Here is a 114682-nt window from a genome sequence, read left to right on the forward strand (position 1 = left end):
CATCACCGCCCCGCCATTCTCATCCGGGTTGTCACCCGCCCCATGGTTCGGGTTCGTGCAGATCGTGCCCTCGCACGGCACGTCCGAGCCATCACCATTCGGGTTGGGCATCACCGCCCCGCCATTCTCATCCGGGTTGTCACCCGCCCCATGGTTCGGGTTCGTGCAGATCGTGCCCTCGCACGGCACCATCGAGCCGTCCCCATTCGGATTGGGCATCATCGGCTGCGTGGACGGGCCAGGCCGAGCCGGTGCCGGCGCTGTACCCGGAGATTTGACCGGACCATGGTGGCTGGAAGTGGATTCGGCCGGGACAGGGCTGGTAGTCGGGGCCTGGTCCGTGGACCCGCTGCTGCACGCGGCGGCGCCAAAGACCGCCAGTGCAGCCGCGGCGGCGGCCATACATTGCACGAGCTTCATGAGTGCGACGTTATCAGCTAACAAAAAAGTATGCTTGCGGTTGCCGGATAAGTCCCGCACGAATGGAACAATTTCGTCCTAAACCTGGGCTATACACCCTAATTCGCACTGCGACCGGACAACGCCACGTCGCGGTTCCGCCGCACGCAGCAACCGACGCGATCCTCCGGAGTACCGCGCTTCCGCACCGCGACGTAGCAAGCGATCACCTTGCACGCTGTCGAAAACCTGTTGAATTGTCAATCACTCACTTTCGTGCCCGAATGACCAGCGATCACGAACCGGTCAGAGGATGGCGACACCTTCGATGCAGGTGGTGGTGACACCACCGACCCAGACCGACCCATCGGATTCAGCCACCACGCTGATCTCGCCGGCCCGGCCGAGCCGCGCGCCCTGAGAGACCCGGTATTCCGCCGGAGCTGCGCCGGTACTCGTCAGCCATTGCCCCACCGAGGCATTCATGCTGCCGCACACCGGATCCTCGGGAACTCCCACACCCGGTGCAAACGTCCGCATCTCGTAGTCATGTGCCGACCCGGGTGGATACGCACCGACGACACCAACCATGGCCGTGGGAATCCGAGCCAAGTCGGGTTCCAGTTCGAGCACCTGCTGCGCGCTGCCCAGCACGAGCACCGCCCACCCTGGACCGTTGTCCACCCACTGGTGCGCGACGACGTCGGTGCGCGCCAGCCCGAAAGCCTCGACGATCTGACCCAGGTAGTCGTCCTCGAGCAGCCCGGATCGCAGCGTCGGTGGCGCCTGGAAGTACAGCTCCGCATCGCGCTGCCGGATATCCACGAGTCCAGCGCCACATTCCTGCACGACATATCCCTCACTCCGAGGGAGCCCGCCGTGTCCGAGCCAGGCGTGTGCGGAACCCAGCGTGGGGTGCCCGGCAAACGGTAGCTCGCCACCCGGGGTGAAAATGCGCAGACGGTAGTCGGCCTCCGGCCGCGTCGGAGGCAGCACGAACGTTGTCTCCGACAGGTTGGTCCAGCGTGCAAGTCGTTGCATCGCAACGTCATCCAGGCCTTCGCTATCGAGGACGACGGCGACGGGGTTGCCCAGGTACGCGGTTCGCGAGAACACGTCGACCTGAGCGAACGCACGATGACGGGGCATAGTCCTCCCACCTCTGAAGAGCGCAGCAACGTACGCCAGTATCCGCCGAGGACACGTCGGACGCTCGTAGCCCCAGGCGTACGCTCACCCACGTGGTCGCCCTCTCGTATGTCATCGCCGGATCCGAAGCCACCGGCGGCGCCGGCCTGCAAGCTGACCTGCGCACTTTTCAGGAGTTCGGCACCTACGGCCTGGGCACGGTGACCTGCATTGTGTCGTTCGACCCCAAGTCGAACTGGGGCCACCGATTCGTGCCCGTCGACCCACAGGTCATCGCCGATCAGATCGAGGCGGCGACGTCGGCTTACGACCTCGATGTCGTCAAGATCGGCATGCTCGGCACCCCCGCCACCATCGACGTCGTCGCAGAGGCTCTCGCCCGGCAATCATGGCGGCACATCGTTGTCGACCCCGTCCTGATCTGCAAAGGGCAGGAGCCCGGCGCTGCGCTCGACACCGACACCGCTCTGCGCCGGCAAATCCTGCCGCTCGCGACGGTCGTCACCCCGAACCTGTTCGAGGCGCGCACTCTCGCCGGGATGGACGCGATCTCCTCGATCGACGATCTCGTCGAGGCGGCGCGGCGCATTGCCGATCTCGGACCGGCCCACGTTCTCGTTAAGGGCGGAGTCGAGTTTCCCGGTGACGACGCAGTCGACGTCCTCTTCGACGGCAAGGACGCCGAGATCCTGCGCGCGCCAAAGGTCGGACAGGCCCGAGTCGCCGGCGCCGGATGCACGCTGGCCGCGGCAATCACCGCCGCTCTGGCCAAGGGGTCCAGCGTCCCCGAGGCGGTACGCGTGGCCAAGGAGTTCACCACCGCCGGAATCGTAAATCGGATCAGCGGCAACGCACCGTTTGACACCGTCTGGCAGGGTGCGGGCAGCACGACCCGCTGACGTGAGTCACCCGGGTGCAATTCCCAAAGCCCCGGCGAGGGACTCGTAGATCCCGAACGCTCTCTCGTCATAGACCTGCAGCAGAACCTCAGGCATCTGCGGGTGCGGCGCCGAATGCTCACCCACCACTTGGATCTGCACGTGATTCGCCCCAGCCGCCAAATGCGCGCGCAGTCCGTTCGCGACCGCCGCTGCGTCACCGTGGACAGCGAGCTGGTCGATCAACCGGTCGCTGCCGTCTCCGGCCAGATCTTCCTCCGTGAACCCGAGCCGTCGTAAATTGTTGGTGTAGTTCACCAATCCGAGGTACGGATGCTTGATCCGCGGACGGGCGAGAGCACGGGCCTGCTCAGGGTCGGACTCGAGAACCACCTTCTGTTCAGGCGCCAGGATCCCCTGAGGCCCCAGCGCCGCCCGCGCGCGACGGGTGTGCTCGGGCGTTGCGAGGTACGGCACCGAGCCCGCCGCCCGCCCGGTCGCCAGCGCCAGCATCTTGGGCCCCAGTGCAGCCAGCAACCTCTTCTCGCGAGGGATGTCGTGCTCGTCAAGGCCGTCGAGGAACCCGTTCAGCGCAGCCATCGGTGTGCTGTACTCGGGAACCTGCTCAGGGTGCCCCACCCCGAGGCCCAGCAGCAGACGGTCCGGATATGACCGCTGGATACGCCGGTACGCTGCCGCCAACGTGGTCGCCTCACCGCGGTAGATGTTGTAGATGCTGCTGGCCACCACGAGATGGTCAGTGGCGGCAAGCAGGTCGTCGACCCCCGACAGATCTGGCTCCGGGCCGCCCAGCCACAACGCCGTGTAGCCCAGGTCCTCGATCCGCTTTGCCATTTCGGGTGTAGTGGCATACGCCGGTTGCCACACGCCAAATTCACCGAGATTCACCGCATACCTCCAGTAAGAGCTGATACGTCAGAGCGTGCCCCGAGGAAAATGGACCAGCAAGTCCAAATTGATGCCTGCGACACAGTGCAGATACGATCACTGATAGTGCGCTATATTGCACCGATGGACGGGGCTGCGGCCAAGCTGGCCACCGCGATCGGCGCCAGGGTGAAACAGGAACGCGCGGCCCGGGGCTGGACGCTGGATCAGCTCGCAGCTGCCGCATCGGTCAGCCGGCGCATGGTCATCAGCGTCGAGCACGGTGAGGTCAATCCCAGCGTCGGGACACTCCTGCGACTCAGCGACGCGCTCGGCGTCGGGCTGCCCGCCCTCGTCGAACCGCCGGAGAACCGGCCCGTGAAAGTCACCCGCGCCGGTGACGGTGCGCAACTGTGGACCGGCGCGGCCGGTGGCCGCGGGGTTCTGGTGGCGGGTACCACCCCACCGGATGTCGTCGAGCTGTGGGACTGGTCGCTCGGACCCGGTGATCGCCACGCCAGTGAGGCTCACGCAGCCGGCACCGAAGAACTGATTCACGTCCTCGAGGGGGCGATCGACGTCGAGGTCGACGACCAGGTCATGGCGTTGGAGCGCGGGGACGCCGTGTCCTTCCCCGGCGACGTCGTGCATGCGTATGCCAACCCGCACGACGCCCCCGCGCGGTTCGCTCTGACGGTGTTCGAACCCGGCGTCGGCACCGCCCAACGACGGCAAGGAGATTGACATGCTGATCCACCCATGGGACGCCGCGCTCGACGAGACCGAATGGCAGAACTGGCTCGCCGGCACGGACCGATTCGGGATTCTTGCGGTCAACAACCTCAGCCCGGCTGCCGCGCCGCTGATGGTGCCGAGCCATTTCACCCATGCCGGCGCCGAACTGCTCATGCACCTCGCCCGGCCCAACCCGGTGTGGCCACATCTGGAGGCGGCCGCCGAGGTGCGCCTGACGGTGATCGGCGACTACGCCTACATCCCCACCTACTGGCGCGCGAAGGCCGGCGGCGCCGACGAGGACGGGGTGCCCACGAGCTATTACTCGTCGGTGCAGTTCGTCTGCCGTCCAACGATTGTCGATGACCCCGAAGGCAAGGCACGCATCCTGGCGGATCAACTCAGAGATTTCCAGCCTGAAGGGCGCCATGCCGACGTCGCCGCCGGCGAGGATCCGTACGGGCGGATGCTGCCCGGCATTCGCGGCATACGTCTGAAGGTGCTGCGTGTGGAAGCCAAGTTCAAATACGACGACGCCAATCCCGTCGAGCATCGCGAGCGCGTCATCACCAACCTTGAAGAGCGCGGCCACGGCCTGGACACCGCTGCCGCGGCCCAGCAGCGCCGCCGCCTGGCCGCCATCGGCGACTGGAAGCTCAGGCGGAAGGAAACCGGAAGATGAGAGCGTCGAGCAGGCGTCTGACCTCGTTGAGTCGCGTTCGCAGCGCTGTCTGATGGTGGTGCGCTCCCGGCCGGCCGGCCGCGACGCGCACGTCGATCCGTTCCAATTGCGACTGGAGGTCAGCCATTTCAGCCTCGAGAAGTGGGATGAACGCCTGTGCCTGACGCACATCGGCGCCGGCCCTAGGAGCCAGGTTCACCACCGGCGCAGGCGCGGCCACCGGCCGAAGCCAGAGTGGGTCAACAGGGTCTGCGGTCATCGCCCCACAGTTGCAACACCTGTCGGCGATCCAGTTTCCCGGCAGTATCCGTCCGGTAAGGAGCCGTTCACACCGGCGTCGGGCGGTGTGTGAGTTCTACCGGAGCAGCGCACTCGCGATATCCGCGAAGTGCTGTCGTACCGCGGCCTCGCTGTCGGTCCGAGACGGTTACGTTTCTGCAGTGATCTCTGTGCCGCGATGCATTTCATAGCTGCTGCGGGCGCCACCGGGAAACTCGACGAACTCCACTGCCGTGCCGTCGGGATCGTTGACGAAGAACATCCGGACCCGGTCGATGGGGAACGGCTCTTGAACGGGCTGGAAGCCCGCGTCGATCACGGCCCGATACGTCGCGTCGAGATCAGTGACCGACAAAGCGATGTTCTGATTGCCGACGATGCCCCGTTTCCCCGATCCAGCCGGCGTCGAGGTGCCCAGGCTCAGCAGCTCGAGCATGACGCCGCCCACCACTCCCCCGACGACACGGCCCTCCTGCCGGCGGGACGAGTGCAGGACGGCGTCGAACGGTTCACCGGAAATCAACTGGTCGAACACCACATCCATGCCCAGCAGACCGCGGTAGAAGTCCAGGGCCCGGTCCATGTCAGTCACGCCGACAACCAGATGGCAGAAACGCAGATCACTCAACAATGGTGTTCCTCGACTTCCTCGTCAGCGCTTGATCATATGAGCTAGCGTGCCAAATCTGGTCGACTCCAGAAAGGCAACGCATGTCCTCATACAGCCATCCGCACTCATTGGACGGCCACGTCGCGATCGTCACCGGTGCCGCGCGCGGTGTCGGCAAAGGCATCGCCACTGCCCTGCTCTCCCGCGGGGCCCGTGTCCTGGTCACCGATATTCTCGACGAGGTATTGGCAAACACCACAGCAGAATTCGTCGAGGCCGGGTTCGAGGCGGCATCGACGGTGGCCGATCTACGGGATCCCGGCAGCGCGCAGCACATCGTCGACGCGGCGCTCGACGCATTCGGCACGGTGGACGCGTTGGTCAACAACGCCGTGGCCAGCGCCGGCCCCATCCCGTTCGTCGACATCCCCGCCGAGGAGTACGAGCGGGTCCACGACACCGGGCCACGGGCGACGTTCCGGCTCATGCAGGCGGTCCACCCGGTCCTGCTCAAAGGCGGCGGCGGATCCATCGTCAATCTGGGCTCAGCCGCGGGCACTGTCGGCACCCACTCCTTCGGCGCGTACGCCGGCGCCAAGGAAGCAATACGCGGCATGTCCAAAGTTGCCGCCCTGGAATGGGGCGCCGACGGAATCCGCGTCAACGTGGTCTGTCCGCTCGCCGAGACGGACGGCCTGAAGGTGTTGCGCGACATGGCGCCCAAACAGTATGAGGCGGTCGTCCGGAGCACCTCGCTCAAACGAATCGGCGACCCCACCAATGACATCGGTGCCGTCGTCGCTTTCCTGATCGGCGACGATTCCACCTATCTCACCGGGCAGACCCTGCTCGTCGACGGCGGAGCCGGTTCCTTTCGCTAGTTGCCAATCCCGGCCAAATCACGGTGTGACCCTTGTAGCTTCGGAATTGGAGAGACAGACAGCACGAGCGAACAAGGAGGAAGACCAATGACCAATCGTTCAGGAAGTGCGTTCTCCCGACGCACGTTCATCCGCGGGGCGGCCGTCACGGTACCCATCATCGGAGCCGCGGTCGTCGCACCGGTTGCCCTGGCGGCACCTCAGGAATGCGGTGATCCATCGGGCAAAGTCGGCAATTGCGCGGCCCAGCTCCCCCAGGAATTCACCTCGACGAGTTTCAGCACGACAGCGATCGCCGGCGGCACGAACTACTCAATCCTGTTCAGCACGAACATCCGACGCGGTCCGCTGATCCCGTCCGGCACCACCGGCTATCGCATCAGAAGTGTCAGCGTGTCCGGCACCAAGCTCGACGGTGCCCCGTTCTACCTGACGCCGGGCATCGGTGAGGTCGGCCCACGGTTGCTCAACGCCCGGTCCGGGTCGTCCCTGGGCTTCGCCCTCGATGTGCCATGGGACGCGAACCAGCTCGTCCGTTCGTTCCTCTACACCTACGACGTCGAGTTCCTCACCGGGCTGACGGTCAATCAGACCTGTCGCTACACGACGACGATGACGCTGCGCGACAACGGCATGACCCTCGGCGGTGTCGGATCGGTCGACTTCACCACACCGATGCTCGCTGAGTGCGAGGCGGAGGCGCCCCCGCCCCAGTAAGCCGGTCTACCCGTGGGCCTTACGGACGAGGTCGATGGCGTACTGATTGACGAAGGTGCCCGCGGATGCCTCGCCCGTACCGCACGAGCCGTCGGACTCACCGGGACGCTTGACCCATAGGAAGGCGTCGACGTTGCCGTTTCCGGTTGCCGTGGTCGGCGCCACGCCGAGGGCCCGCCCACTCGGATTGCACCAGTACATCTCGCCTTCGGCCGGCCCGGCACCGTTGCGTGACGTGTCGATCACGTAAGGCTTGCCGCCGGTTTGCCCCGAAATGGCGTCGCCGTAACCGATTTCCTCTTCGGTCGTGAAGAAGTTGGCGGTGTTGAGGCTGAAACCCCGCGCCTTGGCCACGCCGACCCGGTTGAGCCGGTTGGCCATCTCGTCAGCAGCCGTCCACCGCGAGTGCCCCGCATCGACGTAGACCGCGGTGCCCGGATTGCGGGTCAGCGTGTCGACGGCGTAACTCATCAAGTTGTAGCGTTCCTCGCGCTGATCACCCGACAGGCAGTCGGCCATGGCGAGTGCGTCGGGTTCGAGGATGACCGCGGCCGGCCCACCCCCGATGGCGGCTGCGACGCCGTCGATCCAGCCCTTGTAGGCACCGGCCGACCCGAATCCACCCGCGGCGTAGCTCCCGCAGTCGCGGTGCGGGATGCCGTAGAGCGCCAGGATCGGCATGGTGCCGGCGGCCTGGGCCGCGGCGATGTACTTCGCGTCCACCGCGGGGGTGGAGACGTTGTCCATCCAGTACGCCGTGGGGGTGTTGGCGATCGCCTGCAGTTCGGGGCTCGGGTTGCCCTGTGCGGCGCGCATGGCCTTCGACGAGGGATTGACGTAGAACGAATGCCCCTCGAGCGGGTTGCCGTCGCTGGCCAGGCGCACCGTCGGTGCCGGAGCAGTGGCAAGGCCCGCGGCGACCACCGAGGCGACTGTCAGAAAGGGAGCGATAGACCGCGCGACTGCGCCAACGGCTGAGGACATCACCTCAGGGAAAGTAATGGCGCGACGCGATAAGCGCCAGTCGCTCCCTCTCGGGATGGCCCGTCAAGCCTCGATGCGATGCGTGTCGGACGGGTCGAACAGCTGGGTGTAGAAGTGCATCCGCTCGCGCAACTCGGCGGCGTTGATGCCGAAATCCTCCGGCAGATAGCGGTGTGTGCCCTTGCCGTGACGCGGCTGGGCGCGATGATGTTCGGCGAGCATTCCGGCGATGTCCGGCGGTTCCACCTGCATCGCGGCGTAGATGCGACGCACCGTCTCCTCCGGGTTGGCCACCAGGTCCGCGTACTGGACGTCGAGCCAGGTGACGGTGGACGCCGTGGCCCTCGCGTCGATGGCCCGTCGCAGCCACAGCTCGGTCTGCTCGGATTGGAACCGGCCCACGTCCACCCCGTCAACATGGTCGCTGTAGGTGGACCGGTAGATCGCGAACAGGCTGGCGCCCGACGCCACGGTCTCCACGATGTCGCGGTGCAGCTGCACGATGCAGGCGCCCGGGTACGTCGCGATGACGTGGCTGAGCTCGGCGGTATGTGCCGGCGCTTTCAGCACCCAGCGTCGGCCATCTTCGGCGTCGAGGATCTGCAGCATCCGCCGATGCTGCGCATACTCGCTCGCGAACCTTTCACCGGCGAGCCAGGACACGTAGCTGTCGAGGCGGGTGGTGGCGGCAAAGCCCCAATTGCGCAGGCTGGTGCCCATCCCGAGCACACATTCCTCCGGCAAGTTCGGGCCGGAGTCATGCACGGCCGCCATCGTCGGGTTGAGGACGTGCAGCATGTACTGACCCGCGGCGGCCGCTTCGAGGCGGCGGTCACGTTCCTCGCTGTCGAGGTCGCCGGGTAGCCGCCACGGCGCGCCCAGTTCGGCGGGCAACGGGGCGCGCAATCGGGGATCGCGGTCGAGCAGCCGAAACAGGAATGTGGTGCCGGTACGCCAGCCGCCCATGATGATGACCGGAGGCAACAGCGGACGGTTCTCGGTCGCGGGGTGTTCCCCCAGATACCGCGTCATCGCGATCCTGGCCGCCAGCCGCTCGGACGCCGTCCGCTGGGCGGTCAATGCGCCGAGTGCGTTGAGCCGACCGTCCACCTCGGCCGATGCCAGATACTGCTCCAAACCCGGACGCCACTCGTCGGGGTCGCCGAGAACCCCGGCGCCGGCACCGCGGGTCGCCCGGTCGATCACCGTGTCGACGGCGTCCACCCCGAGCTGATAGCGGTCCGGGCGGGCAGCCTGATCCTGCTCAGCCGCCGCGTAGACCTTCAGTGCATCCGGTGTGCGGATCGGCGCGGTCCAACCGGTCATGCGCGCTCCGTCAGGTCGGCCACGCGCACGACTCGTGTCGTGGGCAGTGCGGGCTGCTGTTCAGGCTGCAGGAACCGCATGACGATGATGCCGAAGGCGCGGCCCTCGCTGTCGATCCAGTCTCCGGCGGCCGGACCCGGATCGGTGGCCGAGACGACGAATCGGTAGCGTCCGCCGTCGAGGTTCGCGGTGGCACCGGTGTAGGAGACCCGCCGGTGCCGGTAGTCCAGTGAGTTGAGAAATCTGCTGTACGCCAAGATGTTCCAGTACCGGCACGACACCAGATCGCCTTCAATGAGGAGCGCTTCGTCGGGATCCAGCTGCCAACCGCCGCGCAGGTAGTGGATGGCCGGTTCGGTGAACACCGCTCCCCCGGCCATCTCCGTCCAGTGGCGTAACTGGTTCGGTGGCTCGCGATCGACGGCCACCGCGCCGTTCCAGATCCGCGGCAACACCGCGATGGTCGCAGACGATTTCAGCAGGTGCTTGCCGAAGCGCTGCGGATCGATCGGCGCCGGGACCGGTGGCGATTCGACCGCCTCGATGGCACACCACCCGATGCGATCTCTCTGCGCGTCATCGTGAAAGTGACGTACCCAGATCACGATCGCGCGATCGGGCAGTTCCAGCCAATCGTTCGCCTGCCGGTCACCGCCGACCGCCACCTGGTAATCGCCGTTGGCGTCGAACGTGATTGCATCACTGTCGATCCGGGAGTTCGCCTGAGCAACAGCCCCGCTGGAACCGGAATAGGCGGTGATCGACACATACGCGGCGTCGCCACGATTGCCACGGATCCGGTAGCGGCTGCCGGGGCGGACGTCGGCGACCCAATACTGGAAGTCGGGGTTGTCCATCAGGAATTTCTGACGCCAACCGTTGAATGCGACGAACTCGGGTTTGTCCCGATCGACTTCCACACGCCCCAGTTGATTTGACACTGCCCGCAGCAACGCGCGGAACCCGTCGGCGCGTTCGGATTCCGGCAGGCCGGCGGTATCGGCCGCCAGTTGCTCACCGGCCGTGCGTAATCCGTCGACGAATGCAGTCCACGCCACAACTTCGGGGCGCGTCCGGTCTGCCTCGCCTTCACTGGGCGCGGTCACGATGCATCCCCTTCCCAAACGTGCTCACTGTGCTCACAGACCCCACCATCAGGTAACCCCATCGACCGGCCAGCCCGCCAGGACTCCGCGAATCAACCGGTCGAGCTGATCGGCGGTGTCCACCAGCGGTTGTCCGATGACGAAGGTCATCATCACTCCGTTGACGAACGAGAAGAGGGTCTTGGCCTGCTCGTCGACGACGTTGGGCGCCATCGGATTCTCGTCCGCGGCATGCCATTCCGTCACGACTGCGCGTGCGAGTCCGTAGAACCCCTCGACGGACTCGCTGAGCGTTGCGGCCAGTTCCTCGTCGCGGCCGGCCTGTAGCGCCAACTCGTAGCGGGCTTTGGCGCGGGTGAGCCAGGGCTCGGTGGCCGAATACATGACGAGGGTGGCAAATCCGAGCGTGCCGGCGAACTCTGTCGGGTCGGCATCCGTCAGCTCGGTGAGCAGGGATAGGTCGGCGAGGTCGAGTTCGTTGAGGCGCCCGGCAATCGCGTGCATCAGAGCATTTCGGGTCCGGAAATAGAACGACGTCGTGCCGTCGGGAACCTCGGCCTTCCTGTCGACCTTGGGGTGACTGACGCCGCGCGAACCGTCCTGGCCGAGCAGTTCGATGGCAGCGTCGGCCAATTCGCGGCGACGCTGGGCGGCGTTGTACTTCCTGCGTTCAGCGATACCCGCAGTCTATCGAGCGAGTGTTCGAAGGCTGCCGATATCGCCCGACGGTCAGAACTGCCCGCAGTTGGGTGTGGTGGGTTCACCGTTGAAACGCGCGGCGATCCACTGCATGGCCGGTTCCCCGTCCACGAGCATGGGGAGCGCATGGTTGATCACCAGCTTGTTCAGGAACGGCGGTTCCTCATTGGTGCGGAATTCGACGTCGGCACCCTGCGCGCACCAGTCCCGGCCCAGCTGGTTGGCTGCCGTCCACGGCACCAGCGGGTCATAACGGTTGCTGTTGATCAGCGCTGGCGCATTCGGCTTGTACCGGCCGAGCTTCTGTAGATCGAACAGGCTGCTGAACGGTTCTTCGTGGACGAGCTTGTTGATGTCCTCGTTGAAGTAGGGCTGCAGATGCCGGAAGGCGAAGTCGACGATCGTCTGCCCCACGCACTGGCGGGACACCGACTCGAGCATGTCCTTGCCGCGCTGGGTGAGCTTCGACCGGATGGCATCGGCGGCTTCGGGGTAGGCGGCGATGACGCCGTTGAGTGCATACCCGACAACGCCCACGAGCGCGCTTCCGTCGGCGTAGGGCAGCAGCTCCTTGAGGTCGGCCGGCGGCGCACCGGCATAGGTGCCGACGATGTTGAGTTCGGGTGCGTAGCCGGACGCCAGTTCCGCCGCCGACGCGGTTGCGCCACCGCCCTGCGAATATCCCCAGAATGCCACGGGGCCATGGGGATCCAGCGAGGTGTCGGGCAGTTTCATGGCTGCCCGGCCGGCGTCGAGGACGGCCTGACCTTCGGCCAGACGGTTGACGTAGGTGTGCATCGAGTCTGTGCCGAGGCCTTGATAATCGGTCATCACGATGGCAAAGCCACGGGCCACCAAGGTCGCGATGAACGCTTCCTCGTAGTTGACCATGATGTCCCAGCCACCCGAGTAGTGGATGCCCTGGTTGAACTGCCGCGACGGCGCGCACTGGTTGCCCTGCCCTTGGGTACCCGGCGCATAGACGATCAGCGGACGCGGCCCCTTTCCGGGCCAGTCGTTGTACGGCTCGAAATAGGTGCCGGTGACGGCAATCGGGTTCCCACGAGAATCGGTGCTGCGGTACATGATCCGCGTTCCGGTCGCCATGATGGCGCCCAGCTGACCCGACGGCTCGAGTACCAGCCGGCTCGGTTCGGTGCGGATCACATCGCCGGGTACACCGGCCGGCAGCGGGTTCGGCGGGAGATAGAAATCTGCATACTGCGGCTCGTCGCCGGTGTCGGCGAAGGCCAACGTCGTGGATGCGATGAGCGACCCGATGATCAGCATGAGGACGACCACAATCCCCCCGGCATTGCGCATTACCGGACAGTAACAAGAAACTGTCTCGTTCTGCCACTTTTCCTCTAAGTAACTAGAGAAAAAAGATTAACCTGCAGCGTGAGGCCGGTGCCCACCCCTGTCCGGAGGCGCTCGCGTCTCCGTCAGACAAGATGGAACCCATGAACGTGAACCCGAATGGAGCCGGTGCTGCGAATCGGTCGGCACACAGAACGATTCACTTCGCACTGCTTGTCGGCGTACTCACGATGGCAGTGATGTGGGGTCCCGGCGCCGGCCGCGCGCAGGCAGCTCCGGCATCGTCGGCCGGGGATGTTCTCTCCATCGGCGACCCCGCGGCGCCCGGTCAGATCGACCTCTATCTGGATCCGCTGTGCCCCTACAGCGGGAAGATGGTGCAAGACCAAGGCGCCGAGATCGGCCGACGCATCGAGGACGGCAAGCTCCACATCACTCTGCGATTCGTGAATTTTCTCGAAAAGTACTCGGCCAGTGGTACTTACGACAGTCGCGCGATCTATGCGGCATTCATCGTCGCCGACCATTCGCAATCGAGCGCCATCACGTGGCAGTTCATCGAGCAGATCTACGCCGCCGATCAGCAGCCGAAGGAAAAGGGCCCGACGGACCTCAGCAACGACCAACTCGCCGGCCTGGCCGACCGCGCCGGCGCACCGCCGTCGGCCCAGGACATGATCAAGCTCGGACTTCCCGTCCCGTTCGACGGACATGCCATCGCCGCCAACAACCTGCCGCTGCTGCGGCAGCTCCCCGACTCCGGAGTGCCGATGGTGGTCATCGACGGCGAATCGGTCGACGGAAACTCCGATTGGCTGGATCGGCTGCCGCGCTGATCGTTGAGTGCAGTCGGCCGATCCGGCCTGCAGGACCTTCCCATCACGCGGCGCCACACCCTCGCCTCGGACATCACCGCGCTGCCGCACAAGGATCCCTTCGACGCGATCCTGCTCGCCCAGGCAACCGTGGAAGGGCTCACGCTGCTCACCGCCGACGCGAAACTACTCGCGGCCGTACCCGACGCGGTCGACGCCAGGAAGTGAGAGTTCGGGTCGTCTTCCGCGCCGACTTTCGCCCTATCGCGACGTCCCGATCGGCGGCAGCGAGCCGATGGCGTCGATCTGATCACGCTGGGCAGCAAGGGTGTCAGCGAGGAACGTCCGGGCGATGAGTAGCAGTTCAGCGATCTTCGGATGAGCCAGCGTGTAATACACGGCGTTGCCGACCCGATGCCCGCTGACCACGTGGTGGCGCTTGAGGACTGCGAGGTGCTGGGACAGCAGAGTCGGCTCGATATCGCTCGCGGCCAGGATCTCGCTGACCGGAGTCGGACCTTCGCGCATCGACAGGATCTCCAGCACGCGGATCCGCGCCGGATGCGCGAGCGCCTTGAAGAGGTTCGCCTTGATCTCGTACAACGGCCGCTCGGGACCCTCTAGGACGCTGTCCGTCACCGCTGCCCCAATGATTGATGGATTGACGAAATTCGCAATCCATAATAGCGGGCGTTACCCTTCTGCAATGCCCACCGGCCAAGCCCCCCGCACAAAACCGGGCCCGCTGCAGTACATCGGGTATTGCTACGGCAAGCGGTTGCCCGATTCGATGCGCGACTGGGTGGCCAACGATCTGGCGGGTCCAGGGGCCACGGTCCGGATGATGGTGCGCGTCGCGATCCCGGCGGTCCTGGTGCTGGCGCCGATCTGGTTCATCCCGATGTCGCTCTACCTGCACGCCAGCATGACGGTGCCGATCTTCATTCCGTTCGTGTATTTCTCCCATGCCCTGAACAAGGTGTGGCGGCGTCACATGCTCGTCAAGCACGGCCTGAACCCGGCCCTCATCGACGAGCTGTCGCGTAAGAAGAACGCGCACATCCACCAGGCCTACGCCGAACGCTACGGACCCCGATCCGGCCCGAGCAGCAGCGGCCACATCTGACCGACCACGGTTACGGCTGGAGCGTGCACAACGTGAACGCGAAGGCCGGTGTGGCGGCTGTCGCGAGGACGAGAAACACCATCGCCAGGGACTGTGGGCGCCACCAGATCGCTCGCTGAGGTTGCAGCAGCCGGGTGACGCGGTCGGCCACCGCAGTCCCTGCCGCCGCCAGCACGCCATCGGGGACGCGGTGCCGGGTACTCAACGCGACGAGGCTGGCCAGCAGCGGCTCACGGCCGTGTCTGCGCGCGGCCGCGTCGTCGGCGCACATCTCCAGTAACGCCGGCACGGACCGGGCCGCCGCCCGCATCAGGGGCAGCCGCGGCAGCGCCGCGGCGAGGGTGTTGAGCGTCGCGATGACGTGGTGATGCCGGCCCCGCAGGTGTGCCCGCTCATGGGCCAGAACGGCTGCGAGCGCCGGTGGCTTCAGCAGCTGCAAAGCCGCCGTCGTGACGACGATGGCACTCTGCGGACCGCCGGATACGCAGTAGGCCGTCGGTTGGTCAGCCGTGATGGCCACGACGCCGTCGTGGCCGGTGGGCCTGCCGATGATCCGAACCGCTTCGACGTGTCGGCGGTTGGCACGCCGCGTTCTGTACATCGTGACGATCACACGGCGCGTGGTATTGGTCGCCACCGCGGCAGTGACCGCAAGCAGGGCGACGACCAATACCGTAGCCACAGTGGGCGGTAACGTCACCGCGCTGGCGATCCCCAGTGTTTCGACGCAGAACGTCGGTGCGCTACGAGTGATCAGGCTGTGGGCGGCACCCGCGATCAGGATCACCAACGCCGCCACCCAGGCGAATGACGCGGTTGCGACGACCACCAGCCAGCCCGCAACCGAGAGCCTGGGATGAATGCGGGCCGAGATCGGGCCGGCGAACAGCACCGGCGCCAGCCAGCTCAAAGCCATCGCGTAGCCGAGGAGAAACGTGACCGCGTTCATCGTGGCTGCTCCTCGGTGAACTTCTTGAGCGCCTGCCGGAGCTTCGTCGAGTCGTCGTCGACGATCTGCTCGAGGAAGAAGTTGAGAATCAGCTCGCTGTCGCCCCCGGATTCGAACACCGTGCGCATCAGCTGCGCGGAGTGCTCCTCACGGGTCATCACCGGCCGATAGCTGTACGCCAGACCGATCTTCTCCCGCTCCAGCCAGCCTTTTCGGAACAGGTTGTCCATGGTCGACATGACCGTGGTGTAGGCGATCTGGCGCTTGGCGACGAGCTCGTGATGCACGTTGCGCACCGTCGAGGGCTCGGCACGTGACCAGAGCACTTCCATCACCACAGCTTCGAGATCGCCAAAACCGTTTATTCCCATATCCATTACCGCCCGCGTGGGTGCGCCGTCACCATTTCGTGGTCTCGCGCGTCAAACCTATGTAGCGCGATAGTAGCTTCTCTGCTCATCGTGCCGTGCTCCCGCTCGCGGCACGCCGACGCCACAGCCGGACCGACCTCCACAGGATGAGTACCACCACGGCGCCCAGGATCAACCGGAGATCGCTGACCCCCGACGACAGCCGGCCCAGCCAGACCTGCAGGTCGAACTGTGCGTCGACGGAAAGCAGGCCGCCGAGATTCGCGGTGCCGTCGGTGAACAGGAACACCCCGCCGAGAACGATGAAGATCACCCCGGTGAGCAGCGAGGTGGTGTGGGTCTCCAGCGGACCCAGACGCACCGGCCGCCCACGCAGCCAGGTCCGCTCGGAGAGGTTGAAGCGCTCCCACAACCAGGCGAGCAGGAACAACGGCGCCGCCATCCCGAGGGCGTAGACCGCCATCAACAGTGCCCCGTAGGCCGGGTCCGCCCCCATCGCCGACATGGTCAGGACCGCGCCCAGCAGCGGGCCCGCGCAAAAGCCGGCCAGTCCGTACACAGCCCCCAATGCCAGCACCGAGACGGTGCCGGAGATGTTGATCCGGGCCGTCATCCGTTGCACGCCCGTCAATCCGAACCCCTTGCCCGACAACGTCATCAGACCGAATCCGATCAGTACCAGGCCGCCGACCATGGTGACTTCGCCGCGATAGCGGGTGACGACGCTGCCCAGCGCCCCGATGCCGGCGCCCAACGGCACCAGCACCGCACAGAGACCCACCCAGAAGGCGAGAGTGCGCCGGATCAGCAGGCCTGACCGGTCGAAGGCGTAGGCGAAGAACGACGGTAGGAGCAGGGCCGAGCAGGGGCTGAGCAACGAGGCCAACCCACCGAGAAAGGCGCCGAGCAGACCGATGCCACTCACGGTTCGGCCAACGCTCCGTCGATGGCACGCACGAAGTCTTCCGTGGGCTGCGCGCCGAGCATGGGCACGTCGTTGATCAGGAATGCCGGCGTGCTGGGGACGCCGATGCCGTTGCCCTGTGCCAGATCGGCATTGATGGCGGCGTCGAAGGTGTTTCCGCGCATCCCTTCGGTGAATTTGTCGATGTCGGGGACACCGGCCTGTCTGGCGAAGGCGATCAGATCCTCGTCCGTCAGGTCCGCCTTCGACCGCTCGGGGGCGGCCGCATAGACGGCTCGGTTGAATTCCCAGAACTTGCCTTGCTCGGCCGCCGCCCGCCCGGCGCGCGCAGCTGACATCGACTGCGGGCCGAAGATCGGGTAGTCGCGCCACTCGATGCGAAGCCGGCCGGCGTCGACGTAGCGCTCGATGAGTTCCTGCTCGGTGTCCCGGCTGAATTTGGCGCAGAACGGGCATCGATAGTCGGAGAACACCACCAACGCCACGGGCGCGTCGGGATCCCCCAAGGCCAGCGGATCACCCGCCTGGCGACGCTCCACCGGAGTGTGACTCCCAGCAGTGCCACCGGCCGCTGCGTCGGTTGCCTGCGACGTCACCGACGGCCCCGCGGCAGGCGCCGCGGCAGGCGCCGCGGCAGGCGCCGCGGAGACGGCGTCCGTGTCGGGACGTATCAGCAGGTAGGCGATCAGAATGGCGCCGATGACAACCAGGCCTCCGATGAAGATGAGGTCTTTCTTGACGCTTTCTCGCCGTCCACTCACTGTGCACCTCCATGCTAGCCTTCCCTACGTAGCTACGCCGTAGCTACGTATCCTGTTCTAGCACACCGTGCCGCCGGGAAGCGGCCGACGAGATTGGAGGCGCCGGGATGTCGGTAGGTTCACCGCGGAGGCGGCCGATGCCAATCCTGTCGATGGTCTTCTTCCTCGCCATCAGCGCGGCCGTCTGGCTGGCCCAGCCGACGTCGATGTTCACCAAACTCACCGCCGGCGAGCAGACGCAGGTCAGCTTCACCGCGACGTCGGGCGCAGGACTGGTCGACGGGGGGACCTACGGCGTCGGCACGGTCGTCGTGGCCAACTTCGCCGGACCGGTCGCCGACCGTGCGGCCGCGGAACGGCGCCTGGCGGTCAAAACCACTCCGTCCGTTGACGGTTCCTGGTACTGGATGGACGACCGGCACGCGCACTGGCGGCCACAGAGCTACTACCGCCCCGGCACCGAGGTCGTCGTGGCTGCGGACGACCAGGGAGCCGGCCGGGTTTCCTTCGTCATCGGAGAGTCGCACGTATCCGTCGCCGACGACACCACCAAGCAGATCCGCGTTTACCGCAATGACGAGCTGGTCCGCACGATCCCGACGTCCATGGGTATGGGTGGATCGGAAACCGTTGCCGGAAAGAATATTTCGTTCTGGACCCAGCCCGGCGTCTATACGGTGATGGACAAGGCCAACACCGTGGTCATGGATTCCTCCACCTACGGGCTTCCCGTCGATTCACGGCTGGGCTACAAGGTGACCGTCAACAATGCGGTACGGCTCACCAACAGCGGGATCTACGTCCATCAACTCGACAGCACGATCTGGGCGCAAGGCAAGACCAACACGTCGCACGGATGCCTGAATGTCAACGCCGACAACGGGCGGTGGTTCTACGAATTCTCCCAGCCCGGCGATGTGTTCGAGGTCCGCAACACCGGCGGTGAGCCACTACCCATCTGGCAGAACGGTGATTGGGGTGTGCCGTGGGACAAGTGGCTCGGCGGCAGCGCGCTACGGTGACGGCGTGGGTTCCAGCGCGACGGCGTGCTCCGCGGCACGACGACCCGAGAACACACAGTCGGCGATCGACAAGCCACTGACGTAGGAATTGACACACAGCCCGATGGCGGTGCGTCCCGCCGCATAGAGACCTGGAATCGATTGACCGGCAGGCGTTGTCACCGCACCGGTGAGTTCATCGACGATCAGGCCACCGAGCGTGAACATCGGGCACGGGTTGAGCAGGCTGCGTCTGATCGAAATCGAGATCAGTGAGAACGGTCCCTGCTCAACAGGTTTGACGAACTCGTCGGGCTTCCCCATCGGATCCGGCAGTCCGGCCGAGGCTGCGGCGTTGTGGGACGCGACGGTGGCCAGCAACCCCGCCGGATCGACACCGGCCTTGGCGGCCACCTCTTCCAGCGTGTCCGCCACCACCCGGTCCGTGCGCAACATGGATTCCATCTGCAGGCGTTGGAACCAGATGGCCTGCTCGGGAAGCTGAGCCCGGGCCTGCTTGAGCAGCCGGTGGTCGGCAAGGATCCAGCCGCGGCCGCCGTGGTCCTGGACCATGGCGTGGCCGACCGCGGCGCCGTAGCGGGTCTCGTCGATGAATCGTTGTCCGTGTTCATCGACGACCAATGCGCCCAGGAATGCGCTGGGCGGGGTGATGAAGCGCCACGCCGATACGTTGTCGAGGCGTTCGACCGCAGCACCGACGTCGGCCGCGAGGGCGATTCCGCTGCCGTCATCTCCGGTGGTGCCCAACTGAAGCCCGTCGCGGTATGCCGGTGCATGCTCGGCGATCAGCTCCCGGTTGGCGATGTATCCGCCCGCACTGAGAATGACCGCCTTGCGCGCATGGATATCGACGGTGCGGGCATACCGACTCTCCAAGCGGTTCAACCGCTTTTCCATCGCGGCGCGCAGCGGCGGGTAGTAGATGCCCGGCTTGACCGCCAGCTCGGCGTACGCGCGATAGCGGCGCCGAACCCACGCCGGCGCATCAGCGAGCGTGCTCGTCCGCACGCCGACCACTCGGCCACCGGGGTCGGTCAACAGCGCGACGGCACGAGTGTGGAACTGTGTGCGCACGCCGAGGCGCGCCGCGGATTCGGCGAGGGGCTCATAGATCTTCTTGCCCGACGCGCCGGGCCCTTTCGCCCGGTGACCGCGCTGCGCCGGCGGAGTGATCGCGCGGAAGCGCCCGGAGTTCTCGCTGCCCGAGTAGTAGAGGTAGTACTTGTTGTTCGGGTAGGACGTCTTGTACGGGCACACCGAGGCCTCGAACGGCACGCCGTGTTCGGTGAGCCAGTCGATCATCGCGGGGCTGGTGTCGACGAAGCGTCGCAGCGTCTCGGCACGCACCGCTTCGCCGATCTCGGCCTGCAGGTAGGCGTACATCGCGTCGGCGTCGTCGGCGACTCCGGCCTCGCGTTGCACCCAGGTGCCACCACCCGCGTAGATGATTCCGCCCGACACCTGCGTCGCGCCGCCGCCGTTGAATCGGTCGATGGCCAGGACATCGGCGCCCCTGGCGCGCGCCTCCAGAGCTGCGCAGACGCCCGCGGCTCCGTATCCGACCACGACGACATCGGCTGTGTGCGCCTCTGGCATAGCTCTCCCCGAAAATCGTCGACCGCCGAACTAGACTTCTAGTTTGTACTCAAAGTACAAACTCGGCGCAACCGGTCCTCGTAGACTGCGCTCGTGGCTGCACAGAACGGACGGACCGTGCCCCCCGCGGTTGCCGAAAAGCTGTACACCGCGACCGACCTCATCGCCGCCCGCGGGCTGCAGAACACCAAGATCGAGGACATCGCGACGGCTTCGGGCGTCCCGAAAGCAACGCTGTACTACTACTTCAAGGGCAAAGACGACATCCTGGCCTTCCTCTTGCGGGACTCTTTGGATGCGCTCGCCCGCGATGTCGCCGCGGCTGCAGACGCCCCCGGATCGGGTCGGGACCGGCTCGCCGCCGTGGTCGGGGTCCAGGTCGGCCACACCATGAAGAGCCCCGGCACCAGCCGGGCCCTGGTCGGCGACCTCGGGCGCGCCATCCGACTACCCGAACTGACGTCGTCCGTCCAAGACGCGTTCTATCAGCCCATCACCCGAGTCCTGCGCGCCGGCGCCGCCGATGGCTCACTGAGAGACCTCGCCGACCCCGAAGGCACCGCGATCAGCATCTTCGGGGCCATCATGATGACGGCCATGCTGCACAACGTCATCTACTCGGCGAAGACCCAACATGACGTCGCCGACGAGGTCATGGACTTCATCCTCAACGGACTCGCGCCGCCGGTTTGAACGGGACCTCACGAAAACGGCCGTCGGAGCGTCTACCTGTCGTGAAAGCCAAACAGCCCTTCGAGGCAGTGGTCGAGGGCCACGGCCCCACGGTACTGCGGGTGTGTAGGGCCATCGTCGGACCAGCCGACGCCGACGACGCGTGGTCGGAAACCTTTCTGGCCGCGATGAAGGCCTATCCGGACCTTCCGGCTGACGCGAACATCGAAGCCTGGCTGGTGACGGTCGCTCACCGCAAGGCGATCGACATCACCCGGGCCCGGTCGCGGCACGCGATCCCCACCGATTCCGTGCCGGAGACACCCACCGCACCGCCGCACGACCGTGACGACGACCTGGCCGACGCGCTCGAACGCCTGCCCGCCAAGCAGAAGCAAGCAGTGGCCTACCACTACCTGGCCGGCCTGCCCTATGCCGATGTCGCCGCCATCCTCGGCGGTAGCACCGATGCCGCCAGGCGCGCTGCCGCCGACGGCATCGCGACCCTGCGACGTACCTATCGCGGCGAGCCCGCCGCCATCAGTACCTCCCGGAGAGGAGAAACCCGATGAACACCGACCACGATCTCATCCACGAGCTGGCGCAGATGGCCGACGGCACCGACCGGATGGCGACCCTGCGGAACCGACTGGCGGTCGCCGCCGATCACGACGGCGTTCTCGACGTCGCCTACCGAACCGTCGACAGCCCGGTGGGCCCGCTGCTGGTGGCCGCCACCGAGCAGGGCCTGGTGCGCGTGGCCTATGCCCGCGAAGACCACGATGTGGTCCTGCAACAGCTCGCCGACAAGATCAGCCCACGCATCCTGCGCACGCCAACACGCCTGGACACCGTGGTCCGGGAACTCGACGAGTACTTCGCCGGCAATCGCCGCACCTTCGACATCACGCTGGACTGGCGGCTGTCCGCGGGATTCCGCAGCACCGTGCTGCACCACCTCCCCGACATCGGCTACGGCCACACCGCCAGCTACGCCGCCGTCGCCCAACTCGCCGGCAACCCCAAGGCCGTACGCGCCGTGGGCACTGCCTGCGCCACCAACCCGATGCCGGTCGTGGTCCCCTGCCACCGCGTGGTGCGCAGTGACGGCGCCATGGGCGGCTACCTCGGCGGCGTCGAGGCCAAACGGTTCCTGCTGGACCTGGAGGCCGCGGCATGAGCACCGCCGGATCGGATGGTCCGTGGCCGGGCCGGGTCGCCGCAGCCGACTGGGCCGCGGTCCGTTCGGACCTCGACGCGGTCGGCTGCGCCCTCACCGGCCCGCTGCTCACCGCGGCCGAGGCCGGCCGGGTCGCCGCGCTCTACCCCGACGAGCACCGGTTCCGCTCCACGATCGACATGAGCAGATACCGTTTCGGGGAAGGTGAGTACCGCTACTTCGCGCATCCCAATCCCGACCCCATCGTGGCGCTCAAGCACGCGCTCTACCCGCGGCTGCTGCCGATCGCGCGGGACTGGTGGGCCAAACTTCGCCGGGACGCGCCCTGGCCTGACAGCCTCGACGACTGGCTGGGCATGTGCCATGCGGCCGGGCAGACCAAGTCGACCGCGATCCTGCTCAGGTACGAGGCCGGTGACTGGAACGCCCTACATCGCGACCTCTACGGGGAACTCGTCTTTCCGCTGCAGGTGGTCATCAATCTGACCAGCCCCGGTGTCGACCACACCGGCGGTGAGTTCCTGCTCTACGAACAGCGTCCGCGCGCCCAATCACGTGGCACCGCCACCGTCATTCCTCAGGGTCACGGACTGGTGTTCACCACCAGGGACCGACCCGTGCCGTCGGCCCGCGGATGGTCGGCCGCACCGGTACGGCACGGGGTTTCGGTGGTCCGCAGTGGCACCAGATACACCCTGGGACTCGTTTTCCACGACGCCGCATGATGTCAAAAGCCAAGTGGTACACATTGATCGACGCGGATGGCCGTCCCTACCGCAGCGCGGCACCCGGAGCCCTGGGCGGGCACCGCGGCGGCAAGCTCTACGGCCGCCTCGACTGCCCGTCCGCTCTGCGGACCCTCGCCGTCGGCGGCTACGTCCGCAACAGGGTCTTCTTCGCCGACGAGGCGACCGCCGTCGCGGCCGGGTACCGCCCGTGCGGGGTCTGCCTGCCCCACGACTACCGGGTGTGGAAACGGGCGGAGCGTGCGGAAGCACCGTGAAGCTGACCTCTGCTCACAGCCATTTACCCCTGTGACCTGGGCCACTGCAAGTCTCACCGCCGAACCGTGCCGCATTGTGAGATCTGCCAATCGCTACGATCGAAGCGCTACTCATCCGAGGGGCCAGCCCATACGACCCACAGGACGCTTGATTTGAACTCGCCAGAACTCGCCCATTGGAATGCTCAGGAAGCACTCGCGGAGGCGATGATCCCGATCATCGGCACCCTGTACCGGGCGAAGGGCGTGACGGTCCTGCTGCACAGCCGGTCGCTGGTGAACAAGTCCGTCATCAAGATCCTGCGGACCCACCGATTCGCTCGACAGGTGGGCGGTGACGAGCTGTCGGTCGAAGAGACCTTCCCCTTCCTGCAGGCGTTGGCCGACCTGGACCTGGGCCCGTCGAAGATCGATCTCGGCCTGCTGATCATGGCGTACCGCGCCAGCGATGCCGGGCTGTCCGTACCCGAGTTCACCGCAGAGGTGCTCAGCGACGTGACCGGGGAAAACAAGAGCGCGCCACAAGGCCCGCGGGACGTGGTGCTCTACGGGTTCGGCCGGATCGGCCGGCTCGTCGCGCGGCTGCTCATCGAGAAGGCCGGCTCCGGAAACGGCCTGAACCTGCGCGCTGTGGTGATCCGCAGTAACGGGGAGGGCGACCTGGCCAAGCGGGCGTCGCTACTGCGCCGCGACTCGGTGCACGGCCAGTTCAACGGCACGATCAAGATCGACACCGAGAACAACAGCCTCATCGCCAACGGCAACGTCATCAAGTTCATCCACAGCGATGACCCGTCGGCCGTCGATTACACCGAGTACGGCATCGACAACGCGATCCTGATCGACAACACCGGCAAATGGCGCGACCGCGACGGCCTCTCCAAGCACCTGCGCCCCGGTATCGCGAAGGTTCTGCTGACCGCGCCAGGCAAGGGCGATGTGCCGAACATCGTGCACGGCGTCAACCACCGCACCCTCGATCTCGAACAGCAGATCTTCTCGTGCGCCTCGTGCACCACCAACGCGATCGTTCCGCCGCTCAAGGCGATGGACGACGAGTACGGCATCGCCCGCTGTCACGTGGAGACCGTGCACTCGTTCACCAACGACCAGAACCTGCTGGACAACTATCACAACGCCGACCGTCGTGGCCGCTCCGCGCCGTTCAACCTGGTGCTCACCGAAACCGGTGCCGCCTCCGCGGTGGCGAAGGCAATGCCGGACCTGAAGGCCAAGATCAGCGGCAGCTCCATTCGCGTTCCCACGCCGGATGTTTCGGTGGCGATCCTCAACATGCAGCTGCACCGGCCGACCACCAAGGAAGAAACCCTGGAGTACCTGCGCCAGGCGTCACTGTCGGGACCGTTGAGCCGTAACCTCGACTACACCGCGGCGACCGACGCCGTGTCGAGCGATTTCATCGGCTCCCGGGCGGCGAGCATCATCGATGCGAACGCGACGATCGTCGACGAAGACAACGTGATCCTCTATGTCTGGTACGACAACGAATTCGGCTACTCGTCCCAGGTCGTGCGTACCGTGCAGTACCTGTCGGGCATCGAGTACCCCACGTATCCGCAGATGTGAGCTGACACCCGGAGCGCGGGTGCGTCCCTACCAGCAAGATCGGACGCACCGGCGAGGCTGCACCGTTAACAACAGTCACATTGGTAACATCGCGCAATGCACGACTTGCCGGGGAACGACCGCCTTCGGCGATCAGGCCCGGTTACCCGGCGTGACGTGCTGCGCTACGCCGGCGCCGCATCCGCACTGGCCGGCCTGGGCGCGGTAGCCGCCGGTGTCGGCGCACCCACGGCGGCAGCCGCCGCTCCCACGCTGATCGACTTCGCGATGCGTCAGATTCCAGCGCAGCACATCCGAGCGGCCGGCCACTCCGGGGTGATCAATTACGTCTCGACGTCACGTCCTGGCTCGTCCATGGGCGCCAAACCGATCACCCTTCCCTATGCCAAGTCGCTGACCGCGGCCGGGCTGGTCATCGTCAGCAACTACCAATACGGCAAGCCGGGCGGGACAGCACCGTCGGACTTCACGCGCGGGCTCGCCGGCGGCGTCGCCGATGCCCGCACCGCCTGGCAGCTCCATACCGCGGCAGGTGGCGGCCAGAGTGCACCGATCTTCTTCAGCGTCGACGACGACATCGACCACAACACCTGGAACAACGTCGCGCTGCCGTGGTTTCGCGGAATCAACTCGGTGATCGGGGTGCAGCGCACCGGCATCTACGGGGGCATCAGACCGTGCCAGTGGGCCATTGCTGACGGCGTTGTCGGAAGGTCGAGCACGCCCGGCCGCGCGTGGGCGTGGCAAACCCGGTCCTGGTCTGGCGGTCAGGTCCACCCCGCCGCAGTGCTCTACCAGCGCATCGTCAGTACCGCGTCGAATCCCGGCCCCGTGGTCGGCGGGCTCGAAGTCGACGTCAACGATGCTCTGGCCCAAGATGTCGGCCAGTGGAACCTGCATCCGTGAGAGGTGACCCACCCCAATGGGTTGCGTTGCCGGCCAACGAATCACGGTGGGATGAGTAGGCAGATCACCGTTACTCGGGCTGCGGGTCGCTGCGCCGCTGAGCCATCGTCAACAGCGTCAGATGCAGTGCAGACAAAGCTGTGTGCAGCTCGTCCTTCACGACGGCGTCGCTGACATTCCACTCGGCAGCGATGTGCCCGGTCGTCCGACCCCTGAAGTACGCCTCTCGAATCACCGCACGATGCGACGGGGACATCTGCTTCATCGCCGCCAACCACTGCGTCGTCAAACGCCGTTCCCATCCGGTCGGCTCGAGACGCGTCGTTGCGCCTCGGTCGTCCAGCCTCACCACCGGTAGTCATGACGGCCCACGGCCTTCATCACTTGTGTTTCGCCGAGCGGCGTCGCGAGCTCGGGTCCGGTATCCGAATGACGGAGGGCGTGCAGACCGGTCAAGATGTCCACGTCACCGGCCGTGGCCTGCGTCTCCAGCAGATAGTTGAGGATGTAGTCGTGCGATGTCGCCAGGTGCTCCCGGGTGAGCCGGGCAGCCAAGGCGGCATCACCCTCCTCGACTGCGGCAAGGATTGCGAGGTGTTCGGATGCCAGGTGTTGAGTCTGGCCCACGACCTCAAGGTGGACATACATATAGCGATCACCGAGACGTCTCAACTGCTCGACAAGCTCGATCATGCGCGGACGGCCCGCACGTCGATAGACCACGGCGTGAAACTCGGTATTGGCAGCCAGCCACGTCGGCGTATCCGAGTGCTCTTCCATGATTTCGAGCTGCCTGCGCATCGTAAGCAGTTCGGCGCGACCGACATTCGAGACGGCGAGATGCGTGGCGACCGGCTCGATCGCCTCCCGCAACTCGTAGATTTCCTGCAATTCAGCCACCGACATTCCGGTCACCACCGCACTCGCGTTTGACGACGGCTGTACGAGCCCCTCGCCGGCGAGGATTTGGAGCGCATCGCGCACCGGAATACGACTCACCCCGAACTGCTCGGCGATGCCCTGCTGAGACAGTCTCGTGCCCGGGCTGATGTCACCCTGCAGGATCTCCGTCCGCAGCCGTGAAGCCACCCGTCCGGCGGCATTTTGGTATGCCATCTGCTCTCCTTGTATACAGAACAGATTTCACATATACACCGCTGCCCTGGGTACGAGCTGTACGCGTGCGACCGCTGGCGACCATACCGGCGACTATCGCCACCGGCATGGTCGCTGACCTCAGCGTTTAGCTGGTCAGCCCGGCCAGCCGGTCCCCAGTGGCGGTAGCGCGGCCGCGAAGAAGTCGTGGCATGCCTCCGTCGCGGGCTTCAGCTCGGGAATACCGCCGGCGCTGACGTCGCCGCGCATCTTCGAGGTGTCGATGAGCGGATCACGGGCGGTAGCCGGGTCGGGGAAGTCCGGCACCCCGTTCTCGCGCACGCATTGCGCGAATTTGAGCGCGGCGTCCTGCTGCGCGGGAGTGCGCTGCGGGTGGGCGGGCCAACCCGGCGGCTGCAGATTCGCACATGCGCCGACTGCGGTCTGCCACGTAGCCTTCGAAACGGAGATGCCTCCGTAGGGAAAATGGCCTTCTGCGTTCGGATTTGGGAAATCCGCGACGCCGTTGGCCCGCATGCACTCGGAGTACTTTGTCGCCCGGTCCTGACCGTCAGGATCGGCGACAGCCTGGGCGGCGATGGCCAGACCAGCCGAGCCGATCAACGCGGCGATGGCAACGGTGATGAACGGGCGTCGGGTGTGTGCTGAGTTGTTGTTTGTCATGGCGCCAGTCAAGGCTCCGCGGTGTTGTCAGCACGTATGCGATTTTCGATATGCCGACGATATGGGATGGCTCGTAGTTTGGAGAGCATGCGTGTGCTGGTCGTCGAAGATGAGCCCTATCTGGCAACGGCGATCCGCGATGGCCTGCGCCTGGAGGCGATCGCCGCCGACATCGCCGGCGACGGGGACACCGCGCTGGAGTTGTTGAGCATCAACACCTATGACATCGCCGTCCTCGACCGCGACATCCCCGGACCCTCGGGCGACGAGATCGCCGAACGCATCGTTGCCTCGGGCAGCGGCACGCCGATCCTGATGTTGACCGCTGCGGACCGGCTCGACGACAAGGCGTCGGGGTTCGGACTCGGTGCTGACGACTATCTGACCAAGCCGTTCGAACTTCGAGAGCTCGTACTGCGTCTGCGAGCACTCGACCGCAGGCGCGCCCAGAACCGGCCACCCGTGCGGGAGATCGGCGGCCTGCGGGTGGATCCGTTCCGCCGTGAGGTCTACCGGGACGACCGATACGTCGCGCTCACCCGAAAACAGTTTGCGGTGCTCGAAGTTCTCGTCGCTGCAGAGGGCGGAGTCGTCAGTGCCGAAGCACTGCTGGAGCGGGCGTGGGATGAGAACGCCGACCCGTTCACCAATGCCGTGCGCATCACCGTTTCAGCATTGCGCAAACGTCTCGGCGAACCCTGGATCATCTCGACAGTGCCCGGTGTCGGCTACCGCATAGACACCGCAGACCGCTCCGAGCCTGAGGAACGAAACCATGGATAGAGCACCGGGATTGAGCCTTCGACTCAAACTCGCCCTCAGTTACTCGGGGTTCCTGATGCTCGCCGGCGCCTTGCTGCTCGCCGCCGTGTGGTTGTTCCTCCTGCGTTACGTCCCAGACCGGATGATGATCATCCCGGGCAGTACTGACATCGCCTTCCCCAACGACGTCTTTCCCATCCGGTCAAGGCTCCTGCACGTGTTCGCTCCGAGGGCGGCCGCCGTGATGGCGTTCCTGCTGGTGTTCGGCCTCGCAGGCGGGTGGCTGCTGGCCGGCTGGATGCTCGCACCTCTGACCCGTATCACCGCTGCGACCCGTTTGGCCTCGAAAGGGTCACTGTCGCACCGAATTAGGCTGCCTGGCCGCCGAGATGAGCTCCGTGAACTGGCCGACGCCTTCGACGCCATGCTCGAGCGGCTCGAATCGCACGTCGCCGAACAGCAGCGATTCGCCGCCAATGCCTCCCACGAACTGCGCACCCCACTGGCGATCACGAAAACCCTCCTCGACGTGGCCCGCCAGGATCGCACCGCTGTCACCGGCGAGCTGGTCGAACGCCTGCACGCCGTCAACACCCGAGCGATCGACCTCACCGAAGCACTGCTGCTACTCAGCCGAGCCGATCAACGATCCTTCTCCCGAGAACCTGTCGACCTGTCCCTCCTCGCCGAAGATGCCACCGAAACGCTTCTGCCCCTGGCAGAAAGGCACGGCGTCACCATCGAGACGTCCGGCGACACGGCCCTCACCATCGGCTCCTCCGCGCTCCTGCAGCAGATGACGACGAACCTGCTGCACAACGCGATCGTCCATAACCTGCCGGAGCACGGCAGCGCATGGGTCACAGCCGGCGTCCGCGCCGACGATGTGGTCCTCTCTGTCGAGAACACCGGTGAAAAACTCACCCCACAACTGGTTTCGACCCTTGTCGAGCCGTTTCAGCGCGGCTCCGAACGCATCCGCACCCACCACGACGGTGTCGGCCTCGGCTTGGCAATCGTCAACAGCATCATCCAAGCCCACGGCGGAACCCTCACCCTCACCCCCCGCCCCGCCGGCGGGCTGTGCATCACGGTGCAACTACCCGCGAGGCACCGACAGGCGGTGGTGGTGACCGACGGTGCGCACCCGCGGCTGGACTCGAACCAGCAACCTCCTGCTTCGTAAACAGGCGCTCTCTCCAGTTGAGCTACGCGGGCATCGTGTGCCGCGCCCCTGGACGGATTCGAACCGTCAACCTTCGCCGTCGGAGGACGACACTCTGTCCGCTTGAGCTACAGGGGCATGGACCGGGGTGGGGTGGCGGACGGGATTCGAACCGCCGGTCAGGCCATCGCCGGCACGCGGTAGCGGTCCCGCTCGCGCGGTTCGTAGGGCTCCCAGAACAGCCGCATTCCCGCCTCTTCGGGGGTGCGATTCCCCTTGCGTCCGTTGCACGGTGCGCATGCGGCGACCAGATTCAGCCACGTGTTCGGGCCGCCGCGCGACTCGGGAACGACGTGGTCGAGCGTGTCGCCGTATCCACCGCAGTAGGCGCAGGTGTAGCCGTCACGGTCCAGTATCCCCAGACGCGCGACCCGGCGGCCGGGCCGGTACGGCACGTGGACGTACTCACGCAGCGCCACCGATACCGGGAGCTCGATGACTGTCGACGGGCTGTGTATGTGTACGGCTGGGCTGTGGCGCTCGATCACGTAGACCGAACCCCGCAGCAGCAGCCGTACCGCCTCCCGCCAGGTCACCTGGGTCAGCACGCGGTAGTCGGCGTTGTACACCGTCACGGCCTGCCGACGGTTTGACTGTTGACGAAAGTGCTTCATGACCGCGTGCCTCCTCTCTGATTTTCGTCGCGGGCCGATGGTGCGCTCGGCAGGAGTTGAACCTGCATGCCCGTGTAGGGCACCCGGGTCTGAGCCAGGCGCGTCTTCCAGTTCCGCCACGAGCGCGGATGCCAAACTGTGCAGTTTTCAAAGGCTCGACACGACAGGGTATTTCGTCCCGACATTTCGTTCTACGCACGTTCGTTCGTGTGTGTTGCCGCCAACAGCATGCGGTGTCGAACTTGCGAATGTCTAGGGTATTTTTCTTTGCAACCCGTTGCACGCCAACACTTTTGGGTGCGTCGAACTACAGGGACGTCAGGCGACGTTCCTGTCAGCGACAACGGCGAAGTTGAGAGATTTGTGAGATTGCTCTTCGGACCCATGCTTCCGGCCGGGGCGCACACCCACTGATCGGGTGAAAGTTTGTAGACGTGTTAACCGGAAGCACCCGAGATGCCACAAGGTGCCGCGCTCAACCGACTGCCGCGCAATGGCTTTAGCGTCAATGGTGCCTACGTACGACAAACTCGCCGTGGATGCCTCGTGCATCCCGGCGAGCAGCGCACAGCTGCCGCAGAACGTGGTCACGCCGTCACGGTAACACCGCATCGCGACAGGTCCCAGCGATTTTCAGGGCGGATCGGGCGTGAGCATTTCGAATACTCACGTGCGCTCAATGATCCGCGCGGTCGCGGTGGCGGTGGCGACGACCTCGCCCGTGGAATCCTCGAGTGTTGCGTCCAACTCGGCCCGCGCTCCACTCCGCACCAGCACCCGACCTCGGCCGATCAGTCGACCCATTTTCGCCGGGCGGAGGAACCTCGTATGGAGATCGAGCGTTTCGATGAACTGTCCGGCCGGCAGCGTCGCCAGAAGCGCGGGACCGACCGTGTCGTAGAGCATCGCAGAAACAAAGCCGCCCAATATCTCTCCGAATGGATTCGTGAAGGCCTCGATTCCGGAGAAGGCGACGATGATCGAGCCTTCCTCGGGGTGGGCCTCGACAAGTTCGAAGCCGAGTGTGCGGGCCGCGGGTGGCATCGGCGCCCGCCCGGTCACACCGTCCCAGAACGCTCCCGTTCGTTCCATGTCGCCCCCGTTCAGCGCCCCTGTTGGCGATGGTAGCCGCGGCGCCGTGATCGGCAGCCAATTTGTTAGGCAGTCTATATATCAGGTAAGGTACCGACCCGCTTCGGCGTGGCCCCACGGCCACGCACCGCACGCAGCAGCGAAGGAGGTCCGCCGCATGACTCAGCAGATGGTCGAACGCCCGTCCGCCCCGACGGGAGGTGGCCTGCTGGTTGCGGTGCTCGCGGCCGCCGGGGTCAGCGTCTCGATGATGCAGACCCTCGTGGTCCCCCTGGTTCCGCAATTGCCGGAGTTGCTGAACACCTCCGCGGCCAATGCGTCCTGGGCGGTCACCGCCACGCTCCTGACCGGCGCCGTGGCGACGCCGATGTTCGGCCGACTCGGCGACATGTTCGGCCCCCGGCGGATTCTGATCGCCTGCGCGGTGCTCCTCACCGCCGGGTCGGTGCTCGCCGCGCTCACCAGCTCCCTGCCGCTCCTCGTCGTAGGACGCGGGCTGCAGGGCTTCGGCGCTCCGGTAATCCCGCTGGGAATCAGCGTGCTTCGAGCATCCCTACCAGCCGACCGCGTCGGTTCAGCGATGGCGATGGTGAGCGCCTCGCTCGGGGTAGGCGGCGCGCTGGGCCTGCCGCTGTCCGCGGTGATCGCCGAGCATTCAAGCTGGCACGTATTGTTCTGGTGCGCAGCAGGTCTCGGCCTGGCCTCAGGCGTCCTGTTCGCGACGATGGTCCCCGATATCGTGCCCTCGTCGTCCATGGGCAAGTTCGACGCACCGGGTGCGGCCGGTCTGGCCATTGCCCTCCTGCTGTTGCTGCTACCTATCTCCAAGGGCTCGACGTGGGGATGGACCAGTCCCCTCACGCTCGGCCTGCTGGCCTGCTCGATCGCGGCTTTCGTGGCATTCGGCTGGTGGCAGTACCGCGCACCGACCCCGCTGGTCGACATGCGCACCACGCTCAAAAAACCCGTACTGCTGACCAACCTGTCGTCGGTGGCCATTGGGTTCGGGATGTTCGGCACCAGCCTGATCGGCCCCCAGATACTGCAGATGCCCACGACGACCGGGCATGGTCTGGGTCAGACCATGGTGATGGCGGGGCTGTGGATGGCACCGGGTGGCCTGGCCATGATGGCCACATCACCGATCGCCGGCAAGGTGATCGCCGCTCGCGGACCGCGATTTTCGCTCATCCTCGGTGCCGTCATCATCGCGGCGGGCTACCTGGGCGGAACACAGCTACTCGGTTCACCGGCGGGCGTTCTGCTGTTCGGCGTGGTGTGCAGCACCGGCGTCGGCTTCGCATTTGCCGCCCTGCCCACCCTCATCAACTCGGCCGTTCCGGTGTCGGAAACCGCTGCCGCCAACGGGATCAACTCGCTGGCCCGCTCACTGGGCACGTCGACCTCCAGCGCGGTCACGGGTGCGGTCTTGGCCCAGATGACCATCGCCGTCGCCGGTCACACATTCCCGACGCTGGCAGCATTCCAGACCGCCATGGTGATCGCCGGAGGTGCGGCCATCGTCTCGGCGCTGCTCGCCGTGATGATCCCCACCTCTGTCCCGACGCCGCCGGTGTCCGACGTCGAACCGGTTGTCATGCCCGTCCCGGTCCGACGTCGCGCCCAACGGCTCGAAAACGTCCTGACCGCGATGGGCCGGCAGGCAGCCGTCGCCTTGCAGATTCCGTCGACGCCGTACCGACTGGACCGCGGCGACTATGTCATCGCCTCCTACCTCGGCGGCGGACCACCGCTCACCTTGAAGGAGTTGGCACGTTCGGTCGACAGTGCGGATGAGACGGTCGAAGAGCGGGTGTCGACCCTGATCCGCGACGGCTTCGTCGGACGATCGCCGACCACCGACCAAGCAGCACCACCGCGCTTCATGCTCACCCCACAGGGCCGCACCACCTTTGAACGCCAACGAGCGCTCAACATCTCGCGGCTGGAATCCATCCTGTCGCGCTGGGACGACGGCGACGCCGCAGCACTCATCGGCTACCTCGGACGCCTGTCCGACGGAATCGACGACGAAGTGCAGCGACAGAACCGGGCGATGGCCACTTCAGTACCGACCACACCGCCATCACCCAGTGCGCCTACCACCCCGTTGCGCACGCCACGGCCACCTCGGCCGCTCCAACCGGCGGCGCCGCAATCATCCCGAGGACGGTGGAACATCCCCCAGGGGCAGCCGTGACCAGAGCAGCCTGCCGTGCGGCTCAGGGGCGACGCGCCGGGTTCAGTAAGCGGCGTGCGACGGTGTCCAGCGCATACCCCAGTAGACCGATGACGACGATGACCGCCACCACCTGGTCGTAGGCCAACTGATCGCGGGCATTGAGAATCTGATAGCCGAGGCCCGAGCGCACCCCGAGCATCTCGGCGGGCACCAGCACGATCCACGCGACACCCAGTGCCAGCCGGATCCCGGTCTGCACGTCGGTGCGGATCGCCGGCAGGATCACCGCGCTCAGCAGTTCCCACCGCGTGGCGTGAAATGAGCGGGCGACGTTGAGCAGCCCCGGGTCCACCGCGCGCACACCGGCCGCGGTGTTCAGCAGCACCGGCCAGACCGCGGCGACCGCGATGAGAAAGATCACCGGCTGATTCCCGATGCCGAACAGTGCCAGCGCAATCGGCGTCCAGGACAACGGTGAGATCATCCGCACAATGGCGATGATCGGCCCACCGGCGCGTTCGGCGACACCGGACAGCCCGATCAACAGCCCCAGCGGTATCCCGATGACAGCGGCGACGGCGAGCCCGATCACCAACCGCCACAAGCTGACACCGAGATCGCTCAGCAGCACACCGCGCTCGATGAGCCCGGCCAGCGCGGGAATCACCCGCTGCGGTGCGGTCTGCCGCAGCAACGACTCAGGTCCGCTGAGCACGGAGGTCGCGAGCCACCACAGCGCGACGGTGATCGCAATGGCAGCGGCTGGCGGCGCGAACCGCCCCAACGAATTCGAAACACCAACCGATGCACGGATTTTGTCGGCACTCACGATGGTCATAGCGGTTGCACCTGTTCGGTTCGGGTGAGGTCGACGGCCAGACCGAATGCGCTGGGTCCGCCATGAGAGGTGAGGGATCGACGGATGAACCGCTCCTCCACGAGGTCGGTGTGCACGACGGCCGGGTCGAGCCGGTCCAGAAACCGGCGGTCGCCGTCGACGACGGTGTCGTGCATCGCCTCGACGAGGCGGCGGGTGAAGCTCGGGTACGGGAACGGCTGGAAACCCAGATGTTGTGGCTGCCAGTCCGGATGTGCCAACGAATAGGGAGGTTTGGGGTAGGTCAACGCCAGCGCGATCGCCGGGGTCGGTTGCGGAAGATACTTGCCACTTGTCAATGCGGTCGCCGCGGCCGCACGGTCGGCATCGATGCGCAGTTGCGCTCCCACCACCGCATCGGTGACGGCCTGCACGGCCTGCGGCCGGCTCGCGATGACGTCCTCACGTGTCACCAGCGCGCAGCAGGCGTGATCGCGCCATACGTCGCCGAGGAACGTGTGGATGTGGCCGATCTTCTTGATCTGTGCCATCGCGTTGAACGGGTCGGCCACGACATATCCGCCCAGCGTGCCGTTCGCCAGGCCGGGCACCATGTCCGAGGGGCTCATCACGATCAGTTCAACCGTCCGGTCTGCACGGGAAGCACTGCGCCGCAACACCGGTCGCAATCCATGTGCCCGGAGCAGCTGCTGCAGCACGATGTTGTGGATCGACCACCAGAACGGAATGGCCACCTGGGTACCGGCCAGGTCGCTCAGATCCCGGATGTGGGATGCCACCGTCAGTGCCGAGCCGTTGGTGTGGTTCCAGCCCAGCACGCGAACCCCGGCGCCCAGCGTGTAGCGCAGCTGGACGGCCATCGGCATCAGCAGGTGCGCGATGTCGACCTGACGGGTGATGAACGCTTCGGCCAGAGCCGCCCAACTGCGGAACAGCACCGGTCGCGCCGAGCTGACCACCCCGGCGGGGTACAGCCCGGCGCTGTGCGCAACCAAGAGAGGCGCCGCATCGGTGATGGGCAGATAGCCGACCCGCAGCGGGCCCTCGGCGCCCTGCGGACTGTTGACCGCACTGCGCGCCAACCCGCCGATGCCGAACAGACCACCGGCGGCGGTCAACCCGGCCGCTCCGGCCAACAGGGAGCGCCGCGTCACCAGCGTCACGGCACCTCCACTGCGGTCTCGGTGTGGTACTGGTCGAGAATCTCTCTGCGCGTGGGGGTTCCGTCACTGCCCACTGCCCAGTCAGCGCGGACCCGTCCCCCGTCGAGCAGCACGATGCGTTGTGCCAGCGACAGTGCCTCGTCGACATCGTGAGTGACGAGCACAACGGTGACGTCGAGTTCCCGTGCCAATTCGCGCAACCACCCGGCCAGGTCGGACCGAGTGGCCGGGTCAAGCGCACTGAACGGCTCGTCGAGCAGCAGCAGTTCCGGCCGGGTGGCGACGGCCCGCAGGATCGCGACCCGTTGTGCCTGTCCGCCCGACAACTCGTCGGGGTAACGCGCGGCCAGGTGATCCAGCCCGAAGCCGGCGACGAGCTTCGCGGCATCGTCGGTGTCGAACCCTTTCCGTTGCGCGCTGAACCGGCGGGCGAAGGCCACATTGCCGGCGACGGTCAGCCACGGCATGAGCAGTGGCTGCTGGAAGACCACCCCGGTCCGCGGCCGGGTACCGTCTCCCGACCAGGTCAGGGTGCCGCTGCTCAGGGCGTCCAGCCCGGCGCAGATCCGCAGCAGCGTGGACTTTCCGCTGCCGCTACGACCCAGGACGGCGAGGAACTCCCCTGTCCGAATCTGCAGATCGATATCGATCAGTGCCGCTGTCGCGCCGAAATGTCTGACGCCGTTTGCTATTCGTAGCGCGTGAGTTCCCACCGCAGTTGTCCTTCCGAGGGTGATTGCACGGGCAGGAAGGCGGCTTCCCGGAACCGCCGGTTGGCGGCGCTGCCCAGGGTGTAGGCCGCGCCGCCGGTCAGTGAGAGCTCCAGGCGGGTGACATCGACGGCCACGGCAGCCGCGTCGAGTCGTAGCCGGATGAGTTGAGCCACCGTCGCTGCACCCGGGTCCGCAGCCCAGCGGTGCAGCCGCGCCGTGACATCGGTGGCGCGGGTCACCACATCGTCGAGTTCGGTGCCGAACCTGGCCAGTGGGCCCGTATGTGCCTGCGCAGCCGCGGTCAGTGCCGCACGAGTGACGCCGGCACAGAACGCTGTCTGCAACAGCAGGAACGCCGGCTTGATCCCGCCGACGAACACAGCCAGATCGGTGGCGACGACCTGGTGTCGAGGCACCCGGACCCGGTCCAGGTGCAGAGAGGTCGACGCGGTAGCCCCGAGTGCCGTCAGCGGCGGAGCCGGGTTGACGGTCACACCGTCGTCATCGGCGTCCACCGTGACGACCAGGGTCCGGTCATCGACACGGACCGGCAACACGATCAGCGCACCACGGAACACGTTGGAGGCCCAGCGAATCGGACCACTGATCACCAGGTCGGCACCATCGGCTACGCCTGTGATCGGCACCTGCCCCAGGCCTGCGACCTGTTTGAGACCGGCTGCCATCGCCGTGACACCGATCCGCTGGGCCGTGGCGAGGGCACTGATCTGCTCGCCGAATTCGCCTTCAGGCGCCACCTGCAGGTACCGGATGCTCATGTGGTGCGCCCAGGCCGAGAAGCCGACGGCCAGGCTGTGCGCCGACACTTCATCGACGACACGGACCATCTCGGGCAGCTCGAGGTCGAGTAAACCGGCCCGGCCGAGTTCGGCCAGATCGGTGCGGACATCGCTGCGCTGCTCATCGAGATCGGCGGCACGGGCGGCGACGGTGTGCGCGACCCGCGCCAGGGCGGATTCCGCGAGCACCGCAGTCACAGGAGAGGTCCGTCCAGTCCGTGTAGCCGGTCAATCGGGGTGCTGACCGCTTCGCGGGCCCGGCGCACGGCGGCCTCGTCGGGGGCGTCATAGAAACACAGGCATTTGTCCATGTCCTCGCGGACATACGTGCGAAGGAACTGAACTTCGGGTACGTCGGCGTACTTGGGGGCATTCGCCTTCTTGCGCGCCAGGTAGGACTCCATGTCCAACTCGGCCGGCAGATCCCACTCGACCAGGTAGCCGGCCTGCGGGCGGGCCGCCTTAAGCACCGACAGGTCGGCACCGACCAGTCGGACCTGATGTGGGCCTGCCACGGTGGCGGCCACCTGCGTGGCGTCCAGAGTGGCCGCTTCGGCGGCGAATTCGGCGATCGCGAAAATCCGCCCGCGATTCCCGGTGACCTGAGCCTCGATCAGTTCACCACCGCCGCTTCCGATCTCGGTGTCGAGCGATTTGAGCAGCTGTCCGACCGCGGCAGCGTCGGTGGCATCGGGAGTGATTTCGTACAGGTACAGAGTCACGTCGGTTGGTCCTCGGCGTCGCAGGGGTGGAACGCCACCGACAGTCGCATAGACAGACAGGTCTGTCTATGCGGTCCTCCGCGTTAGGCTGACGTCATGAGCACGCCCCAGACCGTCACTGCGTCGCCCGCTGCGCCGACGACCGGCGCCGTCCCGCCGGCGCAACGATTGCTCAGTACCGCGGCTGAACTGTTCGCCGACCAGGGCATTCGTGCCGTCGGCATCGACCAGATCCTGCATGAGGCACGGGTCGCCAAGGCGAGTCTCTACAGCAGCTACGGCTCCAAAGACGCCTTGGTGATCGCCTACCTCACCAATTTGGATCACGCTGACCGCAATCGCTGGGAGCAGGCGGCCACCGACGTCGACGATCCGGTGCGGCGCATCCTGGTTTTCTTCGACCTCGCCTCGGGCGCGGCGACCCGGCGCAACTACCGCGGATGCCTGTACGCCAACGCCGCCACCGAATACCCCGGGGTTGACCTCGAACCCGTACAGGCGCACCGTGAGTGGCTCCGGGCCACACTGGCCACCCAGCTGGAGCAGGCCGGCATCAACTCCCCGACAGTCCTGGCCCGGCATATCCAGTTGCTCTACGACGGCGCGCTGCTGGGCTCCAAGCTGGACCGCTCGACTGAGCCGATCGCAGCCGCCCGCGCCCTGACCGAGGAACTGATCACGCGGTCACGGACCTGAGTTCGAGAATGTTTGACGCCCGCCCCTGACGGGAAGGGAAGGGCATGCCCTCACTTTGGCTCGACGGTCGCGTCGAATCCACCATCACAACGCGGGTGCCCCAGGACATCCACTACGACGTCGTTGTTGTGGGGGCCGGTCTGACCGGCCTGGCCACCGCCGTGTTGCTCGCCAGAGCAGGCAAGCGGGTCGTTGTGGTGGAAGCGCGCCATGTGGGAGCGGGAACCACCGGCAACACCACGGGCAAAGTCAGCCTTCTGCAAGGCACGAAGCTGTCGCGGATCGCCGCCAAGCACGGGACCGACTTGCTCAACGCCTACGTCGCCGGAAACACCGAGGGTCGAGATTGGCTGCTCCGGTACTGCGAGAACCACGGCCTGAGTGTCCAGATCGAAGACGCATACAGCTATGCACAGTCCGCCGCCGGAATCCCCGACGCCGAGGCTGAACTGGCCGCCGGGCAGGCCGCCGGAATCGATGTCCGGTGGGCGCCCGAGGCTGATGTTCCCTTTCCCTATCACGGCGGGGTCCGTTTACCGGATCAGGCACAGATCGATCCGATCCCCCTGCTGAGCAGTCTTGTGACGGAATTGGAAAGGCACGGGGGCACATTGCTCACCGGGGCGCGGGTGGAATCCGTCTCGGGACACCAGCCCCTCCGAGTCCACCTTCGCCTGACGGCCGACGGCTCTGGGCCAGAAGATGACACGTCGCGCGCGCTGCAGCTCCGCGCATCTCAATGCATCCTTGCCACCGGCATCCCGATCCTGGACCGGGGCGGGTATTTCGCGCGGCTCAAACCACACCGTTCCTACTGTTTGGCCTTTGACGTGCCCGGAGACGTCACGCATCCGATGTTCATTTCTGTTGATTCCCCCACCCGGTCGGTGCGCTACGCCCCCAACTCGGTCAACGAGAAGCTCATCGTCGGCGGCGCGGGACACACAGTTGGACGAGGCCATTCGTCGGCTCGATCGGTAGCCGAACTGTCCCGCTGGGCGATTGAGCATTACCCAGGCGCCACGGAGACCCATTTCTGGTCGGCCCAGGACTACACACCGATCGACGAGCTCCCCTATGTCGGCCCGATCCTGCCCGGCACCGAGACGGTGTTTGTTGCAACCGGTTTCGACAAGTGGGGCCTGACCAATGGTGTTGCCGCCGCCCTCGTGCTTTCATCGCGAATCCTCGGCGGCCGAAAGGATTGGGCGCGAGCATTTTCCAGTTGGAGCCGGCACGAATTGAGAGGCCTCTTCACTGCCGTGGAATCCAACGCCGAAGTCGGTTTCAACCTGGCCAAGGGATGGCTGGCGCCGAGCACTGTCGGCCATGCCCACCCCGAAGAGGGCAACGGCGTGGTCGCGGGTCCGCCATGGCGACTAGAGGCCATCAGCAAGCGAGACGGAGTGGAACACACGGTGTCACCGGTGTGCCCGCATCTCGGCGGAGTCGTGACGTGGAACGATGCCGACCACGCGTGGGAGTGCCCGCTTCACGGTTCGCGCTTCGCCGCCGACGGTGAACTGATCGAGGGGCCGGCCACGCGCGGACTGTCACGGTGAATCTCGAAATGGATCGAGACTTGTTGCAGCAGTTGCTGATCGCCTACGGCCCCTGCGGTCAGGAGGACGCTGTTCGCGATCTGCGCCGACGCGAACTGGAAAGAGCGATCGACGACGTATGGGTGGACCCGGCCGGCAATCTGGTGGGCGTCGTCCGCGGGGGCGACGCTCCACCAATCCGGATGCTGGCACACCTCGACGAATTGTCGATGATCGTCAAACGCGTCGAGCCGGACGGATCCCTGCACGTGACGCAACTCGGGACCATGTATCCAGGCAACTTCGGGCTTGGGCCGGTGGCAATACTCGGAGATCGTGAAACACTCTGCGGTGTACTTACTCTCGGCTCAGAACACACGACAAAGGAGAGTCGACGGATCTGGGAGACCAAACCGGACAAAGGCGACCAGGCAATGGATTGGCTGCACGTCTACGTCTTCACCGGTCGTGAGCCCGACGAATTGACGGCCGCCGGCGTGCACCCCGGAACGCGGGTATGTGTACACCGCAGCAAGCGGGATCTGATCGAGTTCGGCGACTATCTCGGCAGCTACTTCATGGACGATCGGGCCGCCGTTGCAGCGCTTTTGCAGGCAGTGCGCCAACTGGCCCAACAAGGCCGCACCTTGGCAGGAGACGTGTACGTGGTGTTCACCACCAACGAAGAGCTCGGCGGCGTCGGTGGCTCGTACGCGAGCCGGAGTCTGCCCGGAGATCTCACAATCGCACTCGAGGTCGGGCCGACCGAAGCCGAGTACGCCACAACCTGCTCAGGTGGCCCGATTGTCGCGTACAGCGACGCCGAGTGCGTCTACGACAAAACGATCGCCGACTCATTGATGACGGTCGCCGCAGAGTGCGGCTACTCCCCTCAGGCAGCGGTACTGGGTGCATTCGAGTCCGACGCCTCGCATTCGAAGGCCACCGGCGCGTCGGCACGAGCCGGTCTGCTGTGCATCCCCACGTTGAGCACCCATGGGTACGAGGTCGTCCGGCGGGGCGCCATCCAAGAGGTTGCCGAAGTTCTTGTCGGTTTTCTGCAGCGCTGGCCCTGAGCGATCGCGATCGGGCCGTTGCGGCCGCCATTAGGGTGCAGATATGGACGCGCCAGAGCCAGGCGACGACTCGGTCGCCGGAAGGCGCATCGCTGCGTCCCTGCTGGCGAATGTGTCCAGCCTGGCCGAGGACATGCACAGCTACATCGTCGAGCGGATACCGGAGGTCGGCGGAGATGCCGAGCTTCGCGGTCTGACCCTGGGATCGTGCTCGTCGAATCTCGAAGCGGTTCTTTCGATGTTCCGGCACGGGATTGACGTAGCGGCTGTCGAGGCGCCGGTAACTGCGCTCGAACACGCGCGAGCCATGGCAGCACGAGGACACAGCGTCGACGCGATGCTGCGGTTCTACCGGCTGGGCCATGCGTACTTCACCGAGAAGCTCTCCGGTTTGCTGACCGACAGGATCGACGATCCTGCCATCGCGCTGAGAACGTTCATCGATCTCGAGCGGTTCGGATTTCAATACATCGACCGCATCTCCAGTCTGGTGGCCGCCGAGTACGTCGCCGAGCTCGACCGACGCCAGAACCAGGCCAGAGCCGAGCGCGACGACGTGGTGCGGGCACTGCTTGCCGGAGAACGAGTCGACAACGCTCGAGCCGAACGCATACTCAGCCACCGGCTCACCGGCCAGCAGATCGGTTTCGTGTGCTGGGTCGACGACCGTGGCGTCGACCTCGAGGGACTCGCCAGGCAAGTCGGTCGGTCACTCGGATCGGCTCACTCACTCGTCGTGGCGGACGGCCCGCTCGGAGTGTGGGGCTGGGTATCGATCGCCGGAAGCGCAAGAGCGTCGCTGACGGGCACCGTGACGGAATTACCCGGCGGGTGGGAAAACGTTCACGTCGCGATGGGCTCGCCCCATCCGGGGCCCGCCGGGTTTCGCACCTCGCACCTCGAGGCGCTACGGACTCGCCGGGTCGTCGAACTTTCTGGGCGCACGGCACCATCGCTCACCGAGTTCGGCGATATCGCGTTGGTGGATGCCGTCTCGCGCGACCTGGACGCCGCGAAGGCCTTCGTTGCCTCGCAGCTCGGCGATCTCGCGCGGGACGACGCGAAAGAACGCAGCGAGCGCGCCACCCTCCTGGCCGTTCTCGATGCGCAAGGGAGTCTGACGACCGCGGCACAGGCCCTGGGAATCCACAAGAACACGGTCCTGCAAAGGGTGCGTCGCGCGGAGGAGCGCATGGGCCGGCCCGCAACGACCAAGGTCGCTGAACTACACGCCGCCCTCCTCGTGTGCGACGTGCTGGGGGCCTCGGTGTTGCGCGAGTCGTAACCACGCTGACCAGGTCGCGGGCGCACCGGAATGTGCTGACAGCACATCGGGGAGGGCTGGGAGGTCCTTGTTGACCGGTACCGGCCGTTTGTAGGTTTCGAGGCATCTCATCCCGAAGTGCGAAGGACTCCGATGTTGACTACGGCTCAGCACTCCCAACCCCCGGCAGCCTCGCAGCACGCCTTGCCTGATCCGGGCGAGCAGGTACCTACGCTGTCCTGGCCGATCGTCGGCATCTTCACCTTCGCGCTTACGCTCTTCGGCGCATCGACGTTTGCTGCCCTCACCCACGCGTTGCCTGCGGTCGCCACCATCGCCGCGAGCGCTGCGGCCATCTTCGTCCTGTTCACCGTGCTCCACGATGCCTCGCACTACTCGATCAGCTCCCGTCGCTGGGTCAACGTCGCGTTCGGCCGCGTCGCAATGTTCTTCGTCTCGCCGCTGATCTCGTTCAAGTCATTCGCGTTCATCCATATCGAGCACCACCGCAACACGAACGAAGATGGATCCGATCCCGATCACTTCGTCAGTGCCGCACCCTGGTGGCAGCTGCCGATCCGCTTCCCGGCCATGGATGTGCCGTATATCAGTTTCTTGGTACGGAACGTGCGCAGGCGCCCGCGGGCCGAGATTTTCGAAACCGTTGCCCTGATGGCCATCTCGGTGACGGCGATCGTGTCGGCTGCCTTCACCGGACATCTGTGGACGCTCGCGCTGGTCTACCTGATCCCGGAGCGGGTGGCGATGTTCGTGCTGGCGTGGTGGTTCGACTGGCTACCCCACCACGATCTGGAAGACACCCAACGCGAGAACCGGTACCGCGCAACCCGTAACCGCGTCGGCTCAGAGTGGATCCTGACCCCCCTACTGCTGTCGCAGAATTACCACTTGGTCCACCACTTACACCCGTCCATCCCCTTCCACCGCTACGTCGCGACCTGGCGGCGCAATGAGGCCGCCTACCTCGAGCGTGACTCGGCCATGAGCACCGTCTTCGGGCAGCAACTCGACGCCCCGCAATACCGCGAGTGGAAGCGCCTCAACGGCAAACTGGCTGCGCTGCTGCCAGTCCGGATGCCGCGTTCCTCCGCGGCAGGCCATGCCAGCGCTCACCCGATCCCCGTCAGAAGTGTCGAGCCCCTGACTCCGGGCAGCGTCAAAGTCACGTTCGACGTTCCCGATCACCTCACCGGCCAATTCCAGTTCCAGGCGGGCCAACACCTGACCATTCGACACCACATCGCGGGGAACGAGGTACGACGGAACTACTCGATCTGCACCTCGGCCACATCCGGCGAACTGGCCATCGGGGTACGGCACGTCGAAGGCGGGGCATTCTCCACCTTCGCGGTCGAGACACTGTGCGCCGGTGACGTGTTGGAGCTGATGACGCCCACAGGTAGCTTCGGGGCACCGCTTGATCCGCTGGCTCAGCGCGACTATGTCGCCGTCGCTGCCGGGAGCGGCATCACGCCCATCCTCTCAATCATGCGCACCACCATGGAGATTGAGACCGAGAGCCGCTTCACCCTCTTCTACGGCAACCGAACCGCAGAGTCGACCATGTTCGCCACCGAACTCGATGAGCTCGAAGCGCGATATGCAGACCGGTTACGCATCTTCCACATCCGCTCAGCCGAGGCCCACCACCCCGCCGCGCTTCGTGGCCGCATCGACCTGGCACTGGTGCAGCGGCTGCTCGGCAGTGGTCTCACCACGATCGACGGCTGGTACCTCTGCGGCCCAAGCGATCTCGTCACAGCCATGCGTGATGACCTCACGTTTGTTGACGTGCCGACCGAGCGGATACACCTCGAACTGTTCGGCGGTACGAAGCAACCCCTGGACGTCGCCGACTATCCCCAGTCCGAGGTCACCGTCACGCTGTCCGGCTCCGACCACACCGTGCAACTCGCTCCCGGCGAAACCGTTCTCGAATCCGCGCTGAAAAACAACATCGACGCACCGTATGCCTGTCTCGGCGGCGCATGCGGCACGTGCAAGGCCAAGATCACCACGGGCGCAGTATCGATGGAGCAGAACTTTGCACTCAACACTGCCGAGGTCGAGGCCGGCTTCATCCTGACCTGCCAATCACATCCCACCACTGCATCTGTCGCAGTCGACTACGACAGCTGAACCCCTGGCCATCTCCGTGTATGCCCCGCGGAAGACCATGGTTGCCCGCCTACTGTGTCAACCGACCGTTTCGAAGTCGGGCAGCTTAAAGGACTTGTCGTTGAGTTGCTTGGTCCCGCCGTAGAACCTGACCGCGGGCAGCGGCCGCTTTCCTGCGGTCGGGATCCAGTTGCTTTCCAGACCGTCGGGAGGTTCGGGTCCGACATAGATGGTGACGCTGCCGTCGGCGTTCTTGGCCATCGCGTCGAGATCGTAGGACGACAGCGTGGTTCGATTTGTGTCGCTGTAAATGAAGGCGTTTGTGGCCCGGTCATACACGGTCACCGCCCAGAATTGCGTGACCGGCATCTGGGCTGGGACATCGAGCTTGTAGCGTTTGCCCGCTTCCAGGAGCTTGCCGTCCTTGTCGGCCAGGGCCATCAGATACTGGGTCGCCGGGCTGTCACTGAGCGCCTTGGGCATGTAGGTGCACCAGAAGTATTCCGCGGCACGGCCGATGAGGTCGATGTGGTCGTCATAGACGAACGTGAACGTGCTGTTGGCATCCGCCTGCAGCAGTGACGCGTAGTGCCGATCCGGCCAGTAGAGCTTGTCGGTGGGGAAGTTGTCGAACCAGTGCTGCAGATAGAACCAAACATCAATGGCCGCTTGGTTCATCGCCCGCTTGGCGGTCTCGTCGGGAGTGAACGGCTTACCCTGCTCGATGCCCAGTGACGCCAGCATGCCCGTCATCACCTTGTCTTGGGGCTTGGCCGGTTCCGCGCTGACGATGGCGTGTAGATCGACGAAATGGCGCTCGTCGTAGAACGGAAGCGTGGGATAGCGGTCATCGATGGGGTCGACGAATCGCTGGTTGGGTGGGTTGTCAGCTTCGGAGAGGTAGTACATCCGCAGCCTTTGGGCATAGCGGTACGCGTCTTCCACGGCTTTTCCCGGCGCTGGCACCGAACGGAAAGCCAAGGCGATGCGGAAGTTCGGTGATGGCACATGCAGGTACCCATCCGGTATCGCGTCTCGGTACCCCGGCGGGGTGAACAGCAGCTTGCCGCCTTTTCCTTTGTCCAGACCGGACGGGCCGACGTCGGCGATGGTGAGCTGCCACGCATCGACGACCTGGCCGTAGACACTTCCGTCGGCGCTCGCCGCGGGAACTTCGAGCACCACCGGCCCCTTGCACAGGTCGGTGAACGCGGAAATGTAGGGCGTGGTGCTGTTGGCGGTGATCGCTTCGAGTTTGGGGGTGGCGGTGCTCGAGTAGGCGATGATGTCATTGTCTTTGAGGCCGAGATCATCGACGGCAGCGCGCCGAAAGCTGTAGATCGCGACTGCCGGCAGACACCACAATGCCGCTTCGAACGCGCGCTGATACTTGAGCTGGTAGTCGAAATCCGTGATCGAGCACGTCGCACCCTGTTGCGGTTGCCCGCCCTGCGGCTCCATCGAGGCATCTCCCATCCCACCGTGGGGGCCCGCTCGTCGGTTCACTGGGACGAGTGCGATCGCAGCCCGACAGCAACGCCGCCGCCACCGCACCCGAGGCCCCCAGACCGGCTAACGCCCCGATCGCAGTCCTGCGACTCACCTGTCGCTGTGCCGGATCCTCACCGTCCGCTTGGACCATCAACCCACCGTAACCCTCTACGGATGCGACATGACCCCTCGCAGAGGATCGCAGAATGACGTGCGGGTCAGTTCTGGCGAATTACCTGTGGCAGTTGCCAGGTGCCGTCGAGGACCGCGTCGGTGGGTTGGTAGAGCCGCAAAATCAGATAGAAGTCCCCGCTGGGAGCCGGAAGCCAATTGGCACGGGTCGCCGGGTCGGGTTGCTCATGTTGAACCGCGATGGTGACCGATCCATCGGCAGCGGCAAGCAGGTCGGGGGTGTCGGTTCCCACTTTGTAGCGGTGGATCGGATTTTCGACCAGCATCTTGTCGTCGGCGTTATACATCGTCAGCGACCAGAAGGCGTCGACGGGAGGTAACGTGGCCAGGGTGACGGTGTATTTGTTTGCGCCGTTGAGGGTTTGGCCGTCCGCATCGGTATAGCGGATGGGATACATCGCCTCACGTTCCCCGTTGCCGCCAAGATAGGGCCCGGCCACCATGGCCCGCAAGGGGTAGTTGAATCCGAAGCTGTCCAGGCCGGTGACCCAGTTCCAGCCGTTGCGCACCGTCGCAGTGCTGGCGAACGACGAAATCGCCACTGACGGGCCATCGGCCAGTGCCCGCAGCACACCAGTCCGTGCCTCTGCGGAGAGCTTGCCTTCATCGAATCCCTTTGCCGTCAGCCCGATCCGGGCGAATTGGGCAAACAACGGCTCATCGGCCGGCTTAACCGCATTGGAGGCAAGCGTGATGCCGAGATGCTTGAAGAAGCCCAGGCCGTCGCCCTTGATCGGCGGTAGTGCCGGCAGTTCCGCGGCGGCCCTGTGCCCGCTGACCGGCTCCAACGTGAACTGGTCCTGTAACGCGTGAACGGGTCCTTCGGGCTCACCTTGAGCCATGCGCAGCCGCCCCCACAACCACACCTTCGACGTCGACACATCCAGCCTGGTTGCATCTGCGGGCAACGAACCAGCCCATCCCGGAGGCACCAGCACGTAGCGGCCAGCACGCGTGCCGGTGGTGCGCCGTCCGATGTAGTGCTCCAATTCCTGCCACATGTTGAAGACATTGATGACGTAGTAGCGGTCGGCGGTATCAGGCACCGACAACACATAGGGCTCATCGAGCACGACGACCGCGCTCAGATACAGCGTGTCGTTGTTGGCGGTCGGCATGTCTTTGGCCGACGGCGTGGCAAGCTCACGCGCCCACCCGATCGTGTTGATCGGTGCGCGATAGCTAGTGGCTGAAACCCCTTCGGATACATCGGAATAGGACCGAACAACACGCTCCATGCGGACCAGCGGGTAGCCCCAGCAGTACGCCGAGATCCCCAGCTGGTAGCCGTCGGCCTCAAGGCCGGACGCGATCACCTCCGGGCTGGCCGGCGTAGACAACAAGGCGTCGTCGGAAGTATCCACCGATCCCTCTCCCATCCCATCGTGCTTCCTGCTGGTTGCCGGTTCACGTGGGCGGCCGCGTCCGCAGCCAGATAGCAACGGCACTGTCATCGCACCCGAGGTTCCTAGACCGGCGAGCACCCCGATCGCCACCTGCGGCTAAACCCCCGTGTGGGCCGTCCTCCACGATCAAATTGAGTGTTGGACATACGGCACCCTAACTCCGGTATGAGGGCAGCGGCCTGCAATTGTCGCTCTAATGCTGACGAGCCGTCTTGTGCCACTATGCGTTCCGGCTATGGGCCAAAGGCGGACGGCAACATTGCCGCATATCTGGGTTGAGTTTTGCTTAGATGGGCGAGATGCTTGTCCATGATGCGCGATGACTGATTCTGGCGAGTACCCGCTAACGCCGACGCAGCAGCGGGCCTGGCTGAATTTCATGCGGGTCTATCACCGGCTCGAATATGAGGTGAACCGTCACCTGCGCACCGAGTGCGGTCTTTCACTCTACGACTACACGGTGCTCAGTACGCTCTCGCGCGCACCGGATCGCCGCCTGCAGCTGACCACACTGGCCACGGTGATCGGGTGGGAACGCAGCCGGGTTTCTCACCACCTTATGCGGATGGCACGCCGCGGCCTGGTCGAGCGCACAACCTGCGACACCGACGGCCGTGGCACTGTCGTCGTCCTGACCGACGAGGGCTGGGACCGGCTCGCCGACGCCGCCCCGGTGCATGCACAGTGGGTACGCCGGGCGTTCTTCGCCGATCTAGATCCCGAGCAGGAGGACACCCTCGCCGACATCCTCGCCGTTGTACACGAGGGTCTGTTGCGCGAGGGCACCTTGCCGCGTCCCGACCTCAGATAGACCAACTACACCTGGTTCATGCCCCCGTCGACGAAGATCTCCGCACCTGTCATGAAGCTGCTCGCATCGGAGCCGAGGAACACCACCACGGCGGCCAGTTCGGCAGGATCGCCTATCCGCTTCATCGGGTTCGTCGCCAGACCGTCGAAGAACACCTGCCGCTGGTCTTTGTCAGGCACCAGTTCGGTGAGTCCCTCGGTCAGGATGGGACCGGGTACGACCGTGTTGACCCGGAAGCCACGGTCGCCCAACTCGGTGGCCCAGGTACGGCCGAAGGACCGGACAGCAGCTTTTGCCGCGGCGTAGGCGCCGAATGCCGGGGTACCCCTGGTGGCCGCGGTAGACCCGGACAGAACGATCGAGGCACCGGGATTGAGTAGCGGCAGCGTCTTCTGCACGGTGAATACCGTCCCGCCCACGTTGCGGTTGAACGTGTCGATGAGGTGTTCGGGTGTCTCGTCCTCCAGCGTGGCGAACTCGCCACTGCCGGCGTTGGTGAAGACGATGTCGAGGCCGGCACCTGCGTCGCGGATGACCCCGACAAGTCGGTCCAGATCCTCGGTGCTGGTGACGTCGCTGCCAACACCGACGACACCGGAACCCAGTGACGCGGCGGCGGCGTCGACGCGCTGTTGGGTACGCCCGGTGATGAACACCTTGGCGCCCTCGTCGGCGAAGGCGCGCGCCGTCGCATAGCCGATGCCGGATGTGCCGCCGGTGATCAGTGCTGTCTTTCCTTCGAGCTGAGCCATCTCGTCCTCCTGTTGTCGAAAACGCTTGTTGCGTTTCAGATCCAACAACTAGGTGACATGTCACGTTATTCCGGGACATGTCACCTACTGTGGTCGTCGACTCCCCCTGGTGCGCGCGGCTAATCCTGGGCTCGTGGAGTCGCGCGCCGACGCCCCCGGCGGGGCGCACTTTGCCGGCAGGGCCATTAACGAGGCCATGCAGGCGCTCTACAACGAAGCGCAGCTCGACGTGCTGCGCCGTAGCCGCGACATCATCCGAGCGACCACTGCGGAAGCGGCAACGGAGCCAGGCGGTAGCTAGGCGGTTCGGTCCCGTGGAGGTGGGCGACAAAGTAGTCCCAGGTGCGGCGATAGGCATAGTGCTGGTAGCCGAACAGCGCGTGCTCGCCGCCCGGAATGAGGATCAGATCGAAGTCCTTGTCTGCCTTGATGAGTGCATGGGCCAGGCGCATTGTCTGGTAGGGATGGGCGTTGTCGTCGAGCTCGCCGTGGATCAGCAATAGCTTGCCCCGCAGTTCGGCGGCCAGATGAGTATTAGAGATCGTCTTCCTGCCGTTGTCGCTGAGGTCGCCGTGGTAGTGCTCGGCCCACATGGCCAGGTTGACGGTGTTGTCGTGGTTGCCAGACACCGCGACCCCAACCCGGTAGAAGTCCGGGTACGTAAGCAACGCCCTGGCGGCGGCGAAGGCACCGGCCGACAGACCCGTTATCCCGACGCGCTCGGTGTCCAACCAGCTGTGCCGCCGGCCCAATTCGCGAATCGCGGCGACGCGGTCGTCGAGGGCGCCTGCGTTGCCCATGTCCCGGTAAGAGTGGTCGTGAAAGGCTTTGCTGCGTCCGGCAGTTCCGCGTCCGTCGATTACCACTACGGCGAAACCCAGCGCTGCCAGCGCCTCGGGTTGGCCGACGTGCGGTGAGTCGAATGCGGCCCCCGCGTTCCATATCTGCGGGCCCGGATAAATGTGCTCAATCACAGGGTATCGGCGGTGTGGGTCGAAACCGTGTGGACGCCACAGCAATCCGTAGATGCGGGTTCTGCCGTCGGCAGCCATGGTGCAGAACCGCTCCGGCGCGCTCCAGCCCTGCTCCTCCAGCGCTGAGGCGGTAGGCGCCTCGAGTTCGACCAGTAGTTGGCCATCCCCGTCGCGTACCACCGTGTGCGGAGGGCGATTGGGTGAGGATGCCCGTTGAACGAAGTAGTCGCCGCCGTCGGGACTGACCGCGTCATAGTCGAGGGTGTCGTCCTCGGTGAGCCGCACAAATCCCTGGCCGTCAAGCCCGATTCGGCAGATCTGGCGTACATAGGGATCGTCGGCGACGAGGCCGGCAGCGACGAACCACACCTGCCGGCGATGTTCGTCGACCCAGAGCACCTTTCGCACCGGCCACTGCCCGGTGGTGATCTGCCGGACCTGTTGTCCGTCGGGCGAATACAGATAGAGATGGCCCCAGCCATCGCGTTGTGACCACCACACGATCTCACCGGAGTCCAGCACCCGGGTCATCGTTGGTTCTCCCAGCTGGGGCGTCGGGTCCACCCGCGTCTCACCGGATTCGCTGATCAGGGTGGTGACGGCTCCGGTGGCCGGGTCCAGGCGGCGCAGCTCCAGCCTGCAGGCGTCGCGGGAATGGTTCAGGAAGTGCACCCCGTCCCCCGATGTGCCGGTCCACCAGGCGTACATGACGGCGGTGCCGTGCATGATAACGGTGGGTTCGGCCTGCCGAACCACGGTGCGGTCTGCCACGTGGAGGACATTCCAGGTCAGCATCGCCTGCGCCTGCTCGCCCGGCATGGTGTACCGGGTGCGGTGCTCGACTGGTCTGCCGCCATCGGGGGGCGACGATTCGACCAGCACCAGCTCGGGCAGGGCACGCTGGTCGATGCGCTGGGCCAGTATCCGCGTCGAATCCGGTGACCACTGCACGGCGAATACGGGCGGCAGCCCAAGCACCCGCATCAGCGCTCGCCCGCCGGTCGCGTCGGCCATCCCGCCGTATTCGAAGTGCGGTTCGGCGTCCTCGGTGAGGGCGAATTCCCGCTTACCGTCGCGGGATCGGACCCAGATGTTGCCGTCGCGGCGAAACGCCACCCACGACTTGTCGGGCGACTCCACCTCCCAGGGCAGCGCGCGGTCGCCGCGGTCGGCCCGTTCGCAGGTGCCCGCCCCAGGCGACCACACCCACCATGAACCGAACGCGGAGAAGCCGACCGTCCCGTCGTCGCCGAACTCGACGGCGCTGATCGGGAGATCGTCCACGCTGACCGCATGACCGGAAGCCAAGGACAACGCCGCGGCCAACCGGTCGTGGTCGAACGCGTCGTCTCGGCTGCCGTTGCGGGGATCCACCACTACGAAGCGCGACCCGACCTGGTACCAGAAACGGTGTCCGTCCGGAAGCCACTGCGGCTGTATCGCTGCTCCGGGCACGCGGCGTGCCCGGTACGGGGCCAGCATCTGTTCAGCGCGGGCGTAGTCGGCGGCGGTCAAGGTCGTCTCGTGCGGGGCCGCTGTGGCATCGGGATTCACAGCCACAATGGAACAGCAGGACGTAACGGCACAGTCAAGGCCGTGGTTGCCCCGGCCGCGACGGGACAGTCTGTGCTGATCCCATGTCACTCGTCGTCGTCGCCTACCTGGGTTCGACCGATGTCATTGAATGCTTCTGAATCGAGTGGCGGTCCTTGCAGACTCACGGGGCCGGTCGAAATATACCTCGGTTGACGACGTTTCGAATCGGTCGTCTTATCTGTCATGCCCGGCCGTACGTCGGAGCGGGTGACTTTGGTTGCGGCGCTGCGGGTTAAGCACGCCAAGTTCGGAACATCACCATCGCGCATGACACGGACGCCACATGCAGGCTGACAGGCCGAGCACATCCCGATCGACAGCCAGCACCACTTCCTGCGGCGCACATGGGATTACCTAGGTGGCCAGCCGCCGCACGATCTGACCTGCCCGGCGCAGCACGTCCAGCTGCGCCGGGTTGTACAGATCGGCCATCGCGTCATCGATGGCCTTCTCGGCGAAGTTTGCACCGCGCGGCGCATCGACGCGCGCCTCGGTGAGCCCGGGGTGGGCCTGCCGGACCGACCAGATGTAGGGCGCCAGCCGCTCGGCGAGGTCCTGGCGGGTCGTCTCGTCGGCGTCGGCGGACAACGCGTCCAGCTCCGATGCGGCCGGATCCTCGCGGGTGTCCCTGATCAGGTCGGCATAGACCTGTCGGCCGCGCGGGCCCAGCACCCGGCTCAGGACCACCACCAGTTTGCGATCCGCGTCGGTCATCTTGGCGACGGCGTCTACGGGCGCGAACTCGGGTGGCAGATCCGTGGGCGCGGAGTTCTCCAGAAGCACGCCGAGCTCCTCGCTCGCCCGTTGCAACCGGTCGATGGTCGCCGCCAGCTCGGCGTCAAGTTCCCGCAACGCCTGTTCGGGATGCTCGTCGGTGTCACCCAACGCCGCGATCTGCGGGAGCGAGAAACCCAGGTCGACGAGCCGTTTGATGCGGACCAACCGGACCAGGTGCGCCACGCCGTACTTCTTGTACCCGTTTGGCCGACGTTCAGGCTCCGGGAGCAGGCCGACCTGGTGGTAATGGCGGACGGCTCGCAGACTGGTTCCGGCCAGTTCGGCGATCTCCCGAGTACTCCACGCCACCTGTCCATCATGCCCATACCCGTGCCCGGGACTTGACTGTGCCGTTACGTCCGAGTGTGCGATGGAGGCATGCCAACACCTGAGTTGCTCTCCGTCGACGATCTGTTTGCGCCGCCCGCCCGCGCGCAGGCATCGATCTCACCCGACGGCACCCGTATCGCCTACCTGGCGCCGTGGCGGGACCGCCTCAACATCTGGATCCAGGACGTGGACAACCTCGACGGCGAGCCGCAGCGCGTCACCGCCGACAGCACCCGCAGCATCATTCACTACGAGTGGACCAGGGACTCCCGCTGGCTGCTCTACCTGCAGGACACCGGCGGCGACGAGAACTGGCACGTCTTCCGGGCCGACCCGCAGGACCCCGAGCCCGGTGCCGTCGACCTGACTCCGTTCCCGGGAGCGATGGCCGCCCACGAACTGCTCGGCGACCCGGCGAAGGCGATGGTGTACACCAACAACCGCACACCGACCCTGATGGACGCCTACGAACTGGACATCGCCACCGGTGAACTCACCATGGTGGCGAAGAACCCCGGTACGGGATCAGGCTGGCGAGCCAGCAGCAACGGCGACTTGTTCTCCACCGCACTGACTGCCGACGGTGACGTGGAGCTGTTGCAGTGGGAGCCGCGGACGGAGACGCTGCGCTCCATCGTCACCTTCGACGGCCGTGACTACACGATGGGGCTGTATCCGATCACCATCACCCCGGACGGCACCGGCATCTGGATCGGCTCCAACGACGGCACCGACCGGACCCGCATCGTGCGCGTCGACGTCGTCACCGGCGAGCAGACCCACGTCGACAGCCATCCGGTCTACGACGTGGACACCCGGGCCAGCGTGTTCACCACGCTGGCCGAGCCGCTGATCCTGGACCGGCGCACCGGTGATCTTCTCGGGGTGCGGTACCTGTTGGAGCGTCAGGTGATTCAGCCGCTGGACCCGCACTTCGCGGCGGTGCTGGAGAACCTGGAGAAGCTGTCCGATGGCGACGTGAACGCCCTCAGCTCCGACCTGACCGGCCGACGCTGGGTGGTCAACTTCACCCATGACCGCGAAGCGGGGATGACCTACCTCTACGACCACGACACCGGGGAGAGCCGGCTGCTGTTCGGGTCGCATCCGCAGCTGGATCCCGGCGTCCTGGCGGCGATGGAGCCGGTCACCATCCGCTCGCGCGACGGGCTGGATCTGCACGGGTATCTGACCCTGCCGGTCGGGGTGCCGCCGAAGAATCTGCCGATGGTGCTGCTGGTGCACGGCGGGCCGTGGACGCGGGACGGCTGGATGTTCAACCCGCCGGTGCAGCTGCTGGCCAACCGCGGATATGCGGTGCTGCAGGTCAACTTCCGCGGGTCGGCGGGCTTCGGCAAGGCCTTCACCAAGGCCGCGGTCGGTGAGTTCGCCGGCAAGATGCACGACGATCTGATCGACAGTGTGGACTGGGCCGTCCAGCAGGGGTATGCGGATCCGAAGCGGATCGCCATCTTCGGTGGATCGTACGGCGGATACGCGACGCTGGTCGGCGTCACCTTCACACCCGATGTGTTCGCCGCCGCAGTCGATTACGTCGGTATCTCCGACCTGAGCAACTTCATGCGGACGCTACCCGAGATCGCACGCCCGCACCTGGCCAACAACTGGCACCTGTTCGTCGGCAACCCCGACGACCCGGATCAGTTGGCCGACATGCTGTCCCGTTCGCCGATCACGAAGGTCGACCAGATCCGCACGCCGCTTCTGGTCATCCAGGGCGCCAACGATGTTCGCGTGGTGCAGTCCGAATCCGACAATCTGGTCGGGGCGTTGCGCAGCCGCGGAGTCACGGTGCAGTACATGATCAAACACGACGAGGGGCACGGATTCATCAACCCGGACAACGTGATCGACATGTACAAGACCGTCGACCGCTTCCTCGCAGAGCATCTCGGTGAGGGAAGGAAAGCGTGACCGACAAACTGGAGCAAGAACATTCACCGACATTGCTCGAACGCATGGGCGGGGTATCCGGGCTGGTGTACGCCAGCCTGCCCACGTTTGCCTATGTCATCGCGAACGCGATAGCGGGCCTGAACGCCGCGGTCGTGATATCCGTTTGCGTCAGCGTGGGTCTGATCGTGTTCCGGCTGTTGCGCAAGCAGCCGATTCAGCCGGCGGTATCGGGACTGCTCGGGGTCGTCGTCGCCGCGCTGATCGCCTACTACACCGGGTCCGCCGAAGACTACTTCCTGCCGGGAATCTGGCTCAGTCTGGCGATGGCGGCCGTGTTCTCCGTATCCCTCTTGGTGCGGCGCCCCTTGGTCGGAGTGATATGGAACCTGCTACGTAGCGCCGGACCTGATCGGACATGGCGCGCCGACACCGTGGCGCTGCACGCGTTCGACGTCGCCACGCTGGCATTCGTGGCGTTGTTCACCGCGCGATTCGTTGTGCAGCAATGGCTTTACGACGGTGGCTTCAGCGGCTGGCTGGCGCTTGCCCGGATCGCCATGGGCTATCCACTGCTCGGCGCGGTGTCGGTGGTGGTGTACTGGGCGGTCCGCCGTGCCAACCGACGAATAGACCCAGGTATCCACCGGGACAGCACCGGGACCGATGCGAGCGACGCTCCGGAACCCGCTGCTCGCCTCTGATGTGGTGCCGGGGCGGTTCCTGGCCAGTCGTGAGTCGTTGATTCTGGTGCAGTAGATTCCGATGCCGCCCAGGATTTGGTCAGGGTAATGCAGGACGACTCTGGGATGGCTTGTCAGCCAACGCTTCACCGCCGCAGTCGGGTCTGCTACATGGATAGGTGACATCTGAGTTGGCTTGCCCGGCGTCGGCGAGCTGGAAGGATGTCATTGCGCCCAGGCCCTATCCGCGCAAGTTCGGCGACGACGTGCATATTGCCCAGATGGCAAGTTCACTTGCCACCCTTGACCCCAGGCGGCCACCCTCGTGGCGTGACCACACCACCGAACCCATTTGACGATCCCGCCCACGTCGCCATGTACGCCAAGCGCGCCGGGCAGATGGTGCCCGCCCTGGCCGACATTCACCGCCTTGTCGGCGTCCTCATCGAGGAACGCGCTCCGTCTGACGCGAGGCTGCTGGTGCTGGGGGCCGGCGGAGGACTGGAGACGAAGGCACTCGCGGAGACTCACCCAGGGTGGACCTTCGATGCGGTCGACCCATCGGCTGCGATGCTGGATCTCGCGGTACAGACCCTCGGATCAGACGCGTCGCGGGTGACGATGCACAACGGGTACATCGACGACGCACCGCTTGGCCTCTTCGACGCTGCAACCAGTCTGCTGACACTGCACTTCCTTACACCCGACGAACGACTGCGTACAGCGACCGAGGTACGGCGCCGGCTGACGCCCGGGGCCCCGTTCGTCGTGATGCATCTCAGCATTGCGCACCGCCATGAGGCTGAACGACAGACCTGGATAGACCGGCATGTGGCATACCTCGTCGCAACAGGCATCGATCCCGCGGATGCGCAGAAGGCTCGTGTTGCAATCGAATCCGGCGTCCCCGTCGTGTCACCAGAGGAAGACCGCACCATCCTCGAGGAAGCAGGATTCAGCGACGTCGCAGACTTCTTCCTGGCGTTCAACTTCCGGGGATGGGTCGGCTACGCGTAGTCCACCCGGAGATCTAGCTAGCATCGCGATCTAGCTTTCCGGTCGGATGTCAGTGTTGATCGACCGGGGTGTGAACCCGGCTTTTCCGCGATGCGCATGGTTTCGCGAAGGTTGGCTGGGCCGTTTGATGTCGGCAGGCTGATCAGTCCCCGTTTGCGTCGGCAGGCTTTCGTGTGCGCCGTGCGACGGCCCAGCGTCGGCGGATGCCAGCGCTTCGGAATGCCAGCTCTGGTTGGATCCTGAGCTCACAGGCCACACCGTCTTGGATCTCGTTGCGCTCGTCAAGTAAGCCGGGGCCGCGGGCACGGAGCCGACTCGCCACGAAACTTTGGTCTCACTCCACCAGCATCAACAACTCGTCAGCCCGACGCTGTTGCATTCGCCCCCAGAACCCAAGATGGAATTGCCAGCGGAGAACTGGAAACGACAACACGGGGGATGACCCTCGCTGTCGATTCTCAAACTGCGTGTCATTTCCCGACCTGCTGACCTGCGGCGATGCCGCCAGTCTCACGCTGTGTCACATGCAAATAGTCTCAACCGCACTTCATTTTTCGGCACCGGACTCGAACCGATCCACGCCAACGCCAGATGCGGGACCGCGTTTAATCAGCCCACAAGTGCACGAGCTCTCCATCTGGACGCTCAATGAGGCGGAACCGCATCCGGGGCGGGAACTTCGGCAGTACGAGTTGATCGAGCATTGAAAGGTGCTCAGGACGAGCGCCGACGAATTGGTGTGCCTGCTTGCATATTTCAGCGTTCAACGTTCTGAGGGATGCGTTACTCGGGTCGGCATCGCCTCGCGTTATCACCAGCAAGGCACTCGGCGAAAGTGGGAATCGAATCTCATCGGCATTCTCAACTCCGAGACCTCCAACGAGCTGGCGTCCAGTCTGCTTGCTCCACTTATGAACTGGGCAATCGTTGGTCATGACGCCAGGCGTCTTGAAGTTCCGGACTGCCCAGCGCCGCGCCTCAAGCCGCGGCGCAATCTGTCTGACGGCGATGTCCATCGAGATGGACAGCGCGTCATCGATCGTCGGTATGGGGGCCGGCGCAGCTGAGACAAACGTCCAAGCCGCAAAGACTTCCGCGTCGTCCGGTCGCTGCCATCAAGCTTGTGAAGGTAAGGGCGGACGACATCCTGCGAGGCGGCCACTCGGTCGTGGTGGCGGCCACGTTCGCGATGAAGTTGATCTGATCGGAATGCTTGAATGTCCGCATCAACTGCACCGCCATAAACACCGCTAGCAGTGACCGTCGTTCATCCTGCAAAGCACCTTGCAGGATGAGATCTGTTCGCAAGGCTGGCCACTCATACTCAAGCAGCTAAAATTGCTCCTCACGAGCTTGCCCAAGCTCCCCTGTCCCATATATGCCGGAAGCGACGGCAATATTCCTGGTGCTATTCAGAAGGGCTGAGTCAGAGCTGCGGAGGCGATGTGCCAATCTGCCGTCTACCGGCGCCCCCGTCCAGGGGCGGAAGTACGTCTGCGGAACGTAATGCGGGCGCTTGGTAACCACTTACCCAGCCTATGCAAGCTGTAGCTAGCAACCCTAGGCCACGGTGACCGACATGATTCATCATGGCTGCAACGGATCTTTGGAGCAGTGGCGAACTGGTGCGCTTACAGCGCCGCGATCGGCGGAGGCTTTCCGAGCCCAGGATGTGCCGACGGAGGCCTGCGCCGACACTGAGTCGAAAGCCACTGCACAGTCCGAACGCGCCACCGGAATTCCCAGACGCTCGCAGCGAACCAATAGTCCTCCACGACTTTCGGTGGCAGGGCGGCGGCCCGATTGCTGATACGGAGCCCGGAAGGCCGCTACCAGCCGTATTTCGTCATCGCGTATTCGGTCGCCGATGGTTCCAGGACCTGGTTGAGATCCTCCCGCGCAGCAGCAACAAGTCCGGCGAGCGAGGACACGCGCATTCTCACGGCATCCTGCCAGGGTTCCTCATGCGTATGTAGCCAGGCGGTACCGGACTCCGGTATGTAATGTGCCAGAGCACTGTAGGTCGGGACGGCACCGGGAACGGTGAATCTCTGATGTCTCGTGGCGTCAGCTCCTGCTGGTAGTCGGAACTGAATATCTGAGCCTCCGTCTGGTTGGGACGTGATGGCGGCTTCCAGATAGTCCGGAAGTACGAAGCCCGCGTCGACACCGAACCGCATTGGTTTGTCGCTTCGCCCGTAGACCCTAGCCATGTAGCCTCCAACGCTGTCGACGTCCTCCATGGCGACAAGATTCACCATCGACATCATGAAGCGATCTGTATCAGGCATTCCCGTTAGGTCTGGACTCTGATAGATGCGGCTGTACGCCTCGAAGGCCTCGTGGTCACCGATCCAGCCGGTTCCGACTTCGGTCCGGTCGTCGAGTTTTCCATCGCCAATGACCACGATCCTTGGAGATGGACGTCGCGAAACGACCAGATACTTCTTGGATACACCCAGTTCGCTCATCTCAACTGAGTGCGCATGCAGCACTTTCTCAATGACGCCGACAGGCTTCCCCCTCAGCGAAACAAGTTGTTCGAGCGCGGACCTCGGCGTGTCGCCGGCGACCCCCACCGCGACTTCGTCGTCGATAATCACCAGTTTCTGCGACGGGTGTGTGAGAGTCTGACGATTCCGTGTGATGTCGTATCGATCGGTGAGTTTCGAGTCGCCGAGAAGCGAGACCGCTCCCCTCTCGCGATCAGTGATCTTGGCTATGACGAACGTCAACGCAATCTCCTCGATGTCCTTGATGCGAAACAAATACAAACTAGTCGGCCGCGACCGCCTGCTGCTCCTCTATGGAGCCTGGAGCTCCGCGCCGGCGCAGATCGAGTGGTGGAACCAATCACCTAATCGCTGCTCGCGGCCGCTAAGCGCTGCCGCATGGCCACACCGGCAACAGCGGTGCGATTGCGGAGCGAGACATCACCCACAATGATAGCGACCTGGTCTCTGGTTGGCAGCTCAGCGATAGACCACTTCGTCTGCGGCACAATCGTTTCGAACTGATCAACGTGCAACGTTGGTTGATCGGTCGCGAAAGCTGTGTCGCTGTTCGCCGGGGGCACTACCACGAAGCGGGCACCCAGTTCATGGGCTTTAGCCGATCCCGACGATATAAGCGTGTCAGCTTCCGTCCGCAGCTGCTCGACGATATCGGCCGGGAATCTTCTCCACAGCCGCACAAAGTCGATGCAGCGAAGGGTACCGCCGCTGACGTCCGCAACATCAGTACTCAGATCACGCCGACACACGTCGACAATGTGCGACCGCACACCCTTGCTGGCTGCCACCATCGGAGTCGAGTCAATTCCCGGCACAGCTACAGACCCAAACAAGACTTCTGCGGTGGCGAGCAATCCAGCTCGCGCGGCGAAATCGTCCACCATCCGCTCGGCATCTTCTGGAGTCGGCGCACCGGCAACAGCGTGTCCAAGCAGAGCATTCAGCACCGTAGCCCAGCGACCGAATAACCGATCACCTTCGAGGAGTTGCTGATTGAGGAAGACCGCTGCTCTACAGGCGTTTTGGGACGGCGAGTCGGCGATCACGCTAATGACGCGGAGCAGTTTGCGCAGAACAAGCGCAGATGACTGATGCTCCGCCAGCATCTCAATGACCACCGAACCAGCGCCCAATTCTCCTGTAGCGCAAAGTGATGCCAACTCATCGCGCACCGTGTCGTCACTGACGTCGCCAGCGGGGATCCCCAGCGCGACGTAGCGGCCGAAGTAGTCCCGCGAGTCAATGCGACACTGCTCGTCACCCTTGCGCATCCCACCTTTTTGCAGTGCGCCAGGGAATAGCGTGCTCATCAAACGCAGCACACCCTCGAGTTCAGCGTCGCCGCGTGATGTTCGCACCTTGATATCCAGTGCCTCACTAACAAGTTCGGGCCACTTTTTGGCATCCGCTGCCGAAAAACTCTGCACGCCGCTGTCTTTGATCAGATCGGACCGCCAGCCTGGCAGCTGCTCATATACGGCCGGATACCACAATCGTAAGTACGTTACGAGCACGGCGTCGATGAAGTTGAGGTCGCGCGCACCGACCAGGGCGCACAGTACTTCAACCTGACTGGCAAGCCGTTTGATTCGTCGCAATGTCATGCGTGCAATATCGTTGTCCGGCAACGCATGAACGATGCGGTCAACATCATCCCATCGTTGTGTATTCGCATCGTGCGGGAAGATCCCGTGCATGGCGGCCGCTTGAAGCAATTCGGCGCGCAGCTCGCCTTCGAGCTGGCTGACCTCAAGCGGAGGCAGCGCAAATGGGTACTGGACGATCTTCTCAAGGTATTGCCGTGCCCGCTTCTCCTCGCGGTTGGCGATGTCAGATGCCTTGAGCACGTCCAGGACAGTCTGTTCGTCGTACGACAGCAGATAGTGCACCCGGCTGAATCGGCCAAGCAACCGGACCGCCTTGAGCACTCCGAGAAGCTCATCGGTATGCAAACGGTCGATGTCGTCGACTACCACTAGAACGTTTTGGCCTGCTTCCTCGATCGCCTCGGACAGCTTCTTGAAGCGATTGGAGAACGGATCAGGGTCGAGCTTGAATTTCCCAGCTTTGTCTGCAAGCGCTCCCGCGATGGCCTCAGATGTGTTGTGTAGTGCCCCTTTTCCAATTTTGCTTTCGATTGCGGATATCGCGACCGCTTTGCCGGCCGCGGCGAACACTGGCGCCATTGACAGTATCCGGCCTGCCGCCCGGCGTCCCGCTTCGGTATCGGTGGGCATTGCCGCTGCAATCGCCTTATAAAACTCATCGGTGAGCGCGCCGACGTCGCCCGCTGACCAGGCCGTGAACCGGACGACCGCCCACTCTTGGCCGCGCTCTTCAGTCAGCAAGTATTCGATGAAGTTAAGGACCGATGTCTTACCCGACCCCCACGGCCCCGCAAGGCCGAATACCACACTTGGGCCGCGACCAGCAGCGTCGATTCGCTCCACGACTCGGCGGCAAAAGGGCAAACGGTTCAGCCGATCGTCATTGACATCACGGACCTCGACGTCGGCGTTGACCAGCGTCGGCTTGGCAACCGACGGATTGGACACCACTTCCTCAGGGCGAGGCCTTCGAGAAGCACGCGTAAGACGGAACCCCACCGCGCACACAATACGTCTACCAAATCAACAACCGACCGCCGATGGATAGCAAGTAGAACAGAGCTCCCGACCGCGAAGGCATCGGTCCATCGCGCCGCGTGGCTTAGCCGTTCGCCCTCCGCATCCTGGGGTGCACCTGTCGACGGTCAAGCTTCGGCCAAGTCCAGCCGCGGCTCGCCCCGGGGATATGCAGTGAGCGAACATGAACGGGTTGCCAGGATGGTGTTGCGTACGATCATGAGACCGGGACGTCCTTGAGCAGTGTGTCAGTAAAGAATTGAGAGCCCTACCCTTTGACAGGTCACTCACTGCTCGCCGAGGCAGGGCCCGCTCAGTTCGACTGGCTGGTCCACTTCTGTGGACGTCCCTCCGGAACCGGCCAATCGGACGACGTACCCACCTACATCGGGTCGATGAGCCCGGAACAACGACTGCGTAGCATTCTGCTGAGGGGTGAAGTCGTTTCATTCACCGATTAGAGGGTGCCCGGAGATCGGACGCGGGAGCCTCCTTTGGTCTTCGACGCTACGGGAATGCCTATTCGGTCTGCTGGCGCGTCCCGGAGGCTGCGAATTCCGCTGTAAGTCGAGCTTTTTCGTAGCGTAGGTCTGATGGCTGTTCAACTACGTTGACGTGAACGGAGGTGACAGGGCTCGTTCATCAACTACTGCCCGCGCCCAGCCGGGCCGACGACCAAACTTAATCTCATCTTCTGTCAGAAATGGCATCCGGATGGCATTCCGGTTGAGACGATGACGCCCGTTTTGAGAATCTACACTCGCGGGCACCACTCCGCGTCGGACCAGCAATAAGCACAACTAATGCATCTGAAGAATCATTAGCTGTACTTGATCCCCGCAGGTTCATAGCCTCGAACACATGGCTTCACCTTTGCTCATCGGATTTCTCACCACCATGGCGTTGATCGCCGCGATCGGCGCGCAGAACGCCTTCGTGTTGCGTCAGGGCATCCGCGGGGAACACGTCGTTGCCGTCATCGCGTTGTGCACGGTCTCCGACCTGATCCTGATCGCCGCCGGCATCGCCGGGGTCGGCGCCCTGATCACCGCGCACCCCGACGCCATGACGGTGGCCAAGTTCGGGGGCGCGGCCTTCCTGATCGGCTATGGCGTGCTCGCCGCGCGCCGTGCCTTCCGGCCGTCAACCCTCAATCCGTCCGAACGCACTCCGGCCCGCCTGGCCGAGGTGCTGGTCACCTGCCTGGCGCTGACCTGGCTGAACCCGCACGTGTATCTGGACACCGTGGTGTTGCTCGGCTCGCTGGCCAACGAACACCGCGAGCAGCGGTGGCTCTTCGGCGCCGGCGCGGTCGCGGCCAGCGCACTGTGGTTCACCGGCCTGGGCCTGGGTGCCCGCCGCCTGGCCGGACTGTTCGCCACCCCGATGACCTGGCGAATCCTCGACGGAGTGATCGCGGTGATGATGATCGCGCTCGGCGCGAGCCTCGCGATGTCCTGAGCGCCCGTCGACGGCGCCCCGGCGTGCCACGATTCACAAGGGGCACCCCTCGATCGAACTCGCGGGATGAGACAGAATCACCAGGTGAGTCCCATGTTCCGGCGTGAACCGTCCCCGACCCCGCACCCCTTTGCGAACGCCCCGGCATGGTTCACCTCCGCGCTGGAACAGACACCCGAACACTCGACAATCGAGGTCGACGGCTGCGCCATTCATGTGCGGACCTGGGGCAACCCGGACAATCCACCGCTGGTGTTCGTCCACGGCGGCGGCGCTCACTCCGGCTGGTGGGATCACATCGCTCCGTTCTTCGCCCGCACCCATCGCGTCATCGCACCCGACCTGAGCGGGCATGGCGATAGCGGCACCCGCACCGAATACACCCTGGCGATCTGGGCCCGCGAGGTCCTCGCCGCATCGGACGCCTCCGGGTCCTCGGCGCGGCCCACGATCGTCGGCCACAGCATGGGCGGCTGGGTCGGCGCCTCGGCCGCCACGCGCTATGGCGCGCAGATCGACAGCATCCTGGTCATCGATTCGCCGCTCCGGGAACGTGCCCCCGAGGAAGCCCGGTTGCGTAACCGCCGCCGGGACACCGCCGGATACCCAACCGAGGAAGAGATCCTGGCCCGGTTCCGCGCGGTACCGAAGCAGGACGTGACGCTGCCTTACATCGGTCACCACATCGCGGCGCAATCCGTGCGCAAGACCGACGATGGATGGGTGTGGAAGTTCGACCCCGACATCTTCGGCGGCCACCTCCTGGACGAAACGTCCACCGACGAGGAGCTGCTGGAGAACACGTTTGCCCGAATCCCTTGCCGCGTCGGGTATTTGCACTGCGAGGACGGGGTGGTTCCGCCACCGATGGCCGGCCAGATCCAGTCGATGCTGCAACTACGCGGCCCGTTCGTCGAACTCGCCGAAGCCGGTCACCACCCGATGCTGGATCAACCCCTGCCGCTGGTGGCGACCATCCGGACCCTGCTGGAGTTCTGGTCGATCACTTAGCACCCAGCGGCCCGGCGAACGACTTCTTCAGCGCGCTCGGGGCAACCGCCGGCAACAGGGCGGCCAGCAGTTTTCGTTTGAGCCCGGCCGGGGTGCGCACAAGCTCGATGTCGACGCGCGTACCGGTGGCCTGCGGAGTGAGCTGAAATGTCCAGCCACCGCCCGGACCGAAGACCTTCGAGTCATGGGTGGTCACGGTGACGCGCCGGCGCTTGGTATCCCAGTCGTAGCGGGCACGCTCCCACGCCGCACCTGTGCCTTCAGTCACCTCTGCCCAGGTGTCCCCCAGCGCGTGCACCTGAAAATGTTCCTCGTCGATCGTCGGCCACCGATGTGGACGGGACGGCCCGAAGTCCGTCAGCACGTCCATGAGGGCGGCGGAGTCGAGCGCTGACGACATCTGAAAACGGACCACGGGCATGTCTTGCTCCTTCGGGATTCAACTGAGACATAAAGACATTCACCCGGCATCCGCGCGGGCGGGCATCCGGGGTGAACGTCACACGCTTCATCTGACCCGACAGATTCGATCAAGTCCAACGATTGTTATGGATCAAAGTCATCTCAATTCGAGATGACTTTTGTCAGGGTGCGGGCCAGCCCGGCACAATCCCCGAGGCATCGGGTCCTGATCCGGCGCCCATTCTTTCGGCCGTGGCTGTCGGAGGCTGTCTGCCTCCCAGGGGAGAATGCTTACGCCGCCCGCCCACAGCGAGCGGTCCGAACCGATCGCTCCGGCATCGGCCCTGGTGGGAAAGGACCAGCAGTGAGTTACAACGCCGCAGACATCACCGAGCTCGACGATGTCCAGCACACCCGCCTGCGGCCGGCGGTGAACCTGGGCCTCGACGTGCTCAACACGGCGTTACGCGAGCTGGTGGACAACGCGATCGAAGAGGTCGCCGATCCCAGCCACGGTGGGTCCACGGTCACCATCACCCTGCACGCCGACGGCTCGGTCAGCGTCGCCGACGACGGTCGCGGCCTGCCCGTCGACTCCGACCCCACCGGCAAGAACGGCATCGTCAAGACGCTGGGCACCGCGCGGGCCGGCGGCAAGTTCTCCGCCCACACCGACGCCACCAGCACCGGCGCCGGTCTGAACGGAATCGGTGCCGCGGCAGCGGTGTTCATCTCCGCTCGTACCGATGTCACCGTGCGCCGGGCCGGGAAGACCTACCTGCAAAGTTTCGGCGGCGGCTATCCCGGCACCTTCGACGGCAAAGATTTTGACCCGGACGCGGAGTTCACTCGCTCGGACACGCAGAAACTGCGTGGCACCGGCAACCGCAAGCCCGACGCACACGGCACCACGGTGCGCATCCTGTTCGACCCGGCCGTGGTGCCGGACTCGACCGTCGACATCGGTGAGGTACTGCTGCGGGCGCACGCCGCGGCGCGGATGTCACCCGGGGTGCACCTGGTAGTCGCCGACGAGGGCTGGCCTGGTGAGGAAATCCCGGCCGCCCTGATGGAGCCATTCAGCGGCCCGTGGGGCACCGACACTCTGCTGGATCTCATGTGCACCACCACCGGCAACCCCGCACCCAGCGTCCGGGCCGCCGTGGAGGGTCGCGGTGAGTACACCACCGGCCGTGGCGCGACCCCGTTCCGCTGGTCGCTGACCGCGGGCCCGGCCGAACCGGCCACCGTCGCCGCGTTCTGCAACACCGTGCGCACCCCCAACGGCGGATCACACCTCACTGCCGCGATGAAGGGGCTGTCCGAGGCCCTGGCCGACCGCGCGTCCCGCATCCGCGACCTCGGTCTGGCCAAAGGTGAAGACGGCCCGGAGCCACAGGATTTCGTGGCAGTCACCGCGCTGGCCGTGGATACCCGCGCCCCGGACGTGGCCTGGGATTCACAGGCCAAGACGGCGGTGTCCTCGCGGTCGCTGAATGTGGCGATGGCCCCGGATGTGGCGCGCAGCGTCACCATCTGGGCGGCCAACCCCGCCAACAACGACGCGGTGTCGCTGTGGACCAAGCTGGCGCTGGAATCCGCCCGGGCGCGGCGCAGCGCCGAAGGGGCGAAGGCCCGCTCCCGCGCGGCGTCGAAAGCCAAGGGCCTGGGCACGAACCTCTCGTTGCCGCCGAAGCTGCTGCCCAGCCGCGAGACCGGCCGCGGCTCGGGCGCCGAACTGTTCCTGTGCGAGGGCGATTCCGCCCTGGGCACGATCAAAGCGGCGCGCGACGCCACGTTCCAGGCGGCGTTCCCGCTGAAAGGTAAGCCGCCCAACGTCTATGGATTTGCCTTGAGCAAGGCACGGGCCAAAGACGAGTTCGACTCGATCGAACGCATCCTGGGCTGCGGCGTGCGTGATCACTGCGATCCCGAGCTGTGCCGCTACGACCGGATCCTGTTCGCCTCCGACGCCGACCCCGACGGCGGCAACATCAACTCCAGCCTGATCTCGATGTTCCTGGACTTCTACCGCCCACTCGTCGCGGCCGGCATGGTCTACGTGACGCTGCCGCCACTGTTCGTGGTCAAGGACAGTCAGGAGCGGATCTACTGCCAGGACGAGTCCGAGCGTGACACCGCCGTGGCGCGTTTGAAGGCCACCTCCAAACGCAAGGTGGAGGTGCAGCGGAACAAGGGCCTCGGCGAGATGGATGCCGACGACTTCTGGAACACCGTGCTGGATCCACAGCGGCGCACCGTGATTCGGGTGAATCTCGATGACGGCGAAGCCAAGCTGCACCACACTCTGTTCGGCGGTCCCCCGGAGGGCCGGCGCACCTGGATGGCCGAAGTCGCCGCCCGCGTCGACACCTCCGCTCTCGACTTGACCTAGGACGTAGGAAAACACTGTGACTGCCACCCTGGACCTCCCTGAGCAGAATCCCGACCTGGTGCTCGACCAGAGCGCCGACGACTACTGGAATCACTACCAGCTGACGTTCGCGCTCTACAGCGTCAGCGACCGCGCCATCCCCTCTGCGTTCGACGGTCTCAAGCCGGGCCAACGCCGCCTGCTCTACCAGATGCACGAGTCGAAACTGCTGCCCGGCAACAAACCGCAGAAGTCCTCGAAGATCTGCTCGGCGGTCACCGGGAACCTGCACCCGCACGGCGGAGCCTCGATGTACGGGGCCGCGGCGCTGATGGCCGCCGAGTTCCAGCGCGTGAAAGTCATTGACGGACAAGGGGCGTTCCCGCGCATCCAGGGTGACATTCCCGCCGCGGACCGCTACACCGAGATGCGGCTGTCGGCTCCCGGTGCCGCGCTAACCGCGGAGTTGGACGATCACGCCGTACCCATGGTGCAGACCTTCGACGGCGAGTGGACCGAGCCGACGATGCTGCCGGCCCAGTGGCCGGTACTGCTGTGCAACGGTGCCATGGGCATCGCCGAAGGGTGGGCCACCAAGGTGCCCGCGCACAATCCGCGTGAGGTGATGGCCGCCTGCCGGGCTCTGCTGGCCAGGCCGAACACGACCGACGACACGTTGATGAAGCTCATTCCCGGGCCCGACTGGGGCTGCGGGGCCACCGTTGTCGGGACGAACGGCCTGCGGGAGTACATCACCACCGGCCGCGGCTTGTTCACGGTGCGTGGCACGGTGTCGATCGAGGGCAAGAACTGCATCATTACCGAGCTGCCACCCGGGGTCGCCAGTAACACTGTGCAGGACAGGATCCGGGCAATGGTCGAATCCGGTGAGATGTCCGGCGTGGCCGACATGTCCGACCTCACCGACCGTCGCAACGGTCTGCGCATCGTCGTCACCGCCAAACGCGGCCACAGCGCCGAGACCATCCGCGAGCAACTTTTGGCGCTGACCCCGCTGGAATCGTCGTTCGCCGCCAGCCTCGTCGCCCTCGATGAGGACCGGGTGCCGCGCTGGTGGTCGGTGCGGGAGCTGATCTCCGCATTCCTGCATCTGCGTGACTCGGTGGTGCTGCACCGCAGCGAGTACCGGCTGGAGAAGGTCACCGCGCGCCGCCATTTGGTGGCGGGCCTGATGCTGATCCACCTCGACATTGATGCCGCCGTCGCAGTCATTCGCGGTTCCGACACCGTCGACGACGCCCGGCAAGGCCTGCAGGAGCGGTTCCAGATCGACGAAGAGCAGGCCAATTATGTTCTGGCGCTGCAGCTTCGAAGGCTGACCAAGCTCGATGTGATCGAGCTGCAAGCCGAAGCCGACAAATTGGACGCCGAATACGCCGACCTGACCGAACTGGTCTCCAACCCCGATGCACGCCGAAAGGTGATCGACAAGGAACTGGTGGAGACCGCGAAGCTGTTCAAGGGTCCCGAGTTCGACCGCCGCACCGTGCTGGACCTCGAGGCCACCCCGACGACTTCGGGCGCTGACGAGGACGGCCCCCGGGAGCGAAAGGTCAACGCCTCCTGGCGCCTTGACGACCGTGGCGTGTTTTCCGACAGCCACGGTGACCTGCTCACCGCGGGTCTGGGTTGGGCGGTGTGGGCCGACGGCCGGGTCAAGTTCACCAACGGGAACGGCTTGCCGTTCAAGATCCGCGATATCCCGGTGGCGCCGGACATCACCGGGCTACTGCTTTCCGGGGTACTGACGCCCGGCTACCACCTGGCGCTGGTGACCCGCCGCGGAAAGATCCTGCGCATCGATCCCGCCGCGGTGAATCCGCAAGGCGCGGCAGGCAACGGCGTGGCCGGGGTGAAGCTGACCGCCGATGACCCGGGTGACGAGGTCATCGCGGCGCTCCCGATCAGCTGCGAAAACGGGGAAGCCATCCTGTCGACATCGGAAAAAGGTTGGAAGGTCACCGAAGTCGCCGACATCCCGGTCAAGGGCCGTGGTGGCGCGGGCGTCGGGTTCCACCCGTTCGTCAACGGCGAGGATGCAGTGCTGTCGGTGGCGATTTCTGCGACCGGGTTCGTGCGCGGCGGGAGGGCCGTGCGGGCAGAGAAGCGCGCGAAGGCTTCGGTCAAGAGCGCAGGCACCGGTATCGCGCCGGCGCCGTAGGGATCGCGGCGTAGACGCCAGCCGGAAACGTCCGGCGCCACATGATGACTCATTTGCACCACCTGTCACACTGCCATCACACCGCGTCACTTTTGGAGTAGTGCGCTACGCGGGCCTTTCCGACAGGTGGGCATCACCATGGACAACACAAGGTAGGAGCTAGTCGGGGGCAAACATCATGAGACTTCAACTTCACCCAGTAGGCGCACAGCCCGGCGCGAACACCGGCGGGAATCCGCCGGCTGAGAGTCAGGGCACCTGGAGCCCGGCCAAACTGGCCATGGTCAGCACACTTGGCGCAGCCGCCGTCACCGGGGCCTTCACCATTGTGCCCCAGTTGATTCCGCTGCTTCACCGTAGCGCTGAGAAGCCAAGCAGCATCTCCTATGACTACACCGGGGACTACACCAAAGCCGAGGTAACCGTCGACGGTTCCGCGACAAAAGACGTCGACGAGGTCGCCGTGCTCGTCGGGCCTAGGTCAGCAGGTGGAGCATATTGGGCCAAGAAGGTGAAGGTGGTCGACGGCGCCTGGGATGTCACGATCGAGACAGACCCGAGTCTGCCGAAGCCGTACGTAGTCCAGGCGATTCCGCATACCGGCCATCGCAATTCGGCCCTCGCCGCGGACACTGTCGCGCTGTACTCGTTGGGATCCGGGGACGCCACGACACCGCCTCCGTCTCCGCAGGATCCGCTGCAATGCGCCCAATTGCACGGGCCCAGTTGCTTCGAAGGCCCCGGATGGGGGTCACCGGTGACCCGCGAATCAGACGGCCGAGGACGAACGCGCGTCCCGCGGCCCCTCGGCTCAGATCGGCGCGACACGCCCGGCCCAGGGCAACGCCTGCTCGAGTTGGGCCGCCAGCTTGAGCAGCAGCGATTCACCAGCAAGCGGTGCGACGAACTGGACGCCGAGCGGCAATCCTTCTGCCGTCCAGTGCAGCGGCAGGGAGATCGCGGGGCGGCCGGTGATGTTCGCCAGCTGGGTGTAGGGCACCCAGCCGAGGTTCTTGTCCACCATGTCGTCGACGATCTTGGTGTGGCGCAACAGGCTTGCGGTACGAGTCTTGATCAGCGCGTCAGCGGCGTGCTGCAGCACGCCCGGCAGATCGAAATCGCCGATCCGAGGCGGCAGGGTTGCCAAGGTGGGCGTCAACAGAAGGTCATACGACTCGAAGAACGTGCTCAGCCGCCGCGTGTGTTCTTGGCGCCGCTGCACCGCATCGAGATAGTCGACGCTGCTCGTGGCGCGACCGATCGCCGCCATGATGAGCGTGTCACGTTCGAAAGCGTCGTCACCCGCGCCGGTCAGCCGCTTGGCCTCGGCGAGCTCCCAAGCGCTGTAGACGAACCAGGTCAGCAGGAAGTCGCGGGCAAGGGCGGCGTCGTCGAAGGGCGCCTGGGGCAGTTCCTCGACGTGGTGACCGAGCTCGGTGAGCGCAGTAGCCGTTGCCTCGACGGCGGCGAACGCCTCGCGGTGTGGCGTCGGATTGATCGCCGTCGGCACCCGCAGCCCGATGCGCAGCTTCCCGGGATCCACCCCCACGCACGACGCGAAGGACTCACCGGGCAGGCTCGGCACGTAGGGACCGAAGGGTTCGCCGCCGCTGAGAACATCGAGCATGGCTGCCGTATCGCGCACCGTCCGCGAGACGACGCCCTGAACGGCCGCACCGTGCATGGATTCTCCGACCAGCGGACCCGACGGCGTCAAACCGCGACCCGGTTTCAGCCCGACCAGCCCACAACTCGCCGCCGGAATGCGAATCGATCCGCCCCCGTCGTTGGCGCCCGCACAGGGCACGATGCCCGCTGCCACGGCCGCCGCAGATCCTCCCGAGCTGCCACCCGGCGACCTTTCCAGGTCCCAGGGGTTGCGGGCCGGCCCCCATGCCTCGGGCTCGGTGATGCCCTTCGCGCCGAACTCGGGTGTGTTGGTTTTCCCGAAGATGACCAGGCCGGCGTCGATCCAGCGTTGTACGACCGTGGCATGCTCGGTCGCGTTCAGCGACATCAGCGCACGTGAACCGGCCGAGGTCGGCAAACCCGCATAGTCCTGCGCAAGATCCTTGATCAGAAACGGGACCCCGGCGAACGGACCCGTCAGATCGTCCGACGGCGAAGCCGGGACGTCACGGATGATGGCGTTGATCTTCGGGTTTACCGCTGCCGCCCGCTCCCGGGCGGTGGCGAGAAGTTCAGCCACCGAAACCTGCTTGTCAGCAATCAGTTTCGCCAAGGACGTGGCGTCGTGCGCACGGTACTCGTCAAAGTCCACCCCACGAAGGTAGTCCGCGGTGACGTTGCGCGGTGGTCTACCGCCCACGCGAGATGGGGGTCGTTGAAACCACTCCGCCCTCCTTGGGCAAGCTGAGTACCAACCGACCCGAAGGAGCATCCGTGGACTTCACGACGATCCGGCACGAGCTCGACGACGGGATCCTCACCGTCGTCCTTGATCGCCCGGACAATCTCAATGCCTTCACCGTCGAGATGGCAGAGGAATTGGAGCGCACCTTCGTGGCGGTCAACGGCGACGACGCGGTGCGTGCCGTCATCGTGACCGGCGAGGGCCGCGCGTTCTGCGCCGGCATGGACCTGTCGAGCGAAGGCAATGTGTTCGGTCTCGATGAGTCGAAATCGCCGAGCCTGGCCGACATGGCCGACCTCGACGACCTCGAGCTTCGACGGGTCAGGGATACCGGTGGCCGAGTGACTCTGGCGATCTACGCCTGCCGCAAGCCGGTGATCGCCGCGATCAACGGCGCCGCAGTCGGGATCGGCGCGACGATGACGCTGGCCATGGATGCCCGCCTCATGTCGGCCAAGGCCCGCTTCGGGCTGGTCTTCGGAAAGCTCGGCATCACCCCGGAAGCATGTTCGACGTGGTTCCTCCCCCGAATCGTCGGCATGCCAGCAGCTTTGGACCTGGTCTACCGCTCCGACATTCTCACGGCAGACGCGGCCCGCGAGATCGGGCTGGCGCAGGCCGTCCACGAACCGGATGCATTGATCGCCGAGGCCCGGGCGCTCGCCGACGCGTGGACACGCGACCGCTCACCGGTTTCGGTCGCGCTCATGCGCCAGATGCTCTACCGGAATTCAGCCGAGCCGCACCCGGTCGACGCGCACCGGGTGGACTCCTTGGCGATGTTCTACACGAGCATCGGTGACGGCAACGAAGGCGTGCGGGCGTTCCTCGACAAGCGGCCGCCGCAGTTCTCCGGCCAGGCCTCCGAGATGCCGCCGTTCTATGAGGAGTGGGTCGCCGACGGCGAGCCGCACTAGACGTAGGCGGTCTTCCTCGCAGCCCGGTGGGGCAGCGTCTGGGGTTGGTATGTGGTCTATTCCGAGACAGCGTTCAGCGTCGTCCGAGCCTGGCCGATTTGGTCGTATGCGTAGACGGCCATCTCGGCCGTGGTCATCGTTGCGCCCTTGTGGGCGATCGATTCGTAGGTCTGGGCGCCGAGACCTCGCGCAGGTGAGTGATCGCGGTGCTCAACTCGGGGTAGGCCGTACTCGTGAGGGGACTGAACGCGAACCCGGCGATGATGGCCGCCGGCTCGTCGCGTCCAAGCTGGCCGAAAAGGGCAGCGAGGACAGCCAGCGGGAAACGGATCATGGTGGTGTTGCCCGCGTCGTGAAAATTCCGAACCGCAAGTGCGACATAGTCAAGCGTGGCCAGCGGGTCGCCGCACTCGGCCTCGAGGCGCGACAAACTGCCCGCGATGCGCGTTTCAGTATTACGGTTACCGCTCTCCTGGGCGATCACCAGACCGCGGCGCTGAGCGTCCAGCGCCGCCGCGGGATCACCGTCGCCGAACGCGTAACCGTAGGCGTAGAGCGCGAATGAGAGTGCCGCCGGGTTGCCGGTCGCCTCGGCAACCTCGATCAGGCCATTCGCGGCGAACCTCGCCTCCTCGTCGCGACCCGCGACCGCCAGTGCAACAGTCAGGAACGCCCTGGTGAACCCGTGGGTGTCGTGACCCAATGCGAGCCGGGCACGACACCACTCGACCTGCCGTTCGGGTTGGCCGGAGTGCAGGTACGCGGCGCCGAGCGCACCCTCGAAACCGAACGGCACGTCGTCATGGCGGCCATTGCCGATCACCAGCTGGCCGGCGTCGCTGTAGCCAACAGCTGCCTCGATCCGTCCGGGCCACCAGCACAAAGACGCCATCGCATACAGGAATGCGAGGGCCGGATGGTCGGCCGTACGGGCAAGCTCGATGAGTTCCTCGGCCCACGCTATCGGCTCGTTACTGTGCGTCCAAAAGCCAAGCCATGCCGTCCATGTCGCGATGGTGGCGGCGACGTCGAGGTCACCTTGGTCGGCGGCCCACCGAAACGCAGACCGCAGATTGGCCAGCTCAAGGGTGAACCAGTCGTAGGCGTCCCGTTGGCGGGGGCTATCCCACAAGTCGAGAATGTCGGCTTCGCGCCCGGCGAAATGGCGAGCATGCGCGGTCCGGGTCTCGGTTGCCGATCCACGCGCGACCAGCTGCTCCCCGGCGAACTGGCGGATCGTCTCCAGCATCGAGAACCTGGTCAGGTCTGAGGAACGTTCGACGATCAGCAGCGATTTGCGCACCAGCGCGTCGAGCGAATCGAGCACTGCGTACTCGTCGGTGTCATCCAATTCTGCTACTGCGCGCGCGCTTTGGAGGTCGAAACCCCCGGAGAACACCGAACACCGCTCCAGTAACACCTTTTCAGGATCGTCGAGGAGGTCATATGACCATGCCACAGTGTGGCGCAGCGTCTGGTGGTGTTCCAACCCCCGCCGCGACCCGACCAGAAGTTTGAATCGGTCATCGAGACGATCCCGCACCTCTGTTGGTGTCATCGACGCCATCCGTGAGGCCGCCAACTCGATGGCCAACGGGATCCCGTCAAGACGGCGACAGATCTCCACCACTGCCTCGGCCTCATTGGCCCCGGACAGCGAGAACCGCTGTGCCACACTACGGGCGCGCTCGATGAACAACGCCACGGCGGCCGATTCGACGCCTCCGGTCACATCCAGCGAGGGCACCAGCCACAGCTGCTCATCGGCCACTCGCAGTCCTTCGCGGCTCGTAGCCATGATCTTCACCGTCGCCGACTTCGCCAGGATCGCCTCGATCAAATCGGCGACGGCATCGCGCACGTGCTCACAGTTGTCTATCACCAACAGGCGGACTCGGCCTTCCAACGCGGCAGCGACACTCTCGGCCACGCTCTTGTCCGGTTGCTGAGTGATGCCCAATACCGTCGCGACAGCATCAGGTACCGCAGCCGGATCAGCCACCGCGGCCAGTTCGAAAAACCAGACCCCATCGGGAAATTCGTTGGCAAGACGTCCCGCGACCTCCAGCGCGAGACGCGTCTTACCGACCCCGCCTACGCCGGCCAGCGTGACCAGCCTGTGTGAACGTACCGCCACTCGGATATCGGAGACCTCGGCGTCACGGCCTATCAGGCTGGTGACCACCCGGCGCAGGTTCCCCGGGGCCGGGTCCAGGGTCCGCAATGGCGGAAAGTCCGTGCCCAGACCGGCGGCTTGTAGCTGAAACACCGTGATCGGATCCGGCAGGTCTCGCAATCGTCGCGGCCCCAGATCGACCAGGTCCAGGCCGCGCAGCAGATTCGCCGTCGAATCCGACACCAGGATCTGGCCGCCGTGCCCGGCGGCCATTACCCGCGCGGCCCGATTGAGCACCGTGCCGAAGTAATTGTCATCCCGCAGTTCGGCCACCCCGGTCGCGATCCCCATTCGCACAGGAAGCCGGAGCTCTCGCTGGGCCGCCACCGCCGCGTCGACAGCAGATTTGGCAGACGCGAAAGCAGCGACCACGCCATCCCCGGTGTGGCTGAACAGAAATCCGGCGTGCTCTTCGATGACCGAACGCAAAATCTCGTCGTGCTCCAGCAGGGCTGCCCGCATCTGGTCGGCATCGGCTTCCCACCGACGAGTCGAACCCTCGATGTCGGTGAATAGGAACGTCACGACCCCCGAAGGTCGGCCCCCGGCTGGCACTCGCACAGGATGTCACACAAAGCCCAGCTCAACGATGCGATTGCGACGAACTTTCGAGGTCCTCAGAGCTATCAGGATTCCGTCTTGACGGCGCGTCCGCCAGTCCAAAATGGAATCCGCCAGGCAAAGCTGCGCCTAGAAAAGATGCCGATGTCCGGCACCCTCTTGTCACATAACGCTACGCGCAGTAGCGTAACGCCGCGTGACCCGGAGCTTCCACGTCGGCCAGCCATTCACCACGCCCGATGCCGACATCGCGGCGGCATTAGAGCAGGTCAGCGTCCCGACGCTGCTGCTCTCGCTCGTGCACATCACCGGCGACCCGCGGTACATCCGCGAGTTCAAACAGGCCGGACTGTTCCTCAACGAGGTCCAGGGGTTCATGAGCGAAGAGGACAAGGCGCGGGTGCGCGAGGTGGCCCTGCCGGTGATCGCCGACTACCGCGACCGCGGGTGCCCGGTCCCCGACCCGCTGCCCGCCGAGCTGGTCAAAGAGATGCTGGACTGGGCGGCCTGCGAGCCGGTCGACGACGACAACGTGCCGCTGATGCTGGAGGAGCTCGACCTCGAGGGGGTCGACCCGCGGCGGCCGAAAGCGCTGCAGGACACCCAAGACTTCAGCGTGATCGTGATCGGCTGCGGGGAATCCGGCGTGCTGGCCGGGGTTCGGCTCAAGCAGGCCGATATCGACTTCACGATTGTGGAGAAGAATGCCGGCCCGGGCGGAACCTGGTGGGAGAACAGCTATCCCGGCGCCCGCGTCGATGTCGCCAACCACTTCTACTGTTACAGCTTCGAACCCAGCAACCACTGGGACCACTTCTTCGCCGAACAGCCCGAGCTACGCCAGTACTTCCGCGACGTGGTGGACCGCCACAACCTCGGACCCCACATCCGGTGGAACACCGAGGTGGTCTCCGCGGCGTGGGACGGTGAACTGTGGAACGTCACGGTGCGCTCGGCGGCGGGAACCGAGACCCTCAAAGCCAACGCCGTCATCACCGCCGTCGGGCAGCTTAACCGGCCGCAGATCCCCGACTTCCCTGGCGCGGAAACCTTTGCGGGACCAGCCTTTCACTCCGCAGCATGGGACCACGGCGTCGACGTCACCGGCAAGCGAGTCGCCCTGATCGGCGCTGGCGCCAGCGGTTTCCAGATCGCCCCGGCCATCGCCGACAAGGTCGAGCACCTCACGGTCTTCCAGCGCACCGCGCAGTGGATGTTCCCCAACCCGATGTACCACGAGCGCGTCGCCGACGGGGTGCGATGGGCGATGGAACACCTGCCGTACTACGGACGCTGGTACCGCTTCCTGCTGCTGTGGCCCGGGGCCGACAAAGGCCTGGACGCCGCGCGGGTGGACCCCGACTACGACGACCAAGGCAACGCAGTCAGCGAGATCAATGCCATTGCCCGCATCATGTTCACCGACTGGATCACCACCCAAGTAGGAGACAACCCCGAACTGCTCGCCAAGGTCCTGCCCGACTATCCGGCCACCGGCAAGCGCACGCTGCAGGACAACGGCAGCTGGCTGGGCACCCTCAAACGCGACAACGTGGACCTGATCCGCACCCCGGTCGAACGCATCACCCCGACCGGAGTCGTCACGACGGACGGCGAGGCCTACGACGCCGATATCATCGTGTACGCCACCGGTTTTCGTGCCACCGACGTGTTGTTCCCGATGACCATCACCGGCCGTGACGGCGTCGACCTTCGCGACGCCTGGGGGCAGCGCCCCTACGCCTACCGCGGCATCACGGTGCCCGGCTTCCCCAACTTCTTCATGACCTACGGCCCCGGAACACACCTGGCCCACGGCGGCAGCCTGATCCTCAACTCCGAACTCCAGATGCGCTACATCAACCAGTGTCTGGAGCACCTGATCACCGTCGGCGCCAAGGCCATGGAGCCACTGCCGGAGCCGACCAAGGAATGGCACCGCCGATCACAGGAGGCGATCCGCCAAACCGTGTGGGCACAGCCCTCGATCAAACACTCCTATTTCAAGAATGCGGACGGTGAGATCCACACCGTCAGCCCGTGGCGGTTGAGCGAATACCGCTCTGCCATCAACGAACCCATCTGGTCAGACTTCACAGTGCAGGAGGCGTGAGTATGCGCGCAGTCGTCGTCGACAGTTCCGGAAAGGTCAACGTCGAAACCCGGCCGGACCCAGTCCTGCCCGGTCCCGACGGAGCAATCGTCAAGGTCGAGGCTGCCTCGATCTGCGGATCGGACCTGCACTTCCTCGAGGGGCACTATCCGATCGCCGATCCAGTGTCCGTCGGACATGAGGCCGTCGGCGTGATCGTCGAAATCGGCCCGGAGGTAACCGGATTCGCCGTCGGCGACCGGGTTCTGGTCTCATCGGTGGCCGGCTGCGGACATTGCACTGGCTGCGCGACCCACGATCCGATCCGCTGCGTGCAGGGCCCGCAGATCTTCGGTACCGGATTCCTCGGCGGCGCCCAGGCCGAACTTCTCGCGGTACCGGCTGCCAACTTCCAGCTACTGAAGATGCCCGACGGCATCAGCACCGAGCAGGCTCTGCTGCTGACCGACAACCTGGCCACGGGCTGGGCGGCGGCCAAACGCGCGGACATTCCGGTGGGCGGTTCCGTCGCGGTGATCGGCCTGGGCGCGGTCGGCATGTGCGCCCTGCGCAGCGCAATCACACTCGGCGCGGCAAAGGTTTTCGCCGTCGACCCGGTAGCGGCCCGGCGCGAACGCGCGGAGGCCTCGGGAGCGACGACGTTCGCCCCGCCCTCGGCCCAGGCGATCCGGGAAGCCACCGGCGGCCTCGGTGTGGACTCCGTCATCGACGCGGTGGGCATGGACGCCTCGATCAACGACGCCATCGACGCCGCCCGTGCCGGCGGTACCGTCTCCATCGTCGGTGTGCACGATCTGCAGCCCTACCCGATGCCCGCGCTGGGCTGCCTGCTGCGCAGCCTGACCATCCGTTTCACCACCGCGCCGGTACAGCAGACCTGGCCGGAACTGATCCCGCTGCTGCAAGCCGGCCGCCTGGACGTCGACGGGATCTTCACGACCACGATGTCGCTGGACGAGGCCGTCGACGGATACGCCAAAGCTTTCTCCCGTTCGGGCGAGCACCTGAAGGTTCAGCTCAAGCCGTAGTTGTCGCGGGTCAGCCATCACCGGCCGCGAGCGTGGCACGTATGCACGAAAATCGGCGCCGGTACAACACATTGTTGCGCTATGCAAATTTTCGTGAGTCGCTTCACAATCCGGAATCAACCAGCCAACAACGGAATAACACCCGCGGTGCGGACGGTTAAACGGACACGTGCGCCAACCGAACTCGCTAGTCGACTGTCCGAACGTGGCGCAACGGCGCCAGGAACTGCCCCTTGCCCTCATCGGGCGGCGCTGATGCGTCAGGGTCCCCTCGCCGGTCGATACCCCGCCGTGGCCACCATGGTCGCCTTGGCGTTGATCCCCTACCTGGCGCTGTCGGCCGCCGTCGACCCGCTGGTCCCGATCATCTCCGAGCAGCTGGGCATCTCGACGCAGACCATGAGCCTCGGCTTCGGCCTGGGTAACGCCGCGTATGCGGTGGGCACCGTGTTGGCCGTGCAGTTCGCCCAGCACCTGCCCCAGCGCAGGATGCTGTTGGCCTATGCGGTGGTGCTGGTCGTGGGCTCCGTATTGGCGGCGTCCGCGGTCAACGGGGCGATGTTCATCGGCGGTCACATCCTGCAAGGGCTGGCCACCAGCATGCTGCTGATCGCCGCCGCTCCACCACTGACCATCGGCTTCCCCCGGGACAAGCTGCGCTACACCGCCGTGATCATGAACATGGCCGTGTTCGGAGCCGTCGCTCTCGGCCCGTTCATCGGCGGCGCACAGGCCGAGGCCCTCGCGTGGCGCCCGCTGTTCTGGATCGTCGCCGCGATCGCCGTCGGCGCTCTGATCATGGCGGCCCTGACGTTCGAGGACGCACCGCCGGCCGATCTCGACGCACCGCGTGACCTGTTGGCCATCGGCCTGGCATCGGTCGGCTGTGCGGCCGCTTTCGTCGGCGCCGCACAACTCACCAGCCACGATTTCACCGACCCGGCGGTGATCGTGCCGATGCTCGGCGGGCTGGCGCTGATCGTGGTGCTCATCGTCTACCAGTTCAGGGCCCGCCGTCCGTTGCTGACCGTCCGCACGATGCTGACCAGTTCGATCCCCGTCGCCGGCGTCGGTGTCGCCCTGTTCGCGGCAGCCGCGTCGGTGGCGGCGACGGCTCTGACGGCAGAAGTCTTCATGCAGACCTACAGCCCGGTGCGGGTCGGTCTGCTGTTCCTGCCCGAACTCGGCGGCGCCATCGTCATGGCCCTTGTGTTCGGGTCCGTCATCACCAAGCGGTCGATGCACTACCTCCCGCTGGTCGGCATGGCGCTGCTGGCCGCCGGGATCGTGGTGTTCCGGCTCGCCATTCCCGCCAACCAGCCGCTGGCGCTGCTGGCCTCGTTACTGACGGGACTGGCATTGGGCGCCACGGTGGCGCCGGCACTGTTCGTCGCAGGTTTCTCGTTGCAGTCCAACAGCCTCCAACGGGTTTTCGCCATCATCGAGTTGTTGCGCGCCGTGGCAGCCTTCATGGTCGCGCCCATCTTCGCCCATTTCGCCGCCACAGCCGCCGGTGGACTGACCGCAGGCACGGGCGATGCATTATGGATCGGATTCGGCCTGTCGGTCGGCGGTGCGATTTTCGGGGTGGCCGTCTACGCACTCAGCGGGGCTCGGCCTCAACGGCCCGACCTCGACCTGTTCCTCGACGGCGAATCGCCGGCCTGGTACTCGCCACCGCTGCTCGCGCGGCTGCGTCCCGGCCTGACCGCACCGACTGCGCCACCTGAGCGGTCCCGTCCGGCGGCCCCATTCGAACCCGCGACGCCCGCGTCGACGGGACCCGTGCTGTTCGCCTACGACGGAACACCCCGCGCCGCCTCCGCCATCGAACAGGCGGCGGCCGAACTGTCCGTCGACCGCGCTGCCCTGGTGGTGTGCGTGTGGCAGCCCGTCGATGTCGGGTTCACGCCCGTGGAGGCAACGCATTTCGACGCCGACCGGGCCAACGAGGTACGCCGGGCCGCTGAGCAGACGGCTGCCCACGGAGCGTCACTGGCGACCCGGGCCGGTTTCTCGGCCCGGAGCGTCGCCGTCGAAGCCGCGCCCATCTGGATGGGCATCGTCGAGGCCGCTCACGAACACAACGCGAGCCTCATCGTGGTCGGCCCGCACCGGCGTAACGGTCTGTTGGGGCACCTGGAAGGCAGCGTGGCCGCGGCCGTCGTCGCTCATGCCACGACACCGGTACTGGTCATCCCCGAGGACTGCCGCCGCTCATCCTGCGCCGAGGACGCGGCCCACTCGAACTCTCACGCCGTCGCCGCAGGATCGACCGGGGATCGCGCGTAGTCACGCAGGTTGTCCCGCAGCGTGGAGACACCGCGCTGCATGGTCCTGAGTTCGTCCAGTGACAGACCCGTCGCCGCCAGGAGGTCCATCTCCAGGGTCTGCGCGCGGAGTGCGCGCCCGGCGTCGGTGAGGCTGACGATGACCTGACGCTCGTCGCCGGGATCACGCTGCCGCGTCACGTATCCCAGCGCTTCGAGCTTCTTGAGGATCGGCGTCAACGTGTTGGACTCCAGGAACAGATTGTCTCCCAGGCTTCCGACGGTCTGGTGATCGTGCTCCGAGAGCGCGACGAGCGCGATGTACTGGGTATACGTGATGCCGTGTCGGTCCAGGATCGGCTTGTAGGCCTTGCCGTACGCGAGGTTGGCCGAGTAGATCGCGAAGCACAGGAAATCGGAGAGTTGCGGAGCCGCGGGTGCCATGGTCCAAATTATATCGGACCCGATTTAATCGGATGGGATGAAATATATGGCCCGCCACGTTCATGTCTAACGCATCCAATTGGAGCTGACCATCCACTCAGGGAGAACGCCGTGACCACCAGCCAGACCGACAACGTGCTCTACACAGCCCAGACCCACACCACCGGCGGGCGTCAGGGCGAGGCCTACAGCTCCGACGGCAACCTCGACATCCAGCTCACACCGCCCGGCGGAAACGGCGCCGGCACCAACCCCGAGCAGTTGTTCGCGGCCGGATGGTCGGCGTGTTTCCTGAGCGCCATGGGCCTGACGGCGGGCAAGCACAACGTGAAGTTGCCCGCGGAGACCGCCGTCGACGCCGAGGTCGACCTACTCAACACCGACGGAGCATTTTCCCTGCGGGCGCGACTGAACGTCACCATCCCGGGCGTCGATCGGGCGACCGCGCAGGCCATCGCCGATGATGCGCACCAGGTCTGCCCGTACTCCAAGGCGACCCGCGGCAACATCGATGTCACCATCAGCGTGGTCTGAGGGGCAGGACCGGCCCGGCGGCTACCCGCAGCGGTTGCGGAAATCAGTCGCCGGTTGCCGGACTCCCTGGAGTTCGGCACGGATCTGCGGCTTGTCCTGAAGGTAGACGCGCACCGATTCGGCCATCTCGTCGTTCGACTGTCCCTTGAGACTGGTGAAGAACGCGTTGACGTCGGGATGGCTGAACAGATACGCCGACGTGGCCGCGCGGACCCCGGCCATCACCCCGGCCAGATCGGCGGCGGTGCAGTTGGGCTCCTCTGCACCGGCGACAGGCGCGCCAACAGCCAAGAGCGACAGGCTGATTGCGCCGGAGGCGATCACACGGGTGAACATCGTGGCTCCTAAATCGACTCGGATAACTGCGCTAAGGCTCACGGACGCCCCGGCCGCCAGCCGCCACCACCACCACCGTTGTCGGGCGGGCGGGGGTCGATGTCGATTTCTAAGCCCCCGCCGGCGCAGTACCAGTCGTTGGCGCAGTAATACGGGTAGTAGGGACCGGCCTTCGGCGGCGTCGGTCCCCCGCCGCGGACATTGCCCTGTGCGCACACCGTGGAACCGCCGGCATCGACGCAGTCGGCGACGGCCGTCGGCGGGGCGGTGATGGAAACGGCGATCGGGATGGTCAAACCGGTCAGTCCCAGTAACACCGGACGCCACATGCTCCGCATGACCACTCCTCATTCAGTTCCCGTTCCGCCGAGAATAGAACCGGGGGACGCCCAATATGCGGGATCGACAATAACCCGCCGATGCTGCGGGCGCATGCGGGAGCCCGCGACATTCGTAACCGGTTGCATTCGTGAAGATCTCAAGGGTCCCGGCGGGGACGCCCGCTACCTAGCCTGACGCGCGTGAACGAAGACTGGCTGGCCGTGATCGTCGGCCTCACCCTATTGACCCTCGTGCTCGTCGGCGCCATCCCCGGCAGTGTGATCCCATGACCAGCACCGAGGAACGCTCCGAACAGCGTTCGTCGAAGATCGGCTACGCCGTCGCCGGTGTGCTCGTCGTCATCGCATTGGGCGCGGCGACCCGATTCCTGGAAACCGAGGTGCCTCATTGGGCCGCCGGGACACCGCTGGCGAAGGTCGCCAAATCAGTCGAATTCCCGGTCTACGCAATCGCTCTCGGCCTCATCGGCAACGCCGTCCTGGCCCGGTTCGCCCTCCGCGACATCCTGTCCCAAGGGTTTCGCACCGAGTTCTTCATCAAGACCGGCCTGGTCCTGCTCGGAGCGTCGATCAACCTCAAGGTGCTCGCCACTGCCGCGGGACCGGCGATCATCCAAGCGCTCCTTCTGATTTCGATCGTCTTCGGGTTCACCTGGTGGCTCGGTGGCCGGCTCGGCCTCGACCACAAACTGCGGGCCCTGCTGGCATCGGCTGTCTCCATCTGCGGGGTGAGCGCGGCCATCGCCGCCGCCGGCGCGGTTCAGGCCCGAAAAGAGCAGCTGGCCTACGCCGCATCGCTCGTCATCGTGTTCGCGCTGCCCTCGATCTTCCTGCTGCCCTGGCTCGCCGATGTGTTCGGACTGTCCGACGCGGTGGCCGGAGCCTGGATCGGCGGCAATATCGACACCACCGCGGCCGTGGCCGCCGCGGGCACGATCGCCGGTGAACAGGCGCTGCAGATCGCCACGATCGTCAAAACCACGCAGAACGCACTGATCGGCATCGTGGCCATCGCTCTCACCGCGTACTTCGCGCTGAAAGTCGAGCGGCAATCTGACACTCCAGGGACTGCGGCGGCGCGTCCGTCGCTGCGCGAATTCTGGGACCGCTTCCCGAAATTCGTGCTCGGCTTCATCGCCGCATCGGTGATCGGCACGCTGTATCTGCAACTTGGCGGAAAGGCCGCCTCATCCTCCATTGCCACCGTGAACGACCTGCGGACCTGGTTCCTCATCTTTGCTTTCGTGGCCATCGGGCTGGAATTCTCGCTACGCGGACTGAAGGAAGCCGGATGGCGGCCCATCGTGCTGTTCGCCGCGGCGACCGTGGTGAACATCGTGGTGGCGCTGGGTTTGGCCTCGGTCCTGTTCGGCGGTTTGTTCGGCACCTTCACTAGCGGGTAGCTAAACGGTTACCCTGGCTAAGTGCCGACAACCTGGTCGCGGCGAGGGTTTTTCACGGTCACCGCTGGAATGGCCCTGGTCGCTGCGTGTAGCACGCAAAAACCCGGCGTGGTTGCGAAAGACGGTTCGGTGACCGTCCGCCACCTGTTCGGTGACACCAACATCCCGGGGCCACCGCAACGGGTGGTCAGCGCGGGATTCACCGAGCAGGACGACCTGCTGGCCCTCGGCGTCGTGCCGGTCGCGACGACCGAGTGGTTCGGCGGTGAGCCGTTCGCGGTGTGGCCCTGGGCGCAACCGAAACTCGGGGCGGCCCAGCCCGCCCTGCTGGGCCTGAACGACGGGATCCAGGTCGACGCGATCGCGGCGCTCAAACCGGATCTGATCGTGGCCACCAATGCCGGACTCGATGCCGACACCTTCGCCAAACTCTCCGAGATCGCCCCGACGATCGCGCAGACCGGCCCCGACGCGTTCTTCGGACCATGGCGCGACCAGGCCACCCTCATCGGCCAGGCGGTGTTCCAGAACGACGCGATGACGGGCCTGATCACCGGCGTGGACGACAGGTTCAAGGCAGTGGCGACCAACAACCCGCGGTTCGCGGGTAAGAAGGCCATGCTGCTGAGCGGCACCCTGTTCCGGGACAGTGTGCAGACCCAGACGGGATGGCGTACCGAATTTCTCACCCAGATGGGCTTTGCGGTGCCGCCGACACCCGAGCTGATCCCGCGCTCGGACTTCGCCTCCGTGCTCGATGCCGCCGACGTGCTGATCTGGACCACCGAGAGCGACGAGGAGCGCGACGCCCTGCTGGCCGATCCGGGGATCGCCGAGCTCAAAGCCACCGTCCGCAAGCGGCACGTTTTCACCCCCAAAGATCTGGCCGGCGCCATCGCATTCGCCTCGCCGCTGTCCTACCCCCTGGTGGCCGACCAGTTGCCACCGCTGCTCAACCGGGCGCTGACCTGACAAGATGACCGGGTGACAAGCACCCAGGAGAACACCGAGCACCGTGGCACCGCAATCGTCGGCTCGGCCTACTACCCGGTACTCGTCGCCGTCTTCACGGCCCTGGTGATCGTCTCCAACGTGACCGCCACCAAGGGCGTCGCCTTCGGGCCGATCATCGGCAACTGGTCGATCATCACCGACGGCGGGTTCATCGTCTTCCCGCTCACCTACGTCATCGGCGACGTGCTCTCGGAGGTGTACGGATTCAAGGCCGCGCGGCGTGCCATCCTCCTCGGGTTCTCCATGAATGCCCTCGCCGCACTGGCATTCTGGATCACCATCTATCTACCCGCGGCGGACTTCTACACCAACCAGGAACACTTCGAGAACATCGTCCACGCCTATACCCAGCTGATCGTGGCGGGCCTCGCCGGTTTCATCGTCGGACAGACCATCAACGCCTGGGTCGTGGTCGCCATCAAGGAACGCACCAAGGAAAAGCACCTGTGGGCCCGACTGGTCGGATCCACGTTCGCCGGCCAACTCGGTGACACCCTCGTCTTCTGCGGTATCGCGGCCAGCGCGATCGGCATCAGCACCGTCGGCGACTTCGTCACCTACACCGCGCTGGGCTGGATCTACAAGACCGCCGTCGAGGTGATCATGCTGCCGATCACCTACCGGGTGATCGCCGTCATCAAGCGCCGGGAGCCCACATACCAGGCCGCCGTGTGAGGCTTCGATAAGGCACCTCTGGCAAGGTTCATAGAGCCGGAGCTTTCTTAGCTACTCGCGGGTAGCTTCAGGTCATGAGTGTGACATCAGAGGTGATGGACGCGACGGGACCAAGCCTGAACCCGGGCACCGCTCGCGACTATGGCGATCAGGCTCTGCTGCTCGAGTTCGACAGCACTGCCGATGTTTTGGCGTGGACCGCCAGTCTCACAGCGGCCCAACTGCTCGGTGTGATCGATATCGTGCCGGCGTCACGCACGATCTTGATCAAACTGGCCGATCCCCGCTACCAGGCCCCCACGCGGCAGCGGCTGGGCAAGTTGCAGCTGCAACCCGGGTCAGCCCCGGTCCGCCCGGTCGGCCAGGCCGACGTGACCATCGACGTGATCTACGACGGCGCCGATCTGCGTGACGTGGCGGCACTGACCGGGCTGACCCCGGACGAGGTGATCGCTGCGCACACCAGCAGCCAGTGGCAGGTCGGATTCATGGGCTTCGCACCCGGATTCGCCTACCTGGTGGGCGGTGACGAACGCCTGCAGGTCCCGCGCCGAGCCGAGCCCCGCACCAACGTCCCGCCCGGGGCGGTGGCACTGGCCGGTGAGTTCAGCGGCATCTACCCGCGACAGTCGCCCGGCGGCTGGCAGCTGATCGGGCGCACCGACGCGGTGTTGTTCGACGTACATCGGGACCAACCCGCACTGCTCACCCCGGGTACGTGGGTGCAGTTCCGGGCCATCGGCTAGTCAGCGAGGAGGACACCATGACGACAGAATCAAGCCCCGGGTCGCTTCGCTCCTGCCCGCCGAAACTGGAAGTTCTGCGCACCGGACCGCTCGCTCTGGTCGAGGACCTCGGCCGGCCCGGCATGGCCCACCTCGGCGTCACCCGCTCGGGTGCCGCCGATCGGCGGTCCCACACATTGGCCAACCGACTGGTCGCCAACCCCGGTGAACACGCCACCATCGAGGTGATGTTCGGCGGATTCTCCGCCCGGGTGGTCGGCGGGGACATCTCCATCGCAGTCACCGGCGCCGACACGGACCCGGCGGTCAATGGTATTCCGTTCGGCACCAACAGTATTCATCACGTTCATGACGGCGAGGTGATCTCGCTGGGCGCACCGCACTCGGGACTGCGCAGCTACCTGGCGGTCCGCGGCGGCATCGCCGTCGAGCCCGTCCTGGGTTCACGGAGCTATGACGTGATGTCGGCGATCGGGCCGGCCCCGCTGCAAGCAGGTGACATCCTGCCGGTCGGTGAGCACACCTCCGACCTGCCCGAAACGGATCAGGCCCCGGTCGCCTCGATCAGTGACGACGTGCTGGAACTCAATGTGGTGCCCGGACCGCGCGACGACTGGTTCGTCGACCCGGACGTTCTGATACGGACCAACTGGCAGGTGACCACTCGTAGCGACCGGGTCGGGATGCGCCTGGTCGGCATGCCCCTGGACTACCGTTGGCCCGACCGCCAGCTACCCAGCGAGGGCGCGACCCGCGGAGCAATCCAGATACCGCCCAACGGTTTTCCGGTGATTCTCGGACCCGACCACCCCGTCACCGGCGGCTATCCGGTGATCGGTGTGGTGACCGACGAGGACATCGACAAGCTGGGCCAGGTCCGCCCCGGACAGACCGTGCGGCTGCATTGGGCACACCCGCGCCGACCGTTCGCGGACTAGAGCCAGCCGTCTGGATCATTCCTGTCGTCATTTTCTACGTCAGGGTTGCGATCCCGGCGATCAACGACCCAGGTGTAGAAAGCGGCGCCTGGGGAGCACGCCCCCAGCGGAGTTTGGCCTATGCGCTGGACGGCAAGCAACGTAGAGACACCGGCGCGCGGCGCTGGTAGAACATGGGTGTGCCCATCCAGGATGTCAGTGCACCACGCGTCAGCGGCGGGATCCTGCACACCGCGCGTCTGGTTCACACCTCTGATCTCGACCACGAGACCCGCGAGGGCGCCCGGCGCATGGTCATCGAAGCGTTCGAGGGCGACTTCAGTGACGCCGACTGGGAGCACTCACTCGGTGGCATGCACGCGCTGATCTGCCATCACGGCGCCCTGATCGCACATGCCGCCGTGGTCCAGCGTCGCCTGATCTACCGCGACACCGCGCTGCGGTGCGGCTACGTGGAAGCCGTGGCGGTCCGCGAGGATTGGCGCGGCCAGGGCCTGGCCACCGCCGTGATGGACGCTATCGAACAGGTGCTGCGCGGCGCCTATCAACTCGGCGCGCTGAGCTCTGCCGACACGGCCACCGACATGTATCTCGCCCGCGGCTGGCTGCCCTGGCAGGGCCCGACCTCGGTGCTGCAGCCGACCGGCGTGACGCGTACCCCCGACGATGACGGGTCCGTGTTCGTGCTGCCGATCGACCTGCCTGCGGGCCTGGACTTCGACACCACCGCGGAGATCACCTGCGATTGGCGCGACGGGGACGTCTGGTAACCACCAGAATGCACAGGCTCACACCTGTGCATGTGAGCAGGTGAGCGGAATTTCACGACCGGGTCACCGCAGGGCGCATTCGGGCAATAAACGCTTCCTAGCGTGTGCGCCATGCCCACTCTGCTGAAGTCGAATCGCATCACCAATTGGGATCCCGAGGACACGTTGGCTTGGGAAGCCGGAAACAAGTACATCGCGCGGCGCAACCTGATCTGGTCGGTATTCGCCGAACACGTCGGCTTTTCGATCTGGTCCATCTGGTCGGTGATGGTCCTGTTCATGCCCGAGGCCGTCTATGGCTTCTCGGCCGGCGACAAGTTCCTACTGGGTGCCACCGCCACCCTGGTGGGCGCCTGCCTGCGCATCCCCTACACGCTGGCCACCGCCACCTTCGGCGGCCGCAACTGGACGGTGTTCTCGGCCTTCGTCCTACTGATCCCCACGGTCGGAACAATGGCGCTGCTGGCCAATCCGGGCCTGCCGCTGTGGCCCTACCTGATCTGTGCGGCCCTGGCCGGCTTCGGTGGCGGCAACTTCGCCTCGTCGATGACCAACATCAATGCCTTCTACCCACAACGACTCAAAGGCTGGGCGCTGGGCCTGAATGCGGGCGGCGGCAACATCGGCGTACCGATGATCCAGCTGGTCGGTCTGCTCGTCATCGCCACCGCGGGTAACCGCTCCCCATACTGGGTATGCGCCATCTACCTCGTGGCATTGGCCGTGGCCGGTATCGGCGCGGCGTTGTACATGGACAACCTCGAACAACACAAGATCGACTTGGGTGCAATGAAATCCATTCTGGCCGAACGTGATACCTGGGTGATCTCGCTGCTCTACATCGGCACCTTCGGATCGTTCATCGGGTTCTCGTTCGCCTTCGGCCAGGTGCTGCAGATCAACTTCGCCGCGGGCGGACAGACCGCGGCGCAGGCCTCGCTGCATGCCGCGCAGATCGCGTTCGTCGGCCCGCTGCTCGGCTCACTGTCCCGGGTTTACGGCGGCAAGCTGTCCGACCGGATCGGCGGCGGCCGGGTGACCCTTGCGGTGTTCGGCGGCATGATCCTGGCTGCCGGGATGCTGGTCGCGATCAGCATGTTCGACGACCACACCGCCGCTGCGGCCAACGGCCTGATGATGGCCGGCTACGTCATCGGATTCGTCGCCCTGTTCCTGCTCAGCGGCCTGGGCAACGGCTCGGTCTACAAGATGATCCCGTCCATCTTCGAGGCCCGCAGCCACTCGCTGGACATGAGCGAGGAAGCACGGCAGCACTGGTCGCGGTCGATGTCCGGCGCACTGATCGGCTTCGCCGGTGCGATCGGGGCCCTGGGCGGATTCGGCATCAACATGGCGCTGCGCCAGTCCTACCTATCCAGCGGATCGGCCACCACGGCGTTCTGCATCTTCCTCGCGTTCTACGTGCTGGCCTCCGCATGCACCTGGTTCCGCTACGTCCGCCGTCCTGCTGCGACGGGCGTCACACCAGCCCCGGACGACCGACACGCCTCCGCAATGGCCGGGTAATCACTTGGAAACACGCGATGCCTTCACTGGACCCATGACCGAGCCCGACTGGGCACCGCTCACCGGCTTTCGGGTGGCGGTGACCTCAGCCCGACGTGCCGACGAGCTGAGCGCACTGCTCACCCGCCGTGGCGCGACGGTGACCAGCGCGGCCGCCATCACGATGGTTCCGCTGCCCGACGACGACGAACTGCGCGCCCACACCGCGTCGCTCATCGAGGTGCCACCAGACATCGTGGTGGCCACCACCGGGATCGGGTTCCGCGGTTGGATCGCCGCAGCGGACGGCTGGGGCCTGGACGGCGAGCTCACAGACGCGCTGGGCAAGGCCCGCATCGTCTCCCGCGGCCCGAAAGCCACCGGGGCGTTGCGGGCGGCGGGCCTGCCCGAGGAATGGTCGCCCGAATCGGAATCTTCCCGCGAGGTGTTGCGCTACCTGATCGAGCAGGGCATTTCAGGGCAACGGATCGCCGTGCAGTTGCACGGTGCCACCGACGAGTGGGACCCGTTCCCCGAATTTCTCGACGAACTCCGGGCGGCCGGCGCCGAAGTGGTGCCGATCCGGGTCTACCGCTGGCATCCAGCGCCACGGGACGGCGAGTTCGACCAGATGGTCACCGGGATCGCCGAACGACGTTTCGACGCAGTGAGTTTCACCTCGGCCATGGCGGTTGCGTCGGTCTTGATGCGCGCCACCGAGATGGACATCGCCGACCGGGTGCTGTCAGCGCTGCGCAGCGACGTGCACGCCATGTGCGTCGGCCCGGTCACCGCACGGCCGCTGGTGCGGCTCGGCGTGCCGACCTCGGCACCGGAACGGATGCGGTTGGGCGCCTTGGCCCGTCACATCACCGACGAGTTGCCACTGCTGCAGGCGCGTACCGTCCGGGTCGCGGGACACTCGCTCGAGATCCGGGGCACCTGTGTCCTGGTCGACGGCGCGGTCAAGTCACTGTCACCGGCTTCGATGGCGACCATCCGCGCACTGTCGCAACGGCCGGGGGCGGTGGTGTCACGGTTCGATCTGCTCAGCGCTCTGCCGGGCACCGGAACCGATACCCACGCCGTGGAGACCGCGGTGCTGCGACTTCGTACTGCGTTGGGAGACAAGAACATCGTGTCGACGGTCGTCAAGCGCGGTTACCGGCTGGCCGTGGACGAAGCCGAGATGGCCCGGACATGAGCCTGGTCCTGGTGGCGCACGGAACCCGCAAGCCGGGCGGCGTGGCGATGATCGGCGATCTCGCCGCGCGGGTGTCCGACCTGCTGGGCCGGCCGGTGCACGTCTCGTTCGTCGACGTCGTCGGGCCGGCCCCCAGCGAGGTTCTGACGTCCCTGCCCATGGACTGCCCGGCGGTGGTGGTACCGGCCTTCCTGGCCGCCGGTTATCACGTCCGCGTCGATGTGCCCGCCCACGTGACGGCCAGCGGGCACCCGGCCGTCACCGTCACCGAGCCGCTGGGCCCATGCCCGGGTACGGTCCGGGTTCTCGCTGATCGGCTGGTCGAATCGGGATGGCGGCCAGGCGATTCGGTGATTCTGGCGGCAGCGGGCACCTCGGACCGAAATGCCCAATCCGACCTTCGGCGCACCGCCGCGCTGCTGTCAGCGATGACCGGCGATCGCGTAGAACTGGCCTTCGCCGCCACCGGCGCGCCGAGTGTGGCCGAAGCCGTCGCCGCGCAGCGCGGACGCGGCCATCGCCGCATAGCTGTGGCGTCCTACCTGCTCGCCGACGGGCTTTTCCAGGACCGGCTGCGTAAATCCGGCGCCGACCTCATCAGTGAACCACTGGGCACCCACCCCGGCATGGTCCGGCTGATTGCGAACCGCTTCCGCCGCGCCGGGGTACTGAGCCTGCCCGCCGCGGCTTAGCCGGATCGACCGCACCAGGAGCGGCCCGGTCCATCCCACGATCAAGAGTGCTGCGCCGGCCCCCGCAACGGAGAACGTCGCAGATCGCCGTGCACCGATCATCGCCGAACATTGCTCGACGTAATCACTGGCCAGGTATCCGGGCCCGGCGAGTGTGTGTTGGTCCAGGTTCAGGCGGTCCTGTTGGGCGGCAACTTGGTAATCCGGACGTGCTCCGTTACCGCACGGAATGGGTTCACCTGTGCGATCCACGGCATTCAAACCCAGAGGCACCAACGTTGCCCCGAGTGCGCCCAGCATCGCTGCCGCCCCCACCAGATTCAACACCGAACGCGCAAACATCCCTTGTCAGCCCCTCCGACGACGCTTATTGAGAGGGAGTCTAAACACACCCAGCGAACTATTCTAGTTAGCCAGCGAGGGACGCACCACACCTTTGGTGACATTCACCGATGGTGCAATTCTGGCAAATTCCGCACCGAAACCGCCCCTGTACATGAGGTTGACGCGGCAACAAATTTCCCCATCGTTTGCCGGGGGCTCGCGGTGTCAGATCCGGGTCGAATACTCAGCTATCGTTAGCGCGATCATCGGGCTATTCGGCGGAAGAGCAGGTAAAAGTGCAGGTGACAAAACCGGTGGGCGCTGCCCGCCACGGCGGCGAACTCGGCCGTGCGACCCGGTAACCGGGTCCCGGCCGAACGTCTGCGTGAACACCTGCTGAACACCTTGGAACGCACGTCCCGGCCGATGACGACCGCACAGCTACGCGACGATATGCACGCGCATTTCCGCGCACCCGTCGTGATCGAGTCGGTGTACCGCAATCTGACGGTGCTCGAACGACGCGGCGCCGTGGAGCGCCGCAAGCTCCAAGGACGTGACGCCCACTGGAGCCGGGCGGCCGATCAGGCCGCCAGCTGAACGAACCCGCCCGGCGTGACCCGCGTCCGGTAGACCGGTATCACCACGGCGGCGTCATCGAGGCAACGGCCGTCTTCGAGCGCGAAGGCCTGCTTCTTGATCGGCGACTGCACAGTCGCGCACCCGCCACGGTCACCCACGATCCCCCGGGACAGCACCGCTGCACCGGAGAACGGGTCGATATTGCCGACTGCGTGCAACGAGCCGTCATCGAGACGGAACAGTGCCGCCTGCGAACCGTCGGGCAGCAGCACCGCGACGCCACGACACGGCATCAGAAAGTCGTAGCGGCAGGCCGTCGTCCATCCCGAGAACGGAAGGGCGTCGACGTCTTTGCTGTCGTCGAGCAAGGTCATTTCGCCTCCTGGATGATCGCCGGCATACCCAGCTCTGTTGCGCTCCTCGCGGGCGCGAAGTCCGTAGCACCCGGCACCTTGCGGCCCGCCCGTTCGGTGAACGTGATGGTGGGATCGTCGACGTCGGGTGCGTTGACGAACGACACGAAGCGAGACAGCTTCTCCGGGTCCTCCAGGACGCCCTTCCACTCGCAGGCGTAGCCGTCGACGTGCCGCTCCATGGCCGCCTCGAATTCGGCTGCCAGGCCGAGCGAGTCGTTGCATACGACGTCGCGCAGGTGGTCGAGTCCCGTTCCACCCCCAGGGGAATCCATCGCCTCCAGCCACGGCGCGGTGCGCTGCAGGCGGTCGGCGGTTCGGATGTAGAACATCAGGAAGCGGTCGATGTAGCGGATCAGAGTCTCGTCATCGAGATCCCCGGCGAGCAGCTGGGCGTGCCGCGGCGACATGCCGCCATTGCCGCACACGTACAGGTTCCAGCCCTGTTCGGTGGCGATGACGCCGACGTCCTTGCTCTGCGCTTCGGCACATTCGCGTGCGCACCCCGAGACCGCCATCTTGATCTTGTGCGGTGAGCGCAGACCCCGGTACCGCTTCTCGATCTCCACGGCCATGTTCACCGAATCCTGTTGCCCGTACCGGCACCAGGTACTGCCGACACAGCTCTTGACGGTGCGCAGCGACTTCCCGTACGCCTGACCGGATTCCATGCCGCCCTCGACCAGCCGTCGCCAGATCTCAGGCAGCTGTTCGACGCGCGCCCCGAACATGTCGATGCGCTGGCCGCCGGTGATCTTGGTGTAAAGATCGAAATCCCTTGCGATTTCGCCGATCAGAATCAGCTGCTCGGGGGTGATCTCCCCGCCGGGCGACCGTGGCACCACCGAGTAGCTGCCGTTCTTCTGGATGTTGGCCAAGAAGTGGTCGTTGGAGTCCTGCAGCGAGGCCTGCTCTCCGGAAAGCACGTGATCGGAGCTGGTGGAGGCCAGGATCGAAGCGACGGTGGGTTTGCATATGTCGCAACCCTTTCCGGTACCGAACTGCTCGATCAGGCCGGAGAACGTCCGAATCTCGGTGGCGCTGATGATCTCGAAGAGTTCAGCCCGCGACTGGCTGAAGTGCTCACACAGCGCCTTGGACTGCTCGACCCCCTCGGATTCCAGCAACTGCTTGAGCAGCGGAACACAGGATCCGCACGAGGTGCCGGCCAGCGTGCACTTCTTCAGGCCGGGGACATCGGTGCAGCCGCCGCAGATGGCTTCCTTGAGATCACCTTTGGTCACGTTGTTGCACGAGCAGATCTGCGCGATATCAGGGAGCGCACCAACACCCAGGGCCGAGGCCCCAGCCGCGCCGTCAGCGGCCGGTGCGATCAACGACAGCGGATCGCCGGGCAGCTCACTGGCCACCATCGGACGCAGCACCCCGTAGGCCGACGCGTCACCCACCAGGACGCCGCCGAGCAGCGTCTTGGCGTCATCGGAGAGAACCAGCTTGGCGTAGGTCTTCTTCACCGGATCGTTGACGACGACGTCCAGGCAGTTGGGGGTCCGGCCCTGGGCATCGCCGAAGCTGGCCACATCCACGCCGAGCAGCTTCAGCTTGGTGGACATATCGGCCTCGGGGAACTCGGCCGAGCCGCCGAGCAACCGGTCGGCGACCACCTCGGCGCTGGTGTATCCGGGTCCGACCAAGCCGTAGCAGCGCCCCTCGATCGCAGCCACCTCGCCTATCGCGTAGATACTGGGATCGCTTGTCACACAGGATAGATCGGTCATGACGCCGCCGCGCTGCGCGATGTCGAGACCTGCTTGACGGGCCAGCTCGTCGCGGGGACGCACACCGGCCGCGAATACGATCACGCTGGCGTCGACGCTGCTGCCGTCATTGAGCGACACCCGGACCGAGTCGTCGGTCTGGGATTTCTTCAGCGGCTTGTGCCGCTGCACCGGCTGGATGCTCTCGGTGCCGACTCCGGTGTGCACCTCGATGCCGAGGCCCCGGATCATCCGGTTCAGCAGTGCGCCGCCGGCCGGATCCAGCTGGGCCGCCATCAGGTGCGGCGACATCTCCAACACGTGGGTCGACAGCCCGAACGCGCGCAACGCATTCGCGGCTTCAAGGCCGAGCAGGCCGCCACCGATCACCACACCGACCGGCGTTTTCGAATCACGCGCGGCCTGCGCGCCGGCCCGGATGGCGTCCAGGTCGTCCAGCGTGCGATAGACGTGGCAGTGCGGCAGGTCGTGACCGGGCACCGGCGGCACGAAGGCATACGAGCCGGTGGCCAGTACCAGCGCGTCGTAATCGATGCTCTGGCCGTCGACGGTCACAACGGTCCTCGCGTCGCGGTCGATCTCGGCCACCGCACAGCCCAGCCGCAGGTCGACCAGGTCGTCACCGGCGTAGTCATTGCCCGGCAGGGCCAGCCGGCCCCGGTCCCAGTGTTCGGTGTAACCGGTCAGGCCGACCCGGTCATAGGCCGCGTCGGCTTCCTCGGACAGGACGGTGATCCGCCAGGTGCCCGCAGCGTCACGAGACCGCAGCGCCTCGACGAAGCGGTGTCCCACCATGCCGTGTCCGATGACCACGACGTTCTGTGTTGACGACATACGGCGAGATTAGGAACCTGACGTTGCCGAAATGTCGCCCTGTGTGAATCACCCGTCACGGTGTGCTCACGGCCCGCGCGCCGCACATGTGAGATTGCGTCGCGGTGCGCCGGTCAGCCCGATTGATCGGCCAGCGCCCGGCCGATGACCCGGGCAGCCTCGTCGAAGCGCTGCGGATCGGGGCCGGAAAAGTTGAGCCGCAGGTATGGCCCGGACGGCTCGGCGGGGAACCACTCATTACCGGCCGCGACCAGCACCGACTCGGCCTCACACTCACGCACCAATCGCTGCAGGTTGATCGCGTCGGGCAGGCGCAGCCACAGGTGCAGCCCGCCGCGGGGCACCTGTTCCAACTGCACGCCGGGCGCATGCTCGGTCAGCGCGGCAATCAGCAGGTCACGCCTGGTCCGCAACTGCTGACGCACGTCACGCAGATGGGTCCGCCAGGCCGGCTGGGTCACCACATCCAGCGCGGCTGCCTGCAACAACCCACTGACATACATCGACTCCGCACCGCGATCGGCCAGAATCCGGTCGCGCGCAGGACCTCTGGCCACCAACGCCGCCACCCGGATCGACGGCGAAACGCTCTTGGTCAGCGACCTCAGGTAGACGACGTGGCCCGCGTCGTCGGATGCTGCCACCGGCCTGGACGTGCTGTCGATGCCGAAGTCATGGGCCCAGTCATCCTCGATCAGGAAGGCGCCGTGACTGCGCACCACCTCCAGCACCTGGCCGGCCAGTTCTGGATCCCATTGGGTGCCGGTCGGATTGGCGAAATTCGGCTGAGCGTAGAACACCCGGGCACCGGTCTCGGCGAATGCGCGTGAAAGTTCCTCGGGCTCAGGCCCTCTCGGCCCGGCCGGCACGGGCACCAAACGCACGCCGCACTGGGCCGCCGCCAGAATGGCTCCCCAGTAACTGGGCGACTCGATCAGCATCGGCTGCCCGAACCCGACCAGCGCGCGAAAGATCGAGCTCAGACCGCTCTGACTCCCGGGCAGCACGATCACCTCACGTGCCGTCGGCGCGGTGACGCCGGCGCCGAACGCCTCGGCCAGTTCCTGGGCGAACCAGGCCTGCAGGTCGGGCCGGCCGGGCGCAGGTGCCGGGCTCAGCGCAGCATCCCCCCGGGCGGCGCGCGTGATTGCGGTGCGGACCAGTCGCCGAGGAAGCAATTCACTGACGGGATAGCCGGTGTGCAACGCGATCAGGTCGGGCGCGACGCTGCGCAGCGGAGTCGACAATGCCGGGATCCGTGCCTGCGGCGACCGCAGAGCGGCCGTCTGCCAGCCGTAGTCGGGAAGACGCGCGCTGCGCACCGTCCGCACGAACGTCCCGACCCCCGGCCGGCTCTCCACCAGCCCCTGGCTCCGCAGCGTGCGCATGGCCTTGGCCACCGTCACCGGGCTGGCCGCGTACTCCGCCACCAAAGCGCGGTTGGACGGCAGCTGCGCGCCCGGCGGCGCGGCGGTGATCCACTTTCGCAGGCCGGACACGATGCGCTCAGTGCTATCGTTATCCATGTTGATACAGAGTAGCGCTACTCGAAATAGTTCGTCGGCGCTATCCCACGCGGGATTGTGGTGGGGATTGCTCGGGGTGACGGCGTTCTCGTTCACCATCGTGTTCACCAAGGTCGCCAACGGCGGACTGTCGGCGCTGTTCATCGGTGCCGGACGTGCCGTCGTCGCCGCCGCCATCGCGGTGGCCGCCCTGACCCTGACCCGACAGGCACTGCCCAGGGGCCGGCAGTGGGCGCGGTTGGCCGTGGTCGCCGCCGGTGTCGTCGCCGGGTTTCCGCTACTGACCTCCTATGCGCTCACGGTGGTTCCGGCCAGCCACGGTGCCATCGTGGTCGCACTGCTTCCGGCCGCCACAGCGGTGTGCGCGGTTCTCCGCGGACACGAGCGTCCGCCCGCTGCGTTCTGGACGTTGGCCGCCGCCGGGGCTGCGGCGGCAGTGGTGTTCGCCATGGTGCACGGCGCCGGACTCGGCCACCTGAGCTGGCCGGACCTGCTGCTGTTCGGAGCGGTGCTGTCGGCGGCCGTCGGGTATGCCGAAGGCGGGTTGCTGGCCAGGGAACTGGGCGCCTGGCAGACCGTGTCCTGGGCCCTGGTGGTCGCGGCGCCGGTGATGCTGGGCTTGACCGCGCTGACCGTCGTGCAGCAGCCGCCGCACGCGACGCCGGGACAGTGGGCGGCGTTCGGCTACCTCGCGGTGGTCAGCATGTATCTGGGCTTCTTCGCCTGGTACCGCGGCCTGGCCATCGGACCGATGACCCAGGTGAGCCAGGTGCAGTTGATCCAGCCCGTGATGACGATCGGCTGGGCCGCGCTGGTACTACACGAACGACTGACCTGGTCGACGGCGCTCGGCGGCGCCGTGGTCATCGGGTGCGCCGCGCTGGCCGTCCGTGTCCGCCTCCGGTGATTCACCGACCTGACACCGAAAGCCGGTGGAAACCCTTGTATCCCAACGGCTTTCGCATGAGTCAGAGTTTTACCGGGTAGTCCGAGCTGTACACGTCGCTGCGTATGCGTCCGGGCGCCGGGGGGCCTTCGACCGACACCCAGGCCTCGGTGGCACCGTCCATCGCCGGTCCGGAGACAGTGATGGTGGCCGTCCCAGCGGCATCGGTATGCAGCACTCCGCCCGCCACGCCGGGATCTCCGACGTTGCACGTCGCCACGGACGACCGTGGCAGCTGGATTAGCCTGACCTGGTAGTCGGTGTCCGCCGTGGCCGACTGCAGCGTCACCTGGGCACTTACCTGAGCGCCGTCAGATCCGACGTGGGCGAACCCGCCCCCGCTGCCCGACCCCATACCGTCGAGGAACAGGCCCTTCTTGAAATCGCACCCCCGGATGTGGTTCGACAACGGCACCATCGTCGTCGCCCCAGCCGGGATCGCACCGATCCCGCCGAGCACCACCCCACCGACCGCACCCAGTGTCACCACACTTCTCATGCGCCAACCCATCGCTGCATCCCGCCTGCTCGACGTATCAGTGCGTCATTATTGGCACAGATCGCACGTCGAGAAGCGGAAGTTCGCGCAAATGGCCGATCGACTCGGCTGATCGAGCGCGGCTACCGCCAGCGTCCGAGCACCTCCTTGGCCCGCGCACTCAGCACGGCCTGCAGGAACGGTCCGAAGGTAATCCGCCCCACGCCGATGGCCGCCAACGCGGCGAGGTCGGCGGAATCGGCCGGAACAGTCACGCTGACCGGCAGCGGAACGGCAGAAACGAAGCGCCCCAACCCTTCCGGGTCGGCAAGCCCGGCCGGGAACAACGAATCGGCGCCGGCGGCGGCCGCCTCGGACAGGCGGGCGATCCCCCGGTCAACACGATCGGCGGCGTCCCCGTCTTTGCGCAGGAACAGATCGGTGCGCGCGTTGATCACCACGTGCACGCCCGCGGCGTCAGCGGCCGCGCGCAACTGCCCGACCAACTCGGCATGCTCAGCCGGACTGCGCAGCCGCTTGTCCTCCTTGTGCACGGTGTCCTCAAGGTTGAAGCCGACCGCGCCGACGTCGAGCAGGCCCTCGATCAGCCGCTCGGGCCGCTCGCCATAGCCGGATTCGATGTCCACCGACACCGGCACATCCACCGCGTCGGTAATCTGACGCACCCGGGCCAGCAGGTCGTCGAATGACATTCCCTCGCCGTCGGGCTTGCCGATCGATTCGGCCAGCGGGTGACTACCCACCGTGAGCGCGGAGAATCCTTCGCCGACTGCCAACCGGGCCGACCAGGCATCCCAGACCGTGGGCAGCACAACGGGGTTGCCGGGTTGGTGCAGCGCCAGCAGGGCCGCGGCCCGCTCCTGCAACGTGGTCTCACTCATAGGGCCTCCAGGTGCTCAGATGTCCTGCTCAATGTCCTTCGGCCGGCCGCGAAGCCGACGAAACCAACAGTACGACCCCGGTTCCCGGGAGCTCTTCTCACCAACTGCAAGTCGGAGCCATGACGTGATGCGCATCACGTCCCGATCGTGATGTCGCTAGCATTGGTTGTCGTACTGTGAGCCCCGACACCTTCAGCCCGAGGAGGTCACTTGTCCACCACCACTGAGTTCTCCGAACTCCACAACCTGATCGGCGACATGCGTCGTTGCGTCACCACGTTGGCGTCGAAGTACGGGGATTCCCCCGCCATGCGCCGCGTCGTGAACGACGCCGAGCGGATCCTCAACGACATCGAGCGGTTGGACATCGACGCCGAGGAGTTGGAGATGCGTCACGGCGTGACTCGCCAAAAACCAGGCCGAGAAAAGATCGGCATCCCCGACACCCAATACGGAAGCGAGTTCTGGCACGACGTCGCTGACGAGGGTCTCGGCGGATATCGCTGAGCTGACGGGCGCCTGCCGCCCGGAGAACAACTGAAACTGAAGAAAGGGAACCGTGAGCGCACCCACTGCTGACCGTCGTGCGACCGGGGTCTTCTCGTCCACACGAGCGCAGATCCCCGAGCGCACCCTCCGTACCGATCGGTGGTGGCAGTCGCCCCTGGTCGTCGATCTCGGCTTCGCCGCGTTCGTCATCTATGCGACTGTGCGCGCTTTCCTGCAGAGCAATTACTACGTACCGCAGTACAACTATCTGACGCCGTTCTACTCACCGTGCGTCAGCCAGGGCTGCACCCCCGAGGCCAGCCACTTCTGGCCACAGGTCCTCCCCGATGTGTGGTGGCTGCCCTACGCGGCCTTCTCACTACCGTTCCTGCTGCTGTTCCGGCTGACCTGCTACTACTACCGCGGCGCCTATTACCGCTCGGTCTGGCAGTCGCCCACCGCGTGCGCGGTCGCCGAACCGCACGCCCGCTACACCGGCGAGACCCGGCTGCCGCTGATCATCCAGAACACCCACCGGTACTTCTTCTACATCGCCGGCATCATCTCGCTCATCAACACCTACGACGCGATCGTCGCGTTCCACTCGGACCAGACCGCCAGCGGCTTCGGATTCGGGCTCGGCAATCTCATCCTGCTGGGCAACGTCATCATGCTGTGGGTCTACACGCTGTCCTGCCATTCGTGCCGTCACGTCGCGGGCGGACGCCTCAAACACTTCTCCAAACACCCTGTGCGGTACTGGATGTGGACGCAGATCAGTAGGCTCAACGTCCGCCACAAGCAGTACGCATGGATCACGCTGGGCACCCTGATGCTGACGGACTTCTACATCATGTTGGTTGCCAGCGGCACCATCTCGGACCTGAGATTTGTTGGTTAACAACCAATTACACAATAAGGGATAAAGACTGCATGACTTCTCCTGATGCTCTTCGCGCAAGCGGCTCATCGGAACCTGACGATCTTCGCGCAAGCGGCTCATCGGAAATAGAACGCCACTCCTACGACGTAGTCGTGATCGGTGCCGGTGGAGCTGGACTACGCGCCGTGATCGAGGCACGCGAACGCGGCCTGCGGGTCGCGGTGGTGACCAAGTCGTTGTTCGGCAAGGCCCACACCGTGATGGCCGAGGGCGGCTGCGCGGCGGCGATGCGCAACGTCAACACCAAGGACTCCTGGCAGGTGCACTTCGGTGACACCATGCGCGGCGGCAAGTTCCTCAACAACTGGCGGATGGCCGAACTGCACGCGCAAGAAGCCCCGGACCGGGTGTGGGAGCTGGAGACCTACGGCGCGCTGTTCGACCGGACCAAGGACGGCCGGATCAGCCAGCGCAACTTCGGCGGCCATACCTATCCGCGCCTGGCCCACGTCGGCGACCGCACCGGACTCGAGATCATCCGCACCTTGCAGCAGAAGATCGTCTCCCTGCAGCAGGAGGACTACCGCGAGCTCGGCGATTACGACGCGCGCATCCGGGTCTTCCACGAGTGCAGCATCACGGACCTGATCAAAGATGGTGACCGGATCGCCGGGGCCTTCGGCTACTACCGCGAGACCGGCAAGTTCGTGTTGTTCGAGGCCCCCGCGATCGTGCTGGCCACCGGCGGTATCGGCAAGTCCTTCAAGGTGTCGTCGAACTCCTGGGAGTACACCGGCGACGGCCACGCCCTGGCACTGCGCGCCGGGTCGGGCCTGATCAACATGGAGTTCATCCAGTTCCACCCGACCGGCATGGTGTGGCCGTTGTCGGTGAAGGGCATCCTGGTCACCGAAGGTGTCCGCGGCGACGGCGGAGTGCTCAAGAACTCCGAGGGCAAGCGGTTCATGTTCGACTACATCCCCGCGGTGTTCAAGGGCCAGTACGCCGAGACCGAGGAAGAAGCCGACCAGTGGCTCAAGGACAACGACTCCGCCCGCCGCACCCCTGACCTGCTCCCCCGCGACGAGGTGGCCCGCGCCATCAACTCCGAGGTCAAGGCGGGCCGCGGCTCTCCGCACGGCGGGGTCTACCTCGACATCGCCTCGCGTATGACGACCGAAGAGATCAAGCGCCGGCTGCCGTCGATGTACCACCAGTTCATGGAGCTCGCCGAGGTGGACATCACCAAGGACGAGATGGAAGTCGGCCCCACCTGTCACTACGTGATGGGCGGTATCGAGGTGGATCCGGATACCGGTGGAGCCGGCACGCCCGGTTTATTCGCAGCAGGCGAGTGCTCGGGTGGTATGCACGGCTCGAACCGCCTTGGCGGAAACTCCCTTTCGGATCTACTGGTATTCGGTCGACGCGCCGGGCTCGGTGCCGCCGACTACGTGCAGGCGCTGCCGGAGCGGCCCAAGGTGTCGGAAGCCGCGCTCATCGAGGCCACCGAATTGGCGTTGGCGCCGTTCGAATCTCACTCGCACCCGGAGAATCCGTACACGCTGCATGCCGAGCTGCAACAGTGCATGAACGACCTGGTCGGCATCATCCGCAAGGCCGAAGAGATCGAGCAAGCGCTGGCCAAGCTCGCCGAGCTGCGGACCCGTGTGCACAACGTCAGCGTCGAGGGTGGTCGCGTGTTCAACCCGGGCTGGCACCTGGCGATCGACATGCGCAACATGCTGCTGGTCAGCGAGTGCGTCGCCAAGGCCGCGCTGGCCCGGACCGAGAGCCGTGGCGGGCACACCCGCGATGACTATCCCGAGATGGACGCCGACTGGCGCCACACCCTGTTGGTGTGCCGTGCGGATGTCGACGGCGAAGATCAGGTAGTGCCGGATGTGACGGTGACGCCGGAGCAGCAGCTGCCGATGCGCGAAGACCTGCTGGCCACGTTCGAACTGTCCGAACTCGAAAAGTATTACACCGCACAAGAACTGGCCGAGCACCCCGATCGGAAGGGCTGAGCATGAGTGCCTACAACGCGAACCTGCGCGTCTGGCGCGGCGACGACACCGGCGGCGGGTTACAGGACTACACCGTCGAGGTGAACGACGGTGAGGTGGTGCTCGACATCATCCACCGCCTGCAGGCCACCCAGGCCGGCGATCTCGCGGTGCGGTGGAACTGCAAGGCCGGCAAGTGCGGATCCTGCTCGGCGGAGATCAACGGCCGCCCCCGGCTGCTGTGCATGACCAGGATGTCGACCTTCGACCCGTCCGAAACCGTCACCATCACGCCCCTTCGGACGTTCCCGGTGATGCGCGACCTGGTGACCGATGTTTCGTTCAACTACGAAAAGGCCCGCCAGATCCCGTCATTCACCCCGCCGAAGGACCTGCAGCCCGGTGAGTACCGGATGCAGCAAGAGGACGTCGAGCGTAGCCAGGAATTCCGCAAGTGCATCGAGTGCTTCCTGTGCCAGAACGTCTGCCACGTGGTCCGTGACCACGAGGAGAACAAAGAGGCGTTCGCCGGCCCGCGGTTTCACATGCGGATCGCCGAGTTGGACATGCACCCGCTCGACGTCCTGGACCGCAAGGACATGGCTCAGGAGGAGTTCGGGCTGGGCTACTGCAACATCACCAAGTGCTGCACCGAGGTTTGCCCGGAGAACATCAAGATCACCGACAATGCGCTGATCCCGATGAAGGAACGGGTGGCCGACCGCAAGTACGACCCGATTGTGTGGTTGGGCAACAAGCTGTTCCGAAAGTAGATACTTCGCCGAGCGTGCGCTCAGATCGCGATCCGAAGCGATTGCCGGATCTGAGCGCACGCTCGGCGAAAAATTTGGTGCACCCGCCCCCAGCCAACCGTTGCTAGGCTCAGCTGACATCACGCTCGCTGCGACGGGGGATACGCATGCAGTTGTCCGGACCTCAGCTGTCCAATGAGGACCTCCAGCGGGTCGGCGGGACGATCCAATACCTGCAGAACGCGCTGTCAGCAAAGATCGTCGGCCAGAAAACCCTGCAGCAGTCCCTCCTGATCGGCCTCATCGCCTCCGGCCACGTCCTGCTGGAAAGTGTCCCCGGCCTGGCCAAGACCACCGCGGCGAAGACCCTCGCCGAGAGCCTGGCCGCGCGGTTCCAGCGCATCCAGTGCACCCCTGACCTGTTGCCCAGTGACATCACCGGCGGTCAGATCTGGGACCAGAAGAACGGTGAGTTCAAGGTTTCGTTCGGTCCCGTGCACGCCAACGTCGTGCTGCTCGACGAGATCAACCGGTCCTCGGCCAAAACCCAGAGCGCGATGCTGGAAGCCATGGAGGAGCGACAGACCACGATCGGCGGAACCGTCTATCCGCTACCGAACCCGTTCCTGGTGCTGGCGACGCAGAACCCGATCGACCAGGAGGGTACCTATCAGCTGTCAGAAGCGCAGATGGACCGCTTCATGCTGAAAGACATCCTCACCTACCCCACGGCCGAGGAAGAAGAGGAAGTCGTCGCCCGGATCGCCGGCGGGGTGTTCGACGCGCATCCGGAAGCCGGCAACGGGCAGCTCGACACCCAGCGGGTGCTCTGGCTGCAAGCCATGTTCAAGCGGGTGTTCATCGACCGCTCGATCGTCAGGTACGCGAGCTACATCGTGAACGCGACCAGGCACCCCAAGAACTATCTGGAGCCCCAGCTGGCCGATCTCATCCAGTTCGGCGCCAGCCCGCGCGCCACCATCGCCCTGTGCCGGGCCGCCTGTGCACACGCGCTACTGGAAGGCCGACCCTACGCCGTACCCGATGATGTCAAGGCCGTCGCCAAACGTGTTCTCCGGCACCGGATCATCCTGAAATTCCAGGCCTCGGCCCAAGGCATCACACCGGAGTATCTCGTCGACGGCATCCTGCACCGCGTGCCGACGCCGTAGCGAGCCACGATGGGGGACATTCTCAACCGGGTCCGCGCCCAACTCAATTTCGACCCTCGGGCCGTCGGGATGCGGCTGCGGTCACACCGGGTGCTGGAGGGCGGCCACACGTCGCTGCAGTTCGGCCGCAGCGACGATTTCGTCGACCTGCGCGAGTACGCCTTCGGCGACGACGTCCGCGACATCGACTGGAAGGCATCGGCGCGCAACACCCACCTCGTCGTCCGCCGGTACGTCGCCGAGAAGACCCAGGAGTTCCTGCTGATCGCCGACACGGGGGCGAACCTGCTCGCCCACGCCCCCAGCGGGGAGAGCAAACGCGATCTGGCGATCCTCTCCCTCGGGGCGGTCGGTCTGGTCGCCTCGGCGCAGGGGGACAAGCTCAGCCTGGTCTACGGTGACGACCGAGGATCGTCCATCGAGCCGGGCAAGACCGGCGAGGACCATCTCGAGCAGATGCTGACCCTGCTCAGCCACATCAACATCGAGGTCGGCAATCCGTCCAACATCGTCAGGCAATTGGAGTTCGTCGCCGGCACCCTCGACAAGCGGTACTCGATCTACATCGTCTGCGATCAACCCCAAGTCACACCGGAACTCGTCGCCGCGGCGATGACGGTGCGGGGGCGCAACGCTATTCACTGGATTCTGATCGAAGATCTCGACATCCTCGGCCAACCGCGCACCGCGGACGAGGTGCTGGATGTCGCCACCGGCAGAGCTCTTCTGACGCCATCGGTGTTGGGCGCCAAGGTACTCGACGCGTACCGCCGGGCCGAGGCCGCGCGGATGGCCGAATGGCAGTCGTTCATCGCACAACTCGACAGTCCGTGTGTGCGGGTCGCGTCGCGGGCCGACATCGCCCCGGCCCTTTCCGTGCTGAGCGAGGGACGGCGCTGATGCACAGTTCACTCGAATTCCTGTTCCCCCCAATGGCTTATTCGGTGTGGTGGGTGATCGGCGCTGCACTGCTCGTTCTGCTCGTCGTCGGTTGGATCGTCGGGGTGATCGTGTGGACACTGCCGATCGAGGTCCTGCGACGCATCCCGGTCCTCCGTGACATCAGCTACCGGGTGCTGCGATTCAAGTTCTCCCGATCCCTCAGCAAGGTTGAGCAACAGCATCACGACGGCCAGCTCTCCACCCGCGAGGCATTCCACGAGATCAGCCGAATCTTCCGAAATTTCATCAACTTTCGTACCGGCTATCAGGCGCGACGCATGACGGCCACCGATGTCGCCCAGAGCCCCCTGGCCGGTCCCGCCCTGAACGTCCTGGCGATGACCTATCCGGGACAGTTCGATGAAGCCGACCCGCGCACCGTACCCAGTGTGGTCGACGCGGCGCGGACGGCGGTGCTGACATGGACCTGAAATGGCCGCTGCTGCTCCTACCGATCATCGCCGGTATCGGTGTTGCGGTGTGGTACGCGATGCGACGCACCCGGTACGGCTGGCAAGGTGAATTACCCTACCTGGCACGGTCTTTCCGTCTCACCACGCTTCCCGAGTATCAGCGGGCGCTACGCCTGCACGAACGCCTTTCCGTCGCGGCCCTGGTGCTGGCGATCATCGCTGTCTTCATGCTCCTCGGCGCGACCGTTCGACCGACCAAGACCTACGAACCTCAGCTCGCCGGCTCGGACACCCCGCACGTCGACATCATACTGTGCTTCGGGCCGTACTACAGCATCACAATGTCAGACGGGCTCGCCATCGATCAGTTGATGACGATCTTCCGCGACAAGGTGGACGGGTTCGGCAACCAACGCATCGGGATGACCAAGGAGTTCTACCGCAACTTCCCGGTCACCTCGGATCTCCCGTGGGTGTCCCAGCGCCTCGGTGAAATCGCCGAGGTTGCCCAAGCCGCGTCGTCGAAAGACGATCCCACTGCGGCCTACTCGACCGATACCGAACTGTTCGACCGCGTCTCCGCCCGCAGCACGATCAACGACACCCTCGCCATGTGCGCCATGGGTCTGCCCGCGGTGGGATCCGACAACGGTCGCGGCCGGACGATCATCTATGTCGGCGATACCAAGAGCTACAGCGACACTCCCCCGACGTATTCCGACGCCATGCTGGCCGGGATCGTCAAGGACGCCAAGATCCAGGTGAACACCATCGTGCCCGGCACCTTCACCGGCGAATCGGTCGACAAGCTGGTCAAGGATTCCGGGGGCCGGCAGTACCTCTACACCGAGGTGGGCGGGTACAACGATGCCGCCACTCCGAAGAAGATCGACAATCAGAAGGAAGAGCTGTCGAGTGCGGTCGACAAGATCCTGTCGAACCCGCCGCAGTCCACCCTCGATGACGAGCGCAAAGAAGAACAGCACCCGTTCCAGTGGGATGTTCCGGACATCCTGCTGCAGATTGCGTTGATCGCAGCGGTCGGGCTCGCCGCGGCACGATTGGGGATGCGGCTGTGAAACTCAGTGTCGCCCCGGTGTTTCCGATCTGGCTGATCGTCGTGCTCGCACTCCTGGCCATCGGCCTGAGGGTGGCGGCGACCATCGCCGCGTCCCGTCGGCAGGGCCGGATGCCGGAGCGAAGGGCATGGCTGCGGCTCGGTGTGGCCGTGCTGGCGATCGTCTGCCTCGGGCTGGCCGCCACACGTCTCGGTGACGAATCCCGCGCAGAACGCCCGCCCCGGCTCACCAGCACCGCCGAGGAATCGAACATCAACGTGTTCCTGGTGATCGACCGCTCGGCGGGCATGACCGCCGACGGTTTCGGCAGCTCGGGATCGACCGATTACCGCGACCTGGAATCACGCATGAAGGGCGCCGTCACCGATGCCCAGATGGTGCTCACGAAATATCCGGACGCCCGGTTCAGCGTGATCTCCTATGCCGATTCCGCCCGCGTCGACTGGCCGATCTCCCGCGACGAGTGGAGCCTGGCCCCGTTCCTGCAGAACTTCAAGCCCTATGGGGAACGGTCGGCTGACGCGGTGGTGAAAACCAACGTCGCAGCGGCGAATTCGCTGTTGAAGGAACAACTCAACGCCGCGTCGCGCGCGTACCCCGGATCGGCGAATCTGGTCTTCATCTTCGGCGCGGGCAGCGATCCCGGCGAGTGGGCCTTCGACATCCCCGAGGGCCAGGTGTCCGGCGGAGCCGTGTTCGGCTACAGCACCAACGATGTCAAACCGCGGATCTACGCCGGCGCCAACTACGACACGGTCGACGTACCACTCAACGAAGAGGCGCTCAACACTGCCGCCGACAGCCTGGGGATTCCGTTCCACAAACGTGAGCGGGGATTGTTCAGCGCCGACGAACTGCCCTCGACCGTGCCCCAGGCCGTCCCCGCCGACCCGGTGATACCGAAAGTGCCGCATCCGGACCGGACCGAGTACTACTGGTTTTTCGCTGCGCTCGCCGCAGTGCTTCTCGGTGTCGAGCTGTATGGACTGGTGGGGCACTGGCTGAGGCGTAAACGGGGGACGGTATCGAGATGACGCAAACGCTCCCACCTGCCGAAGCCGGCCAGGGTCAAGAGCCCGAGCAGACGAAGCCCGCCGTCCCCCGGCCCAGCCGTCTGCAGTTGCGGCGCAAGCTGCTGCTGTGGTCGATACCCGTACTTGTCCTGCTGCTCCTGTTCGCAGTGAAGGTCGCCAGCGTCGGCATCCTCGGCAACAAGCTCCCGCGCCAGTTCGCAGCCCGCGATGACGGCGCGATGCAGAACACCCTCGAGTGGATCGATGTGGGCAACTTCGGGCGCGGTTTCCGGGAGAAGTTTGCCGCCGGCGACCTGCTCATGCTCCGTGGCGACATCCGCGGGGCCTTCGAAGAATTCAAGGCGGCGCACGAGAAGGAGCCGAGCGCGTGTCCGCCGCGGGGCAACTTCGCCCTCGTGTCGGAGACCCTGAGCGACAACGAACTCAAACAGGGGCACTTCACCAAGGCCCGAGAGATCCTCACGCCCGCGGTGGAGGCCGCCAAGGGCGACACCGGCTGCTTCACGACGTTCCCGTCCGCGAGCGCCGATGTCCGGGCGTTCGTCGGGGAGACACCCGAGCGGTTGTCCAACAAGCTCGCCGCGCTCAAGGCCGGTGCCCTCACCAAGACTCCCGACGGCTACGACTACAAACGGGCACCCGGCGGAGGCATCGACTTCACGGAATCGAAAACCGGGCCCTGCCCCTACGTGGACGACGAAGGCCGCATGAAGGAGTGCATCACGCTGCGGGACCGGGAGGTGGCGCAGAAGACCGAGGCCGCGAAGCAGGCCAAAGAGCAGGAAGACAAGGCCAAACAACAGCAACAACAGCCACCTGCTGATCCCAACCAGCCTGCCCCGCCACCACCACCGCCACCGCCGGGTCCACCGGCACCGGGGACGGCCCCGGGCACCGAAACCGACGGGGCACCGCAGTATCCCGACCACGTGGAGCTTCGCAAGGCCGGCCAGCCCGGCTACTGCGAGCCTGACGGCACCCCACTCGGACGACTGACCGCGGCCCTGTGCGACACGGCAGGACCGCAGCCGTGACCGGGCCAGACGGAGCGCCGAACCAGTGGTCGTATTCGGCAGCGCCGAGCGCCGCGAACCCCCGCAAGCTGTCCCGCCGGACGATCGTCACCGGGAGCATCGGGATCGGGGTCGTGGTGTTGCTGGTCGTGGCGCTGGTGGCCTGGCTGGCCTGGCCGCGGTCGGCCGCCGTCGAGCAGGCGGACAGCCCCCATGACCGCAAGCCCCTACTCAGCGACAAGCCGCCGACGATGATCCTCAACGCGATCGACTTCAACTCGCTCTATCCGCCGGGCTACACCGACTACGACTCGTCGAAGTCGGTGCGGCAGTCGGACGGCACCTACGACCCGGACCGGGAGTACACGGAGACGTCGTCACCACCCGGGTGCACCTGGAAAGACGATCCCATCGAAACCGGCAAATACGATTTCACCTTCAACGAGAAAAAGGACCCGGAGCGGTACGAGCACGCCCGCATCTCACGGTTGATGTTCCCGGTCGACGATCCCGGCGGCAACAAGGCACAGGACGGGAACGACAGGACGTCCTTCGTGCTCACGGTGTTCCCCGCCAAGGATCCGAACAGCCTCGACTACGCCCGCCAGTGGTATGAACGCTGCCAGAACGCGAAGACGACCACGACTGTCACGAAGTTCGGGCAGGTCGTCGAGACCACCACAGGCACGGTCGACAACGTGGTGACCAATGCTCCCGAATCGGCGGCCGACGACTCCTTCGCGGTGACCACCAGCAAGAAGGAGGTGTGCGACTACTACGGCCTCGTCCGGGGAATGATCGTCAACGTGGCCTGCCCACCCACCCAGAAAGAGGCCGGCGCGCAGTTGTTCCGCAAGGTCATCATCGGCTTGCAGGAGATCTGAAGCGGATACCGAGATTCGGCGCGTAGGCTCGGAGAAAGCAGCCAATGAGCGTCGAAAGGCAGCTTCATGAGCATGGGACAGACTCAGAGCGTCAACGAGATCCGGACCGCGATCCGGGAACTGTCGGTCCGGGCCGAGCTGGCTCGAAAAGAGGGCCGCCCCGGCGATGCGGGCGAGATCGAACAGCGAATCGCCAAATATCGCGACGAACTCGCCGCTCGCCCCTGAGTCGGCCGATTCACCACCGCGACGCCCGGAAAGTCAGGCGCCGAGCTTACGGAACGTGCTGCGGTGGAACACTATCGGCGCCACGTCGGCATGAACCGTGATATCGCTGACCCGCAGCACCACGATGGTGTGATCGCCGGCCTCCACCAACTGCTCGATGGCGCTCTCCAACCACACGCTGGTTCCGTGGATGAACACCGCGCCGGATTCGCGCGACTCGGTCTCCAGCCCGGCGAACCGGTCTCCGGTCTTGGCGGCCAGGGTGCGGGCCGCGTCGTCATGGGATTCGCCCAGCACGCTGATTCCCAGCGACGGGAGGTCCTTGAGCTTGGGCCAGGTGGTCGAGGAATTCTGCACACAGAACGACACCAGTGGCGGGTCGAGCGACACCGGCACGAAGGTGCTGGCGGCCAAGCCGACCAGAGTGCCCTCTACCTCGGCAGCAATCGCGATGACACCGGACGGAAAGTGGCCGAACGCCTCACGCAGCGACGTCGGACTCAGTTCTGTTGCGCTCATAACACCTCCATCTTCACACAGCACCGCCTCACCCGTGATCCGCCCTCAGCCGTGGAGGTCCCGGTGCTGCCGCCCCACTGGAATCTCGCGCAGTGGTGGGCGATCAGGCGTCCAAGCGAGCGAATTCGTCCTGTCGATACTGTTCCGCGCAGGCGGCGCGGCGGATCTTGCCGCTCGTCGTAGTGGGGATCGAACCCGGATGAACCAGAACGAGATCCCCGACATTCAAGCCGTGCGCATTGGATATCGCCGAGGTGACATCGCTCTTGATCGCGGTGAGCCAGTTGCCCGCCTCGACCGGGGACTCACCCCGCTTCTTGAGCTCGATGACGGTGACCAGCTTCTCGGTGCTGTTCACCGGAACCGAGATCGCCGCGACCCGGCCACCGGTGATCTGCTGGACAGTTGCCTCGATGTCCTCGGGATAGTGGTTGCGCCCGCGGATGATCAGCAGATCTTTGATCCGACCGACGATGAAAAGCTCTCCGCCGGAGACGAAGCCAAGATCACCGGTTTTCAGCCACGGTCCGTGGACCGTACCCGGCGACGGGTCGACCAGGGTCGCGCCGAAGCACTGCTGCTCCTCCGGCGGCCTGCTCCAGTAGCCGGCCGCGACGTTGTCGCCGTGCACCCAGATCTCGCCGACCGCGTCCGGCGGGCATTCCCGGTTGGTCTCGACGTCGACGACCCGCACCACGGGTGACTGCGGCAGCCCATACTGCACCAGCGCTGTGCCGGCTCGGGCGGCACAGCGGCGAGCGCGGCCCGCCGCCAACTCGTCGACATCGAAATAGACGTCCTCCGCCGACTCGGTCCACGTGCCGGTGGCGACGAAGACGGTGGCCTCCGCCATCCCGTACGACGGACGCAGCATGTGGTCCCGGAAGTTGAAGTGAGCGAACCTGTCGGCGAAGCGCTCCAACGTGGCGGGCTCGACGCGCTCGGCGCCATTGATGATGCCCACCACCCCGCCCAGGTCGAGTCCGGCGAGGTCCGAATCCTTGGTCTTGCGGGCGGCGAGGTCGAACGCGAAGTTGGGCGCCGCGGAAAAGGCGCCCGGGTTCTCGGCGAGTGCCCGGATCCATCGGTCCGGCTTCTCCAGAAACGCCACCGGGCTCGTCAGGGCCGCGGAGTAGCCGCCCAGGATGGGTGCGCAGACACCCAACACCAACCCCATGTCGTGGTAGAAGGGCAGCCACGAAACGATGGTCATATCGGTCGAGGTCTTGGCGTTGGCATCGGCGAACAAGCCGCGCATCAACTGCTCGAAATTCGCCTGCAGGTTGCGGTGCGAGATCATCACGCCGGTGGGCAGCCGAGTGGAACCCGAGCTGTACTGCAAGTACGCCGTGCTGGGGAACTCGACGGTACCGCCGTCGGACGGGTCTGCCCCCTCTTCGGCAGCCAGATTCAGCGAATCGACCACCACGATCTTCGGCGCGGTGTCCATCTGTGACTGATCCACGTAATCCCCGACATCCTCGGCGACCGCGGAGGTCGTGAGGACAACCGCCGGCGCGGTATCGACGAAGACCGCACTCACCCGGTCGTGGTTCGAGCCGCGATGGGGCAACGGAAGGGGAACCGCGATCAACCCGGCCTGCATGGAACCGAGGAACGCCAGGATGTACTCCAGCCCCTGCGGGGCGAGGATCACCGCCCGGTCGCCGACAGAACCGCTCAAGCGGATCTGTCGTGCGACGTTCATCGTCCGCCGAGACAGCTGCGACCACGTCACGGTCTCGGTCACCCCGGCCGGGTCGTCGTCGTAGTCGGTGAACGCAAAGGCCACGTCGTCCGGACGCAGGCTGGCACGTCCGTGCAGCATCGAGAGAATGGTTGATTGGGGCGAAGTCGTCGTCAGCGTCATGTCACGTCCGTACTAACTCGTCGAATCCGTCGGCTCGCGCGCCGCTGTCAGTGTCCGCCGGACAACAGGGACAAGGCACCGTTGGCGATCTCCGACATGGGGTCGGTGCCGCCACCGAACGTCGCGTCGTTGGCGGGTGCGGTGACCTCCGCGGGGTCGAATCCGTGTACCGGATCCACGGTGATCGGGGCGGTCGCCGGGTCGTCGTTTCGCGAATAACCGGCGTTCACCCGGGGCAGCAATATCGCATCCAACTGATTCAGCGTGCCCTGGTCATATCCGAGGTACTTGAAGGGCAGCACCAGGGGAAGGTGCTCTTCGGGTACCAGGTACGTCGTCGTCGTCGCACCTTTGGAGTTGACCGTCGTCCTGATGTTCTGCGGCGGAACGTTACTCGGGTTGGTGAACGCGATCGCGGTGTGACCGGTCGCCAGGCCGGCAACCGCATTGATCACGCTCATCCAGTTGTCGGGCCGGTCCGGCCAGTCCGCGATGCTGTCGTAGGCCGAGACGAACTGGTCGGTGTGGTACTGGCTCTCCACGGGCGCCGGGATGCGGTAGTCCATGAACGGCACCACACTGCCGACCGGAAAGTTCTGGGTCAGGAAGCTCTCCCCGAAGGCGTGCTTGGCGATCGGGTCGCCGAACGTCGCGAAACTCAGCTGGTCCGGGGGCGGGGCAGTCGGATCGTTGGCCAGACGCGCCTTCACCGCGTTGAGCACGAGCGCTCCCTCGGACAGCCCCATCGCTCTTCCCTTACCGCCCTTGCGGATGGCGGCGTCGAGGTTTCCTTCTCCCTCATCGACCGACTCGCCGATGCTGGGACCGTCCAGGCCCAGACCGGGATAGATCTGCTCGCCGATCGGACCGATGCCGGGGAAGAGACGTTCCAGGGTATGGCCCTGAACCTGCCCTGCCGGGTAGTCGACCTTCACCCGCTTCATGCCGGGGAACCACTGCTCACCCGTCATCCGGATGTACTCGTCATAGGGGATACCGAGGACGTGGGCACCACCCAGGGCGTATGCGGTCCCGGGGTCAGCCGGCGCCGGCGGCGGCGTGCCACCGGCCGATGTCCCGGGGGCCTGTGTGTCATCGGCGGCTGCCGATCCGACGCCGAAACATCCTGTGACACCGGCAGTTACCAGGACCGTCAGCCCTGCGAGTAGCTTCTTCATCTCTGCACCTGCCCGATTTGCTTCGTTTCGAGTTTTCCATACATCACGTGTGCCCGCTTCCCGCCGTGGTCACGGACTGGTTGCCGGTGTACGCAACGACTTCTGGTCGCTCATTCGTGACGGCCACCAGTTGGCCTTGCCGATGAGCGCAGCGATGGCGGGCACCGTGATGGTGCGCACCACGAAGGTATCCAGCAAGATGCCGACTCCGATCACGAAGCCGCCCTGCACCACCATGCCGATGCTGGAGAACATGAGACCGGCGACCGAGGCGGCGAAGATGAGGCCCGCTGCGGTGATCACCCCTCCGGTCGAACTCAGCGTGCGAATGATGCCGTACCGAATGCTGTGCGGAGACTCGTCCCGCATTCGTGACACCAGGAGCATGTTGTAGTCGGCTCCCACCGCGACCAACACCACGAAGGCCAACGGCGGCACGCTCCAATGCAATTGCTCGCCGAGTAGCGACTGGAACACCAGGACGCTGATGCCCAGGGCGGCCAGATAGGAGATCACCACCGACGCGACGAGGTAGATCGGAGCGACGATCGAACGCAGCAGCAACATCAGAATCAGCATCACGACGACGAGGGTCCCGATGATGATGAACCGGATGTCCTGCTGGTAGTAGTCACGGGTATCCCGCAGCCCGGCGGGGAACCCGCCCATCGATATCGAGGCGTCGGCGAGCGTGGTGTTCGGCTGCGCACCCCGGGCGATGTCCTGGATCTGGTTGACCTGGTCCATGGCCTCGGGACTGAACGGGTTGAGCTTCGTCTGCACCAGATACCGCACCGACCTGCCGTCCGGCGAGACGTACGCCGCGGAGGCCTTCTTGAACTCGTCCATGTTCAGCACCTCGGGCGGGATGTTGAACCCCGCCTGCGCCGGGTCCGCCGCGTCGTTGCGCATCGTCAGCAGAAATCCCGAGGCCTGATCCAACCCGGCTGAGATCACCTTGATCTGCTTGACGAGCTCGTCGACGCCACCGGCCACTTCGCGACTTCCACCGGCCAGGCGGTTGGCGCCGCTCTGCAAGTCCTTCAAGCCCGACTGCGGACCGCCTGCCTTGTTCATCCCCATGGCATTGGCCGCCTTGGTGACGCCGGCGAGTGCCGCGTTCAGCTTCTTGACCGTGGCGTTGAGCGTCTGCCCGCTGCCCCCCTGGAGCTGGTGCGCCAGATCGTTGATGTGGTCGAGGCTGCCGTCCTGGTTCTCGTCCATGAGCCGTTGCATCTGGATACGGCTGTCACTGCACGAGGGGTTGGCATCGCAGACCGCATTGCCGTTCAACGCCGCCAGCACCGGCCCGATCCAGGCAAACATGTTCTTGACGGCAGCGAAATTGACGCCCATGGAGTTGGACAACGCGTTGATGCTGTCGACCAGCTTGGCCGCGGTGTCGACGTCCCGCACCAGCTTGTCGCCACCGTATTCGGTGCGCGCGGAAGAGAACGCGTCGACCGCGCTCTGGAGACTGGGCGCAATCTGGTTGATCTGGGTGCGCACGTCGGCGAGGCTGTCGGCCAGCGTGTCCGCCCCGGTCGCCAGTCGGTTGAGGTCGCTCGAACGCTGGTCGATCTGGGTGGAACCGTCGGCCAGCCGGTCACCCACGATGCCGGCCTGGAAGGTTGCCCGGAACTCCGCCGGTACCTCCCCCAGTGGCCGGGTGATGCCGCTGACCAGACCCACGTCGGGCAGTTGGGCGACACGCGAAGCCAGCTGCTCCAGGTCTGCGAGACCCCGCGG

The 114682-nt window shown here is 65.4% G+C and carries 107 protein-coding genes, 3 tRNA genes and 1 pseudogene (1 of these 111 cut by a window edge); 60 read left to right on the plus strand and 51 right to left on the minus strand.

Annotated features, from left to right (window positions below; all coding sequences use genetic code 11):
• Together ACZY08_RS02545 and ACZY08_RS02550 are read right to left on the minus strand one after the other, a co-directional pair.
• Positions 1-219: pseudogene (locus ACZY08_RS02545) on the minus strand (hypothetical protein); the annotation flags it as partial.
• 486 nt (positions 220-705) lie between these two features.
• Positions 706-1548: a PhzF family phenazine biosynthesis protein gene (locus ACZY08_RS02550; RefSeq protein WP_463743038.1), complete on the minus strand. Its 843-nt coding sequence runs from the start codon at positions 1546-1548 to the stop codon at positions 706-708.
• Positions 1549-1640: 92 nt separating this feature from the next.
• On the opposite strand from ACZY08_RS02550, the gene thiD reads away from it, so the two are divergent.
• A complete protein-coding gene (thiD, locus tag ACZY08_RS02555; RefSeq protein WP_463743039.1) occupies positions 1641-2447 on the plus strand; it encodes a bifunctional hydroxymethylpyrimidine kinase/phosphomethylpyrimidine kinase in 807 nt (268 codons plus the stop codon).
• Between the two features lie 6 nt (positions 2448-2453).
• Here the strand turns inward: thiD and ACZY08_RS02560 are convergent, their stop codons facing one another.
• Complete coding sequence (locus tag ACZY08_RS02560; RefSeq protein WP_463743040.1) at positions 2454-3335, minus strand: TIGR03620 family F420-dependent LLM class oxidoreductase; 882 nt, start codon at positions 3333-3335, stop codon at positions 2454-2456.
• Positions 3336-3458: 123 nt separating this feature from the next.
• On the opposite strand from ACZY08_RS02560, the gene ACZY08_RS02565 reads away from it, so the two are divergent.
• Both ACZY08_RS02565 and ACZY08_RS02570 read left to right on the plus strand, forming a co-directional pair.
• Positions 3459-4058 (plus strand): helix-turn-helix domain-containing protein, encoded by a 600-nt coding sequence (locus ACZY08_RS02565; protein ID WP_463743041.1) that lies wholly within the window; start codon positions 3459-3461, stop codon positions 4056-4058.
• A 1-nt stretch (position 4059) separates the two neighbouring features.
• Positions 4060-4731 (plus strand): FMN-binding negative transcriptional regulator, encoded by a 672-nt coding sequence (locus ACZY08_RS02570; RefSeq protein WP_463743042.1) that lies wholly within the window; start codon positions 4060-4062, stop codon positions 4729-4731.
• Here the strand turns inward: ACZY08_RS02570 and ACZY08_RS02575 are convergent.
• Positions 4706-4990 carry a hypothetical protein gene (locus ACZY08_RS02575; RefSeq protein WP_463743043.1) on the minus strand — a complete coding sequence of 95 codons (285 nt, stop codon included), beginning with the start codon at positions 4988-4990 and terminating at the stop codon, positions 4706-4708. The genes ACZY08_RS02570 and ACZY08_RS02575 overlap by 26 nt on opposite strands.
• A 168-nt stretch (positions 4991-5158) precedes the next feature.
• Entirely contained in the window at positions 5159-5638 is a 480-nt protein-coding gene (locus ACZY08_RS02580) for a VOC family protein (protein WP_463743044.1), read from the minus strand.
• Positions 5639-5721: 83 nt separating this feature from the next.
• On the opposite strand from ACZY08_RS02580, the gene ACZY08_RS02585 reads away from it, so the two are divergent.
• Together ACZY08_RS02585 and ACZY08_RS02590 are read left to right on the plus strand one after the other, a co-directional pair.
• Positions 5722-6501 carry an SDR family NAD(P)-dependent oxidoreductase gene (locus ACZY08_RS02585; RefSeq protein ID WP_463743045.1) on the plus strand — a complete coding sequence of 260 codons (780 nt, stop codon included), beginning with the start codon at positions 5722-5724 and terminating at the stop codon, positions 6499-6501.
• Between the two features lie 87 nt (positions 6502-6588).
• Entirely contained in the window at positions 6589-7218 is a 630-nt protein-coding gene (locus ACZY08_RS02590) for a hypothetical protein (RefSeq protein WP_463743046.1), read from the plus strand.
• A gap of 6 nt (positions 7219-7224) precedes the next feature.
• On the opposite strand, the gene ACZY08_RS02595 is transcribed toward ACZY08_RS02590, so the two are convergent.
• The 5 genes from ACZY08_RS02595 to ACZY08_RS02615 all read right to left on the minus strand — a co-directional run bounded on the left by ACZY08_RS02595 (position 7225) and on the right by ACZY08_RS02615 (position 12656).
• A complete protein-coding gene (locus tag ACZY08_RS02595; protein ID WP_463743047.1) occupies positions 7225-8202 on the minus strand; it encodes a glycoside hydrolase family 6 protein in 978 nt (325 codons plus the stop codon).
• Positions 8203-8265: 63 nt separating this feature from the next.
• Complete coding sequence (locus ACZY08_RS02600) at positions 8266-9528, minus strand: sulfotransferase family protein (protein WP_463743048.1); 1263 nt, start codon at positions 9526-9528, stop codon at positions 8266-8268.
• Positions 9525-10634, minus strand: coding sequence for a DUF1214 domain-containing protein (locus ACZY08_RS02605; protein ID WP_463743049.1), 1110 nt, complete (start codon positions 10632-10634; stop codon positions 9525-9527). The genes ACZY08_RS02600 and ACZY08_RS02605 overlap by 4 nt, the downstream gene beginning before the upstream one ends.
• Positions 10635-10682: 48 nt before the next feature.
• Positions 10683-11246 carry a TetR/AcrR family transcriptional regulator gene (locus ACZY08_RS02610; protein ID WP_463744116.1) on the minus strand — a complete coding sequence of 188 codons (564 nt, stop codon included), beginning with the start codon at positions 11244-11246 and terminating at the stop codon, positions 10683-10685.
• A gap of 117 nt (positions 11247-11363) precedes the next feature.
• Positions 11364-12656: a lipase family protein gene (locus ACZY08_RS02615; RefSeq protein WP_463743050.1), complete on the minus strand. Its 1293-nt coding sequence runs from the start codon at positions 12654-12656 to the stop codon at positions 11364-11366.
• A gap of 227 nt (positions 12657-12883) precedes the next feature.
• On the opposite strand from ACZY08_RS02615, the gene ACZY08_RS02620 reads away from it, so the two are divergent.
• Both ACZY08_RS02620 and ACZY08_RS02625 read left to right on the plus strand, forming a co-directional pair.
• Complete coding sequence (locus ACZY08_RS02620) at positions 12884-13489, plus strand: DsbA family protein (protein WP_463743051.1); 606 nt, start codon at positions 12884-12886, stop codon at positions 13487-13489.
• A gap of 3 nt (positions 13490-13492) precedes the next feature.
• Positions 13493-13696: a PIN domain-containing protein gene (locus tag ACZY08_RS02625; protein WP_463743052.1), complete on the plus strand. Its 204-nt coding sequence runs from the start codon at positions 13493-13495 to the stop codon at positions 13694-13696.
• 33 nt (positions 13697-13729) lie between these two features.
• Here ACZY08_RS02625 and ACZY08_RS02630 read toward each other — a convergent pair whose 3' ends face one another.
• Positions 13730-14107 carry an ArsR/SmtB family transcription factor gene (locus ACZY08_RS02630; RefSeq protein ID WP_463743053.1) on the minus strand — a complete coding sequence of 126 codons (378 nt, stop codon included), beginning with the start codon at positions 14105-14107 and terminating at the stop codon, positions 13730-13732.
• A 67-nt stretch (positions 14108-14174) separates the two neighbouring features.
• Here ACZY08_RS02630 and ACZY08_RS02635 point away from each other — a divergent pair, with 67 nt between their 5' ends.
• Positions 14175-14594, plus strand: coding sequence for a DUF5313 domain-containing protein (locus ACZY08_RS02635; protein ID WP_463743054.1), 420 nt, complete (start codon positions 14175-14177; stop codon positions 14592-14594).
• Between the two features lie 10 nt (positions 14595-14604).
• On the opposite strand, the gene ACZY08_RS02640 is transcribed toward ACZY08_RS02635, so the two are convergent.
• From ACZY08_RS02640 to ACZY08_RS02655, 4 genes are all read right to left on the minus strand, one after another.
• Complete coding sequence (locus ACZY08_RS02640) at positions 14605-15543, minus strand: M56 family metallopeptidase (RefSeq protein ID WP_463743055.1); 939 nt, start codon at positions 15541-15543, stop codon at positions 14605-14607.
• Positions 15540-15914 carry a BlaI/MecI/CopY family transcriptional regulator gene (locus ACZY08_RS02645; RefSeq protein WP_463744117.1) on the minus strand — a complete coding sequence of 125 codons (375 nt, stop codon included), beginning with the start codon at positions 15912-15914 and terminating at the stop codon, positions 15540-15542. Before ACZY08_RS02645 ends, ACZY08_RS02640 begins: the two co-directional genes overlap by 4 nt.
• A gap of 85 nt (positions 15915-15999) precedes the next feature.
• Positions 16000-16839: a cytochrome c biogenesis CcdA family protein gene (locus ACZY08_RS02650; protein WP_463743056.1), complete on the minus strand. Its 840-nt coding sequence runs from the start codon at positions 16837-16839 to the stop codon at positions 16000-16002.
• On the minus strand, positions 16836-17600 hold the full coding sequence (locus tag ACZY08_RS02655; protein WP_463743057.1) for a DsbA family protein: 765 nt from the start codon (positions 17598-17600) through the stop codon (positions 16836-16838). The genes ACZY08_RS02650 and ACZY08_RS02655 overlap by 4 nt, the downstream gene beginning before the upstream one ends.
• Positions 17601-17737: 137 nt before the next feature.
• On the opposite strand from ACZY08_RS02655, the gene ACZY08_RS02660 reads away from it, so the two are divergent.
• Positions 17738-18622 (plus strand): L,D-transpeptidase, encoded by an 885-nt coding sequence (locus ACZY08_RS02660; RefSeq protein WP_463743058.1) that lies wholly within the window; start codon positions 17738-17740, stop codon positions 18620-18622.
• Here ACZY08_RS02660 and ACZY08_RS02665 read toward each other — a convergent pair.
• A complete protein-coding gene (locus ACZY08_RS02665) occupies positions 18614-20218 on the minus strand; it encodes an FAD-binding protein (RefSeq protein WP_463743059.1) in 1605 nt (534 codons plus the stop codon). The genes ACZY08_RS02660 and ACZY08_RS02665 overlap by 9 nt on opposite strands.
• A gap of 93 nt (positions 20219-20311) precedes the next feature.
• On the opposite strand from ACZY08_RS02665, the gene ACZY08_RS02670 reads away from it, so the two are divergent.
• The 7 genes from ACZY08_RS02670 to ACZY08_RS02700 all read left to right on the plus strand — a co-directional run bounded on the left by ACZY08_RS02670 (position 20312) and on the right by ACZY08_RS02700 (position 25566).
• Complete coding sequence (locus ACZY08_RS02670; RefSeq protein WP_463743060.1) at positions 20312-20911, plus strand: TetR/AcrR family transcriptional regulator; 600 nt, start codon at positions 20312-20314, stop codon at positions 20909-20911.
• Positions 20912-20952: 41 nt separating this feature from the next.
• Complete coding sequence (locus tag ACZY08_RS02675; RefSeq protein ID WP_463743061.1) at positions 20953-21462, plus strand: RNA polymerase sigma factor; 510 nt, start codon at positions 20953-20955, stop codon at positions 21460-21462.
• Positions 21463-21518: 56 nt separating this feature from the next.
• Positions 21519-22070 (plus strand): methylated-DNA--[protein]-cysteine S-methyltransferase, encoded by a 552-nt coding sequence (locus ACZY08_RS02680; protein ID WP_463744118.1) that lies wholly within the window; start codon positions 21519-21521, stop codon positions 22068-22070.
• The gene (locus tag ACZY08_RS02685; protein ID WP_463743062.1) at positions 22067-22795 is read left to right on the plus strand and encodes a 2OG-Fe(II) oxygenase; all 729 of its coding nucleotides are present in this window, start codon (positions 22067-22069) and stop codon (positions 22793-22795) included. The genes ACZY08_RS02680 and ACZY08_RS02685 overlap by 4 nt, the downstream gene beginning before the upstream one ends.
• Positions 22792-23073 (plus strand): Ada metal-binding domain-containing protein, encoded by a 282-nt coding sequence (locus ACZY08_RS02690; RefSeq protein ID WP_463743063.1) that lies wholly within the window; start codon positions 22792-22794, stop codon positions 23071-23073. The genes ACZY08_RS02685 and ACZY08_RS02690 overlap by 4 nt, the downstream gene beginning before the upstream one ends.
• 153 nt (positions 23074-23226) lie before the next feature.
• Complete coding sequence (locus ACZY08_RS02695) at positions 23227-24660, plus strand: glyceraldehyde-3-phosphate dehydrogenase (protein WP_463743064.1); 1434 nt, start codon at positions 23227-23229, stop codon at positions 24658-24660.
• 96 nt (positions 24661-24756) lie between these two features.
• Entirely contained in the window at positions 24757-25566 is an 810-nt protein-coding gene (locus tag ACZY08_RS02700) for a DUF1906 domain-containing protein (protein WP_463743065.1), read from the plus strand.
• 70 nt (positions 25567-25636) lie between these two features.
• On the opposite strand, the gene ACZY08_RS02705 is transcribed toward ACZY08_RS02700, so the two are convergent.
• The 3 genes from ACZY08_RS02705 to ACZY08_RS02715 form a co-directional block, all read right to left on the minus strand.
• The gene (locus ACZY08_RS02705; RefSeq protein ID WP_463743066.1) at positions 25637-25831 is read right to left on the minus strand and encodes a sigma factor-like helix-turn-helix DNA-binding protein; all 195 of its coding nucleotides are present in this window, start codon (positions 25829-25831) and stop codon (positions 25637-25639) included.
• Between the two features lie 80 nt (positions 25832-25911).
• A complete protein-coding gene (locus ACZY08_RS02710) occupies positions 25912-26682 on the minus strand; it encodes a GntR family transcriptional regulator (protein ID WP_463743067.1) in 771 nt (256 codons plus the stop codon).
• Between the two features lie 135 nt (positions 26683-26817).
• Entirely contained in the window at positions 26818-27345 is a 528-nt protein-coding gene (locus tag ACZY08_RS02715) for a hypothetical protein (protein WP_463743068.1), read from the minus strand.
• 87 nt (positions 27346-27432) lie between these two features.
• Here ACZY08_RS02715 and ACZY08_RS02720 point away from each other — a divergent pair, with 87 nt between their 5' ends.
• A complete protein-coding gene (locus ACZY08_RS02720) occupies positions 27433-28128 on the plus strand; it encodes a response regulator transcription factor (RefSeq protein WP_463743069.1) in 696 nt (231 codons plus the stop codon).
• A gap of 277 nt (positions 28129-28405) precedes the next feature.
• Positions 28406-29293 carry a sensor histidine kinase gene (locus ACZY08_RS02725; protein WP_463744119.1) on the plus strand — a complete coding sequence of 296 codons (888 nt, stop codon included), beginning with the start codon at positions 28406-28408 and terminating at the stop codon, positions 29291-29293.
• On the opposite strand, the gene ACZY08_RS02730 is transcribed toward ACZY08_RS02725, so the two are convergent.
• The 5 genes from ACZY08_RS02730 to ACZY08_RS02750 all read right to left on the minus strand — a co-directional run bounded on the left by ACZY08_RS02730 (position 29252) and on the right by ACZY08_RS02750 (position 31038).
• Positions 29252-29325 (minus strand) — tRNA-Arg (locus ACZY08_RS02730). The two genes, ACZY08_RS02725 and ACZY08_RS02730, sit on opposite strands and share 42 nt — an antisense overlap.
• Before the next feature lie 11 nt (positions 29326-29336).
• Positions 29337-29410, minus strand: a tRNA-Arg gene (locus ACZY08_RS02735).
• A 41-nt stretch (positions 29411-29451) separates the two neighbouring features.
• On the minus strand, positions 29452-29946 hold the full coding sequence (locus ACZY08_RS02740; RefSeq protein WP_463743070.1) for an HNH endonuclease: 495 nt from the start codon (positions 29944-29946) through the stop codon (positions 29452-29454).
• A 38-nt stretch (positions 29947-29984) separates the two neighbouring features.
• Positions 29985-30072, minus strand: a tRNA-Leu gene (locus ACZY08_RS02745).
• Between the two features lie 540 nt (positions 30073-30612).
• Complete coding sequence (locus ACZY08_RS02750) at positions 30613-31038, minus strand: PaaI family thioesterase (protein ID WP_463743071.1); 426 nt, start codon at positions 31036-31038, stop codon at positions 30613-30615.
• Between the two features lie 157 nt (positions 31039-31195).
• Here ACZY08_RS02750 and ACZY08_RS02755 point away from each other — a divergent pair, with 157 nt between their 5' ends.
• Complete coding sequence (locus ACZY08_RS02755; protein ID WP_463743072.1) at positions 31196-33238, plus strand: MFS transporter; 2043 nt, start codon at positions 31196-31198, stop codon at positions 33236-33238.
• A 22-nt stretch (positions 33239-33260) separates the two neighbouring features.
• Here ACZY08_RS02755 and ACZY08_RS02760 read toward each other — a convergent pair whose 3' ends face one another.
• The 5 genes from ACZY08_RS02760 to ACZY08_RS02780 are packed head-to-tail and all read right to left on the minus strand — an operon-like array spanning position 33261 to position 37456.
• Complete coding sequence (locus ACZY08_RS02760) at positions 33261-34058, minus strand: ABC transporter permease (protein WP_463743073.1); 798 nt, start codon at positions 34056-34058, stop codon at positions 33261-33263.
• A complete protein-coding gene (locus ACZY08_RS02765; protein ID WP_463743074.1) occupies positions 34055-35221 on the minus strand; it encodes an ABC transporter substrate-binding protein in 1167 nt (388 codons plus the stop codon). Before ACZY08_RS02765 ends, ACZY08_RS02760 begins: the two co-directional genes overlap by 4 nt.
• A complete protein-coding gene (locus ACZY08_RS02770; RefSeq protein ID WP_463743075.1) occupies positions 35218-35934 on the minus strand; it encodes an ABC transporter ATP-binding protein in 717 nt (238 codons plus the stop codon). The genes ACZY08_RS02765 and ACZY08_RS02770 overlap by 4 nt, the downstream gene beginning before the upstream one ends.
• A complete protein-coding gene (locus tag ACZY08_RS02775) occupies positions 35910-36932 on the minus strand; it encodes an acyl-CoA dehydrogenase family protein (protein ID WP_463743076.1) in 1023 nt (340 codons plus the stop codon). Before ACZY08_RS02775 ends, ACZY08_RS02770 begins: the two co-directional genes overlap by 25 nt.
• Complete coding sequence (locus tag ACZY08_RS02780; protein WP_463743077.1) at positions 36929-37456, minus strand: DUF4242 domain-containing protein; 528 nt, start codon at positions 37454-37456, stop codon at positions 36929-36931. Before ACZY08_RS02780 ends, ACZY08_RS02775 begins: the two co-directional genes overlap by 4 nt.
• 96 nt (positions 37457-37552) lie before the next feature.
• On the opposite strand from ACZY08_RS02780, the gene ACZY08_RS02785 reads away from it, so the two are divergent.
• The 5 genes from ACZY08_RS02785 (at position 37553) to ACZY08_RS02805 (ending at position 44193) form a co-directional block, all read left to right on the plus strand.
• Entirely contained in the window at positions 37553-38152 is a 600-nt protein-coding gene (locus ACZY08_RS02785; RefSeq protein ID WP_463743078.1) for a TetR/AcrR family transcriptional regulator, read from the plus strand.
• 44 nt (positions 38153-38196) lie between these two features.
• Entirely contained in the window at positions 38197-39714 is a 1518-nt protein-coding gene (locus ACZY08_RS02790) for an FAD-dependent oxidoreductase (protein ID WP_463743079.1), read from the plus strand.
• 8 nt (positions 39715-39722) lie between these two features.
• Positions 39723-40769, plus strand: a complete 1047-nt coding sequence (locus tag ACZY08_RS02795; RefSeq protein WP_463743080.1) for a M20/M25/M40 family metallo-hydrolase — start codon at positions 39723-39725, stop codon at positions 40767-40769.
• A gap of 43 nt (positions 40770-40812) precedes the next feature.
• The gene (locus ACZY08_RS02800; protein ID WP_463743081.1) at positions 40813-42054 is read left to right on the plus strand and encodes a PucR family transcriptional regulator; all 1242 of its coding nucleotides are present in this window, start codon (positions 40813-40815) and stop codon (positions 42052-42054) included.
• Between the two features lie 132 nt (positions 42055-42186).
• Positions 42187-44193, plus strand: a complete 2007-nt coding sequence (locus ACZY08_RS02805) for a fatty acid desaturase (protein ID WP_463743082.1) — start codon at positions 42187-42189, stop codon at positions 44191-44193.
• A gap of 57 nt (positions 44194-44250) precedes the next feature.
• Here ACZY08_RS02805 and ACZY08_RS02810 read toward each other — a convergent pair whose 3' ends face one another.
• Positions 44251-45633, minus strand: coding sequence for a DUF1254 domain-containing protein (locus ACZY08_RS02810; protein ID WP_463743083.1), 1383 nt, complete (start codon positions 45631-45633; stop codon positions 44251-44253).
• 248 nt (positions 45634-45881) lie between these two features.
• Positions 45882-47219, minus strand: coding sequence for a DUF1254 domain-containing protein (locus ACZY08_RS02815; protein ID WP_463743084.1), 1338 nt, complete (start codon positions 47217-47219; stop codon positions 45882-45884).
• 361 nt (positions 47220-47580) lie between these two features.
• Between ACZY08_RS02815 and ACZY08_RS02820 the strand changes: the two genes are divergently transcribed.
• Positions 47581-48072, plus strand: coding sequence for a MarR family winged helix-turn-helix transcriptional regulator (locus ACZY08_RS02820; protein ID WP_463743085.1), 492 nt, complete (start codon positions 47581-47583; stop codon positions 48070-48072).
• Positions 48073-48077: 5 nt separating this feature from the next.
• Here ACZY08_RS02820 and ACZY08_RS02825 read toward each other — a convergent pair whose 3' ends face one another.
• The 3 genes from ACZY08_RS02825 to ACZY08_RS02835 form a co-directional block, all read right to left on the minus strand.
• Complete coding sequence (locus tag ACZY08_RS02825; protein ID WP_029106257.1) at positions 48078-48824, minus strand: SDR family oxidoreductase; 747 nt, start codon at positions 48822-48824, stop codon at positions 48078-48080.
• A gap of 251 nt (positions 48825-49075) precedes the next feature.
• Complete coding sequence (locus tag ACZY08_RS02830; RefSeq protein ID WP_463744120.1) at positions 49076-51280, minus strand: S9 family peptidase; 2205 nt, start codon at positions 51278-51280, stop codon at positions 49076-49078.
• 468 nt (positions 51281-51748) lie between these two features.
• Complete coding sequence (locus ACZY08_RS02835) at positions 51749-52480, minus strand: helix-turn-helix domain-containing protein (RefSeq protein ID WP_463743086.1); 732 nt, start codon at positions 52478-52480, stop codon at positions 51749-51751.
• Between the two features lie 69 nt (positions 52481-52549).
• Between ACZY08_RS02835 and ACZY08_RS02840 the strand changes: the two genes are divergently transcribed.
• The 3 genes from ACZY08_RS02840 to ACZY08_RS02850 all read left to right on the plus strand — a co-directional run bounded on the left by ACZY08_RS02840 (position 52550) and on the right by ACZY08_RS02850 (position 56115).
• Positions 52550-54436 carry a S9 family peptidase gene (locus ACZY08_RS02840; protein ID WP_463743087.1) on the plus strand — a complete coding sequence of 629 codons (1887 nt, stop codon included), beginning with the start codon at positions 52550-52552 and terminating at the stop codon, positions 54434-54436.
• Between the two features lie 44 nt (positions 54437-54480).
• Positions 54481-55119 carry a DUF3159 domain-containing protein gene (locus ACZY08_RS02845; protein ID WP_463744121.1) on the plus strand — a complete coding sequence of 213 codons (639 nt, stop codon included), beginning with the start codon at positions 54481-54483 and terminating at the stop codon, positions 55117-55119.
• A gap of 309 nt (positions 55120-55428) precedes the next feature.
• On the plus strand, positions 55429-56115 hold the full coding sequence (locus tag ACZY08_RS02850) for a class I SAM-dependent methyltransferase (protein ID WP_448434776.1): 687 nt from the start codon (positions 55429-55431) through the stop codon (positions 56113-56115).
• Positions 56116-57944: 1829 nt separating this feature from the next.
• Here ACZY08_RS02850 and ACZY08_RS02855 read toward each other — a convergent pair.
• Together ACZY08_RS02855 and ACZY08_RS02860 are read right to left on the minus strand one after the other, a co-directional pair.
• Positions 57945-58850, minus strand: a complete 906-nt coding sequence (locus ACZY08_RS02855; RefSeq protein ID WP_463743088.1) for a hypothetical protein — start codon at positions 58848-58850, stop codon at positions 57945-57947.
• Positions 58851-58972: 122 nt separating this feature from the next.
• Entirely contained in the window at positions 58973-61183 is a 2211-nt protein-coding gene (locus tag ACZY08_RS02860; RefSeq protein WP_463743089.1) for a KAP family P-loop NTPase fold protein, read from the minus strand.
• 930 nt (positions 61184-62113) lie between these two features.
• Here ACZY08_RS02860 and lysE point away from each other — a divergent pair.
• Positions 62114-62713, plus strand: coding sequence for an L-lysine exporter (gene lysE / locus ACZY08_RS02865; RefSeq protein ID WP_463743090.1), 600 nt, complete (start codon positions 62114-62116; stop codon positions 62711-62713).
• A gap of 93 nt (positions 62714-62806) precedes the next feature.
• Positions 62807-63724, plus strand: a complete 918-nt coding sequence (locus ACZY08_RS02870; protein ID WP_463744122.1) for an alpha/beta fold hydrolase — start codon at positions 62807-62809, stop codon at positions 63722-63724.
• Here ACZY08_RS02870 and ACZY08_RS02875 read toward each other — a convergent pair.
• The gene (locus ACZY08_RS02875) at positions 63717-64145 is read right to left on the minus strand and encodes a hypothetical protein (protein ID WP_463743091.1); all 429 of its coding nucleotides are present in this window, start codon (positions 64143-64145) and stop codon (positions 63717-63719) included. The two genes, ACZY08_RS02870 and ACZY08_RS02875, sit on opposite strands and share 8 nt — an antisense overlap.
• 345 nt (positions 64146-64490) lie before the next feature.
• Here ACZY08_RS02875 and ACZY08_RS02880 point away from each other — a divergent pair, with 345 nt between their 5' ends.
• Both ACZY08_RS02880 and ACZY08_RS02885 read left to right on the plus strand, forming a co-directional pair.
• Positions 64491-66521: a toprim domain-containing protein gene (locus ACZY08_RS02880; RefSeq protein ID WP_463743092.1), complete on the plus strand. Its 2031-nt coding sequence runs from the start codon at positions 64491-64493 to the stop codon at positions 66519-66521.
• 16 nt (positions 66522-66537) lie between these two features.
• Complete coding sequence (locus tag ACZY08_RS02885; protein WP_463743093.1) at positions 66538-68682, plus strand: DNA gyrase subunit A; 2145 nt, start codon at positions 66538-66540, stop codon at positions 68680-68682.
• Between the two features lie 811 nt (positions 68683-69493).
• Here ACZY08_RS02885 and ACZY08_RS02890 read toward each other — a convergent pair.
• Entirely contained in the window at positions 69494-70963 is a 1470-nt protein-coding gene (locus ACZY08_RS02890; protein ID WP_463743094.1) for an amidase, read from the minus strand.
• Positions 70964-71085: 122 nt separating this feature from the next.
• Between ACZY08_RS02890 and ACZY08_RS02895 the strand changes: the two genes are divergently transcribed.
• On the plus strand, positions 71086-71973 hold the full coding sequence (locus ACZY08_RS02895; protein ID WP_463743095.1) for a crotonase/enoyl-CoA hydratase family protein: 888 nt from the start codon (positions 71086-71088) through the stop codon (positions 71971-71973).
• A 133-nt stretch (positions 71974-72106) separates the two neighbouring features.
• Here the strand turns inward: ACZY08_RS02895 and ACZY08_RS02900 are convergent, their stop codons facing one another.
• A complete protein-coding gene (locus ACZY08_RS02900) occupies positions 72107-74674 on the minus strand; it encodes an ATP-binding protein (RefSeq protein ID WP_463743096.1) in 2568 nt (855 codons plus the stop codon).
• Between the two features lie 232 nt (positions 74675-74906).
• Between ACZY08_RS02900 and ACZY08_RS02905 the strand changes: the two genes are divergently transcribed.
• From ACZY08_RS02905 to ACZY08_RS02915, 3 genes are all read left to right on the plus strand, one after another.
• Positions 74907-76823 carry a flavin-containing monooxygenase gene (locus tag ACZY08_RS02905; protein ID WP_463743097.1) on the plus strand — a complete coding sequence of 639 codons (1917 nt, stop codon included), beginning with the start codon at positions 74907-74909 and terminating at the stop codon, positions 76821-76823.
• Positions 76824-76825: 2 nt separating this feature from the next.
• Entirely contained in the window at positions 76826-77851 is a 1026-nt protein-coding gene (locus ACZY08_RS02910; RefSeq protein ID WP_463744123.1) for an alcohol dehydrogenase catalytic domain-containing protein, read from the plus strand.
• 255 nt (positions 77852-78106) lie between these two features.
• Complete coding sequence (locus ACZY08_RS02915; RefSeq protein WP_463743098.1) at positions 78107-80143, plus strand: MFS transporter; 2037 nt, start codon at positions 78107-78109, stop codon at positions 80141-80143.
• On the opposite strand, the gene ACZY08_RS02920 is transcribed toward ACZY08_RS02915, so the two are convergent.
• On the minus strand, positions 80104-80565 hold the full coding sequence (locus tag ACZY08_RS02920; protein WP_463743099.1) for a MarR family winged helix-turn-helix transcriptional regulator: 462 nt from the start codon (positions 80563-80565) through the stop codon (positions 80104-80106). The genes ACZY08_RS02915 and ACZY08_RS02920 overlap by 40 nt on opposite strands.
• Before the next feature lie 111 nt (positions 80566-80676).
• On the opposite strand from ACZY08_RS02920, the gene ACZY08_RS02925 reads away from it, so the two are divergent.
• Positions 80677-81099 (plus strand): organic hydroperoxide resistance protein, encoded by a 423-nt coding sequence (locus tag ACZY08_RS02925; RefSeq protein ID WP_463743100.1) that lies wholly within the window; start codon positions 80677-80679, stop codon positions 81097-81099.
• A 21-nt stretch (positions 81100-81120) separates the two neighbouring features.
• Here ACZY08_RS02925 and ACZY08_RS02930 read toward each other — a convergent pair whose 3' ends face one another.
• Entirely contained in the window at positions 81121-81435 is a 315-nt protein-coding gene (locus tag ACZY08_RS02930; RefSeq protein ID WP_463743101.1) for a heme-binding protein, read from the minus strand.
• Between the two features lie 38 nt (positions 81436-81473).
• The gene (locus ACZY08_RS02935; RefSeq protein ID WP_463743102.1) at positions 81474-81773 is read right to left on the minus strand and encodes a hypothetical protein; all 300 of its coding nucleotides are present in this window, start codon (positions 81771-81773) and stop codon (positions 81474-81476) included.
• Between the two features lie 269 nt (positions 81774-82042).
• Here ACZY08_RS02935 and ACZY08_RS02940 point away from each other — a divergent pair, with 269 nt between their 5' ends.
• The 10 genes from ACZY08_RS02940 (at position 82043) to ACZY08_RS02985 (ending at position 91648) form a co-directional block, all read left to right on the plus strand.
• Positions 82043-83179, plus strand: coding sequence for a YeiH family protein (locus tag ACZY08_RS02940; RefSeq protein ID WP_463743103.1), 1137 nt, complete (start codon positions 82043-82045; stop codon positions 83177-83179).
• A 69-nt stretch (positions 83180-83248) separates the two neighbouring features.
• Positions 83249-84151 carry an ABC transporter substrate-binding protein gene (locus ACZY08_RS02945; RefSeq protein WP_463744124.1) on the plus strand — a complete coding sequence of 301 codons (903 nt, stop codon included), beginning with the start codon at positions 83249-83251 and terminating at the stop codon, positions 84149-84151.
• 12 nt (positions 84152-84163) lie between these two features.
• Positions 84164-84868: a queuosine precursor transporter gene (locus tag ACZY08_RS02950; protein ID WP_463743104.1), complete on the plus strand. Its 705-nt coding sequence runs from the start codon at positions 84164-84166 to the stop codon at positions 84866-84868.
• A gap of 74 nt (positions 84869-84942) precedes the next feature.
• On the plus strand, positions 84943-85614 hold the full coding sequence (locus tag ACZY08_RS02955; RefSeq protein WP_463743105.1) for a 5-oxoprolinase subunit B family protein: 672 nt from the start codon (positions 84943-84945) through the stop codon (positions 85612-85614).
• Between the two features lie 17 nt (positions 85615-85631).
• Positions 85632-86552 carry a 5-oxoprolinase/urea amidolyase family protein gene (locus tag ACZY08_RS02960; protein ID WP_463743106.1) on the plus strand — a complete coding sequence of 307 codons (921 nt, stop codon included), beginning with the start codon at positions 85632-85634 and terminating at the stop codon, positions 86550-86552.
• A gap of 179 nt (positions 86553-86731) precedes the next feature.
• Complete coding sequence (gene aac(2')-Ib, locus ACZY08_RS02965) at positions 86732-87322, plus strand: aminoglycoside N-acetyltransferase AAC(2')-Ib (protein WP_463744125.1); 591 nt, start codon at positions 86732-86734, stop codon at positions 87320-87322.
• A 111-nt stretch (positions 87323-87433) separates the two neighbouring features.
• Positions 87434-88849: a nitrate/nitrite transporter gene (locus ACZY08_RS02970; RefSeq protein ID WP_463743107.1), complete on the plus strand. Its 1416-nt coding sequence runs from the start codon at positions 87434-87436 to the stop codon at positions 88847-88849.
• Between the two features lie 34 nt (positions 88850-88883).
• Positions 88884-90032, plus strand: a complete 1149-nt coding sequence (locus ACZY08_RS02975; protein WP_463743108.1) for a uroporphyrinogen-III synthase — start codon at positions 88884-88886, stop codon at positions 90030-90032.
• On the plus strand, positions 90029-90724 hold the full coding sequence (locus ACZY08_RS02980; protein ID WP_463743109.1) for a sirohydrochlorin chelatase: 696 nt from the start codon (positions 90029-90031) through the stop codon (positions 90722-90724). The genes ACZY08_RS02975 and ACZY08_RS02980 overlap by 4 nt, the downstream gene beginning before the upstream one ends.
• A 672-nt stretch (positions 90725-91396) precedes the next feature.
• Positions 91397-91648, plus strand: coding sequence for a transcriptional repressor (locus ACZY08_RS02985; RefSeq protein ID WP_463743110.1), 252 nt, complete (start codon positions 91397-91399; stop codon positions 91646-91648).
• Here the strand turns inward: ACZY08_RS02985 and nirD are convergent.
• From nirD to ACZY08_RS03000, 3 genes are all read right to left on the minus strand, one after another.
• Positions 91633-92004 carry a nitrite reductase small subunit NirD gene (gene nirD / locus ACZY08_RS02990; RefSeq protein ID WP_463743111.1) on the minus strand — a complete coding sequence of 124 codons (372 nt, stop codon included), beginning with the start codon at positions 92002-92004 and terminating at the stop codon, positions 91633-91635. The genes ACZY08_RS02985 and nirD overlap by 16 nt on opposite strands.
• Positions 92001-94616, minus strand: coding sequence for a nitrite reductase large subunit NirB (nirB, locus tag ACZY08_RS02995; protein WP_463743112.1), 2616 nt, complete (start codon positions 94614-94616; stop codon positions 92001-92003). The genes nirD and nirB overlap by 4 nt, the downstream gene beginning before the upstream one ends.
• 113 nt (positions 94617-94729) lie before the next feature.
• The gene (locus tag ACZY08_RS03000; protein ID WP_463743113.1) at positions 94730-96142 is read right to left on the minus strand and encodes an aminotransferase-like domain-containing protein; all 1413 of its coding nucleotides are present in this window, start codon (positions 96140-96142) and stop codon (positions 94730-94732) included.
• Between ACZY08_RS03000 and ACZY08_RS03005 the strand changes: the two genes are divergently transcribed.
• Complete coding sequence (locus tag ACZY08_RS03005; protein ID WP_463743114.1) at positions 96141-97049, plus strand: DMT family transporter; 909 nt, start codon at positions 96141-96143, stop codon at positions 97047-97049. The genes ACZY08_RS03000 and ACZY08_RS03005 overlap by 2 nt on opposite strands.
• 61 nt (positions 97050-97110) lie before the next feature.
• Here the strand turns inward: ACZY08_RS03005 and ACZY08_RS03010 are convergent, their stop codons facing one another.
• Together ACZY08_RS03010 and ACZY08_RS03015 are read right to left on the minus strand one after the other, a co-directional pair.
• On the minus strand, positions 97111-97587 hold the full coding sequence (locus ACZY08_RS03010) for a hypothetical protein (protein ID WP_463743115.1): 477 nt from the start codon (positions 97585-97587) through the stop codon (positions 97111-97113).
• 122 nt (positions 97588-97709) lie between these two features.
• A complete protein-coding gene (locus ACZY08_RS03015) occupies positions 97710-98468 on the minus strand; it encodes an isocitrate lyase/PEP mutase family protein (RefSeq protein ID WP_463743116.1) in 759 nt (252 codons plus the stop codon).
• Between the two features lie 210 nt (positions 98469-98678).
• On the opposite strand from ACZY08_RS03015, the gene ACZY08_RS03020 reads away from it, so the two are divergent.
• From ACZY08_RS03020 to ACZY08_RS03075, 12 genes are all read left to right on the plus strand, one after another.
• On the plus strand, positions 98679-98975 hold the full coding sequence (locus tag ACZY08_RS03020) for a hypothetical protein (RefSeq protein WP_463743117.1): 297 nt from the start codon (positions 98679-98681) through the stop codon (positions 98973-98975).
• 52 nt (positions 98976-99027) lie between these two features.
• A complete protein-coding gene (locus tag ACZY08_RS03025; protein WP_463743118.1) occupies positions 99028-99858 on the plus strand; it encodes a hypothetical protein in 831 nt (276 codons plus the stop codon).
• Between the two features lie 107 nt (positions 99859-99965).
• Complete coding sequence (locus ACZY08_RS03030; RefSeq protein ID WP_463744126.1) at positions 99966-101870, plus strand: fumarate reductase/succinate dehydrogenase flavoprotein subunit; 1905 nt, start codon at positions 99966-99968, stop codon at positions 101868-101870.
• A gap of 2 nt (positions 101871-101872) precedes the next feature.
• The gene (locus tag ACZY08_RS03035; RefSeq protein ID WP_463743119.1) at positions 101873-102622 is read left to right on the plus strand and encodes a succinate dehydrogenase/fumarate reductase iron-sulfur subunit; all 750 of its coding nucleotides are present in this window, start codon (positions 101873-101875) and stop codon (positions 102620-102622) included.
• A 146-nt stretch (positions 102623-102768) separates the two neighbouring features.
• Positions 102769-103773, plus strand: a complete 1005-nt coding sequence (locus tag ACZY08_RS03040) for an AAA family ATPase (protein WP_463743120.1) — start codon at positions 102769-102771, stop codon at positions 103771-103773.
• 9 nt (positions 103774-103782) lie between these two features.
• Positions 103783-104673: a DUF58 domain-containing protein gene (locus ACZY08_RS03045; RefSeq protein WP_463743121.1), complete on the plus strand. Its 891-nt coding sequence runs from the start codon at positions 103783-103785 to the stop codon at positions 104671-104673.
• Positions 104673-105146: a hypothetical protein gene (locus ACZY08_RS03050; RefSeq protein WP_463743122.1), complete on the plus strand. Its 474-nt coding sequence runs from the start codon at positions 104673-104675 to the stop codon at positions 105144-105146. The genes ACZY08_RS03045 and ACZY08_RS03050 overlap by 1 nt, the downstream gene beginning before the upstream one ends.
• Complete coding sequence (locus ACZY08_RS03055; protein WP_463743123.1) at positions 105137-106207, plus strand: hypothetical protein; 1071 nt, start codon at positions 105137-105139, stop codon at positions 106205-106207. Before ACZY08_RS03050 ends, ACZY08_RS03055 begins: the two co-directional genes overlap by 10 nt.
• Positions 106204-107241, plus strand: coding sequence for a vWA domain-containing protein (locus ACZY08_RS03060; RefSeq protein ID WP_463743124.1), 1038 nt, complete (start codon positions 106204-106206; stop codon positions 107239-107241). Before ACZY08_RS03055 ends, ACZY08_RS03060 begins: the two co-directional genes overlap by 4 nt.
• Entirely contained in the window at positions 107238-108275 is a 1038-nt protein-coding gene (locus ACZY08_RS03065; RefSeq protein ID WP_463743125.1) for a hypothetical protein, read from the plus strand. The genes ACZY08_RS03060 and ACZY08_RS03065 overlap by 4 nt, the downstream gene beginning before the upstream one ends.
• A complete protein-coding gene (locus ACZY08_RS03070; protein ID WP_463743126.1) occupies positions 108272-109138 on the plus strand; it encodes a hypothetical protein in 867 nt (288 codons plus the stop codon). The genes ACZY08_RS03065 and ACZY08_RS03070 overlap by 4 nt, the downstream gene beginning before the upstream one ends.
• Positions 109139-109210: 72 nt before the next feature.
• Entirely contained in the window at positions 109211-109366 is a 156-nt protein-coding gene (locus ACZY08_RS03075) for a hypothetical protein (RefSeq protein ID WP_463744204.1), read from the plus strand.
• Positions 109367-109399: 33 nt separating this feature from the next.
• On the opposite strand, the gene ACZY08_RS03080 is transcribed toward ACZY08_RS03075, so the two are convergent.
• The 4 genes from ACZY08_RS03080 to ACZY08_RS03095 form a co-directional block, all read right to left on the minus strand.
• Positions 109400-109885 carry a flavin reductase family protein gene (locus tag ACZY08_RS03080; protein ID WP_463743127.1) on the minus strand — a complete coding sequence of 162 codons (486 nt, stop codon included), beginning with the start codon at positions 109883-109885 and terminating at the stop codon, positions 109400-109402.
• Between the two features lie 103 nt (positions 109886-109988).
• Positions 109989-111755, minus strand: coding sequence for an AMP-binding protein (locus ACZY08_RS03085; RefSeq protein WP_463743128.1), 1767 nt, complete (start codon positions 111753-111755; stop codon positions 109989-109991).
• A 47-nt stretch (positions 111756-111802) separates the two neighbouring features.
• Positions 111803-112933, minus strand: coding sequence for an acyltransferase PE (gene pe, locus ACZY08_RS03090; RefSeq protein WP_454787755.1), 1131 nt, complete (start codon positions 112931-112933; stop codon positions 111803-111805).
• A gap of 69 nt (positions 112934-113002) precedes the next feature.
• A protein-coding gene (locus tag ACZY08_RS03095) for an MMPL/RND family transporter (RefSeq protein ID WP_463743129.1) crosses the window boundary here: on the minus strand, positions 113003-114682 show its 3' portion. It continues 1311 nt past the right edge of the window; the window shows 1680 of its 2991 coding nt (coding positions 1312-2991); its start codon lies off the right edge, out of view — the gene reads right to left on this strand; the stop codon is at positions 113003-113005.

The sequence above is a fragment of the Mycobacterium sp. IDUB_9 genome, assembly GCF_055419505.1.

Coding starts and splice junctions, on each gene's coding strand:
- ACZY08_RS02805 (WP_463743082.1), top strand. CDS start 42,187: ATGTTGACTACGGCTCAGCACTCCCAACCCCCGGCAGCCTCGCAGCAC.
- ACZY08_RS02785 (WP_463743078.1), top strand. CDS start 37,553: ATGAGCACGCCCCAGACCGTCACTGCGTCGCCCGCTGCGCCGACGACC.
- ACZY08_RS03010 (WP_463743115.1), bottom strand. CDS start 97,587: ATGAGAAGTGTGGTGACACTGGGTGCGGTCGGTGGGGTGGTGCTCGGC.
- ACZY08_RS02800 (WP_463743081.1), top strand. CDS start 40,813: ATGGACGCGCCAGAGCCAGGCGACGACTCGGTCGCCGGAAGGCGCATC.
- ACZY08_RS03045 (WP_463743121.1), top strand. CDS start 103,783: ATGGGGGACATTCTCAACCGGGTCCGCGCCCAACTCAATTTCGACCCT.
- ACZY08_RS02980 (WP_463743109.1), top strand. CDS start 90,029: ATGAGCCTGGTCCTGGTGGCGCACGGAACCCGCAAGCCGGGCGGCGTG.
- ACZY08_RS03005 (WP_463743114.1), top strand. CDS start 96,141: ATGTTGATACAGAGTAGCGCTACTCGAAATAGTTCGTCGGCGCTATCC.
- ACZY08_RS02935 (WP_463743102.1), bottom strand. CDS start 81,773: ATGCGGAGCATGTGGCGTCCGGTGTTACTGGGACTGACCGGTTTGACC.
- ACZY08_RS02700 (WP_463743065.1), top strand. CDS start 24,757: ATGCACGACTTGCCGGGGAACGACCGCCTTCGGCGATCAGGCCCGGTT.
- ACZY08_RS02810 (WP_463743083.1), bottom strand. CDS start 45,633: ATGGAGCCGCAGGGCGGGCAACCGCAACAGGGTGCGACGTGCTCGATC.
- ACZY08_RS03055 (WP_463743123.1), top strand. CDS start 105,137: ATGGACCTGAAATGGCCGCTGCTGCTCCTACCGATCATCGCCGGTATC.
- ACZY08_RS03035 (WP_463743119.1), top strand. CDS start 101,873: ATGAGTGCCTACAACGCGAACCTGCGCGTCTGGCGCGGCGACGACACC.
- ACZY08_RS02910 (WP_463744123.1), top strand. CDS start 76,826: ATGCGCGCAGTCGTCGTCGACAGTTCCGGAAAGGTCAACGTCGAAACC.
- ACZY08_RS03075 (WP_463744204.1), top strand. CDS start 109,211: ATGGGACAGACTCAGAGCGTCAACGAGATCCGGACCGCGATCCGGGAA.
- lysE (WP_463743090.1), top strand. CDS start 62,114: ATGGCTTCACCTTTGCTCATCGGATTTCTCACCACCATGGCGTTGATC.
- ACZY08_RS02710 (WP_463743067.1), bottom strand. CDS start 26,682: ATGGCATACCAAAATGCCGCCGGACGGGTGGCTTCACGGCTGCGGACG.
- ACZY08_RS02795 (WP_463743080.1), top strand. CDS start 39,723: ATGGATCGAGACTTGTTGCAGCAGTTGCTGATCGCCTACGGCCCCTGC.
- nirD (WP_463743111.1), bottom strand. CDS start 92,004: ATGACCTTGCTCGACGACAGCAAAGACGTCGACGCCCTTCCGTTCTCG.
- ACZY08_RS02845 (WP_463744121.1), top strand. CDS start 54,481: ATGGGCGGGGTATCCGGGCTGGTGTACGCCAGCCTGCCCACGTTTGCC.
- ACZY08_RS02975 (WP_463743108.1), top strand. CDS start 88,884: ATGACCGAGCCCGACTGGGCACCGCTCACCGGCTTTCGGGTGGCGGTG.
- ACZY08_RS02945 (WP_463744124.1), top strand. CDS start 83,249: ATGGCCCTGGTCGCTGCGTGTAGCACGCAAAAACCCGGCGTGGTTGCG.
- ACZY08_RS02665 (WP_463743059.1), bottom strand. CDS start 20,218: ATGCCAGAGGCGCACACAGCCGATGTCGTCGTGGTCGGATACGGAGCC.
- ACZY08_RS02570 (WP_463743042.1), top strand. CDS start 4,060: ATGCTGATCCACCCATGGGACGCCGCGCTCGACGAGACCGAATGGCAG.
- ACZY08_RS02760 (WP_463743073.1), bottom strand. CDS start 34,058: ATGACCATCGTGAGTGCCGACAAAATCCGTGCATCGGTTGGTGTTTCG.
- ACZY08_RS02875 (WP_463743091.1), bottom strand. CDS start 64,145: ATGCCCGTGGTCCGTTTTCAGATGTCGTCAGCGCTCGACTCCGCCGCC.
- ACZY08_RS02790 (WP_463743079.1), top strand. CDS start 38,197: ATGCCCTCACTTTGGCTCGACGGTCGCGTCGAATCCACCATCACAACG.
- ACZY08_RS03000 (WP_463743113.1), bottom strand. CDS start 96,142: ATGGATAACGATAGCACTGAGCGCATCGTGTCCGGCCTGCGAAAGTGG.
- ACZY08_RS02640 (WP_463743055.1), bottom strand. CDS start 15,543: ATGAACGCGGTCACGTTTCTCCTCGGCTACGCGATGGCTTTGAGCTGG.
- ACZY08_RS02690 (WP_463743063.1), top strand. CDS start 22,792: ATGATGTCAAAAGCCAAGTGGTACACATTGATCGACGCGGATGGCCGT.
- ACZY08_RS02645 (WP_463744117.1), bottom strand. CDS start 15,914: ATGGGAATAAACGGTTTTGGCGATCTCGAAGCTGTGGTGATGGAAGTG.
- ACZY08_RS03050 (WP_463743122.1), top strand. CDS start 104,673: ATGCACAGTTCACTCGAATTCCTGTTCCCCCCAATGGCTTATTCGGTG.
- ACZY08_RS02635 (WP_463743054.1), top strand. CDS start 14,175: ATGCCCACCGGCCAAGCCCCCCGCACAAAACCGGGCCCGCTGCAGTAC.
- ACZY08_RS02705 (WP_463743066.1), bottom strand. CDS start 25,831: ATGAAGCAGATGTCCCCGTCGCATCGTGCGGTGATTCGAGAGGCGTAC.
- ACZY08_RS02615 (WP_463743050.1), bottom strand. CDS start 12,656: ATGCGCAATGCCGGGGGGATTGTGGTCGTCCTCATGCTGATCATCGGG.
- ACZY08_RS03015 (WP_463743116.1), bottom strand. CDS start 98,468: ATGAGTGAGACCACGTTGCAGGAGCGGGCCGCGGCCCTGCTGGCGCTG.
- ACZY08_RS02915 (WP_463743098.1), top strand. CDS start 78,107: ATGCGTCAGGGTCCCCTCGCCGGTCGATACCCCGCCGTGGCCACCATG.
- ACZY08_RS02840 (WP_463743087.1), top strand. CDS start 52,550: ATGCCAACACCTGAGTTGCTCTCCGTCGACGATCTGTTTGCGCCGCCC.
- ACZY08_RS02620 (WP_463743051.1), top strand. CDS start 12,884: ATGGCAGTGATGTGGGGTCCCGGCGCCGGCCGCGCGCAGGCAGCTCCG.
- ACZY08_RS02720 (WP_463743069.1), top strand. CDS start 27,433: ATGCGTGTGCTGGTCGTCGAAGATGAGCCCTATCTGGCAACGGCGATC.
- ACZY08_RS03065 (WP_463743125.1), top strand. CDS start 107,238: ATGACGCAAACGCTCCCACCTGCCGAAGCCGGCCAGGGTCAAGAGCCC.
- ACZY08_RS03080 (WP_463743127.1), bottom strand. CDS start 109,885: ATGAGCGCAACAGAACTGAGTCCGACGTCGCTGCGTGAGGCGTTCGGC.
- ACZY08_RS02955 (WP_463743105.1), top strand. CDS start 84,943: ATGAGTGTGACATCAGAGGTGATGGACGCGACGGGACCAAGCCTGAAC.
- ACZY08_RS02590 (WP_463743046.1), top strand. CDS start 6,589: ATGACCAATCGTTCAGGAAGTGCGTTCTCCCGACGCACGTTCATCCGC.
- ACZY08_RS02930 (WP_463743101.1), bottom strand. CDS start 81,435: ATGTTCACCCGTGTGATCGCCTCCGGCGCAATCAGCCTGTCGCTCTTG.
- ACZY08_RS02920 (WP_463743099.1), bottom strand. CDS start 80,565: ATGGCACCCGCGGCTCCGCAACTCTCCGATTTCCTGTGCTTCGCGATC.
- ACZY08_RS02600 (WP_463743048.1), bottom strand. CDS start 9,528: ATGACCGGTTGGACCGCGCCGATCCGCACACCGGATGCACTGAAGGTC.
- ACZY08_RS02870 (WP_463744122.1), top strand. CDS start 62,807: ATGTTCCGGCGTGAACCGTCCCCGACCCCGCACCCCTTTGCGAACGCC.
- ACZY08_RS02565 (WP_463743041.1), top strand. CDS start 3,459: ATGGACGGGGCTGCGGCCAAGCTGGCCACCGCGATCGGCGCCAGGGTG.
- pe (WP_454787755.1), bottom strand. CDS start 112,933: ATGAAGAAGCTACTCGCAGGGCTGACGGTCCTGGTAACTGCCGGTGTC.
- ACZY08_RS02820 (WP_463743085.1), top strand. CDS start 47,581: ATGACTGATTCTGGCGAGTACCCGCTAACGCCGACGCAGCAGCGGGCC.
- ACZY08_RS02685 (WP_463743062.1), top strand. CDS start 22,067: ATGAGCACCGCCGGATCGGATGGTCCGTGGCCGGGCCGGGTCGCCGCA.
- ACZY08_RS02550 (WP_463743038.1), bottom strand. CDS start 1,548: ATGCCCCGTCATCGTGCGTTCGCTCAGGTCGACGTGTTCTCGCGAACC.
- ACZY08_RS02680 (WP_463744118.1), top strand. CDS start 21,519: ATGGCGACCCTGCGGAACCGACTGGCGGTCGCCGCCGATCACGACGGC.
- ACZY08_RS02750 (WP_463743071.1), bottom strand. CDS start 31,038: ATGGAACGAACGGGAGCGTTCTGGGACGGTGTGACCGGGCGGGCGCCG.
- nirB (WP_463743112.1), bottom strand. CDS start 94,616: ATGTCGTCAACACAGAACGTCGTGGTCATCGGACACGGCATGGTGGGA.
- ACZY08_RS03085 (WP_463743128.1), bottom strand. CDS start 111,755: ATGACGCTGACGACGACTTCGCCCCAATCAACCATTCTCTCGATGCTG.
- ACZY08_RS02660 (WP_463743058.1), top strand. CDS start 17,738: ATGCCAATCCTGTCGATGGTCTTCTTCCTCGCCATCAGCGCGGCCGTC.
- ACZY08_RS02960 (WP_463743106.1), top strand. CDS start 85,632: ATGACGACAGAATCAAGCCCCGGGTCGCTTCGCTCCTGCCCGCCGAAA.
- ACZY08_RS02940 (WP_463743103.1), top strand. CDS start 82,043: ATGACCAGCACCGAGGAACGCTCCGAACAGCGTTCGTCGAAGATCGGC.
- ACZY08_RS02970 (WP_463743107.1), top strand. CDS start 87,434: ATGCCCACTCTGCTGAAGTCGAATCGCATCACCAATTGGGATCCCGAG.
- ACZY08_RS02595 (WP_463743047.1), bottom strand. CDS start 8,202: ATGTCCTCAGCCGTTGGCGCAGTCGCGCGGTCTATCGCTCCCTTTCTG.
- ACZY08_RS02725 (WP_463744119.1), top strand. CDS start 28,406: ATGCTCGCACCTCTGACCCGTATCACCGCTGCGACCCGTTTGGCCTCG.
- ACZY08_RS02830 (WP_463744120.1), bottom strand. CDS start 51,280: ATGCTGGCCCCGTACCGGGCACGCCGCGTGCCCGGAGCAGCGATACAG.
- ACZY08_RS02755 (WP_463743072.1), top strand. CDS start 31,196: ATGACTCAGCAGATGGTCGAACGCCCGTCCGCCCCGACGGGAGGTGGC.
- ACZY08_RS02740 (WP_463743070.1), bottom strand. CDS start 29,946: ATGAAGCACTTTCGTCAACAGTCAAACCGTCGGCAGGCCGTGACGGTG.
- ACZY08_RS02715 (WP_463743068.1), bottom strand. CDS start 27,345: ATGACAAACAACAACTCAGCACACACCCGACGCCCGTTCATCACCGTT.
- ACZY08_RS03040 (WP_463743120.1), top strand. CDS start 102,769: ATGCAGTTGTCCGGACCTCAGCTGTCCAATGAGGACCTCCAGCGGGTC.
- ACZY08_RS02585 (WP_463743045.1), top strand. CDS start 5,722: ATGTCCTCATACAGCCATCCGCACTCATTGGACGGCCACGTCGCGATC.
- ACZY08_RS02575 (WP_463743043.1), bottom strand. CDS start 4,990: ATGACCGCAGACCCTGTTGACCCACTCTGGCTTCGGCCGGTGGCCGCG.
- ACZY08_RS02825 (WP_029106257.1), bottom strand. CDS start 48,824: ATGGCTCAGCTCGAAGGAAAGACAGCACTGATCACCGGCGGCACATCC.